Source organism: Thermoactinomyces intermedius (assembly GCF_013912365.1).
GTDB lineage: Bacteria > Bacillota > Bacilli > Thermoactinomycetales > Thermoactinomycetaceae > Thermoactinomyces > Thermoactinomyces intermedius.
This window is the reverse complement of the sequence record NZ_JACETT010000019.1, coordinates 1-83406: the sequence shown is the minus strand read 5'-3', so window position 1 is coordinate 83406 and position 83406 is coordinate 1. Positions and strand designations below refer to the sequence as shown.

At 49.6% G+C, this 83406-nt stretch carries 96 protein-coding genes, 2 pseudogenes, 1 riboswitch and 1 other annotated feature; of the genes and pseudogenes, 80 read left to right on the top strand and 18 right to left on the bottom strand.

Annotation, left to right across the window (positions count from 1 at the left end):
• The 5 genes from H1R82_RS05130 to H1R82_RS05110 form a co-directional block, all read left to right on the top strand.
• Nucleotides 1-257 (top strand): adenosylcobinamide amidohydrolase (locus H1R82_RS05130; protein WP_181821611.1); only part of this gene is annotated, 257 nt, incomplete at its 5' end.
• A complete protein-coding gene (gene cbiB / locus H1R82_RS05125) occupies nucleotides 254-1234 on the top strand; it encodes an adenosylcobinamide-phosphate synthase CbiB (RefSeq protein WP_181731147.1) in 981 nt (326 codons plus the stop codon). The genes H1R82_RS05130 and cbiB, both read left to right, overlap by 4 nt.
• A gap of 73 nt (nucleotides 1235-1307) precedes the next feature.
• Complete coding sequence (locus H1R82_RS05120) at nucleotides 1308-2009, top strand: protein kinase family protein (protein WP_181731146.1); 702 nt, start codon at nucleotides 1308-1310, stop codon at nucleotides 2007-2009.
• The gene (locus H1R82_RS05115) at nucleotides 2002-2427 is read left to right on the top strand and encodes a CoA-binding protein (RefSeq protein ID WP_181731145.1); all 426 of its coding nucleotides are present in this window, start codon (nucleotides 2002-2004) and stop codon (nucleotides 2425-2427) included. The genes H1R82_RS05120 and H1R82_RS05115 overlap by 8 nt, the downstream gene beginning before the upstream one ends.
• Before the next feature lie 154 nt (nucleotides 2428-2581).
• A complete protein-coding gene (locus H1R82_RS05110) occupies nucleotides 2582-2770 on the top strand; it encodes a hypothetical protein (protein WP_037995676.1) in 189 nt (62 codons plus the stop codon).
• 73 nt (nucleotides 2771-2843) lie between these two features.
• Here H1R82_RS05110 and H1R82_RS05105 read toward each other — a convergent pair whose 3' ends face one another.
• Nucleotides 2844-3329 (bottom strand): acyl-CoA thioesterase, encoded by a 486-nt coding sequence (locus H1R82_RS05105; protein WP_181731144.1) that lies wholly within the window; start codon nucleotides 3327-3329, stop codon nucleotides 2844-2846.
• A gap of 243 nt (nucleotides 3330-3572) precedes the next feature.
• Here H1R82_RS05105 and H1R82_RS05100 point away from each other — a divergent pair, with 243 nt between their 5' ends.
• The 6 genes from H1R82_RS05100 (at nucleotide 3573) to H1R82_RS05075 (ending at nucleotide 7439) form a co-directional block, all read left to right on the top strand.
• Nucleotides 3573-3797 carry a hypothetical protein gene (locus H1R82_RS05100; RefSeq protein ID WP_181731143.1) on the top strand — a complete coding sequence of 75 codons (225 nt, stop codon included), beginning with the start codon at nucleotides 3573-3575 and terminating at the stop codon, nucleotides 3795-3797.
• Between the two features lie 13 nt (nucleotides 3798-3810).
• Nucleotides 3811-4536, top strand: a complete 726-nt coding sequence (locus tag H1R82_RS05095; RefSeq protein WP_181731142.1) for a tetratricopeptide repeat protein — start codon at nucleotides 3811-3813, stop codon at nucleotides 4534-4536.
• Between the two features lie 279 nt (nucleotides 4537-4815).
• A complete protein-coding gene (locus H1R82_RS05090; RefSeq protein WP_181731141.1) occupies nucleotides 4816-5205 on the top strand; it encodes a DUF309 domain-containing protein in 390 nt (129 codons plus the stop codon).
• Between the two features lie 162 nt (nucleotides 5206-5367).
• Entirely contained in the window at nucleotides 5368-5934 is a 567-nt protein-coding gene (locus H1R82_RS05085; protein ID WP_181731140.1) for a Myb-like DNA-binding domain-containing protein, read from the top strand.
• Between the two features lie 39 nt (nucleotides 5935-5973).
• Nucleotides 5974-6222 carry a hypothetical protein gene (locus H1R82_RS05080; protein WP_181731139.1) on the top strand — a complete coding sequence of 83 codons (249 nt, stop codon included), beginning with the start codon at nucleotides 5974-5976 and terminating at the stop codon, nucleotides 6220-6222.
• Between the two features lie 932 nt (nucleotides 6223-7154).
• The gene (locus H1R82_RS05075; protein ID WP_181731138.1) at nucleotides 7155-7439 is read left to right on the top strand and encodes a hypothetical protein; all 285 of its coding nucleotides are present in this window, start codon (nucleotides 7155-7157) and stop codon (nucleotides 7437-7439) included.
• Nucleotides 7440-7489: 50 nt separating this feature from the next.
• Here H1R82_RS05075 and H1R82_RS05070 read toward each other — a convergent pair whose 3' ends face one another.
• Nucleotides 7490-8572: an isocitrate/isopropylmalate family dehydrogenase gene (locus H1R82_RS05070; RefSeq protein ID WP_181731137.1), complete on the bottom strand. Its 1083-nt coding sequence runs from the start codon at nucleotides 8570-8572 to the stop codon at nucleotides 7490-7492.
• 130 nt (nucleotides 8573-8702) lie between these two features.
• On the opposite strand from H1R82_RS05070, the gene nagZ reads away from it, so the two are divergent.
• The 10 genes and pseudogenes from nagZ (at nucleotide 8703) to acsA (ending at nucleotide 18395) form a co-directional block, all read left to right on the top strand.
• Nucleotides 8703-10502, top strand: coding sequence for a beta-N-acetylhexosaminidase (nagZ, locus tag H1R82_RS05065; RefSeq protein ID WP_181731136.1), 1800 nt, complete (start codon nucleotides 8703-8705; stop codon nucleotides 10500-10502).
• A 16-nt stretch (nucleotides 10503-10518) separates the two neighbouring features.
• Nucleotides 10519-10944, top strand: coding sequence for a DUF948 domain-containing protein (locus H1R82_RS05060; protein ID WP_181731135.1), 426 nt, complete (start codon nucleotides 10519-10521; stop codon nucleotides 10942-10944).
• Nucleotides 10931-11233 (top strand): YtxH domain-containing protein, encoded by a 303-nt coding sequence (locus H1R82_RS05055; RefSeq protein WP_181731134.1) that lies wholly within the window; start codon nucleotides 10931-10933, stop codon nucleotides 11231-11233. The genes H1R82_RS05060 and H1R82_RS05055 overlap by 14 nt, the downstream gene beginning before the upstream one ends.
• Before the next feature lie 75 nt (nucleotides 11234-11308).
• Nucleotides 11309-11653 carry a bacillithiol system redox-active protein YtxJ gene (gene ytxJ / locus H1R82_RS05050; protein ID WP_181731133.1) on the top strand — a complete coding sequence of 115 codons (345 nt, stop codon included), beginning with the start codon at nucleotides 11309-11311 and terminating at the stop codon, nucleotides 11651-11653.
• 253 nt (nucleotides 11654-11906) lie between these two features.
• Complete coding sequence (locus H1R82_RS05045) at nucleotides 11907-12998, top strand: bifunctional 3-deoxy-7-phosphoheptulonate synthase/chorismate mutase (protein WP_181731132.1); 1092 nt, start codon at nucleotides 11907-11909, stop codon at nucleotides 12996-12998.
• Nucleotides 12999-13185: 187 nt separating this feature from the next.
• Nucleotides 13186-14457 (top strand): hypothetical protein, encoded by a 1272-nt coding sequence (locus H1R82_RS05040; RefSeq protein ID WP_181731131.1) that lies wholly within the window; start codon nucleotides 13186-13188, stop codon nucleotides 14455-14457.
• A gap of 72 nt (nucleotides 14458-14529) precedes the next feature.
• Nucleotides 14530-15570 (top strand): catabolite control protein A, encoded by a 1041-nt coding sequence (gene ccpA / locus H1R82_RS05035; RefSeq protein ID WP_181731130.1) that lies wholly within the window; start codon nucleotides 14530-14532, stop codon nucleotides 15568-15570.
• 14 nt (nucleotides 15571-15584) lie between these two features.
• Entirely contained in the window at nucleotides 15585-16298 is a 714-nt protein-coding gene (locus H1R82_RS05030; RefSeq protein ID WP_181731129.1) for a 5'-methylthioadenosine/adenosylhomocysteine nucleosidase, read from the top strand.
• A gap of 105 nt (nucleotides 16299-16403) precedes the next feature.
• Nucleotides 16404-16559 (top strand): DUF1540 domain-containing protein, encoded by a 156-nt coding sequence (locus H1R82_RS05025; RefSeq protein ID WP_181731128.1) that lies wholly within the window; start codon nucleotides 16404-16406, stop codon nucleotides 16557-16559.
• A gap of 118 nt (nucleotides 16560-16677) precedes the next feature.
• Nucleotides 16678-18395 (top strand): annotated as a pseudogene (acsA, locus tag H1R82_RS05020) (acetate--CoA ligase).
• Between the two features lie 23 nt (nucleotides 18396-18418).
• On the opposite strand, the gene H1R82_RS05015 reads toward acsA, so the two are convergent.
• A complete protein-coding gene (locus H1R82_RS05015; RefSeq protein ID WP_181731127.1) occupies nucleotides 18419-20629 on the bottom strand; it encodes a transglycosylase domain-containing protein in 2211 nt (736 codons plus the stop codon).
• A gap of 219 nt (nucleotides 20630-20848) precedes the next feature.
• Complete coding sequence (locus H1R82_RS05010; RefSeq protein WP_181731126.1) at nucleotides 20849-23209, bottom strand: transglycosylase domain-containing protein; 2361 nt, start codon at nucleotides 23207-23209, stop codon at nucleotides 20849-20851.
• Nucleotides 23210-23270: 61 nt separating this feature from the next.
• Nucleotides 23271-23476, top strand: a binding site (T-box leader).
• A gap of 58 nt (nucleotides 23477-23534) precedes the next feature.
• On the opposite strand from H1R82_RS05010, the gene tyrS reads away from it, so the two are divergent.
• Complete coding sequence (gene tyrS / locus H1R82_RS05005) at nucleotides 23535-24791, top strand: tyrosine--tRNA ligase (protein ID WP_181731125.1); 1257 nt, start codon at nucleotides 23535-23537, stop codon at nucleotides 24789-24791.
• A gap of 37 nt (nucleotides 24792-24828) precedes the next feature.
• Here tyrS and H1R82_RS05000 read toward each other — a convergent pair whose 3' ends face one another.
• A complete protein-coding gene (locus H1R82_RS05000; RefSeq protein ID WP_181731124.1) occupies nucleotides 24829-25236 on the bottom strand; it encodes an NUDIX hydrolase in 408 nt (135 codons plus the stop codon).
• 683 nt (nucleotides 25237-25919) lie between these two features.
• Here H1R82_RS05000 and ppsA point away from each other — a divergent pair.
• Complete coding sequence (ppsA, locus tag H1R82_RS04995) at nucleotides 25920-28541, top strand: phosphoenolpyruvate synthase (RefSeq protein WP_181731123.1); 2622 nt, start codon at nucleotides 25920-25922, stop codon at nucleotides 28539-28541.
• Between the two features lie 86 nt (nucleotides 28542-28627).
• Here the strand turns inward: ppsA and rpsD are convergent, their stop codons facing one another.
• Complete coding sequence (rpsD, locus tag H1R82_RS04990) at nucleotides 28628-29230, bottom strand: 30S ribosomal protein S4 (protein ID WP_037995641.1); 603 nt, start codon at nucleotides 29228-29230, stop codon at nucleotides 28628-28630.
• A 266-nt stretch (nucleotides 29231-29496) separates the two neighbouring features.
• Nucleotides 29497-30150: a tRNA (guanosine(46)-N7)-methyltransferase TrmB gene (trmB, locus tag H1R82_RS04985; RefSeq protein ID WP_181731122.1), complete on the bottom strand. Its 654-nt coding sequence runs from the start codon at nucleotides 30148-30150 to the stop codon at nucleotides 29497-29499.
• A 177-nt stretch (nucleotides 30151-30327) separates the two neighbouring features.
• Here trmB and H1R82_RS04980 point away from each other — a divergent pair, with 177 nt between their 5' ends.
• From H1R82_RS04980 to H1R82_RS04925, 14 genes and pseudogenes are all read left to right on the top strand, one after another.
• Nucleotides 30328-30636 carry a hypothetical protein gene (locus tag H1R82_RS04980; RefSeq protein ID WP_181731121.1) on the top strand — a complete coding sequence of 103 codons (309 nt, stop codon included), beginning with the start codon at nucleotides 30328-30330 and terminating at the stop codon, nucleotides 30634-30636.
• A 217-nt stretch (nucleotides 30637-30853) separates the two neighbouring features.
• Entirely contained in the window at nucleotides 30854-31585 is a 732-nt protein-coding gene (locus H1R82_RS04975; RefSeq protein WP_181731120.1) for a hypothetical protein, read from the top strand.
• Between the two features lie 69 nt (nucleotides 31586-31654).
• Nucleotides 31655-32251, top strand: coding sequence for a histidine phosphatase family protein (locus H1R82_RS04970; RefSeq protein WP_181731119.1), 597 nt, complete (start codon nucleotides 31655-31657; stop codon nucleotides 32249-32251).
• Nucleotides 32229-32444, top strand: a pseudogene (locus H1R82_RS14840) (PAS domain-containing protein); the annotation flags it as partial. The gene H1R82_RS04970 and the pseudogene H1R82_RS14840, both read left to right, overlap by 23 nt.
• Nucleotides 32445-32493: 49 nt before the next feature.
• Nucleotides 32494-32820: a hypothetical protein gene (locus tag H1R82_RS14610; RefSeq protein ID WP_232333869.1), complete on the top strand. Its 327-nt coding sequence runs from the start codon at nucleotides 32494-32496 to the stop codon at nucleotides 32818-32820.
• Between the two features lie 48 nt (nucleotides 32821-32868).
• Complete coding sequence (locus H1R82_RS14605; protein WP_232333812.1) at nucleotides 32869-33666, top strand: sigma 54-interacting transcriptional regulator; 798 nt, start codon at nucleotides 32869-32871, stop codon at nucleotides 33664-33666.
• Nucleotides 33606-34322: a GntP family permease gene (locus H1R82_RS04960; protein ID WP_181821613.1), complete on the top strand. Its 717-nt coding sequence runs from the start codon at nucleotides 33606-33608 to the stop codon at nucleotides 34320-34322. Before H1R82_RS14605 ends, H1R82_RS04960 begins: the two co-directional genes overlap by 61 nt.
• Nucleotides 34323-34347: 25 nt before the next feature.
• A complete protein-coding gene (locus tag H1R82_RS04955; protein ID WP_181731118.1) occupies nucleotides 34348-35115 on the top strand; it encodes a 3-hydroxybutyrate dehydrogenase in 768 nt (255 codons plus the stop codon).
• A gap of 80 nt (nucleotides 35116-35195) precedes the next feature.
• Nucleotides 35196-35690 carry a PaaI family thioesterase gene (locus H1R82_RS04950; RefSeq protein ID WP_181731117.1) on the top strand — a complete coding sequence of 165 codons (495 nt, stop codon included), beginning with the start codon at nucleotides 35196-35198 and terminating at the stop codon, nucleotides 35688-35690.
• A gap of 12 nt (nucleotides 35691-35702) precedes the next feature.
• Entirely contained in the window at nucleotides 35703-36128 is a 426-nt protein-coding gene (locus H1R82_RS04945; protein WP_181731116.1) for an NUDIX hydrolase, read from the top strand.
• 74 nt (nucleotides 36129-36202) lie between these two features.
• A complete protein-coding gene (locus tag H1R82_RS04940) occupies nucleotides 36203-36727 on the top strand; it encodes a hypothetical protein (protein ID WP_181731115.1) in 525 nt (174 codons plus the stop codon).
• 212 nt (nucleotides 36728-36939) lie between these two features.
• A complete protein-coding gene (locus H1R82_RS04935; protein ID WP_181731230.1) occupies nucleotides 36940-37695 on the top strand; it encodes an ABC transporter substrate-binding protein in 756 nt (251 codons plus the stop codon).
• 39 nt (nucleotides 37696-37734) lie between these two features.
• Nucleotides 37735-38394 carry an amino acid ABC transporter permease gene (locus H1R82_RS04930; RefSeq protein ID WP_370527006.1) on the top strand — a complete coding sequence of 220 codons (660 nt, stop codon included), beginning with the start codon at nucleotides 37735-37737 and terminating at the stop codon, nucleotides 38392-38394.
• Nucleotides 38391-39116, top strand: a complete 726-nt coding sequence (locus H1R82_RS04925; RefSeq protein ID WP_181731114.1) for an amino acid ABC transporter ATP-binding protein — start codon at nucleotides 38391-38393, stop codon at nucleotides 39114-39116. Before H1R82_RS04930 ends, H1R82_RS04925 begins: the two co-directional genes overlap by 4 nt.
• A gap of 47 nt (nucleotides 39117-39163) precedes the next feature.
• On the opposite strand, the gene msrC is transcribed toward H1R82_RS04925, so the two are convergent.
• Nucleotides 39164-39667: a free L-methionine (R)-S-oxide reductase MsrC gene (gene msrC / locus H1R82_RS04920; RefSeq protein ID WP_181731113.1), complete on the bottom strand. Its 504-nt coding sequence runs from the start codon at nucleotides 39665-39667 to the stop codon at nucleotides 39164-39166.
• Nucleotides 39668-39851: 184 nt separating this feature from the next.
• Here msrC and H1R82_RS04915 point away from each other — a divergent pair, with 184 nt between their 5' ends.
• The 4 genes from H1R82_RS04915 (at nucleotide 39852) to H1R82_RS04900 (ending at nucleotide 43189) form a co-directional block, all read left to right on the top strand.
• Nucleotides 39852-40967: an aminopeptidase gene (locus H1R82_RS04915; protein WP_181731112.1), complete on the top strand. Its 1116-nt coding sequence runs from the start codon at nucleotides 39852-39854 to the stop codon at nucleotides 40965-40967.
• 30 nt (nucleotides 40968-40997) lie between these two features.
• Nucleotides 40998-41480 (top strand): PTS sugar transporter subunit IIA, encoded by a 483-nt coding sequence (locus tag H1R82_RS04910; RefSeq protein ID WP_181731111.1) that lies wholly within the window; start codon nucleotides 40998-41000, stop codon nucleotides 41478-41480.
• A 93-nt stretch (nucleotides 41481-41573) separates the two neighbouring features.
• Nucleotides 41574-42617 (top strand): M42 family metallopeptidase, encoded by a 1044-nt coding sequence (locus tag H1R82_RS04905; RefSeq protein WP_181731110.1) that lies wholly within the window; start codon nucleotides 41574-41576, stop codon nucleotides 42615-42617.
• A 92-nt stretch (nucleotides 42618-42709) separates the two neighbouring features.
• Nucleotides 42710-43189, top strand: coding sequence for a PaaI family thioesterase (locus H1R82_RS04900; RefSeq protein WP_181731109.1), 480 nt, complete (start codon nucleotides 42710-42712; stop codon nucleotides 43187-43189).
• A gap of 143 nt (nucleotides 43190-43332) precedes the next feature.
• Here H1R82_RS04900 and H1R82_RS04895 read toward each other — a convergent pair whose 3' ends face one another.
• On the bottom strand, nucleotides 43333-43701 hold the full coding sequence (locus H1R82_RS04895) for a hypothetical protein (RefSeq protein ID WP_181731108.1): 369 nt from the start codon (nucleotides 43699-43701) through the stop codon (nucleotides 43333-43335).
• 130 nt (nucleotides 43702-43831) lie between these two features.
• Between H1R82_RS04895 and glsA the strand changes: the two genes are divergently transcribed.
• Nucleotides 43832-44743 (top strand): glutaminase A, encoded by a 912-nt coding sequence (glsA, locus tag H1R82_RS04890; RefSeq protein ID WP_181731107.1) that lies wholly within the window; start codon nucleotides 43832-43834, stop codon nucleotides 44741-44743.
• A gap of 104 nt (nucleotides 44744-44847) precedes the next feature.
• On the top strand, nucleotides 44848-45162 hold the full coding sequence (locus tag H1R82_RS04885) for an Fpa/YlaN family protein (RefSeq protein WP_181731106.1): 315 nt from the start codon (nucleotides 44848-44850) through the stop codon (nucleotides 45160-45162).
• Between the two features lie 46 nt (nucleotides 45163-45208).
• Here H1R82_RS04885 and cax read toward each other — a convergent pair whose 3' ends face one another.
• The gene (gene cax, locus H1R82_RS04880; protein ID WP_181731105.1) at nucleotides 45209-46273 is read right to left on the bottom strand and encodes a calcium/proton exchanger; all 1065 of its coding nucleotides are present in this window, start codon (nucleotides 46271-46273) and stop codon (nucleotides 45209-45211) included.
• Nucleotides 46274-46465: 192 nt separating this feature from the next.
• On the opposite strand from cax, the gene H1R82_RS04875 reads away from it, so the two are divergent.
• Nucleotides 46466-47284 carry an NYN domain-containing protein gene (locus tag H1R82_RS04875; RefSeq protein WP_049720451.1) on the top strand — a complete coding sequence of 273 codons (819 nt, stop codon included), beginning with the start codon at nucleotides 46466-46468 and terminating at the stop codon, nucleotides 47282-47284.
• Between the two features lie 70 nt (nucleotides 47285-47354).
• A complete protein-coding gene (locus H1R82_RS04870; RefSeq protein ID WP_181731104.1) occupies nucleotides 47355-47735 on the top strand; it encodes an Asp23/Gls24 family envelope stress response protein in 381 nt (126 codons plus the stop codon).
• 45 nt (nucleotides 47736-47780) lie between these two features.
• On the opposite strand, the gene H1R82_RS04865 is transcribed toward H1R82_RS04870, so the two are convergent.
• A complete protein-coding gene (locus H1R82_RS04865) occupies nucleotides 47781-48134 on the bottom strand; it encodes a YugN family protein (protein WP_181731103.1) in 354 nt (117 codons plus the stop codon).
• Nucleotides 48135-48265: 131 nt separating this feature from the next.
• On the opposite strand from H1R82_RS04865, the gene H1R82_RS04860 reads away from it, so the two are divergent.
• From H1R82_RS04860 to H1R82_RS04825, 8 genes are all read left to right on the top strand, one after another.
• Nucleotides 48266-49468, top strand: a complete 1203-nt coding sequence (locus H1R82_RS04860) for a M20 metallopeptidase family protein (protein ID WP_181731102.1) — start codon at nucleotides 48266-48268, stop codon at nucleotides 49466-49468.
• Nucleotides 49469-49512: 44 nt separating this feature from the next.
• Nucleotides 49513-49956, top strand: coding sequence for a CBS domain-containing protein (locus tag H1R82_RS04855; RefSeq protein WP_181731101.1), 444 nt, complete (start codon nucleotides 49513-49515; stop codon nucleotides 49954-49956).
• A 137-nt stretch (nucleotides 49957-50093) separates the two neighbouring features.
• Nucleotides 50094-50576 carry a stage V sporulation protein AC gene (gene spoVAC, locus H1R82_RS04850; protein WP_309544792.1) on the top strand — a complete coding sequence of 161 codons (483 nt, stop codon included), beginning with the start codon at nucleotides 50094-50096 and terminating at the stop codon, nucleotides 50574-50576.
• Between the two features lie 9 nt (nucleotides 50577-50585).
• Entirely contained in the window at nucleotides 50586-51623 is a 1038-nt protein-coding gene (spoVAD, locus tag H1R82_RS04845; protein ID WP_181731100.1) for a stage V sporulation protein AD, read from the top strand.
• Complete coding sequence (locus H1R82_RS04840; RefSeq protein ID WP_181731099.1) at nucleotides 51623-52291, top strand: SGNH/GDSL hydrolase family protein; 669 nt, start codon at nucleotides 51623-51625, stop codon at nucleotides 52289-52291. The genes spoVAD and H1R82_RS04840 overlap by 1 nt, the downstream gene beginning before the upstream one ends.
• A 68-nt stretch (nucleotides 52292-52359) precedes the next feature.
• On the top strand, nucleotides 52360-53211 hold the full coding sequence (locus tag H1R82_RS04835; RefSeq protein WP_181731098.1) for an SPFH domain-containing protein: 852 nt from the start codon (nucleotides 52360-52362) through the stop codon (nucleotides 53209-53211).
• Nucleotides 53208-53390 (top strand): type II toxin-antitoxin system antitoxin, encoded by a 183-nt coding sequence (locus H1R82_RS04830; RefSeq protein WP_181731097.1) that lies wholly within the window; start codon nucleotides 53208-53210, stop codon nucleotides 53388-53390. The genes H1R82_RS04835 and H1R82_RS04830 overlap by 4 nt, the downstream gene beginning before the upstream one ends.
• 75 nt (nucleotides 53391-53465) lie before the next feature.
• Nucleotides 53466-54551, top strand: coding sequence for a S8 family peptidase (locus H1R82_RS04825; protein WP_181731096.1), 1086 nt, complete (start codon nucleotides 53466-53468; stop codon nucleotides 54549-54551).
• Between the two features lie 2 nt (nucleotides 54552-54553).
• On the opposite strand, the gene mgtE is transcribed toward H1R82_RS04825, so the two are convergent.
• Entirely contained in the window at nucleotides 54554-55903 is a 1350-nt protein-coding gene (gene mgtE, locus H1R82_RS04820) for a magnesium transporter (RefSeq protein ID WP_181731095.1), read from the bottom strand.
• A gap of 278 nt (nucleotides 55904-56181) precedes the next feature.
• Between mgtE and H1R82_RS04815 the strand changes: the two genes are divergently transcribed.
• Nucleotides 56182-56331: a hypothetical protein gene (locus H1R82_RS04815; protein ID WP_156473329.1), complete on the top strand. Its 150-nt coding sequence runs from the start codon at nucleotides 56182-56184 to the stop codon at nucleotides 56329-56331.
• Nucleotides 56332-56445: 114 nt separating this feature from the next.
• Nucleotides 56446-56595 carry a hypothetical protein gene (locus H1R82_RS04810; RefSeq protein WP_181731094.1) on the top strand — a complete coding sequence of 50 codons (150 nt, stop codon included), beginning with the start codon at nucleotides 56446-56448 and terminating at the stop codon, nucleotides 56593-56595.
• Between the two features lie 46 nt (nucleotides 56596-56641).
• Here the strand turns inward: H1R82_RS04810 and H1R82_RS04805 are convergent, their stop codons facing one another.
• Entirely contained in the window at nucleotides 56642-57076 is a 435-nt protein-coding gene (locus H1R82_RS04805) for a protease complex subunit PrcB family protein (RefSeq protein WP_181731093.1), read from the bottom strand.
• Between the two features lie 108 nt (nucleotides 57077-57184).
• Between H1R82_RS04805 and H1R82_RS04800 the strand changes: the two genes are divergently transcribed.
• The 9 genes from H1R82_RS04800 (at nucleotide 57185) to H1R82_RS04760 (ending at nucleotide 65125) form a co-directional block, all read left to right on the top strand.
• Complete coding sequence (locus H1R82_RS04800) at nucleotides 57185-58828, top strand: DNA repair helicase XPB (RefSeq protein ID WP_181731092.1); 1644 nt, start codon at nucleotides 57185-57187, stop codon at nucleotides 58826-58828.
• A 2-nt stretch (nucleotides 58829-58830) separates the two neighbouring features.
• Complete coding sequence (locus H1R82_RS04795) at nucleotides 58831-60669, top strand: helicase-associated domain-containing protein (RefSeq protein WP_181731091.1); 1839 nt, start codon at nucleotides 58831-58833, stop codon at nucleotides 60667-60669.
• Nucleotides 60670-60687: 18 nt separating this feature from the next.
• The gene (locus tag H1R82_RS04790) at nucleotides 60688-61119 is read left to right on the top strand and encodes a YlbF/YmcA family competence regulator (protein WP_181731090.1); all 432 of its coding nucleotides are present in this window, start codon (nucleotides 60688-60690) and stop codon (nucleotides 61117-61119) included.
• A 190-nt stretch (nucleotides 61120-61309) separates the two neighbouring features.
• Nucleotides 61310-61546: a YlbG family protein gene (locus tag H1R82_RS04785; protein WP_037995578.1), complete on the top strand. Its 237-nt coding sequence runs from the start codon at nucleotides 61310-61312 to the stop codon at nucleotides 61544-61546.
• A gap of 97 nt (nucleotides 61547-61643) precedes the next feature.
• Complete coding sequence (locus tag H1R82_RS04780) at nucleotides 61644-62864, top strand: MFS transporter (protein ID WP_181731089.1); 1221 nt, start codon at nucleotides 61644-61646, stop codon at nucleotides 62862-62864.
• Between the two features lie 96 nt (nucleotides 62865-62960).
• Nucleotides 62961-63425, top strand: coding sequence for a zinc ribbon domain-containing protein (locus H1R82_RS04775; protein ID WP_181731088.1), 465 nt, complete (start codon nucleotides 62961-62963; stop codon nucleotides 63423-63425).
• A gap of 14 nt (nucleotides 63426-63439) precedes the next feature.
• Nucleotides 63440-63799: a YkvA family protein gene (locus H1R82_RS04770; RefSeq protein ID WP_181731087.1), complete on the top strand. Its 360-nt coding sequence runs from the start codon at nucleotides 63440-63442 to the stop codon at nucleotides 63797-63799.
• 244 nt (nucleotides 63800-64043) lie between these two features.
• Nucleotides 64044-64844, top strand: a complete 801-nt coding sequence (minD, locus tag H1R82_RS04765) for a septum site-determining protein MinD (RefSeq protein ID WP_181731086.1) — start codon at nucleotides 64044-64046, stop codon at nucleotides 64842-64844.
• The gene (locus tag H1R82_RS04760) at nucleotides 64844-65125 is read left to right on the top strand and encodes a cell division topological specificity factor MinE (protein ID WP_037995571.1); all 282 of its coding nucleotides are present in this window, start codon (nucleotides 64844-64846) and stop codon (nucleotides 65123-65125) included. The genes minD and H1R82_RS04760 overlap by 1 nt, the downstream gene beginning before the upstream one ends.
• 39 nt (nucleotides 65126-65164) lie before the next feature.
• On the opposite strand, the gene H1R82_RS04755 is transcribed toward H1R82_RS04760, so the two are convergent.
• On the bottom strand, nucleotides 65165-65998 hold the full coding sequence (locus tag H1R82_RS04755; RefSeq protein WP_181731084.1) for a hypothetical protein: 834 nt from the start codon (nucleotides 65996-65998) through the stop codon (nucleotides 65165-65167).
• A gap of 297 nt (nucleotides 65999-66295) precedes the next feature.
• Between H1R82_RS04755 and H1R82_RS04750 the strand changes: the two genes are divergently transcribed.
• Complete coding sequence (locus H1R82_RS04750; protein WP_181731083.1) at nucleotides 66296-66736, top strand: hypothetical protein; 441 nt, start codon at nucleotides 66296-66298, stop codon at nucleotides 66734-66736.
• Between the two features lie 56 nt (nucleotides 66737-66792).
• On the opposite strand, the gene H1R82_RS04745 is transcribed toward H1R82_RS04750, so the two are convergent.
• On the bottom strand, nucleotides 66793-67011 hold the full coding sequence (locus H1R82_RS04745; protein ID WP_181731082.1) for a hypothetical protein: 219 nt from the start codon (nucleotides 67009-67011) through the stop codon (nucleotides 66793-66795).
• A gap of 11 nt (nucleotides 67012-67022) precedes the next feature.
• Nucleotides 67023-67178, bottom strand: coding sequence for a hypothetical protein (locus tag H1R82_RS04740; protein ID WP_181731081.1), 156 nt, complete (start codon nucleotides 67176-67178; stop codon nucleotides 67023-67025).
• 258 nt (nucleotides 67179-67436) lie between these two features.
• Here H1R82_RS04740 and H1R82_RS04735 point away from each other — a divergent pair, with 258 nt between their 5' ends.
• Nucleotides 67437-67604, top strand: a complete 168-nt coding sequence (locus H1R82_RS04735) for a hypothetical protein (protein ID WP_156097735.1) — start codon at nucleotides 67437-67439, stop codon at nucleotides 67602-67604.
• Between the two features lie 142 nt (nucleotides 67605-67746).
• Nucleotides 67747-67853, top strand: a riboswitch (SAM riboswitch).
• A gap of 15 nt (nucleotides 67854-67868) precedes the next feature.
• The gene (locus H1R82_RS04730) at nucleotides 67869-69266 is read left to right on the top strand and encodes a Na+/H+ antiporter NhaC family protein (RefSeq protein ID WP_181731080.1); all 1398 of its coding nucleotides are present in this window, start codon (nucleotides 67869-67871) and stop codon (nucleotides 69264-69266) included.
• A 264-nt stretch (nucleotides 69267-69530) separates the two neighbouring features.
• On the opposite strand, the gene cas6 is transcribed toward H1R82_RS04730, so the two are convergent.
• Nucleotides 69531-70277 carry a CRISPR-associated endoribonuclease Cas6 gene (gene cas6 / locus H1R82_RS04725; protein ID WP_181731079.1) on the bottom strand — a complete coding sequence of 249 codons (747 nt, stop codon included), beginning with the start codon at nucleotides 70275-70277 and terminating at the stop codon, nucleotides 69531-69533.
• Nucleotides 70278-70662: 385 nt separating this feature from the next.
• Between cas6 and H1R82_RS04720 the strand changes: the two genes are divergently transcribed.
• The 13 genes from H1R82_RS04720 to H1R82_RS04660 all read left to right on the top strand — a co-directional run bounded on the left by H1R82_RS04720 (nucleotide 70663) and on the right by H1R82_RS04660 (nucleotide 81826).
• Entirely contained in the window at nucleotides 70663-70962 is a 300-nt protein-coding gene (locus H1R82_RS04720; RefSeq protein WP_181731078.1) for an EthD family reductase, read from the top strand.
• 128 nt (nucleotides 70963-71090) lie between these two features.
• The gene (locus tag H1R82_RS04715; RefSeq protein WP_181731077.1) at nucleotides 71091-71510 is read left to right on the top strand and encodes a PaaI family thioesterase; all 420 of its coding nucleotides are present in this window, start codon (nucleotides 71091-71093) and stop codon (nucleotides 71508-71510) included.
• A 26-nt stretch (nucleotides 71511-71536) separates the two neighbouring features.
• Nucleotides 71537-72322 (top strand): enoyl-CoA hydratase-related protein, encoded by a 786-nt coding sequence (locus H1R82_RS04710; RefSeq protein ID WP_181731076.1) that lies wholly within the window; start codon nucleotides 71537-71539, stop codon nucleotides 72320-72322.
• Nucleotides 72323-72355: 33 nt separating this feature from the next.
• On the top strand, nucleotides 72356-73684 hold the full coding sequence (paaK, locus tag H1R82_RS04705; protein ID WP_181731075.1) for a phenylacetate--CoA ligase PaaK: 1329 nt from the start codon (nucleotides 72356-72358) through the stop codon (nucleotides 73682-73684).
• Between the two features lie 55 nt (nucleotides 73685-73739).
• Complete coding sequence (locus tag H1R82_RS04700; protein WP_181731074.1) at nucleotides 73740-74597, top strand: 3-hydroxyacyl-CoA dehydrogenase NAD-binding domain-containing protein; 858 nt, start codon at nucleotides 73740-73742, stop codon at nucleotides 74595-74597.
• Complete coding sequence (locus tag H1R82_RS04695) at nucleotides 74581-75354, top strand: 3-hydroxyacyl-CoA dehydrogenase family protein (RefSeq protein ID WP_181731073.1); 774 nt, start codon at nucleotides 74581-74583, stop codon at nucleotides 75352-75354. Before H1R82_RS04700 ends, H1R82_RS04695 begins: the two co-directional genes overlap by 17 nt.
• On the top strand, nucleotides 75351-76550 hold the full coding sequence (gene pcaF / locus H1R82_RS04690) for a 3-oxoadipyl-CoA thiolase (RefSeq protein WP_181731072.1): 1200 nt from the start codon (nucleotides 75351-75353) through the stop codon (nucleotides 76548-76550). The genes H1R82_RS04695 and pcaF overlap by 4 nt, the downstream gene beginning before the upstream one ends.
• 134 nt (nucleotides 76551-76684) lie before the next feature.
• Nucleotides 76685-77509: a phenylacetic acid degradation operon negative regulatory protein PaaX gene (gene paaX / locus H1R82_RS04685; RefSeq protein ID WP_181731071.1), complete on the top strand. Its 825-nt coding sequence runs from the start codon at nucleotides 76685-76687 to the stop codon at nucleotides 77507-77509.
• A 166-nt stretch (nucleotides 77510-77675) separates the two neighbouring features.
• Nucleotides 77676-78683 carry a 1,2-phenylacetyl-CoA epoxidase subunit PaaA gene (gene paaA, locus H1R82_RS04680; RefSeq protein ID WP_181731070.1) on the top strand — a complete coding sequence of 336 codons (1008 nt, stop codon included), beginning with the start codon at nucleotides 77676-77678 and terminating at the stop codon, nucleotides 78681-78683.
• On the top strand, nucleotides 78680-79018 hold the full coding sequence (gene paaB, locus H1R82_RS04675; protein ID WP_181731069.1) for a 1,2-phenylacetyl-CoA epoxidase subunit PaaB: 339 nt from the start codon (nucleotides 78680-78682) through the stop codon (nucleotides 79016-79018). The genes paaA and paaB overlap by 4 nt, the downstream gene beginning before the upstream one ends.
• Before the next feature lie 15 nt (nucleotides 79019-79033).
• Nucleotides 79034-79864 carry a 1,2-phenylacetyl-CoA epoxidase subunit PaaC gene (gene paaC / locus H1R82_RS04670; RefSeq protein ID WP_181731068.1) on the top strand — a complete coding sequence of 277 codons (831 nt, stop codon included), beginning with the start codon at nucleotides 79034-79036 and terminating at the stop codon, nucleotides 79862-79864.
• 32 nt (nucleotides 79865-79896) lie between these two features.
• Nucleotides 79897-80355 (top strand): 1,2-phenylacetyl-CoA epoxidase subunit PaaD, encoded by a 459-nt coding sequence (paaD, locus tag H1R82_RS04665; protein WP_181731227.1) that lies wholly within the window; start codon nucleotides 79897-79899, stop codon nucleotides 80353-80355.
• Nucleotides 80356-80383: 28 nt separating this feature from the next.
• On the top strand, nucleotides 80384-81826 hold the full coding sequence (locus tag H1R82_RS04660; protein WP_181731067.1) for an NAD-dependent succinate-semialdehyde dehydrogenase: 1443 nt from the start codon (nucleotides 80384-80386) through the stop codon (nucleotides 81824-81826).
• A gap of 118 nt (nucleotides 81827-81944) precedes the next feature.
• Here H1R82_RS04660 and H1R82_RS04655 read toward each other — a convergent pair whose 3' ends face one another.
• Nucleotides 81945-83024 (bottom strand): NAD(P)H-dependent flavin oxidoreductase, encoded by a 1080-nt coding sequence (locus H1R82_RS04655; protein WP_181731066.1) that lies wholly within the window; start codon nucleotides 83022-83024, stop codon nucleotides 81945-81947.
• Between the last annotated feature and the right edge of the window lie 382 nt (nucleotides 83025-83406).

The following is an 83406-nucleotide window of genomic DNA, read 5'->3' as shown; positions in this document are numbered from 1 at the left end:
TGAATGCCGTGATCACGGCAACCGAAGCCAAAGCGGCGGCCTTGCAAGACTTGAAGGTAACAGATGCCCGCGGAAATCCGGCCACCGGCACCACAACGGATGCGATTCTCATTGCTTCAACCCAGGATCCGGCAAGAAACGATGTGCATGCCTATGCGGGATTGTCCAGCCCTTTGGGAAGTGCTTTGGGAAAAGCCGTCTTTGAGGCGGTGAAAGAAGCCGTGCTGAAAGAAAGATACGGGGAGGAGCGCAGATGACCACGGCTGCCGTTTTGATCCTGGCGTTTCTTTTGGATTGTCTTTTTGCGGATCCGGCAAACCGTTATCATCCGGTGGTGGGCATGGGGAAAGCCATTGCGTGGCTGGACCGCCGCATCCGCTGTTTCGGACGGGAAAGAGGATGGAATGAAAAAGAGGCGGCGTGGAAATGGCGCTGTGCCGGGATGATTTTGCCGCTGGTTGTGGCAGGCGGCGCTTGGCTTTTGACCTTTTTCGGGGTTCAAGGCATGAAGCAGCTCCATCCGGTGGCCGGCCTTTTGTTTGAAGCGGTGCTGGTTTGGCTGACGATGGCTCCGCGCAGTTTGGCTGCGTCGGGAAAAGCCGTTTATTCCGCTTTGGTGGAAAAAAAGATCGGTGAGGCGCGCCGCCGTTTGTCCATGGTGGTCGGAAGAGACACGGATTCATTGGATGAAGGGGAAATTGTGAGAGGGGGTGTGGAAACCATTGCCGAAAATATTGTGGACGCGGTCATATCCCCTCTTTTTTATGCGGCATTGGGAGGCGCGCCGCTGGCCATGGCTTACCGTGCGGCGAATACCCTGGATTCCATGGTCGGATACAAAAACGAGACCTATTTACACCTGGGCTGGGCTTCGGCGAGGCTGGATGATCTGGCCAACTGGATTCCGGCCCGCATATTGATTCCGTTTATGTTGGCGGCCTTCGGTTTGTTGCGGCTGAGCCCGGGCGCGGCTTTTCAGGCATGGAGGCGGGATGCCCGTCAACATCCCAGTCCCAACAGCGGCATTCCCGAGTCCCTGATGGCGGGCGGGCTTCAAATCCGGCTGGGGGGAGTCAATGTTTATTTCGGGAAAAAATCGTTCCGCGCTTACATGGGAAAACCGGTTCAGGATAAAAAACCGGAACACCTCTTGAAGGCGATCCGGGTGATGTGGCTTGCTTCCGGATTGTATCTTTTGGCCCTCTCGGGGGTTTGCTGCGTGATTTTTAAATAGAAATCAATGGCATGTTCTTTTTGAAATCGGGTAAATACTGTAAATGGGACATTATCGACAAGGGGCCAAGCCCATGAAACAGATCCGAAAGATTGAAGAAGCCATCGGGGAAATCATTTTCCACGCCCATCCGGAAAACGAACCGGTCACGATTGAGTATCTTCCCCCCGTATTCAACCTGGTCGGTTACGGCACGGATGCCGTGGTCGTCAGCCATCCCGAATGCAAAGGCCGGGTTTGTAAGGTGTTTGCAGAAGACCGCCTTCACAAAGTGGAGCAAGAGTTTCAAGTGTACCAAAAGTTGAAGGGGTCGCCTTATTTTGCCCGTTGCTACGGCAAAGGGGACAATTATTTGGTTTTGAGTCATGAACAAGGGTTGAACTTGTATCAGTGTTTGTGCGAAGGGATTGAAATCCCGGAGCAGGTGATCATCGATGTGGAACACGCACGTCGTGAAGCGCGTCTCAAAGGGTTGAACCCGCGTGACATTCATTTGAAAAATGTCCTTTTGCAAAAAGGGCGCGGAAAGCTGTTGGATGTTTCCGAGTATATGAAACCGGGGAATGACCGGCGTTGGGATGACCTGGTGGAGGCATATTACGAATTTTATCCGTTGATCCGGGGACGCAAAGTCCCCGTTTGGCTGCTGGAAAGCGTCAAAATGATGTATAACCGCAAAACATCTTCTGCTTTTTCCGTCCGGGAGTTTGGCCGGAAGTTTGTCAGATGGTTGGGAGACACACAATCAGAGGGGAGTGCCGACAAAAATGTTTGAAAATCCTTCGGACGAAATACGGAAAAAACTGCTCCAAGAGGCAAAAAATATTGCGGTTGTGGGTTGTTCGGACAATCCGGCCCGGACCAGTCACATGATTGCGCAAGCTTTGCAAAAGGCAGGCTACCGGATCTTTCCGGTGAATCCCAATTTAACCGGACCGGTGTTGGGGGAAAAACCATACGCTTCTTTGACCGAAATCAAAGAACCGATCGATATTGTCAATGTATTCCGCCGCAGCGAACATGTTTTTCCGGTGGCCAAAGAAGCCGTGGAAGCCGGAGCGAAAGCTCTTTGGCTGCAAGAAGGCGTGATTCATGAAGAAGCGGCGCGTTATGCCGCGGAAAATGGACTGATTGTGGTGATGGATCGCTGCATCAAAGTGGACCACGCCATTTTGTTGGGAACAAACCGGTGAACATCAGGTTGAGCAATCAAGGAGTCCCGACCCGTCCGGGGCTCTTTTCATTTTGTCAATTCACAAAAAATTTGTCGAAAGATATCGTATTTTGATTCTATTTGTGTCATAATATAAAAAACAAGTTGTAAAAAACGGACGGGGTGATGCTCTCATGCAAACCATGAAGCTTTCGCAGTTAGTTCTTGTTGTGTCCCCTGAACTTTACGACTTATTGACGGAAACGGAACGGAATGCGAGTATCATGGTTCACGGGAAGCTCTCAGACATTAACAAAGATGATATGAACCGGATTATCGCCCAAACCATTCAGTATCACCATGAATCTTCGGTTTACCATTGAGATAGATTTTCGGAACAAAAAGGGATTCATCCTGTTGTGGATGAATCCCTTTTTGAATGATTGATGACTGCGGTTATTCGATCGGCTCCATCATTTGTTCATAAGCACGGATGCGATCTTTGACTTCCTCCGGGATCGGCCGGCTTTTGCCGGTTTTGGGATCAATATAAACCACCGCACCCCTTCCGGCGGCCGACAGCGTTTTGTTTTCGCCCGTCACCAATGCATATTCGAAATCGGCACTGCTTCGTCCCAAGCGGGAAATGCGGACCCCGAGCGAAACTTTCTCCCCGAAATGAACTTGTTTTAAATATTGGCATTCCAAGCTGGCGGTGACAATCACGCCTTGTGCAGAGGAGCGCGAGGCATCCAGCAGGCTCTTTGTCAAATCCAGCGCTTCCAGGTAAGCGATCCGTCCGTACTCGAAATAACTGAAATAACTGACATTATTGATGTGCCCGAGTTGGTCCGTATCGGAAAAACGAACTTGGATCGGAGTAAAAAAGCGAAATTTTTCCAGCCATTGTTCCGGCGCCTGGTCCATCCAAGCAATTTTCATCTTCGGTTCCCCCTTGTCCGGAATCCAAAATAAGGAAATGAAAAAAAGATGTGAAAAGGGATGAGGATAATAAATGAGCATTTCTTCATTATAATAAAAATTTGGGTATAAATATATGAAACATTGATAGGATTATGTGAAAAATATTTAAATTAATTGCAGAAATAAAATAGTACTTATGATATACTAAACATGGAATTAATCGGATTATTTTGTTTGTTAGTGAACAAAGTGAACAGATTGATGATGATTGTCATCTTTTCCATGAAATATTCTGCACCGGAAACGGCCAAGACTTTCCCATCATCAAATGGCGGGATGGATATTTTTTGGCATGCGTCAGGGAAGAATTCGGCATTCTTCATGAAAACCCTGGTTTCTCAGCCAGTTTGGCCGGGGTTTGTTTTCTGTCATGAAGTGAATAACGATTCAGTGAGGGTTGATCATAGAACAGATTTCTTGGACTAAGGGGGAAACGAAAGTGGTTGGGCCGATGATTGATGTTGATTTTGTCTGTGAAAATGGAAAAAAAGGACGCTGGCTGGTCACGGGCAGTTACAGGAGAAACCGTTCACGGATCGAAAAAATGATTCAAGACAATCCGCGTGTGGAGGAATATTTGTTGTTGGCGGTTTTGGAAGCCAGAAAAGGCTATTGGAATCGTGCCCAAACCGCCGTGCAAAAGGCGTTGGAACTGGACGGGGATCACGCCGGGGCCAAACTTCTTTTGGCGCAAATTTTGGAAGCCAAAGGAGAACTGCGGGAAGCCGGTGTCATGTATCAGGAATGTTTTCACAGACACCGCCAATTCAGTAAAGGGGCCCGGGAGTATGCCCGTTATTTGATAACCCATACCGATTCGCTGACGCTTGCTCAAAATGTTTTGTTCCACAGTCTGGAATGGAATCCGAAAGACGCGATTGCCCACACGTTGCTGGCTGAAATTTATTTGCTGCGCGGCAAAACGGGACAAGCGTTATTGCACCTCAGATTGGCGGCTCAGTATTATCAGGCGAATCCACTTTATCATCAGCGCAAAGCCAAAGTGTTCATGGAGATGAACCGTTATGACGAAGCGGCCGAGCAATTGAAGCAGGCGCTCCGGATGGACCCCAAAAACAAAATCATCCGCTCCCAGTTTGACATGGTGAAAAAAGCGACGAAAACACCCAAGATTTTCTTCTTTTGGAAAAAGTGGGTAATATGAAAAGCGGTTTAAAATTGAAACAGTTTGAAAACATCTCTCGACATGATATCGACAAAATTCGGGGAGCGTGTTAAAATGTTCGTGTAAGTAAGGTTGACCTTCTTGCTTACGCTACCACGCTTCTTTTAACTCCTTAATCTTGACCCTCTTTCATGTGACCAGGAATCGCCTGGTCTTTTTTCTTTTGTTTTGCATTCGTTATGATGAGAATGACATAAAGAATATACCCTGAAACACACAGGGATGAACACCAAACCGAACGGAAGGATTGAAAAATTCATGACATACCCCCCGCTGTATCTTCAGTTTTTCCGTCATTACCACAACGAAGAGTATTGGGAAGCCCATGAAGTGTTGGAAGAATTGTGGCAAACCCAGCGGCACAATGATTTTTATCACGGGTTGATTCAAATTGCGGCCATCATGCATCAGTTGAAAAGGGGAAAAGTACGCGGAGCCAGAAAGCTGGCTTCCAGTGCCCTCGGTTACCTGAAACCGTTTGTCCCGCAAAAAGACGGCGTGGATGTGGCCGGAGTCGTCCGTTGGTTAAACGAATGTTTGCAAATTCTGCCGGAAGGTGTGGAAAAAATCAGCCGGGAAGAGGTGGACCGGCTGGGCATTTTGCCGTGCAAGTTGCCGGACGAACACGATTTCAACAACAACCGGTAAAAAATGTCGAAAAAAGGCTCGGGGAGTTGTCCGCGGAAACGGACAACTTCTTTGTTTATATAATTATCTTTTATAAATTAAACATAAAATTACTTGTTATTGACTAAATAATTACTAGGTGCGTCTTCATCAACGAAACCGTCAGGAAAGGAGGATGGAGGAGTGAAGGGGAGACGATGGACCGAAGAAGAGGACCGGCTCTTAAAAGAGACCGTGTTGGAAGCCATCCGTCAGGGCGGAACGCAAATCGAAGCCTTTCAAAAAGTGGGGGAAAAGCTGAACCGGACTCCCGGATCCTGCGGGTTTCGCTGGAATGCGGTCGTCAAACAACAAGATCCCCGTTCATTTCATGAGGCAAAGAGAGCACGGGTTGCCAAGCAATTGAGGAAAAACAAAGAAGAGCGATGCTCATCGGTTGATGTGCTGGTCCCAATGCTGAAACAGCTGGAACAAGAAGAAAAGAGCCTGAAAGAAAACCTGAATCAATTAAAGGAAAAGCGGCAAAAGCTCAACAAGCGTTACCGGATATTAAAAGAAGAAAATCGCGGACTGCGTGAAGACCGGGAATCATATCAATGGTATCAGAAAGAAGTGAAAAACAAGTACCGGCATTTGTTGAATCTGTTGTCGGACATGGGGGCCAATCCCGTTTTTTCCGCAACCCTTCCTGCCGAAGATCAATCAGCAGTTCAAACAAAAGCCGAACACAAAAAAGAGTCGTCATCATAAAATAATATGGCCAGATTCCAATGAAAAGAGGTGCAGCGTTTGTCCAGCCGTTCAAAGGAATCGCTTGATCAACAGTTGTCCGATTTGGAAAACCGGTTGGAACAAATTCAGGCACAGGTGAAAGATTTGCTCCGGGAAAACCATAAACTGAAGACGGACTTGAAATTTTTCGAGCTCATGTTGCTGGAAGAATATCATTTGTTGATTCAATTGTTGAACCGGGATCAAAATAAAATCTATATTCAATCCGCCCATGGACAAACGAAACGAAATGAAAATTCGGAATAAACAAAAAGCGCCTTTAAAGAGGCGCTTTTTGTACTTTCATGCTGTCTGGAGAGGGCGGGATTCTTTCTTTGGAAGGCATTCGGTTGATCAGTATTTTCCGCCACCAAAGCATCCGCCGACAAAGACGAAGATGGTGGCAATCACCAAGAGGTAGATCAAAAGCTGTCTCCAGCCGAAACCGCCGTAGCATCCGCTCACTTGAATACCTCCTTTCAAGAAAAGGATTTCGACATCAATGAATTAGCAATATCCGCCTTTTCCAAACCCTGATCCGACAAAGACAAAGATCGTGGCAATGACCAGGAGGAAGATCAAAAGTTGTCTCCAGCCGAAACCGCCGTAGTATCCGCTCATTTGAACACCTCCTTTCAAGGAAGATTCAAAGAATCAGCGGATCAGCAATATCCGCCTCTTCCAAATCCTGATCCGACAAAGACAAAGATCGTGGCGATGACCAAGAGGTAGATCAGAAGTTGTCTCCAGCCGAAACCACCGTAATATTCGCTCATGTAAAATCCTCCTTTATTGGATTTGCTGGTGAATTGGATATTTTTCACCAGTGCTGATTTACTTTATGCTCGGTGTTTTTCTTTTGTAAAGGCGAATATCTTTGCCGGGGAAATTGCCGGAGTCAAAGATGCAGGTTCATGACAAACACAAAGATGACCGGAATGATCAGCAAGAAAAGAAGCAGATTGAGATATGGCGGATTTTGTCGGGATGTTGACAAGGGAAAGGGCATGGCGGTTCTCCTTTCGAAAAGCGGTGTATCACTGATGTTTTTGCTATGAATTTATACAAAATTCCGCCAAAAGGTGTTAGGTGAACATCACGATTTTTGAAGATTGGACGTTTGGAGTGGGTCGCTTTGATAAGCAATTTGAACCAGGGGGGCATATAGTATATGGAGTTGCCTGTAAGGAGGAATGGAAATGACCGGAAAAGGACCATCCATGAAAGACCTTGCCCACATGATCAATGCCATTATGGGAAGATCGGTGCTGTCCGAAAGCAAAATGGAGCAGATCATGGAAGGGGCCAAACGCGCCCATGAGCGGGGCGGAATGGATGCGGTTTTGCAATACCTGATGAAAGTGACCCAGGCCGATGTCGATTTCGGCGAATTGAAAAGGTTCGCCAACCAGGTGCAAAAAAATCCGCAAAAAGGGCTGGACATTTTACAAGGAAAAAGAGGTTTGCCCCGCACAAAAAGATGAATGTTTGCAAAAACACACCCGGTAAAAAACCGGGTGTGTTTGCGTTGGGTTCAAAACCCTTGCAGGGTTGTCCATACTTCCAGTTTTGTTTGGACCTTGCTGATCACTTCATTGGTGAATTCCGTTGTGGTGGCGCTTCCGCCCAGATCGGCGGTTCGCACTCCTTCGCGGACCGTTTCAATCACTGATTCATAGATGGCGCGGGAAGCGGCGCTGGCTTTGGGGTCATCCATATACGTGAACAAAGAGGCGGCAGCCAGGATCATGGCCATGGGATTGGCCACGTTTTTGCCGAACAAAGAAGGTGCGGTGCCATGCGGCGCTTCGGCCATGACCGTTTGGGTGTCAAAGGATTCGTCAAAGCTTATCAAAATCGATTCCGAACCGGCGATGGATCCAAACAATTGGAGAACCATATCACTCAAACAGTCTCCATCACGGTTTAATGCCGGAATGACAAGGGGATCGCCGGAGTTGTTGATGAGAAGGGCATAAGTCGCGTCAATCAATTGGGGCTCGTAACGGACTTCCGGATAGCGCTTGCTCGCTTCGTCCATTTCTTCTTTTAACATTCCTTCATAAACGGGGCTGACGGTGTATTTCGGTCCGCCAAACACTTTGGCGTTCATTTTTTTTGCGTGGCGGAAGGCAAATTCGGCAACGGCACGGCAGGTTTTGCGGTCAATTTGTTCCGTCCGGAAAGCGATTTCATCCAAGCCCTCACCTTCCCGCCATTCTTTGGCGCCGTACGCGTCACCCACCGCCATGCGGATGACGGAAATCGGGGCAAAGGTTCCCGCAACGGGGCGGACTCCCGGAATTCTGCGTCCGGTGCGGATGATCACTTTTCCGTCAATTTCTTTCCGCAAAATGGCATTGGGGCTTCCCACATCCCCTTTTTCTTCCGGGGTGATGGTGGCTGCTTTCAAGCCGAATCCCGTCCGTTTCATCGCCCGTGCCGCTTCATAAACGACTTCGTTGTTCGTTTTTCTCCGGTTTTCCAGGCTCAAGTCAAACGTTTGAAATTCGAGATCCATTCCGATCACATTCGGATCCAAAACCCGCAATGCTTCGTCCAACAGTTCTTGTCCGGTTTGATCCCCTTTCATGACTACGATGGTTTTATGGCTCATGGATTAATCACCTCATTTAAATATTCCGTGTCTATTATACTCTTTCGAACTTTCAATAACTAGCGATAAATATTCTGACAAATTGAAAGGCGGGTGACATTCCTTTAAGTTCCGCCCGGGATTCAGTACAATGGAAGGGAGACAGGAAGAGGGAGAGATGGATTTGCGTCCGAAATATCTGAAATACATAAGTTTTTGTCTGGCGGTTTGTATGGGAGCCGTTACGGCTTGTTCGCCCTCCTCTTCACCCGGATCCGGGGAAAAACCGATGCCTGAGGCTTCCTCGAACTGGGTGGAGGAACAATTGAAAAACATGAGCTTGGAAGAAAAGATCGGGCAAATGTTTATTGTCGGCTTCAAAGGAAAAGGCGGCAACGAACAAGCGCTCACTGTGAATGAACAAGCCAAAACATTGATTGAGGATTACCATGTGGGAGGCATGATTTATTTTGACCGGAATGTGGAAAGTCCAAACCAGGTTGCAAAGCTGAGCAATGATTTGCAAAAACTGGCGCTTTCATCGGAAAGGAAAATTCCGTTGTTCATCACGGTGGATCAGGAAGGGGGAAAAGTGGCCCGGTTTAAGGAAGGGTTTACCGCTTTTCCGGGCAACATGGCTCTCGGAGCCACGCAAAACAAAGAGCTGGCTTACCAGACCGGCAAACAAATGGGCAAAGAGTTGAGAGCCGTCGGTGTCAACTTGAATATGGCTCCGGTGTTGGATGTGAATAACAATCCGGAAAATCCGGTGATCGGTGTGCGTTCGTTTTCCGAAGATCCCGGGCTGACGGCTGAATTGGGAGCGGAATTGATCCGGGGATTTCATGACAGCGGCATCTACACGATTGCCAAGCATTTTCCCGGACACGGGGACACGGCGGTCGATTCCCATGTGGGACTGCCTGAGATTTCACACTCCATGGAACGCTTGAACCAAGTGGAACTGGTTCCCTTTAAAAAAGCCGTTTCGCAAGGGACGGATATGGTGATGAGCACGCATATCATCTTCCCTGCGCTTGAAAAGGAGCCGGGGATTCCCGCCACGTTGTCCGAAAAAGTGTTGACGGGGCTGTTGCGAAAACAATTGAATTACGACGGCATCATCATCACCGATGACATGGAGATGGGAGCCATTGCGGAGAATTTCGGTACCCGCGAAGCGGTGGTCCGTGCCATCAAGGCCGGAGCAGACATTGTGTTGGTTTGCCATTCGCTTGAGCGGCAAACCCAATCCATCGAAGCGGTGAAACAAGCCGTCGAAAAAGGGGAAATTGACGAGGCGCGCATTGATGAGTCGGTTCGCCGGATTCTCCGGTTAAAAGCAAAAGACGCTTTTTTGAAACAACCGTATACCGATGTTGAGAAAGCCACGGAGCTTTCCAACCGGCCCGAAGCGGAAAAAGTGGCCCGGCAAACCGCCGAGCAAGGGGTGACGCTGGTGAAAGATCCGGCACAACACATCCCGTTGAAGCCGGAAAATGCGAAAAAGCTGGCTGTGTTCACCGTGAATAAACCCCAGGCCATAGCGGAGGTTTTAAAACAAAACGGATATGAAGCTGATGTGAATTATGTCGATTCCCTGAAGAAAACGCAAGTTCCGGCTTTGGCGGAGAAGGCCGGAAATGCGGATGCGGCATTGGTCGTGATCAATCAGGTGAAGGAAAATCCGGCATGGATTGACTTGATTCAAACGTTACATGCCAAACGGATCCCGGTCATTGTCTGGGGAATGGATGTCCCCTACGGATTGGATCAATTGCCGGAGGGCGTCACATCCATTGCTTTATATGGATCGTCCCGTCCGCTGTTGGAAGCCGGCGCCAAAATCATGGCCGGACGGATCCAAAGCCAGGGGCGTTTGCCGGTCACCCTGTCGAAACAATATCCGTTCGGCTGGCCGGGACAAGAAAGCGGCAACCAGGGAGGATAAAGGAGGTGCTGACGGAGTGATTCTTGAAATCAGTGTGGCAGTGATGGCAGTGGCAATCGTCGTCCTGGTCATTTTTGCCGTTCGTTTTTTGATCAAAATCACCCAAACCATTGAAACTGTGCAAACCACCTTGAATGAAGTCAAAGGTCAGGTGACGGCCACCATTGACGAAACGCATTTAACGGTCAAAGAAACCAAGGGCTTGGTGGAAGAGGTCCGCAAGAAGACGGAGAAAACCGAATCGTTATTTCATGCGCTGGATGAATGGGGAAAAACCATGGAGCAGATCTCTGTCCGGGTGGATCAGCAAATCAAAGCCCATCAATCCCGGTACGGAAATTTGATCAGTGTCATCGGGACCGGAATTGAACTGGCCAAGCGCTGGAAACAGGATCGAAAAACCGAGCAAAGCAAAGGAGTGAAAATCCGTGGCGAAGTGTAAATACTTTGTTGCAGGAGCTTTTATTGGTGCTGTGGTCGGAGCGGCGGTTGCCGTTTTGACCACCCCGCGCAACGGGAAGGAAATGCGTGAGGAATTGGAAAAAAATCTGGAATTGACCAAGGAAAAAGGAAAGGAATTTTATTATTCCCTCGTCAATGAACCGGTCGATCCCGTTTACAAGGACACGGAAAAAGAAGATTCGTATGAAGGATGGATGGAACTGCCCGCGCCGAAAAAACAGGAAGAAACCAAAGAAGAGCAAAAGACCGGAGAAGTTTCTCCATCATAAAACGATCTGCTTGAGCCAACAAAATCCGTTGTTGGCTCTTTTTTCAAAAGGAAAGAGTCAAAGGAGGCCGTTCCATTGAAACCTTATGTTTTGATTGAAAGCCGGGAGCAAATGGAAGAATTTTTGGCCGGCAATGACAAGTTATTGTTGTTTAAACACAGCACCCGGTGTCCTGTCAGTGCACAAGCGTTTGATGAATTTCAACGGTTTTTAAACACGGATGCAGGCCGGCGGGTGCCGGCGGCGGTCGTCCATGTGATTGAACAACGGGACGTTTCCAACACCGTTTCAGAAAGGTTTGGCATCCGGCATGAATCCCCGCAAGTGATGTGGATCAAAGAAGGAAAAGTGGTTTGGTACACATCCCATTCGAATATCACAGCGGAAAAGATCGGCCGAGCGGTCAGCGAACCCCGTTGATGAGCGGGATCCGGCCGGGAAACCATGTGGCAAGCCCGTTAAAGCCGGATCAATCATCATCCTTCGCCAATTTCAGGGAGGCGCGATCCGGAAATGAGCCGGGAACCGGGCATGCCGGAAGAAACAGCAAAAACCCGTGGATTGCGGGAGCGGGAAGAAACACTCCGGTTTCAAATTAACGGGTGACAATTCAGGCATTTTTCGTTATAATATCAAAAATTATTTTTAGGATGAGTAGAGAGGAGACAGACGAGTGAGTGATCAACTGCAAGCGTTAAGAAAACAACTGGATGAAATCAATTTGAAATTATTGGACTTGTTAAGCGAGCGTGCCCAAATCGCCAAGCAAATTGGCGAAGTGAAGAAAAAACAAGGGATCAACAAGTTTGACCCCGAACGCGAAAAAAACATGCTGAACACCTTGGTGAAACAAAACCCCGGGCCTTTTTCGGATGACACCATCCGCTATCTGTTCAAGCAAATCTTTAAGGCATGTCTGGATTTGCAACAAGACAACCAGAAGAAAGAATTGTTGGTGAGCCGGAAAAGAAAAGAAACGGATACGGTGTTGGATTTTGACGGGGTGACGGTTGGCGGTCCCAAACGGCAAGTGATCGCCGGACCTTGTTCCGTTGAGTCGGAGGAACAGGTTTTTGCCGTGGCCAAAGCTTTGAAAGAACAGGGCGTCAAGTTGATGCGGGGCGGCGCTTTCAAACCCCGGACATCGCCTTACGACTTCCAGGGGTTGGGCGAAGAAGGCTTGAAAATCTTAAGGCAGGCAGCGGATGAATACGGGTTGAAGGTGATCAGCGAAATCGTAAGTCCCGTGGATATTGAAATGGCCGAGCAATATGTGGACGTGATCCAAATCGGCGCGCGCAATATGCAAAACTTTGAGCTTTTGAAAGCGGCCGGCTCGGTCAAAACCCCGGTGTTGTTGAAAAGGGGATTGTCCGCAACAATGGAGGAGTTTTTGTTTGCGGCCGAATATATCGTTTCCCGCGGAAATGATCAGGTGATGTTGTGTGAACGGGGAATCAGGACCTATGAAAAATGGACACGAAACACATTGGATATTTCAGCTGTTCCGATTCTGAAAAATGAATCGCATTTGCCGGTGATTGTGGATGTCACTCACTCTACAGGAAGGCGGGACATTTTGGTTCCCTGTGCCAAAGCGGCTCTTGCTGCGGGGGCAGACGGTGTCATGCTGGAAGTGCACCCCAATCCGGATGTGGCGTTGTCGGATGCCAAACAGCAGATCAACATCCCTCAATTTGAATCGTTTATGGGCGAGCTTAAAAGTTCCGGATTGTTGGAAGGCCAGTTGGTTTCGGCAACATAAGCGGGACGGCGTTAAAAAAGCGGACCGGCTTCACAGTCTGTCCGCTTTTTTTCGTGCAATTTTTTGATATGATGATCATGGTGGAGGAAATGAACCTTTAAAAGACGAGGATGCTGATCAAATATGTCGGACCGGATCACATCCCTTATAATAAAGAAGAACTGTGTTACAGGGGGAGGAACGTTTGTTGGATGTCAGGGAATATTTGGTGAGAGTGGACAGGAATCAGATGAGTCTGGAAGAACTGTTTCATCTGTTGGTGAAAAACTTGTCTGACTGGACGATTGTTTACCAGACGGTGGGATCGGAGAGAAATCCTTTATTGTCCAAGGGGAATCAAAACAGTGACTATATTGCAGCTTTTACGGATCCTGAATCGGCGGGAGTGATCCGGGTGGATCAGCCTCAGCATCTGCAGGTTGTGAGTGAACCGGCGCTGACGTTTTTGCTAAAAGCCTACCGGTCGCAAGCGGACGGGGTGATTCTCAATCCGGGGCAGGATTCGCCTCTGTTTTTGATCAAGCCGCATGTGCAGAAGTTGATTTATGCATATGCGGTTGAACAGTTTAAAGAGATGCCGGGCCCCTGGGTGCCGACCCTGGACGATCAACTGTTATTGGTGGAGTACCAAAAGGGGCAATATTCCGTGGCGGTTTATGTAAGTGAACAAGATGCACAATATGCCACGCAAAGGTCGGGAGGACAGGCCGTACAGCATTCGTGGGAAAAAATTGAAGAGCGTTGCCGTGAATTGGGGGCGGCAGCTCCTTATTTCCATTTTGGTTTGCCGGAGCAGGGGTTGTTATCGCCGGAACATGCAGCAGTGATTTTTTCCGGACGCCGTCAGAAGTTGCCTGAACAAGCCCAAACCGCCGAATTGCCCGAACAGGTGCCGGCGGCCAACCAACTGCCCGAACCACTGCCGCAATCTCCCGAACCTGTCAGCAACCCGTCCCGGGAAACCGCAACTTCGAATCAGGAGCCGGAACGTGTGCAACCCCAACCCGTGAGTCCGGAGCCGGTTCCCCGGAAGCCGGTCGATCCGGATGTGGCGATGGGCTTGAAAAAGTTGGAGAGGGCCACAATTGAAGGACAGGGAATGGGAAACGGCTGGGAAGTTTGCCGGGCGATGGCGGAGTTGCGCAGAATTTGGGTTGTGGTGGATCCGGACGGAAATATGGTGATTTTGGCCGGACAGGATCAAAGCCCGATTGTGGACTTTTTCACTTCAGCTGAACACGCCGAGCGCTTGATCCAAGAAGCCCGTGAAAAAAACCCGAACTTGCCGCCCATGGTTCCAAGATTGATTTCGACGAAAAAGCTGTACCGGGCTCTGGCGCCACGCCAGCCGATTGTCTGGATCAACCGGGGATCCCCGGAAGCATGGACCAGTATTATGGGAGACACCTTGCCATATGTGCTACAATTAATGTCACAGCTTCAGGATGGAAAGAAGTAACCTGGTAAAAACTAAAAAATGCATAAGAAGAGATGGTTTTTGAAAAAAATTAGAAAATGGATGTGGAGTAGTATGGGTAAGAAAAAAGAGACAATCACGATTTATGACGTTGCTCATGAAGCGGGCGTTTCCATGGCGACCGTATCCCGTGTTGTCAATGGAAACCCCAATGTCAAACCGGCAACCAGAAAGAAAGTGTTGGATGTCATCCGCCGGCTCGGGTATCGGCCCAATGCGGTGGCGCGCGGGCTGGCAAGCAAAAGAACCACCACCGTCGGTGTGGTGATCCCGGATATTTCCAACGCTTTTTATGCCGAACTGACCCGGGGCATCGAAGATATTGCCACGATGTATCATTACAACATTATTTTGAGCAATTCGGATTTGCAAAAGGACAGGGAATTGCAGTTAATTGAAACACTGCTGGAAAAACAAGTCGACGGCCTGCTGTTTTTGGGCGGGGAAATCACCGAAGCACACCGGGAAATTTTCTCGGCCACACCGGTGCCCGTTGTCCTTGCGGCGAGCCGCGATGAGAAAAAAGAACTGCCATATGTCACGATTGACCAGATTCAGGCATCCAAAGAGGCAACCCTGATCCTGGGGCATGAGGGACATCAACATGTCGGGTTCATCGGCGGCCCGCTGACGGATTCGGTCAACGGCTATCCGCGTTATCTCGGTTACAAAGAAGCATTGAAAGAGATGGATATCGCTTTTGAGGAAGAACTGATCCGTTTGGGGGATTATCGCTACCGTTCCGGTTACAAAGCGATGAAAGAACTCTTGGAAAACCGTCCGGAAATCACCGCTGTCTTTGCCGCCAGCGATGAAATGGCCGTGGGTGCCCTTCATGCGGCATTGGATATGGGGCGTGACGTTCCGAAAGATTTATCGGTCATCGGTTTTGAAAACATTCCGCTGGCTTCCCAAGTCCGCCCGCTTTTAAGTAGCGTCGGGGTTCCGATGTATGACATCGGTGCGGTGGCCATGCGGTTGCTTACGAAATACATGAATGAAGAGCAAGTGGAGACCGGTCAGGTTTATTTGCCGTATGACATTCAATTGCGGGAATCCACCCGGTTAAAAGAGTGGGAAGAAGAAAAAGAATAAGCGAGGAGAAACGGATGAAAAAAAAGATTGGAATTATCGGGGCAATGGACGAAGAAATTGCCTCTCTGCTCCGTTTGATGGCGGATGTACGGTCTCATACCCATTATCAAATCACTTATTATGAAGGCCGGCTCGAGGGCACCTCCGTGGTGCTTTGTAAATCGGGCGTCGGCAAAGTGAACGCCGCTTTGTGCACGCAGGTGTTGATTGATCGTTTTCAAGTGCAGGCGATCGTGTTTACCGGCGTGGCCGGAGCTTTGGACCCCAAGTTGGAAATCGGGGATATTGTCGTTTCCACCGAATGCCAGGAGCATGATGTGGATGCCAGTGCGTTGGGATTTGCCAAAGGAACCATTCCCTTTCAGGAAGTGTCGGTATACCCGGCCGATCCCGGATGGATCGAATGGGCGGTCAAAGCCGGGGAAACGCTGGAAGGGGTTCAAGTCGTACAAGGTAAAGTTTTGTCCGGTGACCAATTTATTTCTGATCTTGGAAAAGTCAAGGAATTGCGGGAACAGATGGAAGGAACTTGTGTGGAAATGGAAGGTGCGGCGGTCGCCCATGTCGCCCATCTGGCCGGCATACCCTATGTGGTGATCCGTTCCATGTCCGACCGGGCAGACCATTCGGCCAATGTGAATTTCGCGGAGTTTACGCAGTTGGCGGCCAAGCGCTCCAGTGAAATGGTTTGCCGCATGCTTTCCTTGCGCAACGGGAACCGGTCATGAAAAACGCCAGCCTGAAAAGGCGAGGCGTTTTTTTCATGAATCTGACAGTGTAAAAAAGGAGGGCATGAGAGAGAATAATCGTAGAGCAAAGGAGGGATGTGAAAGATGGCACGCGATGTATTGTGCGAAGTGAAAAACTGCACCTACTGGCAACAAGGAAACTTGTGCAGTGCCGAGGAAATTTATGTTGTGAGCCACAAAGGGGAAGAAGCGGAAGACACCAAAGAAACCGACTGCAAAACATTTAAACCTGCACACTGATGTAAGGGGAAGAAAAGTTTTTACTCTTCTTCTTTTGTGTCTAAAATTTGAATTTGATTCGAATTATGTTATAATACTGAAAAGTGAAACCTTTATTTTAAAGGGGGCATCTCTTCTTATGAGACATGATGAGACCATTGCAGTGAAAACAACAGGGAATAATCTGCAAGATTATGAAAACACTTACAAGAGCTTTCGCTGGGAAGAAGTGGAACAGCAGTTCACGTGGGCCAAAACGGGAAAAGTCAACGCAGCTTATGAAGCAATTGACCGCCATGTCGATGAGGGGAAAAAAGACAAAATCGCCTTGTATTATAGTGATGCCAAGCGGGACGAGAAATATACCTTTGACGAGTTGAAGCAAAAGTCGAACCAATTTGGCAATGTCCTGAGAAAGCTGGGCGTTGTAAAGGGTGATCGCGTTTTTATTTTATGCCCCGGACCCCCGAACTTTACGTCAGTTTTTTGGGAATTATCAAAATTGGTGCAATTGCAGGCCCTTTGTTTGAAGCATTCATGGAAGATGCGGTGAAAGACCGCCTGCTAGACAGCGAAGCGGTGGCTCTGGTGACAACGAAAAGTCTTTTGGAACGTGTGCCGAGAGAAGAGTTGCCAAATTTAAAATATGTGATCCTGGTCGATGGGGAAGAAAACACCGCCGAGGGTGTGTATTCCTTTGAAAAAGAGATGTCGCAGGCATCGACGGAATTGGAAATGGAATGGGTTGATCGGGAAGATCCCATGCTGATGCATTATACTTCCGGGTCCACAGGAAAGCCCAAAGGGGTTCTCCATGTGCATAATGCCATGATTCAGCATTATCAAACCGGGAAGTGGGTTCTCGATCTGCAGGAAAATGACATTTATTGGTGCACAGCGGATCCGGGTTGGGTGACCGGAACTTGTTACGGGATTTTTGCTCCCTGGTTGAACGGAGTGACCAATGTGATTCGCGGAGGACGGTTTTCGCCGGATGACTGGTACCAAACTCTTGAAAAATATAAAGTAACGGTTTGGTACAGCGCGCCGACCGCCTTCAGGATGTTGATGGGAGCTGGGGAAGAAGTGGTCAAACGGTATGATCTTTCTTCAGTCCGGCATATCCTGAGCGTGGGGGAACCGCTCAATCCGGAAGTGGTTCGCTGGGGCTTAAAAGTATATAACAAACGCATCCATGACAATTGGTGGATGACGGAAACCGGCGGGATTCTGATTGCTAACTTCCCGCAAATGGAGATCAAACCCGGGTCCATGGGAAAACCGATCCCGGGGGTGAAAGCGGCCATTTTGGATGACGACGGAAATGAGTTGCCGCCTTATCAGATGGGGAATCTCTCCATCAAAACACCATGGCCGTCCATGATGAGGCAGATTTGGAAAAACCCCGAAAAATACAATGAATATTTCAAAATTCCCGGCTGGTATACATCGGGAGACACGGCATACAAGGACGAGGAAGGTTATTTCTGGTTCCAAGGCCGTCTGGATGATGTGATCAATACCTCCGGGGAACGCGTAGGCCCGTTTGAAGTGGAAAGCAAACTGGTCGAGCATCCGGCGGTGGCGGAAGCGGGGGTCATCGGGAAACCGGATCCGGTGCGGGGACAAATTATCAAAGCTTTCATCTCGCTTCGTGACGGCTATGAACCTTCCGATGAGTTAAAAGAAGAGATCCGTTTGTTTGTGAAAAAGGGATTGGCGGCTCATGCCGCACCGCGGGAAATTGAATTTAAAGACAAATTGCCCAAGACCCGCAGCGGGAAAATCATGCGCCGCGTCTTAAAAGCTTGGGAACTGGGGTTGCCGACCGGTGATTTGTCCACCATGGAAGATTAATCGATAAAAAAAAGACGCCACTTTCAGGTGGCGTCTTTTTCTTTTTCCGGTGCGAAATAACGCAGGAACGTATTGGCTTGTTGCGGTTGCTCCGCTCCCGGTTGGGGCTGTGCCGGCTGCTGCGGTTGTTGCGGAGGTGCCGGTTGCTGTCCCGGGTTATCCGGTTGTTGACCGGGTTGCGCCGGGTTGTTCCCCGGTTGTGCCGGCTGTTGCGGTTGTTGCGGGACCTTATGACATTCAAAGCATTGGTCCTTTACTTGTCCGCCCGGATTTTCAAACTGGCTTCCTTGTTTGATCAGATCCGGACTTGCTTGCTGAGCCGCTTTAAAGATTTTGACCCATGCAATTTTGGAAAGATCTTTGTCGGCCGGACGGTTTGCATCCGAATAACCGGACCAGACCCCGAGGGAAATTTCCGGAGTATAGCCAATGAACCACAGGTCAAAATAATTGGATGTCGTTCCGGTCTTACCGGCAATGGTGAACCCTGGCAGGCTGGAGCCGATATAGCGACCGGTTCCATCCGTCACCACTTTTTGCAGCATTTTGGTTAATTCATAGGAAACGGACGGTTTCAAAATGGTTTTTGGCTGATGGTGTTTTTCAAACTCGTAAATCACATCCCCATTGGAATCGACGATTTTTTGGATCAAATGGGGTTTGTTATGTTTTCCGTTATTGGCAATCATGGCAAAGCCGGCTGTCATCTCGGCAACGGTGTACCCTGCACGCATGCCTCCCAACGCGGAAGCTTCACCATCGTATTTGGTGGGCGGCATGTCCATCTTGCGTAAGTATTTAAAGCCTTTTTTGATTCCCAGTTCGCGGAAAATTTTCACGGCCGGAATGTTGAGCGAGTTTTGCAAGGCAACCGTGGCCGTCACGGGACCGGAATATTTTCCGTTCGCATTGACGTAGTTGTCAGAGCTTCCTGCTTTTTTGATCGGTTCGTCAATAATGATGGAGTTGGGTGAAATGATTCCTTCATTCATGGCCGGACCGTATACCAGCAACGGTTTGATGGTGGATCCCGGCTGGTTGGTTGCGTTCAGTGCATAGTTGATGTTCGATTTCTCAAAACTGGTGCCACCAACAAAAGCCAGAATGGCTCCGGTTTTGTTGTCGATAATGGTTGCACCGATTTGTTCGCTGTGGCCGTTTTTTGAAGGAATGTGCATTTTGGAAACAGCGTCGTTCACTGCATTGTACATGTTTTTGTCAATCGTTGTGTAAATTTTGTATCCGCCTTGACGAACTTGATCGATGTAGTTTTTATCCGACTGAACTTTATTGCCTTTTTTCCGATCCAGTTCTTTTAACACTTGTGCGGCTTCCCGTTCAACGGAAGTGATGATGTACGGATATTCTGCGTATGCATTTGGAAAATCCGATGACTTGGCAAGATGGGCTTTGATGTCGTATTTGACGGCTTGATTGTATTCCGCTTGCGAGATTTTGCCGGTTTCAAGCATTTTCCCCAATACATATTTCATCCGTTTTAACCCTTTTTGGAAATGCTTGTTTTGCTCTTGTTCGGTGTTTCCAAAAAAGGGATTGTAGTCGTAGGGGCGTTGCACCATTCCTGCCAGATAAGCCGCTTCTGCAATGGACAATTCTTTGATGTCTTTATTAAAAAGCCCGCGTGCGGCGGAGGCAAAACCAACCATCCGGGTGCCGTGAGCACCGGGGCCGAATTCAACACTATTTAAATATTTTACAAAAATCTCATCTTTGTTGTAAAACCGTTCCAAACGCACGGCATTGATGATTTCCAAGACTTTGCGCTCATACGTTTTTTTGGTGTTGTCCAAAATCTCATTTTTCACCAATTGCTGGGTAAGCGTACTTCCCCCGGTTTCCACGCCGCTGTTGCTGATTTGCTGCCAGACAGCGCGTAAAATCGAGCGGGGGACAATCCCGTTATGATCGTAGAAATCCCTGTCTTCAGTGGCGATCAGGGCATCCACAACATACGGGCTCACTTCATCCATGTTTTTGATCAGTTTCCGGTCCGTTTGTGCGATCATGCGCCCGATCGGCTCTTCTGAACGGAAATAAGCGTAACTGGTTTGCGACCAACCGGTCAATTCTTTTTCGTAAGACTCTTTGGTCCGGATCGTTTCATTTTTGGCAAAAGCAGAAACAACGCCTGCTCCGGCCCCGAATATTCCTACAGAGAGAATCAGGATGACTGATAAACAGCCGAGTAAAATACGCTTGATCTTGTTGTTCATTTTTCTTCTTTCCCCACTTTTTGTTCGCTCTCGTCGGGATGGTTAGATGGTTTCATGATGATGCATCAATCCCCTCCCTCCATGTTGACGAGACCTATTATAACATAGAGCATGATCTTGCTAGTCATATATAATTTTTGACAATATTTTCATGGTTTTTTGACTGAAAAAATCCCCTGATCTTTTTTAAAAGATCAGGGGATTTTCGAAACAGAGTGTTCAGTTTTCATCCCTTTGTCCCGGTGGGCGTCCGGGATGATCGGGCTGGTTTCCGTCCTGATGATCCGGTTCCCTCCCGGGATCATCGGGAGGATTGGGATCGTCTCCGCCGCCGCCATCCGACGGTTCGTCATCCGGCGGACGGACGATGTCGGGCGGCTTCGTGCCATCATCCGGATTTCCTTGTGAAGGATCATCCGTCGGTTTGCCGGTTGTCGGATCTTTTTGTTTGTCTTTTTTTTCTTTGTCTTCCTGATGTTTGTTAATGCGGTCGCATTCCAGGCACGAAACGCCGTGGAAAAGTCCGCCGGGGTTTTCAAAGCGCGCATTTTTGTCAAAGTATTGAGGCGCTGCTTTTTGAGCGGCTTTAAAAATATTGACCCAGGCTTGTTTGGAGAATTTGTCATTATGGCTCATCGGGAAGTTGTAATCGTATCCGCTCCAAACCCCCAGGGTGATTTGCGGAGTGTAACCGATAAACCAGAGGTCCCGGTCGTCGGAAGTGGTTCCGGTTTTTCCGGCAATGTCAAAGCCGTTTATGCGGCTTCCGATATATACACCGGTTCCTCCTTTGACGACTTCGCGAAGCATGTCCGTCACTTGATAGGCGGTTTGCGGTGAGAAGACCGTTTCCGGTTTGTTTTCGTGTTCATAGATGACTTCCCCGTCCGCATTGGTGATTTTTTCCACCATGTAGGGATCATTGTATTTCCCTTGGTTTCCAAACGTGGCATAAGCCGCTGTCATTCTGGCCACGGAATAACCTTTGGTCTGTCCCCCGATGGCGGCCGATTCCCCGTCGTTTGGATGCGGCGGGATTTTCAGCTTGCGCAGATACTCGAAGCCGGTGTCATGGCCCAAGTGGTTGAACACTTTGATGGCCGGAATGTTGTAGGACCATTTTAAAGCTTCCCGGACGGTCACCGGTCCGTGATATTTTTGGTTCGCGTTTTGATAATAGCCGGAACCGTCTCCCCGGGCCAGTTTTTCATCCAGAACTTTGGTGTCGGGGGAAACCACTTTTTGTTCAATGGCCGGTCCGTAAACGATTAACGGCTTGATGGAGGAGCCGGGTTGGTTTAAAGCGTCAAAAGCATGGTCTTTTTGATTGCCCTCGCGATCGGACGAGGAGACAAAGGAAAGAACAGCTCCCGTGCGGTTGTCCATGAGGACCGCGCCCAATTGTTCATGGTCTTCAAACTCACCGTATTTGCGCGTGTGGAAGGTGAGATGTTTGGTGGCTTCCTTGTTGACGGCATCATACATGTTTTTGTCGATGGTGCTGTACACATGGTATCCCTGTGTCCGGATCCGCTCGATGTATTTTTGCAAGGTGACGCGGTATTTGCCTTCCTGGCTCAGTTTTTCGATATCCAGGCCGTCTTTTTTCATCAGGATTTCGGCCGCTTCTTTTTCAAGCGCATACATGATAAACGGATAATTGGCATAGCCGTTGGCGTCCGGATTGGGTTTGGCCAGGGAACCCTTGATGTCAAACTTCAACGCTTCCTGATATTGTTCTTCCGTGATCTTTTCGTTCTCCAGCATTTCCGACAGCACCAGTCTCATCCGGTCCAAACCGCGGCGGAGATTATCCGGCTCGCCGAATGGATTGTATGCATTCGGTCGTTGAACCATCCCGGCAAGATAGGCGGACTGGGCGAGGTTCAGGTCTTTGACATCCACGCCGAAAATGCCGTTGGCTGCAGCCTGTACACCGTACAGGTTTTGATTGTTGGCTCCTTTGCCGAAATAGACGCTGTTCATGTAATAAACGAGAATCTGGTCTTTCTCCAACAAGGAGTCAAGCCGGATGGACAAAACGATTTCTTTGGATTTTCGCGCTAGGTCTTTTTCGAAATTCTCCAGGATGACCCGCCGCACCAATTGCTGGGTGATCGTGCTTCCGCCGGTGGTCACGTCCGCATGGGTGATCTGCTGGTAAGCCGCCCGCAGGATCGAACGGGGAACAATCCCGTGATGTTTGTAAAAATCGCGGTCTTCGACGGATATAAAAGCATCGATCAGGTAAGGGCTGACATCGTTTACCGACTTGATGAGTTTCCGTACATCCCCTTCATTCCGGAAGGCTCCGATGCGAATGGGATTTCCGTTGTCATCTTTGTTGGCGAAATAGGCATAACTGTTTTCAAACAAGCTGTTTAATGCTTTTTCAAAATCTTCTTTATCTCTCACCGGTTCATCTTTCACCATGGCGGATACAATGCCCGCACCAGTGCCGACCGCAAAAAAAGCGGCGATCAGCACGAAAGCAACAAGCCCGTAAAGGACAGGTTTCACCGTGTTGATCACCGGTTGATGCTTTCGTTTTTTTGTAAATCGGGCTGATCTACTTTTCATTCACTTGATACCCTCCTCATTCTAGGGTAATATTATAGCATAATCTGGTTATTATAACGTGTAAAAAGCTGTGAACAAGCGAGTAGTCGCCAGACCATTCCTTTCAGAGAGCCGGTGGTTGCTGTGAACCGGCAGGAACCTGGCGGTGAATTACACTTGGGAGCTTGCGTGTCATGCGCACGGACGACAGGGTCCGTTATCGAAATGAGTGGGAAACGTCCTGTTTCCAATGAGGGTGGTACCGCGGAATCAATCTCCGTCCCTTTTGATGAGGGATGGAGTTTTTTTATGACCTATTTTTATTTTACTTAGGGAGGGAACAGGTATGTCAGTAAAAAGAGAATGGTCCGCCGAAACCATGGAAAAAACGGAACAACAACTGAGAGTGATCCGGCGCGGGGCAGCCGAAATTTTGCCATTGGAAGATTTGCGGGAGAAATTGGCCCGCGCGGTCGAAGAAAACCGCCCGCTGAAAATCAAACTGGGTTTGGACCCGACCGCCCCGGATCTGCATATCGGGCATACGGTCGTCTTTCATAAACTGCGCGAATTTCAGGAGTTGGGACATCAGGTTCAGCTGGTGATCGGGGATTTTACCGCACAAATCGGGGACCCGACCGGAAAATCGCAAACCCGGAAACAGTTGTCCGAAGAAGAAGTGAAAGAAAATGCGAAAACTTATACGGACCAATTGTTTAAAGTGTTGGACCGGGAAAAAACCGAAGTTTATTTCAACAGCCACTGGTTAAGTCCGCTGACCTTTGCCGATGTGACCCATCTGGCTTCAAAATGCACCGTGGCCCGCATGTTGGAACGGGATGATTTTTCCAAACGTTACGAAAGGGGCCAGGCCATCAGCATTCATGAGTTTTTCTATCCCCTGATGCAAGGGTACGATTCGGTGGTGCTCAAAAGTGACATTGAGATCGGGGGGACGGACCAGACATTTAACTTATTGATGGGGCGCCAGTTGCAAAAAGAATACGGCCTGGAAGAACAAGTGATTTTGACCATGCCGATCCTGGAAGGGCTGGACGGCGTGAAGAAAATGAGCAAAAGCTTGGGCAACTACATCGGTGTCGATGAAGAGCCGAATAACATGTATGGAAAAACCATGTCCATTCCGGACGAATTGATGCTCAAGTATTTTGAGCTGGTGACCGATCTGACCTTGGATGAGCTGGAGAATTTAAAGCAAGAGCTGGAGCAAGGAAAAATGCATCCCCGGGATGCAAAAATGCGTCTGGCGCATACCTTGGTGCGGATGTATCACGGAAAAGAGGCGGCGGATGAAGCCCAGAAGCATTTCCAAACCGTCTTCCAAAAGGGATCGTTACCGGACGAGATTCCGGAAGTGGCCTTGGCCGAAGAAGATTTGGAAGAAGGAAAGATCTGGGTGGTTGCCCTCTTGTCCAAGCTGGGTTTGGTGGCAAGTAACGGGGAAGGGCGCAGGATGATTCAACAGGGCGGTGTCCGGATCAACCAGGAAAAAGTCACCGACATCCAAGCGCAAATTCAAGTGGAAGACGGCATGGTTGTCCAAGTCGGAAAGCGGAAATTTGCAAAGGTAAAACGAAATTGAACCGACAGAGCAGGGGATGCCTGCTCTGCCGGTTTTTTTAATATTCGACGATGAATGGATGTCTTTTTTCATGAAGACAGTACATGATCTGTTGTTTGACAATGCGTTGGCTGATCATTCTCATGGCCGTGTCGACAGGGAAATAAGCGGCGTCATCAACTTCTTCCCCGACCACAATCCGTCCGCTGATGGGTTTGCCGATAAATAACAATTCGCATTTATGTGAACGTAAGTCCTGAAAAACTCCGCAGTATTTGATCAGTTTGATGTTCATCCCCGCTTTTTGCTTCACTTCGCGAATGGCGGCCAAGCGAATGGATTCTTTTTCTCTCACCCGTCCGCCGGGAATCTCCCAACCGCGTTTCGGGTGTTTGACGAGCAAAAGCTGTGAGTGAAAGTTAAAGACCAAAACACGGGAATACAACGAAAATTTCGGAGGTGCCATCATAATTCACCTCACCTAATTAAAATGAGGTCAGGTGGTGAAAAGACTTGCAAAAAACAGAGGGGATATAATCAGAGGATGATTGGTTCCTTTATATATATTTTAACAAAAATTAGAAAAGATTAACATATATATTGGTATAAAGTAATACAAAAATATGATTAAAATCGGTATATTTTATGCTTGAATTTTGCTACGGGTGCGGGTTTTCCGAGGGGCGGTTGCGAGGGCGCCCGGGGATCCTTGAAATAGTGAAAAGCCCGGAATATTTGAAAAGAAAAGGGGCCGGGAAGTCGTGCGGAAGCAAACAGGAGCGGGGAATGCCGCTTGCGGTCACGGGTTTGCAGATTAAAAATTTTTGATTATTCTTAATATTTGTTCGTGATTTAAAAGAATTCAAACCGTGGAAGCAGGGGGACAACCGGTTAAAAGATAAAGGAATGGATTCACAATTTCAAACCGCCGGCGAAATGTTGTTCCAAAAACGTCAGGGATCCCTCTTCCCTGAGACGGACATCTTCCTCCCACTTCTATTATACAACGGCGGAAAAAAGAATATCAGACTGTTTTTTCGGGGGGAAATGGTGCATCATGTTCCAGTGAGATCGTGTCCGGGAGGTTGGATGGAGTCCGGATGTCACGGGCCATCCGCTTCCGGTGACGCCGTCGGGAGGAGGAAAGAGATGAATCCGTATGTCCTTGAGTTTCAGGAAATCCAACCAACGCATCACAGACTTGTCGGGGGAAAAGGATATCATTTGGGAGAGTTGTCCAAGATTGAAGGTATTCACGTGCCGGAAGGGTTTTGTGTGACCACAGCCGCATTTCAAAAGGCCTTGGCATCAAATGAAACCTTTCATACGCTGTTGGAGCGGCTTACCCGGCTGAAAGATGAGGACCTTGAACAAACGGGGGAAATCAGCGGGAAAATCCGGAAAGTGATCATGGCGTCCCCCCTTCCCCGGGAAGTGGTAAACGCGGTGGACCGCCAGCTTGAAAAGCTTGGAAGGGAAGAAGCTTATGCTGTTCGTTCCAGCGCAACGGCCGAGGATTCGCCTGATCATTCTTTTGCGGGCCAGCTGGCTTCCCGGCTCCATGTCATGGGAGCCCGGGAAGTTTTCCGGTCGGTGAAAGAATGCTGGGCTTCCTTGTTTACGGATCGGGCTGTGATTTACCGCATGAAAAACGGATGGGATCATCGGGAGGTTTTGCCGGCTGTTGTGATTCAAAAGATGGTTTTTCCTGATGCCTCCGGTGTCATGTTCACCGCTGATCCCGTCACTTCCAACCGCAAGGTGCTGGCGGTGGATGCGTGCTTCGGATTGGGGGAGGCCTTGGTATCCGGTGAAATTTCCGGCGACAGCTACAAAGTGCGGGAAGGAAAAATCACGGAGAAGCGGATTGCCATCAAAAAGTCGGCAGTTTATGCAAGGAAAGAAGGAGGGACGGAGAAAAAGGGGATCCCGCCGGAGAAGCAAAACCGTCCCGTCCTTTCAGAAAAGCAGGTGTTGGAGCTGGAACAAACCGGCAGGAAGTTGGAAGCGCATTTCGGATGTCCCCAAGACATTGAATGGTGTTTGGCCGACGGTTCCTTTTATATCGTTCAGAGCCGCCCCGTCACTACTTTGTTTCCTGTTCCAAAGCAGGGGGAAACCCGGGGAAAACGCGTCTATGTGTCGGTCGGGCATCAACAGATGATGACAGATGCCATGAAACCATTGGGATTGTCCTTTTTCTTGTTAACGACGCCCGCGACCATGCGGACAGCGGGAGGAAGGTTGTTTGTCGATGTCACGCCGATGCTGGCTTCGCCTGAAAGCCGAAATCAGTTGCTTCAATCCCTCGGACAAAACGATCCGCTGATCAAAGACGCGCTGATGACCATTATCAAACGGGAGGATTTTGAGGATTTTATCCGGTCATTTCCGGAAAGCAAAGGCCGTGATCCCGGACCGGGACGCCAAGCGCTGCCGTCTCCGCCTGATCCGGTCTCCATTGAAAGCGATCCGTCTGTCGTTTTGGAACGAATGAGAACGGCTCAGGCATCCGTCGAAAAGTGTAAACAAGAGATCCGGACGAAATCCGGGCCGGCGTTGTTTGATTACATCCGGCATGATCTGAAGCGGATGAGGAAGGAGTTATCTGCCCATATCGATGTGATTCAGGCGGCGATGGATGCTGCGATGTGGATCAATGAAAAGATGGAACAGTGGCTGGGGGAAAAACACGCGGCTGACCAATTGACCCAATCGGTGCCGAACAACATCACATCGGAAATGGGGATGGAACTTTTGGAGGTGGCCGATGCGATCCGCCCCTATCCGCAAGTTGTGGATTATTTGCAACGGGTGAAAAAGGATTCTTTTTTGGATGACATGGTCCGGCTGGAGGGCGGCAAAGAAGCCCGTGCCAAAATCGATGCTTTTCTTCAAAAGCATGGAATGCGTTGTCCCGGAGAAATAGATATCACCCGGACCCGTTGGAGCGAAAAGCCCGTCACACTGATTCCACTTCTGCTTCACTATGTTGAAAGTTTTGAACCCGGTGCCGGCAGACGCAAGTTTGAGCAAGGGAAGCAAAAAGCATTGAAAAAAGAGAAGGAATTGTTGCAACGGTTGAAAGCATTGCCGGATGGCGAGCGAAAAGCAAGGGAAACCAAGCGGATGATCCGGCGGCTGAGAAGCCTCGCCGGCTTCAGGGAATATCCCAAGTACTGTATCATTCAACGTTACTTTATCTATAAGCAGTCTTTGCTGAAAGAAGCGGAACAGCTTGTGCAAAAGGGAATTTTGCGGGATAAAGAAGAAGTTTTTTACCTCACTTTTGATGAATTTTGTGAAGCGGTGTGCACCGGCAGGCTGGATGAACGCATCATCCGCCGACGAAAGAGAGAATACCGTTTCAATGAAAAACTGTTCCCTCCGCGTGTGATCACTTCCGATGGCGAAATCATCCAAGGCCGGTACCGACGGGAAAACCTCCCGGACAACGTAATTTTGGGGCTGCCGGTTTCTTCCGGTATTGTTGAGGGACGGGCCCGTGTCCTTTTGAATATGGAGGACGCGGTGCCGGAAGACGGGGATATTTTGGTGACCAGATTTACCGACCCCGGTTGGACTCCCTTTTTTATCCCGGTGAAAGGATTGGTGACCGAAGTGGGAGGGTTGATGACCCATGGCGCTGTCATTGCCCGGGAATACGGCCTGCCGGCTGTGGTCGGGGTGGAGAATGCAACCAGGCGGATCAAGGACGGACAAAGGATCCGGGTGAATGGCACGGAGGGTTATATCGAAATTTTGGAGTGAGCTGGAAAAGGAAAAAACAAAAAACCCTGAAAACCTGGATCCAGGTTTTCAGGGTTTTTCTTCGTTGCATCTGCTTTTTTGCCGGATTAACGGGAGTAGAACTCGACGATCATGGTCTCGTTAATCTCAGACGGCAATTCCGAGCGCTCCGGAAGACGGGTGTAGGTCCCTTCCATTTTGTTTTCATCAAAGGTGAGATATTCCGGAAGGTATTGACGTTCTTCCAAAGCTTCTTTGATGATTTGCAGGTTGCGGCTTTTTTCGCGTACGCCGATGACATCGCCCGGTTTGACTTGGTAAGAAGGACGGTCCACTTTTTTCCCGTTAACCAGGATGTGGCCGTGTACCACCAATTGGCGTGCTTGTGCACGGGTACGGGCAAGTCCGAGACGATACACGAGGTTGTCCAAACGGGATTCCAACAGCTTCATGAAGTTTTCCCCGTGGACCCCTTTCATTTTCCCTGCGCGTTTGAACAGGTTACGGAATTGCTTTTCATTAACGCCGTACATCAAACGGAGTTTTTGTTTTTCCTGCAATTGCATTCCGTATTCGGAAAGTTTTCTGCGTTGGTTCGGGCCGTGTTGTCCGGGAGCGTACGGGCGTTTTGCCAACTCTTTTCCGGTTCCGGAAAGAGAAATTCCCAGACGACGGCTTAATTTCCAAGTAGGTCCTGTGTAACGTGCCATACTTTTTGGCTCCTTTCATCATTTGCTGGTTTTTCGCAAATGACAGGGTGCTGATTCGCGAATTACCCGCACTTTCCGGATAGCGGCGAAAAGCCGGATACCCACCGGTTCCCGGTGAGGCGAATCAGTGAGGGTGATCCCTTCACCTATCGTTTGCTTGCTATCCTCAAAACCCTTTTTCAGGAACTTTGAGCCATACAAGGAATTATTATAGCCGGTTCCATGCAAAAGTCAATAACAGAAGGGAAAATGGAGGAACGGGACGATCAGACGGGTTTGACACGGACGTAGTGGATCGGCAGGCCGCGGGAGAGAAATTTTTCTTCGTATTCGGTGGTGATGTTGTCCGCCTGAAAGGGGCTGTTGTGCAGATCCCGCGTCATTTCGATTGTTTCCCATCTGTGTTCGGCAAATTCCTCCAATGAAAAATCGAACAGGCTGACACTGTCGGTTTTTAAAATCAAGTCACCGCCGGGTGCCAACACTTTCCGGTAACGTTCCAAAAAACGATGGTGTGTCAGGCGCCTTTTGGCATGCCGTTTTTTCGGCCATGGATCGCTGAAGTGAAGATACAGGCGGTTGATCTCCCCATCGCCGAAGACTTCGTTTAACCATTCCACATCCATCCAGATGTAATGAAGGTTTTGGTTTTCGGTTTCTTCTCCTTTGCGGACGGCTTTTAACAAAGGCTCCTGAATTTTTTCGACACCGATCCAGTTGATATCGGGATATCGGGTGGAAGCTTTGGCTAAAAATTGGCCTTTTCCGGTCCCGAGTTCCACGTAAAGGGGATTGTCGGGATGTGGAAAGCGCGAACGCCACTTGCCTTGCCACTCATTTTTGTTTTCATCCGTGACCCGGAAAACCATCGGGTGATTGGATAGAATTTTCGGTGCTTCTGGATTTCTTCTCAGTCGCATGGTTCTCTCTGATCCTCCATTTAAAATTCCTTTCTATTATAACGATTGACGAGCGGGAAAACAAAGGGTTTCCTGCTTGTGGACGCCCGGTTTTTCCCTGCTGGGTGTATACATAAACGAAGCGGTAAGGATTGGAATAGATAGAAAATAGATCTTTAATGGAAGGGAGAAGGATGGATGTATTATTATCCGTATGGATGGATGGGAACGGAAGGGTATATCGAGCAAAGACGTCCTGAACCCCCGGGCAGGCCGGGTCGCCCCGGTCAGCAGCAACCCCCGCAACAACAGCCTTTCGTGGCTCCGCAAACGTTGCGCCAATATGTCGGTCAGGTGATCCGTGTGGTGGTTCGTGATGTATTCCGTTATCCCACCTACGTTTATGTCGCCGATGTGAACCGATGGGGAGACGCCACCTTGGTTGCTTGCGTTCAAGGGGTGCCCCGGCCGATTGTCGTTTCCTCCAGACAAGTCAGCATCGTGTAACAAGAAAGAGCCGTTTTTCCGGGCCGGTGAAGGGGCGCCCTTCCGGCCCGGATTTTGTTGATATAAATAAAAACATTTAATATGCTAAGATTAAAGCCGGTTCCGTGCTAGTCAAAGCGACGCTTGGCTGGCATGGGGCCGGTGGTCTGTCCGTTTGATTTTGCCATACAATGGGAACAAGGATGGATGATTTTTCGGACTGGTTCGGGGTGTTGATGTGTCAAAAAGAATCTTTCCGCTCTTGATGGTTTTCACGGCTTTTGCCTGTGTGGCTTGCCAGGGGTTTTTCTTCGGAATGCAACAAGACTCCACGGATCGCTGGGGTTTTGATGAAAAATTGTATCAAGAGGTTCCAAAAATCAAAGATTTGCTTTTGGATACGGGTGTGCAAACTTACTTGCAAAATCAGCCCTATATTTACGGCGGAAGTGATGATGGCCGGTATTTGTCCGTCTTGAGTTACATAAAGGAAAAACAAGTGTTCCGGATGGATTTTTACCATTTGGACAGCGGCCGGTGTGTCCAAACCCTTTATTTGCCGGAAAAAAGCAAGCTGGAAAGCAAAATGCATTCCAAAGACGGCGATGAGATGGTGGAATATCTGGAAATCGTACAGGAAACGATCGACAAGGGATACCGGATCAACAAGCCGGTGAAACCGGTTTTGTTAGTAACCGGCAACCGGTATATCCTGCAGAAAGAAGCCGGATGGTATGCACGTGCCTATAAGCAGGATGATGATTTGTATTTGACGGTTGAGAATGAAAAGGGGCGGCGTTGGACGATTTTCCGGAAAGATTTAAAGGGAATCAAAGAAAATGAAATTTATCCTTATTTGGTGCCTTTGAATGAAAATCATTCCGACTGGGCTTTTGCGGTTGTGCTGAAAGGGGACCGGGCAGAAGAAAATATGGTCCGCCGTTTTGATGCCCGTGCGTTCCGGCCCTGAACCCCGCACCCCGCGGCCGGGGCATGGAATGAAGAGGGATTGGGCACTGATTCGACGGGAGGAAGAGCGATGGAGACCAAAATTCTTTTGATTCGTCACGGGGAAACCTTGTGGAACCGGGAATTTCGCAAGCAAGGGCAACGGGATGTCCCGTTGAGTGATTTGGGCAGGGATCAGGCAGCCAAGCTGGCCGGCTATCTGAAGAACGAAACGTTCAGTGCCATTTATGCCAGTGACCTGTCCCGCGCCAAAGAGACGGCACAACTGGTGGCCAAACCGCACCGGTTGCCGGTCACGGTTTTTCCGGAATTCAGGGAAAGAAATTTTGGTGAGTGGGAAGGGTTGATGGATGAGGAAGTGAAACGGAAATATCCCGACTGGAAAGAAGTGTCTTTAAACGGGGGAAAATACGGTGTGGAAACCATAAAAGCCATGCAAAAACGGTTTTTGGAAAAATGCGAGGAATTGGCCAGGAAACATTTTGGAGGGCAAATTGCCATTGTGGCCCATGGTTTGTGCATCCATATGTTTTTGCATCTGGTTACCGGCGGGGAATACGGTCCGCGAAGAGAAAAATTGAAAAATACCAGCTTGACCCGGCTGATTTATCGCCAAAACGGCCGGTGGACGGTGGAAAGTTATAATGAAGTGCCGCATCTTCAATGAGATTATCCGTAATGGAGGTTGTCCGGCTGTGGAAGCAGAATGCAACGATGTTCAAGAGCTCAGAAAGGAGCTTTTCCGGTTGCGGGAAAGGCAGCAGCTGATGGAAGCGGCTTTTGAGAGCGCTTATGAGGGGATTGTTCTGGTGGATTCCGACGGGAACATCGTCATGCTGAATGACACATATGCCAAATTTTTGCAAGTGGATGCCCGGGAAGTCATCGGGCGGCATGTGACCGAAGTGATTGAAAACACACGGATGCACAATTGTCGTCCGCACCGGCCGGCCGGAGCTGGCGCAAGTCCAACGGATCCGCGGCGGAGACATGTTGGTTCATCGCATTCCCATCCGCAAAAACAACCGGGTGGTATCTGCAGTTGGCAAAGTTTTGTTTCAAGATGTGAATGAATTGCACGCCTTGTCCCGCCGGGTCATGCAGTTGAGCAAAGAATTGGACTATTACAGGGGAGAATATTTCAAAAAATTGGGAATTCGATACCGTTTTGATGACATTGCGGGAAAAAGCGAAGCCATGCTCCGGGTGAAGGAAATGGCGCGGAAAGTGGCTTGAAGTGATTCCACGGTTTTCATCGGGGGCGAAAGCGGAACCGGAAAAGAAATGTTTGCCCATGCCATCCACTATGAAAGCCCGAGACGGAAAAAGCCGTTTATTAAAGTCAATTGTGCCGCCATTCCGGAAAGCTTGATGGAGTCGATTTTGTTCGGGTATGAAGAGGGGGCGTTTACCGGGGCTTCCCCGGGAGGCAGAAAGGGAAAGTTTCTCCTCGCGGAGGGAGGCACGATTTTTTTGGATGAAATCGGGGAGCTTCCTCTCACCATGCAGACAAAACTGTTGCGCGTGTTACAGGAAAAAGAGGTGGAGCCGGTGGGAGCGGCTCATCCGGTTCCGGTCAATGTCCGGGTGTTGGCGGCCAGCAACCGGGATTTGGAGGAGATGGTCATGGAAAAGCGGTTCCGGTTGGATTTATTTTACAGGCTCCATGTGATTTCCTTGCAAATTCCCCCGTTGCGCAAGTGGAAAGAAGATATCCCGGAACTGGCACAGATCCTGCTCAAGGAATTATCGGCGGAGCTGGGGATTTACACAAACCGGATCACGCCGGAAGCCATGGGATGCCTGTTGAATTATGACTGGCCCGGAAACGTCCGGGAATTGAAAACGGATGCGTTTGCCGCGCCCGTTCTCGGCACATTGGGCAGCTTGATCATTTTTCTGGCGGGAATCGCGTGGTTGAACTTTCGCAAAAGACGGCTGATTCAAAATGATAAAGAGAATTTGACTTCGTCGGTCAACGAATCCGGTCCACCCCGCGACGAGTCCCAATTGCCGGATTTTTGGCTCTTTTGCTCCCGCTTCTTTTGGTGTTGGCCGGAAACGGCGCGTTTACTTACCTGATCTTGCCGGATTGGTATTCAGAAAAGGTCTTGGAAGCATACGGAGGAATTGAGGTGGATCAGGTTCTGGGGGTCTGGGCGCTGGTTCTTTCATTGACCCTCGGGATTTTGGCGGGAATCCTGATTACCTGGGTGACGCAAAAAAGAGCCGGGAAAGCGTGGGGTTTTAAAAAGCCGGACTTCCGGCAATCCCTGACGGCCGGGGTGTCCGGATCGCTTTTGGCGATCATGAATACGGCCTCGGAAGTGGGGTTTGGAAATGTGATTGCCGGCTTGCCGGGGTTTCAATCGATTACCCGTGCCCTGTTGTCGATGGATGTGAATCCCCTTTTTTCCGAGGCATTGTCCATCAACATTTTGGCCGGCATCACCGGATCCGCATCCGGCGGCATGAGCATTGCCCTCGACATCATGGGGCAAAAGTATCTGGAGCTGGCCGTAAGCATCGGGCTGGATCCTGAGGTGTTGCACCGGATCGCTTCCATGTCGGCCGGCGGCATGGACACGTTGCCCCATAACGGGGCGGTCATCACCCTTCTGGCGATCTGCGGATTGACGCACCGGGAAGCGTATCCGGACATTTTTGCGATCACGGTGATCAAGACGTTGGTTGTTCCGTGTTTGATTTTGTTGACCATCGCGACGGGGATGGTTTAAACATTTTTCAAGAGGAGGATATCAGATGGCGGAAAGAACGGTGATTGTTACAGGTGCTGCCGGAACGATCGGGCAGGCCATTGCCCGGGCGTTTGCCGGGGAAAGAGACTTTGTGGCGGTCTGGGATGTAAAGAAAGAAGCGGCGGAATCGGTGGCGGAACACATCCAAAATGAAACGGCCGGATCGGCCAAAGGTTATGCGGTGGATGTGACCAGCGAAGAGCAAATCATGGAAAATACCAAGCGGCTTATGGATGAACGGGGCCGCATTGATGTGATTGTCAATAATGCCGGCTTGCAACATATTGATCCGGTGGAGCATTTCCCGCTCGAAAAGTGGAACCATTTGCTGGATGTGATGTTGACCGGGCCGTTTTTGTTGATCAAGCATGTGTTGCCGGTGATGAAAAAACAGAAGTACGGGCGGATTATCAATATTTCGTCCGTACACGGGAAAACCGCTTCCCCCTTTAAAGCGGCCTATATTTCAGCCAAACACGGATTGGTGGGCCTGACCAAAACGGTTGCGTTGGAAGCCGCCGATTACGGCATTACCGCCAATGCGATCATGCCCGGTGCGGTGGATACCCCGCTGGTGCAAAATCAACTGGCGAAATTGGCCGCGGAAGAAGGGATCACCAAACAGGAGGCCTTGATGAAACATTTGTTGAACAAACAGTCCGTCAAACGATTTATCCGTCCGGAAGAAGTGGCTGCTTGTGCGGTTTATCTCGCTTCGGATTTGGCCGGGGCGGTGACCGGAGAAACCATTTCCGTATCGGGCGGATGGTAACAAAATTGCCCCGTCTGAAACAGGCGGGGCTTCTTGCGTCCTGCGGGTGGTTTCGTTAAGATAATAGAAGAAATCAAGAAATGAACCGAGGAGCAACGATGACGTTAGAAACTTTATACCAAGAATTGCAGGATTTAAATCCCGGTGAAATTGAAACCATACATAAACTGGTTCAAGCCTTGAAACGCACAAGGGTCAGCCCGCTGGCATATATTGAGGAAGTCATGAACTTTCAAGCCATGGGCTACGATGAACAGAAAAATGCGTACATTCACCGCATGTGTATCACGGATGAATTGAAAAACCGCTACAAAATTTTGCATGGCGGTATTACCGCCACATTTATTGACACGGCCATGGGATCCACCATTTTCCAAATGGAAGGAAAAGATGCCCGGGTCGTGACCCTGGACTTGAACGTTCATTTTTTGGCACCGGGCCAGGAAGGCTGGCTGACTTCCGAAACGCAAGTGATCAAAAAGGGAAAAACGACCATTATTTTGGAAACCAAAGTGTTTGATGAGCGGGAAAAGATGATTGCCACAGCTTCCTCAACCTTTTTCCGTTTGAAGTAGGCGGGGATTTTTATGACAAAACCTTACAAAATCGTGGCAAAAGCGATTCTTTTTCATGAAGGCCAAGTGCTCATTTTGCGCAAGTCGCTGGAAGAACGCCTGGCCAAAGATACTCACGGTTGGGACTTTCCGGGAGGCGGTTTGGAGCCGTGTGAACCGATCATGGATGCGTTGGCCCGGGAAGTGAAGGAAGAAACCGGTTTGGAAGTGAAAGTGGTGGCACCGGCCTATATATACGATGAGATCCAGGAAGAAAAGCATTTGATCATTATTAAATTTGCCTGTGACCAACCCGTGGGAGATCTGATGTTAAGTGCAGAGCACGACCTTTACCGTTGGGTTCATCTGGACGAACTGGACGAGGGAGAATATCCGGAATGGATGAAAGAAGAGATCCGCCGGGCCTATCGGATTTACACCGATTTTCGAGGTCTTTAATTCTTTGCAACAAGAACAGAGAGGTCCTCTGGTTGTGAAACCGGGGGATTTTTTTGGGACGGGAGGAAACGGACATGCTTCGTGTCAATTTTCGTTTGGCCATTTTTTGTGTGTTCTGTGGCGTTTGTGGCGTGTTGTTGGCAGGATGCGGGGATCAGCCGGAAATGGGAACGGGCACGGTGGTTGGAAACGAAAAGAAAGTGGTGATGTTGGAGGAAACCCACCTGCTTGAACTCCGGGAAGATGAACAAAAGATTTATGAACAGTATCAGAGCAAACCGGTGGAAGATTTGAAACAGATTGATCCCATTGTTGCGGCCAAGCTGTATCTCCATGCCGTTTTGAACCATGATGAAGAGATGGAGGAATTGTTGTCGGTCAATAGAAAGCCCGGGGACCACCAGAAACTGATGCAAAAGGTGAACAGCATGAAACGGGTGTTGACCGGGGTGACAAAAGTGAAGTTTGTCCAAGTCGATGACCATACGGGTTACGTGGAATATCCGCTGATGGGCGAAGATGCCAGCCGGTTTCAAATGGTGAAAAATGAACAGGGAATATGGAAAGTGGATACAAGCAGTTTGATTGAATCCTCTTGAACCGTTCCCGGAAACTTGCAGCCACCCTGTGGGTGGCTTTTTTATTGGATTTTATGAAATCTTACCTTATATATATAAAGTTTTATGGTTTAAAAATGCAATTAAACGGGAAATACATAACGCATATCGGGAACAAGGTTTGGATTTTTTATTTGTTGTATTGAAAAAAGGAGGTTTTAGTGATTCGTTTCCGTTGGTTTTCTGTTTTGGGCATGTTTTTTTGTTTTCTGTTTGTAACCGCATGTGTGCCGGACCGCCCCGCAGGCCGGTTCACTCTGGAAGAAGGAACGTTTACTTTTGCAATGAGCGGTCTGTATAAACCGTTTAATTATCATGACACCCGGCGGGGAGGGGAATTGACCGGATTTGATGTGGAGATCGGCAAAGCATTGGCCAAAGAAATGGGCTTGAAAGCCAATCCGGTCGCCACGCCTTGGGAAACCATCATCGCCGGTTTGCAAATGAGAAAATATGATGCCATCATCGGCAGCATGGGGATTACCGAGAAGCGAAAACAAGCCGTTGATTTTACGATCCCTTATTACCGTTCGGGCGCGCAGATTTTTGTGTCCGCAGAGAACACGTCCATTCGATCGGCGGATGATTTGAAAGGCAAAACCATCGGGGTGATGAAGGCGTCCACTTTTAAAGAGGTGGCGTCCGGCTACAGTTCCGATCTTGTGGAATACACCAGCGATATCACCGCTTTGCAGGATTTGCCGACCGGGCGGCTGGATGCCGTCATTACCGATCAGGCCGTCGGATTGTTTGCGATGAACCGGATGAATTTCCCGATCAAAGATGTCGGTGAGCCGCTGACGCAAGACGAGATGGCCATTGCCGTGCACAAAGGGGATAAAGAATTGCGGCAAAAGTTAAATCAGGCACTTGAAAAGATCATCCGGGACGGGACGTATGACCGGATCAGTCACAAGTATTTTAATCGGAATCTTCTGGAAAATGAATAAAAAAGAGATCAAGGGGTGACTTTCAACAGAAACATGGAGATCATGGAAATTTTCCAAATGACGTTTGCCGGCTTTACCAAAGCCGCTTGGCAAACCGTTCAGTTAACGTTTTGGTCCTTGCTTTTGGGAACGGCGATTGGATTGGTGTTTGCGTTTTTCAAAATTTCCCGCAATGCCGTTTTAAACGGAATTGCAACGGTTTATATCACGGTGATTCGCGGGACGCCGCTGATTGTGCAGATTTTTGCCATTTACTTCGGTTTGGCGCAACTGGTGGTGTTGGATTCGTTCACGGCCGGGGTATATGCGCTGGCCATCCATGCCGGAGCTTATATTGCGGAAATTTTCCGTGGGGCGATTCAATCCATCGACAAAGGCCAGATGGAAGCGGCCCGTTCCCTTGGCATGACCTATCCGATGGCCATGCGCCTCATCATTTTGCCGCAGGCTTTTCGCCGTTCCATTCCTTCCTTGGGGAATCAGTTTATCATCGGATTGAAAGATTCTTCCCTGGTGGCTTATATCGGCGGAACCGAGTTGTGGGCCACGGCGTTGGGAGCGGCGGCGGATAATTTTAAGCAGTTTGAGACGTATTTGGTTAACGGGTTTTATTATTTGGCGTTGGTTTTGATTTTTACCTTTCTGCTGCAGTGGGTGGAAAAGCATTTGGATGTGGAACAAAGGAGTGTCCGCGCTTGATTCAGGTGAAAAAGTTGCACAAGTCGTTTGAAGGGGTGCAGGTGTTGAAGGATGTCAATTTTAAAGTGGAAGAAAGCGAGGTGGTTGTCTTCATCGGGGCCAGTGGTTCGGGAAAGAGCACATTGCTTCGTTGTCTGAATTTTTTGGAGAAACCGGACGGCGGCGAAATTTGGTTGCAGGGCAAAAAAATGCAGCCGGAAAAAAAGAATCTGAACCGGATTCGCCAAGAAGTCGGTATGGTTTTTCAGCATTTTCATCTGTTCCCGCATCTGACGGTTCTTCAGAATCTGATGGAGGCCCCGGTTCATGTGAAAAAAATCCCTAAAGAAGAGGCACGGCATTTAGGACTGAAAATGTTGGATAAAGTCGGGCTGCGCGAAAAGGCCCATGTCTATCCTTATGCTTTATCCGGCGGACAAAAGCAGCGGGTGGCGATTGCGCGGGCCTTGGCGATGCAGCCGAAAGTCATGCTTTTTGATGAACCGACTTCCGCCCTGGATCCCGAATTGGTGGGGGAAGTGTTGACCGTGATGAAAGAACTGGCACAAGACGGGATGACGATGGTGATTGTCACCCATGAAATGGGATTTGCCCGTGAAGTAGCTGATCAGGTGATGTTCCTAGATCAAGGGGTGATTGTGGAGTCGGGGCCGCCGGAACAAATTTTCGAATCTCCGAAAGAAGAAAGGACCCGGCAGTTTTTAAGCCAGGTTTACAATTGAACGGGAAGGTTTGAAAACCCCGGGTTGGAGACAACCCCGGGGTTTTTTCAGTTATTAAAGAGCGGACTCCAGTCCGTCTTTTGGATCAAGATGTCGGCATACTTTTCCAGCTGGGCCAGATCTTCCTCATCAAAACGGGCTTCCTTCGGGCTGTCAATATCCAAAACGCCGATGATTTTTCCGTTAACGGACAAAGGGATGACGATTTCGGAACGGCTGTCGGCATCACATGCGATATGTCCGGGAAACTCCAAGACGTTTTTCACCAGTTGCGGCCGCTCCTCTTTGATGGCGGTTCCGCACACGCCTTTGCCGACGGGGATCCGGACACAAGCCGGTTTGCCCATGAAAGGCCCCAAAGCCAATTCGCCGTCTTTCATCAGGTAAAAACCGGCCCAGTTGATGTCGGGCAAGGAATGAAACAAATGTGAGGCGGCATTGGATAAATTCGAAAGCCAGAAGGTTTCGCCTTCCAACAGGGCGGACAGTTGTTGTTGCATGGACGCATAACGAGTGGTTTTGTCTCCCTTTACCTCTTCAAAAGCAAACATGGAAAGCCCTCCGTTTCTCCGGTCAGACCGGTTGATTTCATGTTTTCGCAAGTATGGTTTCCATTGTACACCGGACCGGCGGGGATGAAAAGGTTGTACGCTCATGGCAAAGAAGTGTTAGAATATAAAAATGACAAGAAACAGATGCAACACAGTGACATTGAACCATAAAGGGGATGAAGAAATGCGTGATTCACGTGTTTTGAAATTGGCGGAAATTTTGGTGAACCATTCCTGCAAAGTTAAGCCGGGGGAAAAAGTTCTGATCGATGTATTCGGCAAAGAACGGGAACTGGCCCGTGCATTGATCGAAGAGGTTTATAAAGCGGGCGGGCATCCGTACGTGCAGCTCAACGACCAGATGATCACCCGTGCGCTTTTGATGGGAACTTCTGAAGAACATATGGAAACGTTAACATATCATGCGTTGGAACAGATGAAATCCATGGATTGTTACATCGGGATCCGGGGCAATGACAACGTGAGTGAACTGAGTGATGTTCCCGAAGAAAAAATGCGATTGTACATGAGCCTGTTCAATCACCGGGTACATAGCGAGCAACGGGTGAAACACACGAAATGGGTGGTTCTCCGTTATCCCAACGCGTCCATGGCCCAGCTGGCCAACATGAGTACGGAGGCTTTTGAGGATTACTATTTTCGTGTGTGCAATGTGGATTATGAACAAATGTCCAAAGCCATGGATCCGCTGGTGAAACGCATGGAACAAACGGATGAAGTGCGGATTGTGGGGCCGGGAACGGATCTTACCTTCTCCATCAAAGGAATTCCGGTGGTCAAATGTGCAGGGGAAATGAACATTCCCGACGGGGAAGTGTTTACGGCTCCGGTCCGCGACTCCATCAATGGCGTGATTACGTTCAACACCCCGTCGGTGTACCAGGGAGTCACTTTTGAAAACATCTCCTTTGAACTCAAAGACGGAAAAATTGTGAAAGCCACCGCCAATGACACCGAGCGGTTAAACCAAATTTTGGACACCGATGAAGGAGCCCGCTATGTCGGGGAATGGAGTTTGGGTTTGAATCCGCATATCCATCATCCGATGAAGGATACCTTGTTTGACGAAAAAATCAACGGAAGTTTCCATTTTACGCCGGGACGGGCTTACGATGAAGCAGATAACGGCAACCGCTCGGCCATTCACTGGGATCTTGTTTTGATTCAACGGCCGGAGTACGGCGGCGGAGAAATTTATTTTGACGGCGAACTGATCCGCAAAGACGGGCTCTTTGTAGTGGACGATTTGATTCCGCTCAATCCGGAAAATCTAAAATAAACAAAATGGATCAAAGAGAGGGGCAAAAACATGTTTTTTTGGAAGAAAAAAAAGAAAAGCATTGAAGTTTATTCCCCGATGAACGGACGGTTTGTATCATTGGAAGAAGTGCCGGACCAGGTTTTTTCCCAAGGAATGATGGGGGAAGGATTTGCGGTGGATCCGGCCGGCGGGGAAGTGGTGTCCCCGGTCGACGGAATAGTGATTCATCTTTTCCCGACGAAGCATGCCATCGGTTTAAAAACAGCGGATGACCTGGAAATTCTGGTCCACATCGGTATTGACACCGTGGAGTTGAACGGCGAGGGATTTGAAACCTTTGTCAGTGAAGGCGATTCGGTCAAAGTCGGGCAAAAATTGCTGAAGGTGGATGTGGATTTCTTGAAGGAGAAAGGAAAGTCGCCGGTTTCGCCGGTGGTTTTTCCTCAATCGGCTGAATGGAAGATCGAATTTAAAGAACAAGAAGATTTAAAAGCAGGAGAAACTCATGTTGCAAGCGTAGAAAAAAAATAAAGAGAATCAGCGGCCAAGAGGAAGAGGCTTCCTTCTCATATAATCAGATGGAAGGGGGCCTCTTTTTTCTAAAAGCTGAAGGGGGAATGAATCATGAATTTTCCGGAAGAACAAGTTTTAAACACTCTGGTGGAATTGATGCAAATTCAAAGTCCTTCCGGCCATACCGAGCATGCGATTCAATATGTCGGCCGCCGGTTGACCAAGGCGGGACTGCAGCCGGTGTTCACCAACAAAGGAGGGGTGCTTGTCACCATCAAGGGAGAAAACGACACCAAACACCGGTTTGTGACGGCTCATGTGGACACGTTGGGCGCCATGGTGAAAGAAATCAAGGAAGACGGGCGTTTAAAATTGAGCAAAATCGGCGGGTTCGGCTGGTTTTCCGTGGACGGGGCTTATTGCTTTGTGGAGACGAGAAAAGGTGAGGTGTTTACCGGAACCATCCTCGCTTCCCATACGTCGGTTCATGTGTATCATGATGCCGAAAAACAAGAACGCTCCGATGAAAACATGGAAGTCCGGCTGGATGTGCGGGCCGGCTCCCGGGAAGAGATTGAGGCGCTTGGAATCCGGGTGGGGGACTTTGTTTCATTTGACCCGTCCGTTGTCCAAACGGATACCGGCTTTGTCAAAGCCCGCCACCTGGATGACAAAGCCAGTGTGGCCGTCATGCTGGAGCTTTTAAACCACTTGCAAGAATCCGGGGCGAAACTGCCTTACACCACCTATTTTTATTTCAGCAATTTTGAAGAAGTGGGTTTTGGGGCGAATGCCGGGATCCCGGTTCCTGTTTGCGAATATGTGTCGGTTGACATGGGAGCGACCGGGGAAGGGCAGGCATCGGATGAATTTAGCGTGTCCATTTGCGCCAAAGACGGTTCGGGTCCTTATCATTACGGGTTGACCAATCATTTGATCCGGTTGGCCGAGGAGCATCACATTGCTTATCATGTGGACATTTATCCGCATTATGCTTCCGATGCTAGTGCCGCGGTCCGGGCAGGGTATGATGTGAAGCACGCTTTGATCGGCCCGGGGGTGGATGCTTCTCATGCTTATGAACGGACGCATCGGGATGCCTTGGAAAACACGTATCTGCTTTTGTATCATTATTTGCTTTCAAACATGGCGTAAACCGGGTTTGTGAAACTCAGGCCGTGCGGTTTTCACCAGACGGCTTGTTTTTTGATACGGGATCATTTTGGCAAGAAAAGGAGAGAGAAAAAGTGGATCTCAGAAAGGAACTGGACAGCATTCTCCGGGACGGCAACGATGAGGAAAGGGAAATTTTATCCTTGGCTGTACAGGCCATCCAGCAAAGAAGGGATCGCAACAGTGCCTATTTGTCCGGTTTTATGGGACTGAAGGGTGAATTCATCGGGGAGGATGAGTATCAGTTTTCCATTCCGATCACTCCGTTCATGTTGAATAAAGCCGGCATTGTCCACGGGGGCATCACGGCTGCACTGGCCGATTCAACGATGGGATCATTGATCAACCGGCGGATGCCGGATCAATACCGGGGAGCCGTGACGGCCGAAATGAAAATCAATTATTTGTCGCCGGGAACGGGCGATCGGCTCATTTCCAGAGCCAAACTGCTGAAGATGGGAAGCCATTTGGCAACCGCCACTTGTGAGATCAGGAATGAGAAAAATCAATTGATCACGCATGCGTCGGGAACTTTTTTCATGATTCGAAAATGAGAAAGCAACGGCTTTGGGCGGAACGGAAGAGGGAATGGACGATGGCGGAGATTGGAAGGAGACATACCGCCATTTCCGGTGAGAAAACAGAAGAACGAGGGGGCCTGTTACCGGCACCCTCGTTCGTTTTCCAAGCAGGCGGGTCATTCTGCCACTTCTAGATGTGTCAAATAATCGACCGGCTGATCCTTGTTGCTGCCGTCTGCCAAATACAGCAGCGCCGGGCCTCCTTCCCGGATCGGTTTGTTGTCTTTGGCAAAACACAGATAAGCTTTTTTGGCTTCTTCCATGGAAATGACAACATCTTCGCCCTGACGGCGACGACAAATCAACTTGGTTGCTTTCTCGGAAGGTTCGGCATTGGCCAGAAACGGAGCCAATTCCACAGCCAGACCGCTCACTCCGTCCAGACGCTCCTCCAGAGGGAAACGGCGCTCATCAAAAATCCAAATGGTCGGATCCAAATGAATGGTATATTTTACATCTCCGGTTACCTGAATGACGGAATTCATTATGATCACCCAAACGAAATGAATTTTATAACGTTTTCATTATATCGAAGAAAGAGCAAACAATAAAATAACAAATCCCGAATCGGACATCATAATCCATAAAAGAAACTTCGGAAAGAAGGAAGCCGAAATGCAAAAATTACTGGAGCGTTTGATTGAAAAACATTTGCCCACAACCCGATATGGCAAGTGTGCCGAATATATTCCCGTATTGGCTGAACAGGATCCGTCCCAGTTGGGGATCACCGTTGTCACCAAGGATCAAAAAGTGTATCAGGCCGGACGGTTTCCGAAACGCTTCACGCTGCAAAGCATTTCCAAGGTGATTGCCTTGATGCTGGCGGTGATGGACAACGGGGACCGCAAAGTTTTTTCCAAAGTGGGAATGGAGCCCACCGGCGATCCTTTTAATTCCATATACAATATGGAAATGATGAAGTGGAAAAAGCCGTTAAATCCGATGATCAATGCCGGGGCGTTGGTGGTGACCTCCCTGATCAAAGGGAGAACGGCACGGGAAAAGGCGGGGCGGATCATCCGGTTGATCGAGGAAATGACAGGAAGCAAAGAGATTGAAGTGGATGAAGAAGTTTTTCGTTCCGAATATGAAACGGCGCACAGGAACCGGGCACTGGCCCACTTGTTGAAAGAACTCAATCTGATCGACCGGGTGGAGGAAACATTGGAAGCATATCTGCTTCAATGCTCAATCCAGGTAACCTGTGAAGACCTTGCCAAAATCGGATTATGCCTGGCCCGCTACGGACAAACTTTTGACAACCGGATGGTGATTCCGGTTTATGTTTCCCGGATGGCGAAAACCTTTATGGTGACATGCGGCATGTACAATGAGTCCGGGGAGTTTGCCATCAAAGTGGGAATTCCGGCAAAAAGCGGGGTCTCGGGAGGCATTCTGGCTTCCGTGCCGATGGAGATGGGAATCGGAGTGTTCGGCCCGGCCCTGAACGAAAAGGGAAACAGCATCGGGGGGGTTGCATTATTGGAAGATCTTTCGAGGGAATTGGATTTAAGTATTTTCTAATAACGGGATTCGGTATTTTACAAACGGAGGGGGTCATGATACACTAACTTTAACGCAGGGAAAACGGGCCGTTTTAAGCAACCCAATTGCAATGACGGCGGTCGATGGAGGGGTTTGCTTTGACCATACCAACACAGACCGATTTGAGTTTCAAGGCTTTGCAATTACTCAGAGAAGATGCAGATAAAATCGCTCAACTTATTTCCGTACAGCTTGATAATCTCACCTTGCCAAAATGTCCTTTGTATGAGGAAGTTTTAGATACACAAATGTTTGGTTTATCCAGGGAAATCGATTTTGCCGTCCGGGCAGGATTAATTGAAAAAGAGCAAGGACAACAAATCATTCATGATCTGGAACGGAAATTAGCTGATTTTTATTCCAAGGTTTTGCCTAAGTCTAATGATAATATGTCATAGATGAACAGACTCCTTTGAAAAAGAGGAGTCTTTTTTCTTTTGGGATTCAGGATACAAAAAAGACCGCGCCCAGAATAAAATAGACGATCAGCAACAAAACCCCTTCATACCAGTTGGTCGCCCCGTCCCGGGAAATGGATGCGGTGATCAATGCAGAGACGGCAATGGCTGCAATTTCATGATAAGTGAAGAGAATGTCCATGGGTTTTTGAAACAACCGGCTGACAAAGATTAAGACGGGGGCCACAAAGAGACTGATTTGCAGGCTGCTTCCGATGGCAATTTCCACGGCGGCTCCCATCCGGTTTTTCATGGCCAGAAGGATGGCGGCGCTGTGTTCGGCCGCATTTCCGATGATCGCAATCAGAAAAGCGCCGACGAACAACTGGGACCAGCCGAGGGTGTGAGCGACGGCTTCGACGCTGTGTACAAGCCATTCGCTTTGAATTGCCACAAAAACCGTGGAAATGAAAAGAATGAGGAGGGAAATTTTCCCGGACCAAACCGGTTCCTCTTTTTCTTCTTCCCGGTCCGGCAGACCGTTCACGGTGTCCCCCAATTCGTCTTTGTGCGTGACAAGAGAGAAATAAAGCCACAAAAAATAGCCGATAATCAGGAAGAAAGCAATGATCATGCTGATGATTCCGACCTCCGGCTCCCCGAGCGATTGGATAAAGGCGGCCGGGATAAACAAGGCGATCACGGAAAGCATCATCAGGGATGCATTGTGGCCGGCAAGTTCGGCATTAAAGCGCTGGGTTTTATGTTTCATCCCTCCGAAAAGGACACTCAGTCCCAGCACCAACAGCAAGTTTCCGATCACCGAACCGGTGATGCTTGCTTTGACCATGTCGAAGTATCCCTCTTTCACCAGAAAAATGGCGATGATCAATTCAGCCGCATTGCCGAAGGTGGCATTTAACAGCCCCCCCAACCGTTCCCCGGCATAATGGGCCACATTTTCCGTTGCTTTTCCCAACAACGCAGCCCACAGCAAAAGAGAGAATGAAGCCGCGACAAATTGGATGAATTGGTGGTCCAGAAAGTAGTGGGCCCCTGCACTGAGCAAGGTGGAAAGAATCAATAAAGGATAAAACCATTTGTTATTCAATCCTGCGCACCCCTCATTCCATCAGATGTGGTTTATGTTGAACAAAAAAACATTTTGTCATACGGAAACGCAAAAAAATGTCAAATCCTATCAAAGTATCTGTAAGACGATTTCGAAAGTTTACGGCAGGAAATCTCTGTAAAAAATCGAAATAATTGAACATACTCCATTTTATGAAGGGAGGGACGTTCAATGACTCCCGTGTCCAAGGACATAGCGATATTTATTGATCTGGAAAATGTGTATTACGGACTCAAAAAGTATCATATGGACCCGGATCACCCGGATGAGACCCATAATTTATTTTTGCGCCTGCAAGAACATTACGGACGGGATGCCATCCGCCTCATGGAAGCATATGCGGATTTTGAGCAATTGGATTTGTCCATGATGAGCCTGCAAAAGAAACGGGTTCACATCCACCAGGTGTACGGGAACGGGCGAAACGGCCGGGAACGGAAAAATGCGGCGGACATTCAGTTGTGTTTGGATGCCATGGAAGTGTTATATGAAATTCCCGAAATCAACACGTTCGTGATCGTCAGTGCGGATCAGGACATGATCCCGCTTTTGGACCGCCTGTGGTCAAGAGGAAAGCAGGTTGAACTTTTTTGCCTTTGTGATGAAAGTTTATCCCGAACCGCTCAGTTGCATGAGTTTTGTGACCAAACCCACAATCTCTTCGAATTTTTGAATATTAATGAATTTCAGAATCTGACGCGGCTGGATCGCTTGATTCATAATGCGGTGGTGCAGATTTATGAATGGTATCATGACCCCAACAATATCGGAAAAAGTTATGGAAGCACGTGGATCAAAAATGATTTTATGCGAAAATTTCACCTGGATGAAATGGAAGCAAACCAATTGTTTACGAAGCTTTTGAAAGGAAAATTTATTGTTCCTGTAGAAATTGAGATGGAAGATAAAACATATTATGGTTATAAGGTGAATCTCAACCATTCTCAGGTGCAAACCATGGTGAAAATTGCCGGGTATAAGGTAAGTTGACCGGATTTCCGCGGGATGGTTGTGCTAAACTATAACCGGGGGCCATTCTGACGACAAGGGGGGATGATGCGTGGCTGAAGAAAGCAATCAAGGGACGATCCGGATTGCCGACGACGTGGTTGCCGTGATTGCCGGGCTGGCGGCTGGGAAAACCCATGGAATCGCCAGCATGTCAGGCGGGATGGCTGAAGGGATCGCCAAACGGGTGAGCGGGAAGAACATCACCAAAGGCGTGCAAGTCGAAGTGGGCAATTTGGAAGCGGCCATCGATTTAAGAGTCATCGTGGACTATGGCCAACCCATTCACAAAGTATGCCGGGAACTCCAACAAAACGTGAAAGAAGCCGTGGAAACGATGACGGGGTTACATGTGGTGGAAGTCAATGTCAAAGTGGACGGCGTCCATGTTAAGGAAACGGCCGTCCAAGCCGGTAACGGGGAGTTGCGTTGAAAAAGAGGGTGAAGCCAAAACACCCTCTTCTTTTGTCCCAAATTTTTATTTTTTCTCTTCGAGCAAAGCTTTTTCCAAATCATTCAGCAGTTGTTGGACTTTTTCTTTCAATTCTTCCGGGACTTCGGCTGTGTCATCCAGGCCGTGCGGGAAGAAGTGACGGGAAAACACGGGAGTGCCCAACTCCAGCAATGCTTTCGGGTGTTCCAACCGTTTATCGTTCACCACATCGCCGCTCAGACGCAGGTAATAATTCACGCCATTGGCCGACAGTTTGTAATCGTATGTGACCCGTTCATAATCCCAGGACCAGCGGACGAATCCCAATTTTTTCATTAATTTTTCCATTTCGCCGAATTCTTTTTTGATCCCTTTGGTTTTACTGTCATAAAAAATCATTCCTGTGCGCCTCCTTTGTATTGGCACCGTATTCAATCCTTTTTTATCATAGTACGAACGCTTTGACAAAGCAACCGGACAAAGGGGTATGGAGGCAGAGCGAAAAAGGGAAGAGAGGAGTGCCGGAACAGATGAAAGAACGACTGGATCGTCTTTTTCCCCTCATGCAAAAGTGGCGCCGCCATTTTCATCAATATCCTGAACCTTCTTTTCAGGAGCGGAATACGTCCGAAAAGGTAGCCGGCTATCTGAAAAGTTTAAATCTGGATGTCAAAACGGAAGTCGGCGGGTACGGCGTGACCGGTTTGCTCAAAGGAAAAGGCGACGGGCCCACGGTCGCGTTGCGCGCGGATATGGATGCCTTGCCGATTCAGGATGAGAAAACGTGCGAATACCGTTCGACTGTTCCGGGTGTGATGCACGCTTGCGGGCATGACGGACACATGGCCATGCTGATGGGAGCCGCCACTTTGTTGTCAGAGTTGCGTGAAGAGTTGCGCGGGAATGTTTTGTTTCTTTTTCAGCCGGCTGAAGAGTTGGTTCCCGGAGGAGCCAAAGCCATGATTGAAGACGGCGCATTGGAAGGGGTGGATGTGATTTACGGGGCCCATTTGTGGACGCCTCTTCCCCTCGGCACGGTCGGGTCCCGTCCGGGGGTGTTGATGGCGGCGGCGGATGCGTTCCGGATCGAGATCAAAGGGCGGGGCGGCCATGCCGGATTGCCGCATGAAGCTGTCGATGCGGTGCAAATTGCCGCCCATTTGGTGGTTCATTTGCAATCCATCATCAGCAGGCAAGTCAACCCCTTGGAACCGGCAGTGATTTCAGTGGGAACGATCCAGGCGGGGCAAACTTTCAATGTGATTGCGGAACATTGCCGGCTGGAGGGAACCGTGCGCACCTTCAACGAAGAAGTCCGCCGGTTGATTGTCCGCCGGATGAAAGAAGTCACCGAGACCACTTGCCGCATGTACGGGGCGGATTGCGAGTTTTACTATGAGTGGGGATATCCCGCCGTTTCCAACGAACCCCGGTCCGCCCGGCGGTTAATGGATGAAGCGCGAAAGGTTGACGGAGTTTCCTGTGTGAAGGAAATGGAGCCTTTAATGGCCGGTGAAGATTTCAGTTATTACCTGAAGGAACGTCCTGGCGCCTTTTGCTTTATCGGGGCGGGAAATGATCGGGATTTCCGGTATCCGCACCATCATCCGATGTTTGATTTTGATGAAAGGGCCATGAAAATCGGAGCCGGATTATTGATCCGGATGGCCTTGAGGGAAATGGGATTGGAATTGGAGGAAATAGGGAAAATTCCCGGGCAGTGTCAGGAATGAGTTGTCCCTCCCTGGCAAAGGATATAACCCAAGGGGGGATTCTGATGCATACTTTACGCGAAGTCATGTCGACCAATGTGGAAGCCGTGTCGCCGCAGGACAATGTGTATGAAGTGGCAAACAAAATGCGCAGTTCCAATGTCGGGATGATACCGGTTGTGGAAAACGGCGAGTTAAAAGGCGTGATTACAGACCGGGACCTTGTAACACGGGGAATTGCAGGCAAGAAGCCGAATTCCAGTTCTGTCAGTGACATTATGTCCACCAATCTTGTTTACGGGACACCGGACATGACGGTGGATGAAGCCGCTGAATTGATGGCAAGAGCGCAAGTGAGACGTTTACCCGTGGTGGAAAACAACCGCGTGGTCGGAGTTGTTTCGATCGGAGATCTGGCGGTTCAGCCGCAGTTCCAGGATGAGGCCAGCCAGGCTTTGAACGAAATCTCCGAAACGCACAATCCGAATGCATCCAATGACCTCCAGTGAGTTTGTGCCATGTTGCCGGTGAAACGCCGGCGGCATGGTTTTTTTGCATGCTTTTCACATAAAAATCCGGGTGCATAAAGTGGGCGAAAAGGCCGCAATCTAAAAGAAGATACTGGTTGAAAAGGAGCGAAGAAAACGTGAGCGATAAGATCTCGTCAGCCAATGTGGATAAAAAACCCCAAGAAGCGTATCAAAAACTGGCAAAAAAACATCAACCGCGGCCCAATGTGCTGAAAAACTGTGTGAAAGCATTTGTGGTCGGCGGAGCCATTTGCATGCTGGGACAAGGGTTGTCGCAAATGTACGTCAAGTGGTTCGGGTTTCCGCCGGAGAAAGCCGGAAATCCGACAGTGGCCACATTGATTTTTCTCTCCTGTTTGTTGACGGGGTTGGGAGTGTATGACCGGATCGGTCAATGGGCAGGAGCGGGAACGGCCGTACCGGTGACCGGCTTTGCCAATTCCATTGCTTCTGCCGCCTTGGAACACCGTTCCGAAGGGTTTGTGCTGGGTGTCGGTGGAAACATGTTCAAACTGGCCGGTTCGGTGATTGTCTTTGGAACCGTTGCGGCGTTTTTCATCGGCATCATTCACTACTTTTTCTTTCATTGGATCAAATGATCGGGGGAGATGGAATTGAATCAAAGTAAATTAATCGGGACGAGTACATGGAGTTTTTCTGAAGACCTGTGTGTGCTTTCCAGTGCGGCCACGGCAGGCCCCATGGAAGGCGAAGGGCTGTTGAAGGATCGTTATGACAAAGTGTATTCCGATTTATACATGGGCGAAAATACATGGGAAAAAGCCGAGCGCAAAATGTTGGAAGATGCGGTGCAAATCGCCATTGAAAAAGCCAACCTGACCCCCGGGCAAATCAATTTCTATGTGGCAGGCGATTTATTAAACCAAAACATTTCTGCTTCCTTTTCCGCCAAAACAAACCAAATTCCCCTGCTGGGCGTATACGGCGCCTGTTCCACTTCCATGCTTTCGTTGTCATTGGCCGCTGCTTTGGTGGACGGGGGATATGCCGATTATGCCGTGGCCGGTGTCAGCAGCCATAACTGCACGGCCGAAAGGCAATACCGTTATCCGACGGAATACGGAGGGCAAAAACCGGATACGGCTCAATGGACGGTCACCGGCGCCGGAGCTTGTGTTGTCGGAAAAGGGACGGGAACCATCGGAATTCGCTATGCGACCATTGGCAAGGTGACGGATTTGGGGGTGAAAAATCCGTTTGACATGGGATCAGCCATGGCACCCGCCGCGGCCAAAACGATTCAAACCCATTTTCAGGATACAGGCCGGACAGCAGATGATTATGATTTGATCGTCACCGGGGACTTGGCCAGCGTGGGATTGCCCATTGCCAGGGAGCTGTTGGAAAATGAAGGTTACAACATGGGATCCAAATTCAAAGACTGCGGTTTGATGATCTACACCCAGGATCAACAAACCTTCGCCGGGGGCAGCGGGTGTGCCAGCAGTGCAGTGGTGACCTACGGTCATTTATTGAAAGCGATGGAAGAAGGAGAGTATGACCGGATCCTGGTGGTGGCAACCGGTGCCTTGCTCAGTCCGGTTTCTTATCAGCAGGGCGAAGCGATTCCTTGCATTGCCCATGCCGTTTCATTTGAAAGGCGAAATGAGAAGGGAGGGTCTTGATGCATAATGAGCCACCAGCCGCGGTTTCTTATTTGGCCATCGGGGATTCATTGACGGAAGGAATCGGGGCAAACAGTCCCCAACAACATTTCGTGGTCCAGCTGTTCCGTTATTTAAGGCATTCCGATCACTGTCACTTCCGGAATTGGGGGATTTCGGGAATGACTTCCACCGAGTTGTTGCAGCTGGTGCAACATTCGGCTTTCCAACGGCTCCTCCCGCGCTTGACCCACTTGACCGTGACCACGGGCGGATGCGATTTCATCGAGCTGTTTGAAAAAGGAAAGCTGACCGTCGGGGAAATCCTGAAATCTTCCCGCATGGTACAAAGCAATGTCCGGCAAATCCTTTCGGTGATCCGGCGGCAAAATCCCCGCCTGACCGTTTATCTGCTGGGATTTTACATTCCGTTGCCGGCATATGAGCTGGGGATCGAACAGGCGAAGATCTTTGTCCAGATGTTGAACCGGGCGTATTCGGGTTTGTGCAAGCGGTTCCGGGTGAATATGGTGGATCCGTATCCGTCGTTTTTAAACCGCAAAGAGTATTTTGCCGATGAAGTGCATCCCAACCAAATGGGTTATGATGAATTGGCCCGGTTGTTCATCCAGTCGGCCAAGCAAGATTCCCTTCAGAATCCGGGGGAAATGAGCAAAACCATCTCTTAAAAAAGGGGTGGTTTTTCTATTATCATAATGATATCATATAGATAACAAATCGATTTCGAGGTGAAGGTATGAATCAATCACGGGAAGTTCTGACTTGGAAAGTGAATGGCTTTTTGATGCTTTTGGTTCACTTGATTTTGCTGGTTGCCGGAGCAGGATTGGTTTTGGCAGGTCATTTGATTGGCATTGTTTTGTTGATCTTGTTTTTCGTCACTTTGCCGGGGTACACCCTTATTCAGCCGAACGAAGCACGCGTTTTGCTGTTTTTTGGGAAATATGTCGGCAGTGTCCGGGAAGATGGGTTTTTCTGGCTCAATCCGTTTGCTGCCAAGAAAAAGATCTCTTTGCGCGTCCGGAATTTTCAAAGCGATAAGTTAAAAGTAAATGATGCCGACGGCAATCCGATTCTGATCGGAGCGGTGATTGTCTGGCGGGTCGTCGATTCAGCCAAAGCATTGTTGGACGTGGAAGATTTCGATTCATTTGTTGCGGTGCAAAGTGAAACGGCCATCCGGGCCATAGCCAGCCGTTATCCGTATGACCGTCAAGACGATGCAGAAATCTCTTTGCGTACGGCCACCGACGATGTGACGGAGAATTTGCGTGAGGAATTGGGGAAACGTTTGGCGATTGCCGGGGTGGAAGTATTGGAAGCACGGATCAGCCATTTGGCATATGCCCCGGAAATTGCCCAGTCCATGTTGCGCCGTCAGCAAGCGCAGGCAGTCATTGCCGCACGCAAGCAAATTGTTGAAGGGGCCATGAGTATGGTGGAAATGACGCTGTCCCATTTGGAAAAACAGGGTGTGGTTCAATTGGATGAAGAAAGAAAAGCGGCAATGGCCAATAATCTGATGGTGGCGCTGGTTTCGGAGAGTGAATCCCAGCCTGTGATCAATACAGGCACCCTGTACTCATGAGCAAAGAAAAAAAACGTTTCCTTCTCCGGATCGACCAGGCACTTTATTCGGCTTTGGAAAAATGGGCAGCGGATGAGTTTCGCAGTGTGAATGCACAGATCGAGTTTATCTTAAAACAAGCAGCGAAAAAAGCAGGCCGGTTTCCTCCCGGAACCAAAGACCGGGAAGAAGGAAAATAAACTATAACGCTATGCATCCCGTCTATACCAAATCACCCCCCGATTCATAACTAGAATCAAAGGGGTGATTTTTTTATGAGTGCCAACTATCATTTGTTGCTCCGCTCCCCCGCCCATCTGAAAAAAATCAAAGCCGCGGGAGGAAACATCCGGTTCGTTGGAAAATACACGCCGGCAGTGATTGTATCTTTCAAACATCCCGACCAGGTGCGAAAAATTGCCAATAGTCCGGAATTGATCAGCATTGCCAAAGACCAGTTATTAACCCTCCCGTATTATAAAGTCAACAAAGTGATCAAGGCATCGGCCGTGCCTTATCCCGAGCACAAGTTGATGAATCATCAGGTATTGACATGGAATATCGCCCGCGTGATCGGAAAACGCCGTCTGAACAGCGGAGCGGGCGTCCGGGTCGGTGTCATTGACACGGGGATTGATTTTCATCATCCCGATCTGGCTTCCAATGTGAAAGGGGGCGTCAACATTTTGTCTCCTTCACTCCCGCCGATGGATGAAAACGGTCACGGGACACACATTGCCGGCATCATCGGTGCGTTGAACAATCACTACGGTGTGGTGGGAGTGGCTCCGAAGGTTTCGCTTTATGCCATCAAAGTGCTCAATGCATCCGGCAAAGGGACAATTTCCAATTTGATTCGCGGTGTGGAATGGGCGATTGCCAACCGGATGCATATTTTAAACATCAGTATCAGTGGGGGAAAACTGACCACGCCTCTGTTGGATTATGTTCTTCAGGCGGCGGTCAAACGCGGGATTCTGGTGGTGGCTGCAGCCGGTAACACCGGAACGCCGGCGGGGACGGGAGACACTGTTTCGGTCCCGGCGCGGTTGGACCCCGTGATTTCGGTGGCGGCATTGAACCGGAATAACGGGCGCGAGCCTTACTCCGCGACGGGAAAGGTCGATTTGGCCGCACCGGGTTCCCAAATTCTGAGCACCTACTCGTTCCGACGGTTTGCAATCTTAAGCGGCACATCCATGGCCGCCGCCCATGTCAGCGGGGTTTTGGCCATTTACCGGGCGGCTTATCCGCGGATGGATGCCAATGAGCTAAAAAAAATGGTTTTCCAACGGGCCATTGATTTGCCGCCGGCAGGTCCGGATCCTTGGACCGGAAGGGGTTTGGTCCGGGCGTTGTGAGCTCACATGAGGTATTGCAGAAAAAGGGTGGCAAACCCGAAATAAATCATCAGGGAAAAAACATCGTTTAAGGTGGTGATCAAAGGGCCGGAAGCGGTTGTCGGGTCTATGCCGAATTTCTCCAAAATCAGGGGGACGAAGGTGCCGACCATGGTTCCCAGGATCAGGGTGAAGAAAAGGGACAGCCCGACGACCAATCCGAGCTGAAAGCTTTTCCAAATGCCGATTGCCAGGATGATGAAAACGCTGCATACCAAGCCGATGAGCACTCCGGCAATCCCTTCCTGCCTGATGAATTTTCGGAAGTGATCCGGGGCGGGTTGGTCCTTGGACAGGGCCCGGATGGTCAAAGCCAGCGATTGCGTCGCTGCATTTCCGGTCATCCCGGCGACCATCGGCATAAAGAGCGTCAAAACGGGAAGGACTTCAATGGTGCTTTCAAACAAGCCGATAAGATTGGCGGTGAAGATGCCGATGCCGAGTAAGATGATGAGCCAGGGAATCCGTTTGCGGGCGGAATCAAAGGGATCCACCAAGTCCGTCGGTTGGACGGCCGACAGTTGTTCCAAATCTTCCTGGGCTTCTTCGATCAGGACATCGATGATATCATCCACGGTGACAATGCCCACCAGCTTTTTGTTATGATCGACCACGGGCAGGGCAAGAAAATCGTAGCGGCTCAGGATCCGCGCCACTTCTTCCTGATCCATGTCAACCGGAACCGAAATGACCCGTTCATTCATGATCCGGCCGATTTTTTCATGCGGTTCGCGGATCAAAAGGTCCCGCAAGGAAAGAACGCCGATCAACCGGTGCCGGACATCGGTCACATACAAATAATAAATCGTTTCGGCAGCAGGGGCGATTTCCCGCAAATACTGCAACGTTTTTTCCACCGTATAGTGGGAGAAGATTTGGACGTAGGCATTGGTCATCAATCCCCCGGCCGTGTCTTCCGGATAATGGAGCAATGCCCGAACCTGATCGGCTTCCACTGTTTTCATCTCTTTTAAAAGCAAAGTGGATTGGGACCATTCCAGTTCGCCGAGCAGATCGGCGACATCGTCGTTGGGCATGTGGTCGAGCACTTGCGCGGCTTTTTTTTGTCCCAATGCGGCAAGGACTTCCTTTTGTTCCTGAAGATCCAGTTCTTCCATGAGAAGAGCGATTTCTTCCGGCCGGAGCAGGGTGAGCAGGCGCCTCCGGTAAATATTGCTCAATTGGAAAAACAGGCGGGCCAGGTCATACGAATGCAATTTTTGGATCAGGGCCCGAAAACCCGGTTGATCCATGTTTTGCAAATAAGTCAACAGCTGCTTGAAATCTTTTTGTCCGATTGGTTGATGATCCATGATGGATTTCCCCTTGTCATAAGCCAAGCTTGGATTTACATAAATTGAAACTGACGTGACCAAAAAGGAGGAAGTTCAATATGTACCCAATGTTTTACCCCCCGTTCAGACATGGTTATGGCAGTCCGTATTACCCGTTCCCGGGTTATCCTCCGGGCACCGGTTGCGGATGCGGAGGAGGCCGTTACGGCGGATACATGCCGGGTTACTCATACCCTTCCAACCCTCCGTATGGGGGAGCTTATGGTCCGCCTCCTCAATCCGGGATGTCATATCCTATGTTTCCACCAGATGACCAAGGATATCAGTGGCAGTGGCAAAGGCCGCGCCGGAACAACCCCCGGGCCTGGGAATCGCCCGAATCTCCGGAATCCCCTTGGTTCCGCGCTTATCAGAATCAGGAAAAAAACGAGAAAGAAGAAAAGTGACCCGCCCGGGTTTTCCCTTTGTTTCATGCAAAGGGAATTTTTTTTGGAAAAAACAAGATCATTGAAAACAAACCGGGACGGACACACTACGGACAGAAGGAGGGAATGGAAATCATGAGAATACCGGATGTGATTCGCGAACCGGAAATTGCTCAACCCCGTCAACCGGAAATCATGACGCCCCGGGATCCGGAACCCGAAAGGAGAGAAGAACCGCACGCTCCAGACCGGAGTCCGGAACGGGTCATAGAGCCGAAACACTAAGAAAAAACGGAGCTTGTCAAAATGATTTGACAGGCTCCGTTTTGGTTTAAAGCCAATGAACCTCGGCGTTTTCCACATGATTTTTGGGTTCTGTGACAATAATAATGGCAGGATAAGTGATGACCTGTGCTTGGAAAGAATCTTTGGACGGTTCGTGTTTTTGCGCATGAACCACCAGTTTGTTTCCCTTTTGCTCCACTTTTTTCACGTCAATTTTATAGCCTGCGGTCGGCTTTTCTCCCAAACTTAAAATGACATATTTTTTGGAGTCGGCTGAAAGCAGCCGGATGGATTCCCCGGGGGATTGCAACGATTCTTGAGCCTGGTTTTGAAGTTGTGACGGCACCTGTTCCAAAGAGACGACTTGAAAAGGAAGTTCTTCCATGACCGTTCCTCCCGTGTCAGATTCTTGACCGAAGGTTGAGCAGCCGGCCAACAAACAAACAATGAAAATGGAGACAATGGCTTGGAAAGTGCGCAATGGTTTTTCACCCCACAATTGTTTTTATGGGATAGACGTTTTTTTATGACCGGGAGTTTCAACATTCTCTTTCCCGGTCACCGATTGGGGGACAGGAGGTGAAAAGGGTTGGCTTTCAAACCACTGATTGTCAGGGACAATGGGATCATTCTCGCAGAAAAACGGGCTCCGGGGATTCAGGATGTGATTCAAACACTGGACCGGTTTGCCCGGTGTGTCAAAGAAACGGATGATTTGTACACCTACCGGTGGGATGAATGCTCCCTGTGGCAAGCCGCCGCCGACGGCTCCGACCCGGACCGCCTCGTGACGTGGATTCGGCAACATGCCAAATTTCCTCTTTCTTCCGGACTGGTGAAAAAAATAAAAACGGAAATGAAACGTTTCGGTTTGATCCGGTTTGAGAAAGATAGCGACGGGACGTTTCTTTTGGTGTGCCCGGAAGAAGAGATCATCCGACGCATCAAACGGTTGCCGGAGATTATGAAATGTATTCTTCAAAAGGGCAAAAATACCCTTGTGATTCCGATGGAATATCGGGGATGGTTGAAAAAGAAATGTGTCGATTGGGGCTATCCGCCTTTGGATGGCATCGGCCCTTCCGAAGGGGCGCCGCTTTCCCTGCGCTTGAAAACCGGACTGCGTCAATACCAGCAACAAGCGGTGGAGGCTTTTTGCCATCCGGAGCAAAGCTGGCGGACCAGCGGTGTGATCCTGTTGCCGTGCGGCTCGGGAAAAACCGTGACGGCCCTTGGCATTATGGAAAAGATTCAAAAAGAGACGTTGATTCTGACCCCGAATGTCACCTCCTGCCGGCAATGGATCCGCGAATTGAAAGCGAAAACCGACTTGCCGGAAGAATGGATTGGAGAGTATACATCTTTGGAGAAAAACATTGCCCCGGTCACGGTCACCACGTACCAAATGCTGACCAAAAAGGACGGGAAAACGGGGGCGTTTCTGCACATGAACCTTTTTTCGAAAAGAGATTGGGGACTGATCATTTATGATGAAGTGCATTTGTTGCCGGCGCCGGTTTTCCGGGTCACCGCCGACTTGCAAGCCAAAAGGAGGCTCGGGTTGACAGCGGCATTGATCCGGGAAGACGGTCGCGAAAAGGATGTGTTTTCGCTCATCGGGCCGGTGATTTATGCCACCCGGTGGAAAGAGATGGAGAAAGGGGGATGGATCTCGGAAGCGGTTTGCCATGAAGTGCGGGTTCCGCTTTCCAATTCCCTGAAAGAGGTTTACCAAGCCGCCGAAAAGCGCCACCGGTACCGGCTGGCCGCGGAAAATCCGCTGAAGCAGGAGGCCTTGCAAGAGATCTTAAAAAAGCATCGGGGCGAGCAAATTTTGGTGATCGGCCAGTATGTGGATCAGCTGAAAGCTTTGGCAGAGCGTTTTGACGCCCCGCTCATCACCGGTTTCACCCCGCAACCGGAACGGGAAGAATGGTACAGGAAGTTTCGGGAAAAGGAAGTCTCTGTATTATTTGTTTCCAAGGTGGCGAATATGGCGATCGACCTGCCGGATGCGAAAGTGGCCGTTCAAGTGTCCGGAACGTTTGGTTCCCGTCAGGAAGAGGTCCAACGTTTGGGGCGGATTTTGCGGCCGAAAGCAAACGGCCAAAAAGCTTATTTTTATCAGCTGGTCACCCAAGACACCGTGGACCAGGAATATGCATGGCGACGCCAAACTTTTTTGCGGGAAAAAGGGTATCAATATTTCGTCGTGAAGTGGGGAGGAACGTAACGATGCGGGTGAAAGAGCTCCGGTATTGTTTGACTTCATTACCCGGCGAAAAACGAAAACAGATTGCAGACGCCTTGGCTCTGAACGAAAAGGCGTCAATGGAAACGATGGAGCGGAAACTGACCGATCCCGCTTATTATCAGGATTGCCTTGAAAAGATGGACCGAAAGGTGCAGCGGTGGTTTTGGTCGGTCTTTTTAAAGGGAGGAAAAATAAAGAAACAAGCCCTGCATCAGGAGAAAAACCTTCCGCTTTCCAAAGTGGAATATCAGCGTCTGCTGGATGCGGCTTGCGGGCGGGGGTGGGTTTACTGCCTGCGGAACCGGCATATGGAGCGGATGTATTACGTGCCTTGGGAGATCCGGGTGGCCTGGGCCCGGTCCATTCCCGTCGCACAGTCCCTTCGCCCGTTGGATGAAGACCGCGTCGATCCCGCCCAATCCCATCCATTGAAAGCAAGCCAGGCTTTTTTTCACTTTTTGTCATCTTTAAGCCATGAGCCGTGGCTGTTGAACCGGACCGGCCATCTCTCCCAAAAAGACCTGAAAAAAATGGATGTCGAGTTGGATTTGGAGGACGTTCATGGATCTTGGCCCGGCTGGGCCGTTTTTCTGCTGGAAACCGCCCGTTTGCTCGGGTTGGTCACGGAGACCAACAAATATGTTGCCGTCCATCAAAAAAGGTGGAAAAGCTGGCTTTCCACCCCTTGGCCGAAAAGCGTCGCCCAATTGTATGAAGCCGTTCGCCATGTCCTGTTGAAAGACTACCCGGAGTTGGACGGACTCTGCTTGATTTTGGAACAATTGCCGGCCGGAATGTGGTGGGGATTGGAAGAAGTCTGGGTCCGTCTGCAAACGGAGGTGCCGCTGAAATTGCCGTATCATCTCATCAAACGGGTGGAAGAGGGGTTTATCACTCCGATGGCGTGCATGGGCTGGTTGGAGTCGGGCAGGACGGAAAAAGGAGAAACTTGTTTCCGGTGGATGCCTTATCCCCCCAGGGAATGGGTGGATCCGGGCGAAATACCGGTCTATGTCGATCCCGCACCGGAAATTTATGTTCCGTTTCATTTTTCGTGGGAAAAGCGGCATGAACTTTCCCTGTGGGCGGATTTTATGGGCGGGGATCACATGCTTGTTTACGAAATCAACGAAAGGTCATTGGCCCGGGGGCTCCGATACGGACGGACGGTGGACAAGATCCTGCAAACACTGGAAGCATGGGCGGGGGAAGTTCCGTCTCCCGTAAAGGAAAGGTTGCTGGATCTCAAAAAAAGAACCGGTGCCGTCACACTGTCAACATGGACGTGCCTGAAAATTGAAAGCGATGACGGGACCAATGAGTGGCCGGCACGCTTGGAAGAGGCTGGCTGGGAAGTCAGGAAACTGAACGAGTCCGAGTATTTTATCAAAGAAATGCCGGGAAGAGTCGGGGCCTGGCTGAAACGGCAGAACCGGGAAGTCATCATGGAAAAAAAAGAATGGACGGGTCAAGCCGGGAACCTGGAATCCGACTTTGAGGGCATCCGGGATTGCCGGGTTGAATTTCCGGAACCGGAGACCGTTCCTTTGCCCAAGGCCTGGTTTTCCGGGCTCAGACCCTATGGAATCAACATGGCCAGGGAAATGGTCCGGCAAAGCATTTCTCACGGATTGCCGATTTTCATGGAGTATCAGGGACGAAAAATGGAAGTGTATCCGGAACATTTGCGTTATGAAAACGGCAAATGGATGATGGAGGCGCTGGTCGGAACCGAGCGCAAAAACATTCATTTGGGGGAAGTGAAGGCTTTCCAGTTGTTGCCCACTCCTTCTGTATTGGTGGAAAATCCATTACAATAAAAAGGAGGAGGGGTGTTCATGGAAACACTGGACATGGCGACCATACTGCTTGAAGCGTATCAATTGGCGGATAAAATCAACGAATCGCCGGAAGTTGAAGAGTACCTGCGGACCAAACAGCAGCTGAGTGAAGATCAGGAAGCGCAAAAAATGATCCGGGAATTCCACAAGGTGAAGGATCAGTTTGAAGAAGCCCAGCGGTTTGGCATTTTCCATCCCAATTATCACGAGGCCAAGGAAAAGGCGGTGCAGTGGCAGGAGAAATTACGGAAACACCCGACCATCCATTCTTATTTGGTGGCTGAGGAACAGCTGGACCGGCTGTTGCATGAAGTCTCCCGGACCATCGCCCATGCCGTGTCCGAATCCGTGAAGGTGCCGGGCAATGATCCGGTTTTCCCGATCGGGGCCAAAGGTTGCGGCGGATGCGCAAGTCACTCTTCCTCTTGATTTTATCCCTTGTTGAAATAGAACGAGCCGGCAGGGAAAGTGCCTCGGGGCTTTTCTCTGCCTTGTTTATATTTGGTACATTTCCCGCATTGAATAATTGTTAACAGAGTGTTAACATGATATTAGGCTGTTTTTTTATCCAAACATTGGCGCCCTCCGGACACGTTCCGAAGAAAAGGAGTTACCAAGCATGAATATTGCGGAAAGATTAGGTTTGGCTGTTTGGGTCAATGATCTGAAGTCAGCCCGTTCGTTGGGTCGCATGGGAAACATACATTACATTTCCAAACGATTAAAGTACGTTTACCTTTACATTGATGAAAAATCTGCGGATCAGGTCATCCACCGCATTGAGCAATTACCGTTTGTAAAACGCGTTGAAAGGTCGCAAAGAAGGAACATTTGCCTTGACTTTCATAAATCATGATGTCCATACTTTCATTTCTGTCACATCCAGTGACAGTTTTTTTGTTGTCTGTTATTTCGCATATCGAAATTTACCATGTCGGAAGGAGTAAGAAAAGATGCCGGTCTGGAAGCGAAACATGTATATTTTGATGGTGTCGCAGTTTTTGGTTTTAGGATCGATGACCATGATCATGCCGTTTCTTCCGCTTTATTTGAAAGAACTGGGCATGACGGATCCCAAGCAAGTCCAATTATGGGCCGGCTTGATTTTTGGGATCAACTTTTTGTCCCAGATCATTGTCCAGCCGATCTGGGGGAATCTGGCCGACCGGTACGGCAGAAAAATGATGATCTTGCGTTCCGGGTTTGGCATGTCGGTGTCCATTTTTCTCATGAGTCTGGCCACATCCCATTGGCAGCTGTTTTTCCTGCGCCTTTTAAACGGGGTGGTTTCCGGGTTTATTCCGGCTTCGATTTCATTGATGGCGACCAACTCCCCGAAAGAAAAAAGCGGTTATGTGTTGGGGATGTTGCAGGCCGGGGCCACCGCCGGATCCATCATCGGACCCTTTATGGGCGGGGTTTTGGCCGAATTGGTCGGATACCGGAATAACTTCATTATCACATCCGCCATGTTGCTGACCGCGTCGTTGGTAGTGTTGTTTGCGGTCAAGGAAGAGAAAAAACCGGACCCCTCCGTCCAGCCGAAACAATCGGTTTTGAAGGACGGTCTTTTTGTGCTGAATCAGCGCACGTTGCTGCTTCTTTTCGGAGTCGGCTTGTTGTTGCAATTTGCCAATGTCGGCCCGACACCGCTGATGTCTTTGTTTGTGGATGAATTGGGAGCGCACGGGCACGTCGCTTTTTTTGCCGGACTGGTGACGGCGATGACAGGCATATCCAACATGCTGTCTTCCCCGGTATTGGGCAGAACCGCCGACCGTTACGGATCGGACCGGGTTCTTTTTATGGCTTTGATCGCTTCCGGACTGCTCTTTATCCCGCATATGGCGGTCACCAACATTTGGCAGCTGTTGATTCTCCGTTTCTTATTGGGGCTTTGCGTCGGAGGATTGTTGCCTTCGTTGAACACATTGATCCGCCGTTTTTCGCCCCCGGGAAAAGAAAGCACCGCATACGGGTTTTACACCAGTGCCAATAGCATCGGCAATCTGCTCGGTCCCATCTGCTACGGCGCCATGTCGGGATGGTTTGGCATCCGTGGCGTTTTTCCGGTGACCGGACTCATTTTGATCCTGAATGCTTTTTGGTTCCATGCGGTGATGCGCAAGAAATTCCGGGATCCCCATTCCCGCAAGGCGGCCAAATCGGCCTGACAAAAAAACGAATTTGGAGGTTTTGGCTTGTTTCTTTCCGCCTCTCTTCCATACAATAGATAAAGCAATGATGATTATTGGTGAGGAGAGATTCTGTTGAACTTTTTTCAGGATTTGAAGGAAAAACTGGAGAAAAGTGTGGAGACGGCCGGCCAAAAATCTCAGAAAATGTTGGAGATGAGTCGCTTAACACTTCGGATAAAAGGGAAAAAAGAAGATATCGAACACGAGGTCAGCAAACTGGGGTGGCAAGTTTACCGCCACTGGGAGGAAAACGGGAATCTCGAATTGTCGGACAGCATTGTCCTTTCTTTGGAATCGATCCGGGATCAGCAAAAACGGCTTGAAGCGTTGACCAAAGAGCTGGAAGAGTTAAAGAACAAGGAGATTGTTTCCCGCAAGGAAGCCGAACGGGTTCCTTTGGATTTGGCATCGGACGAGTCAGAGGGGGGGACGCGGGAAGCTTTGGTGTCTTCCGTGATTTACATCTGCCCTTATTGTGCCCGTCAAATTGCCCCCGATGATTCACGCTGTCCCCATTGCCAAAAACGCTTCAATTGAGGAGAGGAGCGTCCATGAAGCAAAAAAATAAAATCATCGCCATGCTTCAGGTGTTAAAAAAAGAAGCACTGACCAAAGAGGGAGAAAAAAAAATCATCGACCAGTTCAACCGCAAGGTGGAAAGCGTCGGCGGAATCCAAGCATTGATTCACAAATTGAAGGTCATGTACCACTATTTTCGTGATCCCGGCGTCAGCATAAAGAAAAAAGGGTTGGTGGGAGCGGCCCTTCTTTATTTCATCCTGCCGACAGATGTGATTTTTGACTGGTTGCCGGTGGTGGGTTATATGGATGACATGGCGGCCGTCTTGTTTGTTTGGCGGTTTTTATCAAAGGAGCTCGAACGGTTTGAACGGGGAAAAGAGCTGAAGTAGCCAACTGGTTCCAAAAGTAGGAAATCAGCGGAGACATTTTTTGGCAATAAGCTGATTTCTTACTTTTTTTATTCTTGCACTTTTGCTACAATAAATGGAGAATATTGTAGATCCGGTGGCATTGACAGACTTTCTTCGACAAAAAAAGGATCGAATCGGTTCGATAATTTTGATGGATAAAAAGGATAAGTGGAGAGAAAAGTTGAAGCGGAGTACATATGAGGGCGAGAAAGGGGAATCAATGATGAACCACAGGTCTGTGGCGATTACAGTGACAAGCGGCAAAGGAGGCGTCGGCAAGTCGACGACCGTTGCTTCACTGGGGTTGGGTTTGGCTCAGTTGGGTTATAAAGTTTGCCTGGTGGATACCGATATCGGATTGCGCAAGCTGGACTTGATGCTGGGTTTGGAAAACCGGATCGTCTATGATCTGGTCGATGTGATTGAAGGGGTAAGCAAATTGCGCCAGTCCCTGGTTCGCCATAAAGAGTACAATCAGCTCGCACTTTTGCCCGCGGCGCAAACCAGGTACAAGGAAGAAGTTTCACCTGAACAGGTCCAAGCGATTGTGGATGAGCTGCGGAACGAATTTGACTATATTTTGATCGACTCGCCGGCAGGGATCGAAGGAGGATTCCGCAACGCGATCGCATCCGCGGACCGGGCCATTCTTGTTGTCAATCCGGAAATTCCGTCCGTCAGGGATTCGGACCGGGTCATCGGTTTGTTGGAGTCGGCAAACATCCGGCAAATCGACTTGATCGTGAACCGGGTGCAACCCGGAATGGTCAGAGACGGGGACATGTTGAGCGTGGAACGGGTACAAAGCCATCTCGCCATCAATCTTTTGGGCATTGTTCCGGAGGACAAACGCATCATCCGTTCTTCCAACACCGGAGAACCGGTCATTTTGGACCACAAATCGTTGGCCGGGAAAGCGTTTGCCAACATTGCCCGCCGGTTGATCGGAGAAGAAGTGCCGTTTTTGGAATTGGAGTCTTCCACGATTATCACCAGGATCAAGAGGTTGTTCCATATCGCTTAATGAAATTTGAGGTGACAAGGATGGCTTTTTTGAACATGTTTAATCGGGATAAGGATGAACCAACGGCCATGACGGCAGATGACAGGTTGTCATTGGTGCTCAGCTATCAACGATCGGACATCAACGAACAAAAGCTCAAAGAATTTCGCGCACGGCTGATCGAGTTATGCGATGATTTTGGTTACGATGTGGTCGGGCAAGTGGTGGTGGTTCCACAATCCAAAGAACGCACAACCATCATCAACGCAAGCATTCCGGTGAAATTGAAAGGCCAGGTATAAGTAAAAGCACGGACCGGTGCGGGTTCGTGCTTTTTCTGTTTACAAGAACTTGTGATTGATCAGGTGTTTTTCCAAAAACTCGATAATATGGCTGGGAAAAGCCTTGTCTTCCGTCAAGGTGAACATGGCCACCGAAACCCGGGTGGTCCCGTATGTACGCATGAGGGAAAGCAATTTGGATTTCGCTTCATTGTTGGGGCGCCCGTATTTTTTCTCAAAAGCTTTTAAAACCAACTCTTCTTCTGGTGTCATGGATGATGCATGATCCGTCCTGTCATCGGAAGGAGTGAGTAAAGATTGTTGATATGTATGCATTTGATGAAACGCGGTTGTCAATTGTCGATTGGTTCCGGAAAGATCCTTGGATGGGACGGGAAAGGACTGGTTCACCTGTTGTAGTGACGGATGAAACGGCCAATCATGCAATTGCCGGCGGCGCCGGGGTCGTTGCACGGGAAGGTGTTTGAATTTTTCGGGATGTTTTCGTCTCAAGGTATAAATCCGTTGGTAGATGGCTCCCTGGGTGCGGGAAAGTTTTTTTTCCAGTTCGCTGATTGCGGCAGAGAGGGACTTTCCTTCTTCCAAATATTGATTGACGGTGTCAATGACCAATTCTTCCTCTTCTTTTTCCCAGCTGTTCAAGCGGTTCCCGCCGTCCGGAGAATTTTCTAAAGAGTGGAAACGATCTGGATATTCCGACCTCAGCTTCCTGACGTGGGACATCACTCCGGAATATCCGCGTTTTAATTGTTCAGACAGTTCTTTTAGAATTTCCCGTTCTTTTTTACCTTCTTTTAAACCTTCATTCATTGTTTTTATAATCAATTCGTTTTCTTCTTCGGTATATTTCCCTTTTTTTGTTTCAAAAAACATTCGGTGCAAACTCCTTCCGAAGATAATTTTCCTTAAAATCTTTACTTATAAATATAACAGAAAAGCCGTAATCTTTTCCACTGCCCATTTTACAAGCAAGGTTAATTATTAATATTTAACAAGGAACCGGGCTTGTTTTCTCGTTCACAGATCAGAAAATTTAAGGGAATCCATCTGAAATTATATATTAAAATCAATTTCTTGGCGACGGAGGTATGAAAAATGGGAAATTTGCCCATAACCCTTATTAAGAGAGAAAAAGAATAGGTTGATATGAACGATGAAAGGGGCGGAGTGATGACACTGATGTCGATTCAAGAAATCAGTTCTCTTTTATTTTCACGTCATAGAATCAAAACCCACCGGGATTTAAGCGACCAGGAACTCCCCCATCGCCATTGGAATGAAACTGAACGTGCCGCATTGGTGATTTTTTGGGGGCTGTTGATTTACCCGAAGCTGGATCCGGATTTAAGAGAAGAACACCAGTCGGACGCGGTACATATCAAACGGTTTATCAATATATTTGAAAACTATTTGGGAAGTGCCGGACGGTGCCGTGACGTGTTGGAAAAGCTGAAGGAACATGATTATATCCGCTTTCGCGATGAAGAATGGGTGGTCCCCGGAACCGGATTGTTTTCCGCGGTCGATGCGGCCAAAATGTACCGGTATTTTCGTTCATCGGTTTTGTCCCGTAGGATCTTCCAACTACTTTATCCGGATCGACATGCTTGAACAGACAATTCCAAAAAATGACCCCAGTAATTACTTTTTCAAAGTAATAGCTGGGGTCATTCTTGTTTTAAAGATTCGAGAAACAAACGCAAGGTTTTCCGCTGATCGGGTGATAATTCCAAAGCAACGCGAATAAGATGTTGAATGTCGTCGGGCAGATGGTGGATAAACGGCTGTTCTTGCCCGAGTTGATTAATGAGTTGCTCGATTAAATTGCGCGATTCGTTAATGTGCTTGTAGGTTTCGATCAACAGCTTTTCTGTTGACTGGCTCATTGCAATCCATCCTACTCTTTGACGGAATGAAGGATTTCATCGATCTCTTTTTTGATATAGATCAATTCTTCAGGGCTCAATTTGTGCAGGTCACGAATCATCATCTCGAGCTTCATGGAGCGGAATTCTTCCAGAAAAGACGGCATATATTGTGGTTGCATGGACATACCCGTTTACTCCCTTCGGTTTATCAATCTGTGATGGGTCAGGTTTTCATTCTATCAAAAATTCGACGCAGGTCAACATCGGTTTTTGACCTTGTCCTCTGTTTTTTGTCAGCTTTTTGCCGGGATGTTTCCTTTTTTTCTTTCAATCAGACAAACCCAATGACGATTTAGACAAAATTTTTGGTTTAATCTGTGGAAAAGCGGGTAATAATTTGTTGACTCTCGTCAAACCAAATGAAAAGAATTGAGGTGCTTCGTATGATCGAACAGTTAAAAGCACTGGAAGAGCGTCTCTATTCCGTTCAACAAGAATACTTACTTGCAAAAGAAAGACATGAATTTTTGGCACAATACGATCTTTACGAAGAGTGGAAACAATTGAAAAAACAACAGAGCGAACTGAAGTCACAGTTAGGGCTCAATTAAATGATAAATGGCAGAAAACAGCCGGCGGAATCCCGCCGGCTGTTTTCCATATATTTTAAGCATCAAATCAATTGACAAACCAATGATTGCGTATTATGATGTCAAAAGATCATTCATGACATCGAAATCAAACACCCGATTCTTCTTATCCAGAGAGGTGGAGGGACTGGCCCGATGAAACCTCGGCAACGGGCTCTTCGGAGTACTGTGCCAATTCCAGCAAGCGTTTTGAAGCTTGGAAGATAAGAAGAGGTTTTCAATAACATGGAGACAGAAGACCTCTTCGTATTGATCGAAGAGGTCTTTTCTTTTGATAAAGGGGAGAGACGATTGAAAAACAGAGAAAATCCATGGGCTTTATTGCCTTTTGCCGTGTTTCTGATTTTGTTTATCGGTGTGGGGGCTTATACCGGTGATTTCACCAAAATGCCGGCCATCATCGCTGTGATGATCGCATCGGTATTGGCTTTGTGCATGCACCGCAAGGAGTCTTTGGCCTCGAAGTTGCAACACTATTTTCGTGGAGCCGGACATCCGGATATCCTCATGATGATCATGATCTTTTTGTTGTCCGGCGCCTTTTCGGCAGTGGCCAAAGGCATGGGGGCCGTTGATTCCACGGTCAACCTGGCCTTGAACCTTTTGCCGGCCAATTGGTTGATGGTCGGACTGTTCGTGATCGCCTGCTTCATTTCGTTGGCGATGGGAACATCGATGGGAACGATCGTGGCACTGGCACCGATCGGGGTCGGAATCAGCCAGCAGGCCGACATTGCACCGGCCTTGTCCATGGCGGTGGTGATCGGGGGAGCCATGTTCGGGGACAACTTGTCCTTTATCTCCGACACCACGATTGCAGCGGTCAGCACCCAAATGATCAAGATGAAAGACAAATTTAAAGCCAACTTTTTGATTGTGTTGCCCGCCGCCGTCTTGACGGCAGTGATCCTCTTCTTTTTCACGGAGGGTGGACAAGGCAGCGTGGCCGGCGGCGTGGCCGGCGGCCAAGATTATTCCATTCTCCAGACATTGCCTTACATCGCCGTGTTGATTACGGCGTTGCTCGGGGTTCATGTATTGATTGTCCTGATCTTGGGCATTGTTTTTGCGGGAGCCATCGGGTTGTTTGAGGGCAGCTACACCTTGCTTTCCTTGGTGAAACAAGCCGAAGTAGGGATCACCGGCATGCAATCCTTGTCGATCCTTGTGCTGTTGATCGGCGGAATGGTGGAATTGATCCGGCATTACGGGGGCATTCAATTTTTGTTGAACCTGTTGACGAGCAAAGTGCGGACGAAAACAGGGGCGCAGTTCGGCATTGCCGGTCTGGTGAGTTTGACCAACCTGTGCGTGGCCAACAACACCATTTCCATCATCATGACCGGACCGCTTGCCAAAGAGATTTCGGATCGATATGGAATTGACGGGCGCAAATCGGCCAGCTTGTTGGACATCTTTTCCTGCAGCGTGCAGGGGCTGATCCCGTACGGGCCGCAAATGCTGCTTGCTGCAGGAATTGCTTCCATCTCGCCGGTCAGCATCTTGGCTTATTCCTATTATCCGGCTTTGATCGCCGTTTGCGCCGTGTTGTCCATCCTGTTCCGCTTTCCGCGCTTAAAAGCCGTGCCGGTCAGCCATCAGCAAGAAGCAAAAGCAAGTTAAAATCAGAGAAAGAAACCAGGGGAAAACGCCCCTGGTTTTTTATTTTTCATTTTAAAGAAGCAAGGCTCCATATTACTTATGTATGAAACTGACCGGCCAACAGAAAATGGAATCACCCTTTCACCACCTATATCTTCAATGTCCTTTATGAAGATTACTACCCATTAACCCAATAAAAAAACCGGCTCATACAGGGGTTGCAGTGGCTCGGGCTCGGGGCCAAAACTTCCAATGGTTATGGCCTGTTGAAAATCCCGCTTACGATCAGGACAGGGGTTCCAACATGCCGAAGCCTTGATTGGAATAACTTCCGATTCCCGCTTCCATTGCCACTTCCTGAATGCGGGGGGATGCATGGATTTGCAAAGGCATTTGGTATCCTTTGATCTTTTTTCCTTTGATGTCGATCAAAGTGGCAGCTTGTTCAAGGCGAAAGCGCCCGGGATTCAGCAAACGGATGCGAATGGGATCCGGGTTGGAGTCATCCGCTCCCCATTTCAATTTGGTCCAACGATGGAGGGAATTTCGGATTTGGTCATAAAAATCGCTTTCCAGCGGATGGCAAAAGACCAACTTCCCGTCTTTGCGTACGGGAACGACCACCGGCCCCAAACAGCGATAATTCATGACAGATTCGAAACGGGGCCGTTCCTCAAAATGAATCGAGTGCAAAGGAAACCGGTGTGAAAACAGTTTTAATTGGTTAAGTGCTTGGATGCCTTGACAGAGCGCTTGCAACAAGGGAGGATGAATCGAATCCACTTTCCATGTCGCTTTTCCCTGTACCCGCATTTGCCCTGGGAATTTCCGGCAATGTTCAAAAGCGAGGGGGGAAAATACGAACGGCTTGTATTTCCGGCCTTCATAGGGGATGCCTTCCTGATGCAACCACTCTGCGAGATCCGGATCCGCCATCCGGACAGCGTGGTAAAAATAACTCATCAGGGCATATGGATAATGGTAGGGAAGAGATGTTTCCACCGGGATATCAAACGTAAACCGAATTCGCATCAAATCGCTCCTTTAATGATTCTCCTTTCACTCTAGCAAAGGAGAAACCAGGCGAACAAGAAAAAATAAGTTTGGCCGTTACCATTTGAAACAGGAGCCGGATGAAACGCTGCACAAAGTGGTCGCTCAGCTGAAAGAGAAGAATGAATTTATTCCGCTGGGGATCTTCAGCAAAAAATATTTGGCTGTTTTTCAACGAAATAGTTAAAACGATCCATGGGATTTCAAAAGATGATTGAAATGAATATTCTAAAATGACAGAAAAAACTAATTGACTGAAAAAAGATCGAAAGTTTATACTTAATTTGAAGGAAACGTTTTCGTAACGTTATATGATTTTATGTTATATAACGATAACCCAACACGAGGAGAGGGAAAATTCAAAATGGTGAAATTAATTGCGATTTACCGCCAGCCGGAAGACAAGGAGAAATTTGACGAGCATTATTACAATGTCCATGCTCCTTTGGCTGAAAAGATGCCGGGGCTGATCAAACTGGAAGTGAATAAAATTTACGGTTCGCCGGCCGGGGAGAGTGACCTGTATTTGATGGCCGAAATGTATTTTGAAAACAAAGAGGCATTGCATGCGGCCCTGGCATCCCCGGAAGGAAAAGCAGCAGGCAAAGATTTGATGTCGTTTGCCGGCAAACTGGTGCAAATGCATTTTGCCGAGGTGGTGTAAGGTCTGGCATGATGTCAACCGTGTGTGCATGCGGTTGGCGTCTTCCATCATGAATTCACAGTATTCAGATCGGTTCGTATATCGTTCCTTGAAAGCGCTACCGATAGGATTGGGACAGGTGGTTTGAGATGAAAAAGGTCAGTGAGCATTCCACAAACGAAGCGGTGATCAATCGTTTCAACCATACCTTGGGGATTGAGATCGAGCGGTTGGATGAAGAAGGTTGCACGGCATCCTTAACAATCCGCCCGGAATTTTACAACAGCATGGAGGGCGTGGTGCATGGCGGCGTGACGGCCACGTTGGCCGATGTTGCCATGGGACACGGGGCGGCTCCGCCTGTCAACGGTTTGCAACAATGCGTCACGGTGGAAAGCAAAATCAATTACCTTGCACCGGCCAGGGGAGACCGTTTGATTGCCGAGGCCAAGGTGATCAAAAGGGGATCAAAGATCATCGTGATGGAAGCCCGGGTCAAGACCGGTGACGGAAAGCTGGTGGCGGTGGCGGTTGGCACGTATGCCCGCATCCAGCCCAAACATGAATGAAAAATTTCACTCAAGGAGCATGCATGATGGGAAAAGAAACAGTATTGCTGGAGAAAGAAGGCTATTTGGGTATCATCCGGCTGAACCGTCCGGACCGGATGAATGCCTTGAATTACTCCACTTTGGTGCGGCTTGGGGAAGTGATTGGTGAACTGGAACAGGATTTTAAAGAAACCCGGGTCGTCATCGTGACAGGAGAAGGAAAAGCTTTTTGCGCCGGAGCGGATTTGAAAGAGCGGAGAACCCTGAATGAACAGCAAGTCCGCCGCAATGTAAAAAAAATCCGGGAGGTGTTTTCGGCACTGGAGAGGCTTCCGCAACCCACCATTGCCGCCATCAACGGACATGCTTTTGGCGGTGGGTTTGAGTTGGCCCTGGCCTGTGATTTCCGGTTTGCCGTACAGGAAGCCGGGATGGGACTTACCGAGGTCAGTCTGGGAATCATTCCGGGGGCCGGCGGAACACAGCGGCTGACGCGGTTGACCGGCCTTGCCAGGGCCAAGGAACTGATCTTGACCGCCCGGAAAATTACGGCCAATGATGCAAAGGATTATGGCATATTAAACGGGGTTGCCGAAAACCACGATCATCTGTTTGAGATGTGCCGTTCCTTGGCCGGTGAAATTCTTTCCAATGCCCCGTTGGCGGTGTATCAGGCAAAATACGCCATCGACCGGGGAGCCGGGTTGGATCTGCAAAGCGGATTGGACCTGGAGTCCAAAGCGTATGAGGTGTTGATCCCCACCCGGGATCGGGTGGAAGCGTTGGAAGCATTTCGTGAAAAAAGGAAGCCGGTGTTTCGGGGAGAGTAACCGTCGGCTTGGCCGAAAGGGAGGGACATTCTGGTGATATTCAATCAAGCGATGGAAACCGCATCACGGGAGGACATGCAAAACCTTCAGCTGGCCCGTCTGAAAGAAACGGTAAAGCGTTGTTATGAAAACGTTCCTTTCCACCGGGAAAATTTCGACCGTGCCGGGGTGAAACCGGAAGATATCCGTTGCCTGGAAGACATCCGGCGCTTGCCGTTCATGAAAAAGACAGACTTGCGTGAAAATTACCCGTTTAAACTTTTTGCGGTGGATCTCAGCCAAGTGATTCGCATTCACGGTTCTTCCGGAACCAAAGGAAAGCCGACGGTGGTTGGTTATACGAGAAAGGACATTGAAAACTGGGCAGAAATTGTCGCCAGGGCGATTTGCTGTGCCGGCGGCCGTCCGGGAGACATTTTTCATAATGCATACGGATATGGATTATTCACCGGAGGTCTCGGCTTGCACTACGGAATGGAATGCCTCGGTATGACAGCCGTTCCGGTTTCCGGAGGGAACACGCCCCGTCAGGTTACGCTGATTGAGGATTTCAAACCCCGCGGCATTTCCGGAACGCCTTCTTATATTCTGAACCTCGTGGAAGAAATGGAAAGGCGGGGGATGGATCCCCGGGAAACCAGCTTGGAATACGGCATTTTCGGGGCGGAGCCCTGGTCGGAAGAAATGCGCCGGCAGTTGGAAGAAAAGCTCCGCATCAAAGCAGTGGACATTTACGGATTGAGTGAAGTGATGGGGCCGGGCGTGGCGATTGAATGCCACGAAGCACAGGACGGGCTCCACATTGCGGAAGACCATTTCCTGGCGGAGGTGATTGACCCGGATACCGGGGAAGTTCTTCCTTGGGGAGCTGAAGGGGAACTGGTCTTCACGTCGTTGACCAAAGAAGCGTTTCCGGTGATCCGCTACCGGACGGGCGACATTGCATCCCTTCATCCGGAAAAATGCAAATGCGGACGCACAACCCTCCGGATGTCGCGGATCAAAGGGCGTGTGGATGACATGCTGATCATCCGCGGTGTCAATGTTTTTCCGACCGAGATCGAATCGGTGCTTTTGAGCTTCCCGCAGCTGGCTCCCCATTATCAGGCGGTGGTGGAACGGGAAGGGGCGTTGGACCGGATTGAAGTGCACTGCGAAGTCACCCCGGAATTTATGAAGCAGGCCGGGGATTTGGAAAACAGCCCGGAAATGGAGAAGCTGTCCAAAGAGATCGGTCATGCCATGAAAAGCACGCTGGGGGTTTCCATCCAGCTGAAGATTTGCAAACCGCACACCATCCCGCGCAGTGAGGGGAAAGCGATCCGGGTGGTGGACAACCGGAACAGCGCAACTGCAGGCTGAGGCTCCGGCGGGATCGGGATGAAAGGGAAACAAAACCGGAGAAGGAGGGGAGTTTGTGGCCGGATATCAGATTGGCGTCGTCGGGGCCGGCACGATGGGATCGGGAATTGCCCTGGTTTGCGCCAAAAAAGGGCACCGGGTCTTGTTGATGGATGTGGATCCGGCGATGCTGGAAAAAGCCAAAGCTTATTTTCAATCAGTTTTATCGAGAGACGTCAAAAAAGGGCGAATCAGCGAAGAGGAAAAAGTGTCGGTTTTCCGGTCCGTCCAATTTGTGGAAGACCTGAAGAAGTTGGCGGACTCGGACATGGTGATCGAAGCGGTCTTGGAACGGATGGACCTGAAAAAATCGATTTTCCGGTCGTTAAGTGAAATTTGCCGGCCCGATGCCTTGCTTTTGACCAATACTTCTTCGCTTTCCATTACCGAAATTGCCGGCGGCCTGAGGAGCCCGGAGCGGATTCTGGGGATGCACTTTTTCAACCCGGCTCCCGTCATGCCGCTGGTGGAAGTGGTCCGGGGAAAGCAATCCGGCGAAAAGCAGGCAAAGTTTGTTTATGAATTTGCGCAAAGTCTGGGGAAAGTGCCGGTGTACGCCAATGATACACCGGGATTTATCGTCAATCGCGTGGCCCGGCCTTATTACAATGAAGCGCTGCGCATTTTGGAAGACCGGGTGGCCGGGGTTGAGCAAATCGACCGAATTCTCACTGAAGCCGGCGGATTTAAAATGGGGCCGTTTGAACTCCAGGATCTGATCGGCATCGATGTGAATTTTGCGGTGACCGAATCGGTTTACTCCGGTTTTTTCCATGAGCGCCGGTTTCAGCCGAGCCGCATTCAACAAAAGATGGTTCAGGCGGGAACCATCGGCCGGAAGTCAGGTGAGGGATATTATGAGTACGACAAATAACACCGTATTGCTGACGGGAGAGAGTGTGCTGTTGCCTGAATTGAAGGAACTTTTTGCAAGCAAAGATTATGAAGTGGTGACGGAAAAGGCCGTTGAAAACGATGCACAGAAGATCGGGTTGGCCGTGGAAGTTTCCAATGTTGATCTGGAATTGAAAAAAGCCGTGATCCAAAAACTGGACCGCGAGCTTCCGCCGGATGTTCCCATTCTCACGACTTCATTGGGAGTGTCGGCCACCGAAGTGGCATCGTGGACCCGGCATCCGGAAAGAGTCTGCGGTTTTGGCACCTTCCGGCCGTTGTCGGAACGGAAATTGCTGGAGCTGGCCCCCGGACTCAGGACATCCTTGGAAACTTTGAAACGGGCGGAGGCGTTTTTTCAGTCGTTGGGCAAAAATACGGCTGTGGTGCAAGATGAGACCGGGCTGGTCTTTCCGAGGGTTTTGTCACTCATCATCAATGAAGCCGTTTTTGCAGTGATGGAGGGGACCGCAACCCCCCGGGACATCGATATTGCCATGAAAAAAGGGACGAATTATCCATACGGTCCGCTGGAATGGGCCGACCAAATCGGCTTGGACGAGGTTTACGCGGTGATCCGCGGACTGCATCGGGATTTGGCGGAAGAGCGATACCGGCCGGCTCCCTTGCTTCGGAAAATGGTGTTGGCCGGGATGCTTGGCGTCCGAAGCGGCGAAGGGTTTTATACCTATTCCGGAGAAGCGGCCCGGCCATCGACGAGGAGGGACGAACAATGAGAATTCCGGTGATCGTGGATGCCGTACGGACTGCCATCGGAAGATACGGCGGTGCATTGAAAGAGGTCCGTCCCGATGACTTGGGAGCGGTGGTGATCCGCCATCTGACAGAACGAAACGACATCCCTTTGGAACGGATTGACGACGTGATCTTGGGGTGTGCCAATCAAGCCGGTGAAGACAACCGGAATGTGGCGAGAATGTCCTTGTTGCTGGCGGGCCTTCCGGTGACGGTGCCGGGTGTGACAGTCAACCGTTTGTGCGGTTCGGGGCTGGAAGCGGTGAATCAGTGTGCCAATGCCATTGAAGCGGGGCGCGGAAAAGTTTATATTGCCGGCGGAACGGAAAGCATGACACGGGCTCCGTACGTGATGCCAAAACCGGAAAAAGGCTTTGCGCGCGGAGAGCAAAAGCTGTATGACACCACGCTCGGTTGGCGGTTTGTCAACGAAAAGCTTGCCAAAATGTATTATCCGTACAGTATGGGGGAAACCGCGGAAAATGTGGCGGAACAATACCGCATCAGCCGGGAGGAACAGGACCGGTTTGCGTTGGAAAGCCAGCAAAAGTACGCCAAAGCCCGGGAGGAAGGCAAGTTCAAAAGCGAGATTGTCCCGGTGGAAATCCCCGGGCATAAAGGGCAGGTCACCCTTTTTGCCGAGGATGAGCATCCCCGTCCGGACACGACCTTGGAACAGTTGTCCCGGTTGAAGCCGGTTTTCCGCCAAGGCGGGACGGTCACGGCCGGCAATTCTTCCGGCATCAATGATGGGGCCGCCGCCTTGTTGTTGATGGAAATGGAAACGGTCGTGAAGCTCGGCTTGAAACCGCGGGCCCGGGTGGTGGCTTCGGCTGTGGCCGGTGTGGATCCGTCCGTCATGGGAACCGGGCCGGTCCCGGCTACGAAAAAAGCGTTGAAACAGGCCGGACTTACCATCGATGAGATTGATTTGATCGAATTGAATGAAGCGTTTGCCGCCCAATCCCTGGCCTGCATCCGCGAGTTGGGGATGGATCCCGCCCGGGTGAATGTCAACGGGGGAGCCATTGCCATCGGCCACCCCTTGGGATGCAGCGGGGCACGCATTCTGACCACCTTGCTGTATGAAATGGAGCGGAGGAGTGCGCGCTACGGTCTGGCGACGATGTGCATCGGGGTCGGACAGGGCATTGCCACGATCATTGAAAGGTTGTGATCAAGAGCCCGGCGACAAGTCACAGTAGAAAGTTGACAAACTCCGTTCAACATTTGAAATATTTTTTTGTTATAATAGGCGAATAGGTTCGCGATGGAGAAAAACAGGCAACGGTTGAATGGAGTTGAAAGAGATTGAAGCCTCAATCGATGATTTTTACGATATATGGCGAATATGTCCGCCATTTTGGCGGGGAAATCTGGGTGGGCAGTCTGACCCGGTTATTGGGCCAATTCGGCATGTCCGAACAAGCCGTGCGCGTCGCCATATCCCGGATTGCCAGCCAGGGCTGGCTGAAAGCGCGCAAAGTCGGCAACCGCTCCTACTACTCTTTGACGCCCCGCGGAAAGAAGCGGATGAACGAAGCCAGTGCCCGGATTTATAAGCAATCCCCGGGCCGGTGGGACGGAAAATGGTGCATCATTCATTACAACATTCCGGAAAAGCAGAGGGCCAAACGGGATCAATTGCGAAAAGAATTGTCATGGATGGGCTTCGGCATGTTGGCCAACAGCGTGTGGATCAGTCCGAATGACTTGGCGGACCGGGTCAAAGAAATTGCCGAATCTTATGACGCCAGCGAATATATTGAAGTCTTCCGGTCCGAACATCTCGGTGTCAGCACGGACAAGCAGTTGGTGGAAAAATGCTGGAATCTGGATGAAATCAACAAAGCCTACGAAGAGTTTATCAGCCGTTATCAGCCGCAATATGAAAGATTGAAAGAGCAAGTGAAAAACGAGGAAGACATATCGGATGCGGAATGCTTTGTGGAGAAAACCAAACTGGTGCACGAATATCGCAAATTTTTGTTTATTGATCCGAGCCTGCCGGAAGAATTGTTGCCCGATTTTTGGACAGGGCGGGAGGCGGACCGGTTGTTCCGCCATTATTATGAGCTGTTGCATCCCGGTGCAGTCCGGTTTTTCCTGAGCGTTTTCAAAAGTGCGCCGGAGTAGAATCGAAGAGTGGAGACGGCCAAACGAAGAGGGGAGATTTCCCTTCTTTTTTTGTGTTTATTTATTCTGATTATAAATATATTAATGAATTTTATGCATTGAAAAACATATTACAATATGATAACATATCGTTAAACAAACGTTATATAAAAAGGTTGTGATGTGGATGCATATCGATGACCGGAAACTGTTGGGAGATCAGGAATATGGCAATGGGCATCCCGATGACGAAAAACGGCGAGAATTTCTGGCCCGGATTGAGCGCGGCGAAAAAATTGAAGCGGATGACTGGATGCCGGATGATTACCGCCGGCAGTTGATCAAACTGATCGCAATGCACGGGATCAGCGAAGTCATGGGGGCGTTGCCGGAGAAAGAATGGGTTCCCAAAGCACCCACGTTACGGCGCAAGCTGGCGATCATGGCCAAAGTTCAGGATGAGATGGGGCACGGACAATTGTTGCTGAGGGTGGCGGAAGATTTGCTGGCCCCGATTGGAAAAACCCGGGAAGACCTGATGAACGACTTATTTGTCGGAAAATTAAAATTTCATAATGTATTCCACATGGAGGCACCGACCTGGGCTGATGCCGGCGTGATCGGATGGTTGGTGGACGGGGCGGCGATCATCACGCAAACGATGTCCCTGAGCACCTCGTATGCGCCTTATGCCCGGGCGCTGCAACGGATTTGTGCCGAAGAAAAATTTCACATGCAACACGGCGAAAGTATTGTATTGAGCCTGGCAGAAGGAACCCCCCGGCAGCGCCGGATGTTGCAGGAGGCGGTCAACCGCTGGTGGCCGGCATTGCTCATGTTCTTCGGGCCGCCGGAAGACGGGGGAATTTCCAGTAACCAACGCCTGAACCTCCGGTATAAAATCCGTTCCAAAACCAACGAAGAGTTGAGGCAGGAGTTTTTCCACAAATATGTTCCGCGGATTTTCCATCTCGGGTTGACCTTGCCGGATGAGACCATTCGTTACGACGAAAAAGAAGGCCGTTGGCATTACCGGCAGCCGGACTGGAATGAATTCAAACGGATCATCAAAGGAAACGGGCCCCGATCCAAAGAGCGGCTGAGATTGAGAAAAATTTCTTATGAAGAAGGAAAATGGGTGCGTGATGCCCTGCTCGCCAAGCAACGAAACGCGGTCTGGGGGGGAAGCGTATGACCAGCGGGGACAAGGAAAAGAAAGACTTTTTCGTGTTTGAAGTCTTCAGCCAAAAGAGCCCGACTGCCCATTTCGTCCACCAGTTCAGTTTGTTGGCCCCGAATCACGAGGTGGCCATGTCCATGGCGCGCGAAAACTTTCTCCGGCGTGAACCGTGCGTCAATTTGTGGGTGGTCAAACGGGACGATATCTGGGTCCTGCCTCCGGAACAGCGCCGGTACTTGGAAAAGCTGGACAACAAGAGCTACCGGGAAACAAAAGGGTACGGCGATTTGCAATCGAAATGGCGCCGGCATAAAGAGCGGTTCGAGAAGAAAAATGCTTCAGGAAAGTAAAAGGAGGGTCCGTGTGTGAGCAATCTCCGTGTCGAATCGGCAGAGCAAGCCAAGCAGAATCCGGAATATTTATCGGCTTTGAAGGCCTTGCTTTTCCAGATTGCCGATGATGATTTCATTTTGGCTTTCCGGGGATCGGAATGGCTGGGGCTGGCCCCCCATATTGAAGAAGATGTCGCTTTTTCCTCCATTTCACAAGACATGATGGGACATGCCGTGCTCTTTTATGAAATGTTGGAAGCATTGGGGGCCGGAAAAGCCGATGATCTGGCACAACTCCGCAAGCCGGAAGAATTCCGCAATGCCGTCCTGGTGGAGCGGGTGAACGGTCCCGGACTTTATCTGGAAGAACCCCGCTATGATTGGGCTTATGCCATTGTGCGCTCGTATTTTTACAGTGTGTTCAAACAAATCCGGTTTGAATCTTTGGCCCGGTCTTCCTACCTGCCACTGCAACAGTCGGCGCGTAAAATCCTGACGGAACACCATTACCATCTGCTTCATTGGCGGGTGTGGATGAAACAATTGGCCAACAGTACGGAGGAAGCCCGGTCCCGTCTGAAAAAGGCGACGGAAAGGGCGTGGGAGGATGCGGGCGGATTGTTTCAGTTGGGGCCTGAAGCTTCCGCCATGGTCCTATACGGATTGATTGAAGACGAAGAGTCATTGACAAAGCGGTGGTTGGAGCAAGTGAACAAAGATTTTGAGGACTATGGTTTGCCTCCGGCCGGCGGGATGAAAGCGACTGGATGGAACGGGCGGGCCGGGGAACATACACCGGATCTCGCCGCGGCTCTGGCCACCTTGTCAGAAGTTTACCGGCTGGATCCCACAGCTCGTTGGTAAAGGAGAGGGTCAAGGTGGCAGAAAGGGAAGAGATGTTTTGGGAGCTGCTGCAAGAAGTGAAGGATCCGGAAATCCCGGCGGTCAGCATGGTGGAAATGGGCATGATCCATCAAGTGCGTGTCGAGGATGATGTGGTGTCCGTGGATGTTTTGCCCACTTTTGCCGGTTGCCCCGCTTTGGACATCATGAAAAAAGCGATTGAACAGAAACTGGGCGCGGTGGAAGGGGTCCGTGAGATCCGGGTGAACTTTTTGCTCGAACCGGCCTGGTCTTCCGACCGCATCAGTGATGAGGGAAGGGAAAAGCTCAAGAAAATGGGCATCATGCCGCCGCCACGCAAGGATGAGAAAAAGAAAACCTGGGAAGTGACATGTCCGTATTGCGGTTCTTCATTCACTGCTTTGGAGAACCTGTTCGGGCCGGCCGCATGCCGGAGCATTTTATATTGCAAAAACTGCAAAAATCCATTTGAAGCGCTGAAAATGATTTAAATCCAAATGGAGAAAGGGTGGCCAATCCATGAGTGAGATCAAAAAAATGTATATCCGGGGAGAATGGGTGGAAGCAGAAAGCGGAGAAACACTGGAAGTATTCAATCCGGCCACGGGAGAATGTGTGGGGGTGGTCAGTTACGGGGATGAACGGGATGCGAAAAAAGCCATCGATGCGGCGCATGAAGCGTTCAAAGAATGGTCCCGGTTGCCCGGTCGGCAAAGATCCAAATATCTCACCAAATTATACGGGCTGGTGATGAAACACCGGAATGAGCTTGCGGAACTGATGTCGGCGGAGATGGGAAAACCTTTCGGGGAAGCCAAATTTGAGGCTGTGGGCAGTGCGGACAATTTCTTGTGGTATGCCGAGGAAGCCAAGCGGATTTACGGGGAAACCATTCCGTCTTATGACGGCAACAAGCGGCTGATGGCCATCAAACAGCCGGTGGGTGTCGTGGCTGCCATCACCCCTTGGAACTTCCCGGTCAACATGGTGGCGAGAAAAATTGCCCCGGCACTTGCCGCCGGGTGTACCGTCGTATTAAAACCCGCGATGGAAAGCCCGTTGAGCGCGGTGCGGCTGTTTGAACTGATGGAAGAAGCTGGGTTCCCCAAAGGCGTGGTCAATCTGGTGCTGGCCAAGGCGGAAAAGTTTGGCGACGAAGTGTTGCAAAACCGGAAAGTGGCGAAGATCACCTTCACCGGTTCGACCGCCGTCGGCAAGCATTTGATGGAAGGTGCGGCCAAGCAGGTGAAACGGATCAGCATGGAGCTTGGCGGACACGCTCCCTTCATTGTGTTTGAAGACGCCGATCTCGATGCGGCGGTGGCCGGTTTCTTTGAAAGCAAATTCCGCAACTCCGGGCAAATGTGCATTAGCACCAACCGTTTGTATGTCCATGAGTCCGTGGTTGATGCGTTTACGGAAAAACTGGTCGCACGGTTGAAAAAAACCAAGGTGGGTGACGGGCGCCAAAAAGGCGTGGAGATCGGACCGCTGGTGGATGAAGAAGCATTAAACGGGGTGATGGAACACATCCGTGATGCCAAAGAAAAAGGAGGCCGCGTGATCTTTGGCGGAAACAGGCTGACAGAAGGGGAATACAGCAAAGGATTTTTCCTGGAACCGACTGTCATCACCCATGTCACCCCGGATATGAAAATTACTTATGAAGAAACATTTGGTCCCGTCGTGCCGATTATTCCCTTTAAAGAGGAAGAGGCCGTGTTGGAGATGGCAAACGACACCCGCTACGGATTGGCCGCCTACTGCTATACGAAGGACAACAGCCGCTGCTTCCGGGTGGCAGAGTCCTTGGAATATGGCATCATCGGTGTCAATGACGGCACCCCGACCCAGACCCAGGCACCTTTCGGCGGGTTGAAGGAAAGCGGCTTGGGCCGTGAAGGAGGTCGCTATGCGATGGAAAGCTTCCTGGAAACCAAGTTTATTTCCATGTCCATTTAGCCATTACTTCGAATTCTTTCCTTGCTTTTATTTTTAAACACTGAATTTGGATGGTGTCTGCAGAAGAGCTGAACCCTTGCGGATTCAGCTCTTTTCATTAGTTGTCCCGGTTATGGGCTTAATGCTCGCCGGCCAGTTGTGACAAACATTGATTAACTTGGCTCATGATTCTTTTTATCAGTTCCTCCGCCGGTTCACAACGGCTGAGGGCAGCGGCTTGGCCGGCCCACAACGCCATGTAATCCGTGTTTCCTTTTTTGGAGGCTGCTTGGCGCAGGTACTTGGTCAAGGCATTTTGGACGGGGTATGGGGGAAGGGGATGGGGATAGTTCTTCATTTCCCGGATAAATTCGTTTTGGATGGCCCGTGCCGGCTTTCCGGAAAAGACGGTTGTCATGACGGTGCTTTCATCGGTGCTTTGCAGGGCGGCTTCTTTGTGTTTGTCATGGGCGCTGCTTTCCAAGGTGGGTAAAAAGGCCGAGCCCATTTGAACCCCGTCCGCCCCCAGAGCCAGGCTGGCCAGAACCCCGCGACCGTCCATGATCCCGCCGGCGGCAACGACCGGAATCCGGACATGATCCACCACTTGAGGGATCAGGGCCATCGTTCCGACATATGGAAATTCGGCGGAGAGAAAGGTTCCCCGGTGGCCTCCCGCTTCACTTCCTTGGGCCACGACGGCATCCATCCCGCTCTTTTCCACTTCGACAGCTTCCCGCACCGAAGTGGCTGTCCCGATGACCACCGTGTGACGGGCATGCATCTCCTGGATGACGGCGGGGGACGGAATTCCAAAAGTGAAGCATGCGACAGGGACCTTTTCTTCCAGAATGACGTGAATTTGTTCTTCAAAGGAAATGGCGGCATGGCTTGTGGTTTCTTGGCCGGAGGCACCGGCGGCTTCTTCAAACCGCTTGAGATGATTTTTCATCAGGCGTTCTTGTTCCGCATTGGTTTCATAAGGCGCGGGAACCATCAAGTTGACGGCAAACGGACGGTCTGTTTGCTTCCGGATTTCCCGGATGGCTTGGCGGATGTCTTCGGGAGACATATAGCCCGCTCCCAGTGATCCCAGACCGCCGGCATTGGATACCGCCGCAACGAGCCGGGGACTTGTGATCCCGCCGGCCATTCCTGCCTGGATAATGGGGCTGGAGATTTGCAATAATTCGGTTAACCGGGTTTGATACCAAGGCATGTGAATCCCTCCCTGATCATGTTGTAAAATCCATCCGGGATCGTTTCTTTTGCACGGAATGCGATTTGAAGGTGGATTTTCAACAACCTAAATAAAACCTTAACTTTATTCTATGAAATTTACGGAATGATTTGAATTGTCGTGTCAGACGATCTCTTGATAAATGCATTCGATTTATACAGTTCCTGTCCAAAATTCTCACAGGAACGCCTCTTTATAAGGAAGAATGATCATGCAAAAAAGAAGATAAACTTTTTGAGCTGGTGAAGATGATTTGATTCATTTTAGAGAGGGAATCGGATGAACATTGAAAAAGAAAGCAGTAAACCTCTTGACAAAAAATTAATTTATGCTATAATTTAAAATTAATTCTATATTATAT

Coding starts and splice junctions, on each gene's coding strand:
- mgtE (WP_181731095.1), bottom strand. CDS start 55,903: ATGGATCATCAACCAATCGGACAAAAAGATTTCAAGCAGCTGTTGACT.
- ppsA (WP_181731123.1), top strand. CDS start 25,920: ATGAATCCGTATGTCCTTGAGTTTCAGGAAATCCAACCAACGCATCAC.
- H1R82_RS04740 (WP_181731081.1), bottom strand. CDS start 67,178: ATGTCCATGCAACCACAATATATGCCGTCTTTTCTGGAAGAATTCCGC.
- H1R82_RS04940 (WP_181731115.1), top strand. CDS start 36,203: ATGCTTCGTGTCAATTTTCGTTTGGCCATTTTTTGTGTGTTCTGTGGC.
- H1R82_RS05000 (WP_181731124.1), bottom strand. CDS start 25,236: ATGGCACCTCCGAAATTTTCGTTGTATTCCCGTGTTTTGGTCTTTAAC.
- H1R82_RS05120 (WP_181731146.1), top strand. CDS start 1,308: ATGAAACAGATCCGAAAGATTGAAGAAGCCATCGGGGAAATCATTTTC.
- rpsD (WP_037995641.1), bottom strand. CDS start 29,230: ATGGCACGTTACACAGGACCTACTTGGAAATTAAGCCGTCGTCTGGGA.
- paaD (WP_181731227.1), top strand. CDS start 79,897: ATGTTTTGGGAGCTGCTGCAAGAAGTGAAGGATCCGGAAATCCCGGCG.
- H1R82_RS04935 (WP_181731230.1), top strand. CDS start 36,940: ATGTTTTTTTGTTTTCTGTTTGTAACCGCATGTGTGCCGGACCGCCCC.
- msrC (WP_181731113.1), bottom strand. CDS start 39,667: ATGTTTGCTTTTGAAGAGGTAAAGGGAGACAAAACCACTCGTTATGCG.
- H1R82_RS05090 (WP_181731141.1), top strand. CDS start 4,816: ATGACATACCCCCCGCTGTATCTTCAGTTTTTCCGTCATTACCACAAC.
- H1R82_RS04895 (WP_181731108.1), bottom strand. CDS start 43,701: ATGAATTCCGTCATTCAGGTAACCGGAGATGTAAAATATACCATTCAT.
- H1R82_RS04970 (WP_181731119.1), top strand. CDS start 31,655: ATGGAGACCAAAATTCTTTTGATTCGTCACGGGGAAACCTTGTGGAAC.
- H1R82_RS05010 (WP_181731126.1), bottom strand. CDS start 23,209: ATGAAAAGTAGATCAGCCCGATTTACAAAAAAACGAAAGCATCAACCG.
- H1R82_RS05110 (WP_037995676.1), top strand. CDS start 2,582: ATGCAAACCATGAAGCTTTCGCAGTTAGTTCTTGTTGTGTCCCCTGAA.
- H1R82_RS05115 (WP_181731145.1), top strand. CDS start 2,002: ATGTTTGAAAATCCTTCGGACGAAATACGGAAAAAACTGCTCCAAGAG.
- H1R82_RS05075 (WP_181731138.1), top strand. CDS start 7,155: ATGACCGGAAAAGGACCATCCATGAAAGACCTTGCCCACATGATCAAT.
- tyrS (WP_181731125.1), top strand. CDS start 23,535: ATGTCAGTAAAAAGAGAATGGTCCGCCGAAACCATGGAAAAAACGGAA.
- H1R82_RS04825 (WP_181731096.1), top strand. CDS start 53,466: ATGAGTGCCAACTATCATTTGTTGCTCCGCTCCCCCGCCCATCTGAAA.
- paaB (WP_181731069.1), top strand. CDS start 78,680: ATGACCAGCGGGGACAAGGAAAAGAAAGACTTTTTCGTGTTTGAAGTC.
- H1R82_RS04865 (WP_181731103.1), bottom strand. CDS start 48,134: ATGATTTTTTATGACAGTAAAACCAAAGGGATCAAAAAAGAATTCGGC.
- H1R82_RS05105 (WP_181731144.1), bottom strand. CDS start 3,329: ATGAAAATTGCTTGGATGGACCAGGCGCCGGAACAATGGCTGGAAAAA.
- H1R82_RS04660 (WP_181731067.1), top strand. CDS start 80,384: ATGAGTGAGATCAAAAAAATGTATATCCGGGGAGAATGGGTGGAAGCA.
- H1R82_RS04875 (WP_049720451.1), top strand. CDS start 46,466: ATGACTCCCGTGTCCAAGGACATAGCGATATTTATTGATCTGGAAAAT.
- H1R82_RS04770 (WP_181731087.1), top strand. CDS start 63,440: ATGAAGCAAAAAAATAAAATCATCGCCATGCTTCAGGTGTTAAAAAAA.
- H1R82_RS04695 (WP_181731073.1), top strand. CDS start 74,581: ATGAGTACGACAAATAACACCGTATTGCTGACGGGAGAGAGTGTGCTG.
- H1R82_RS04755 (WP_181731084.1), bottom strand. CDS start 65,998: ATGTTTTTTGAAACAAAAAAAGGGAAATATACCGAAGAAGAAAACGAA.
- H1R82_RS04955 (WP_181731118.1), top strand. CDS start 34,348: ATGGCGGAAAGAACGGTGATTGTTACAGGTGCTGCCGGAACGATCGGG.
- glsA (WP_181731107.1), top strand. CDS start 43,832: ATGCAAAAATTACTGGAGCGTTTGATTGAAAAACATTTGCCCACAACC.
- H1R82_RS04750 (WP_181731083.1), top strand. CDS start 66,296: ATGACACTGATGTCGATTCAAGAAATCAGTTCTCTTTTATTTTCACGT.
- H1R82_RS04835 (WP_181731098.1), top strand. CDS start 52,360: ATGAATCAATCACGGGAAGTTCTGACTTGGAAAGTGAATGGCTTTTTG.
- H1R82_RS04885 (WP_181731106.1), top strand. CDS start 44,848: ATGGAGGGGTTTGCTTTGACCATACCAACACAGACCGATTTGAGTTTC.
- H1R82_RS04655 (WP_181731066.1), bottom strand. CDS start 83,024: ATGCCTTGGTATCAAACCCGGTTAACCGAATTATTGCAAATCTCCAGC.
- H1R82_RS04730 (WP_181731080.1), top strand. CDS start 67,869: ATGGAGACAGAAGACCTCTTCGTATTGATCGAAGAGGTCTTTTCTTTT.
- H1R82_RS05030 (WP_181731129.1), top strand. CDS start 15,585: ATGAAAAAAAAGATTGGAATTATCGGGGCAATGGACGAAGAAATTGCC.
- H1R82_RS04905 (WP_181731110.1), top strand. CDS start 41,574: ATGAATTTTCCGGAAGAACAAGTTTTAAACACTCTGGTGGAATTGATG.
- cbiB (WP_181731147.1), top strand. CDS start 254: ATGACCACGGCTGCCGTTTTGATCCTGGCGTTTCTTTTGGATTGTCTT.
- H1R82_RS04720 (WP_181731078.1), top strand. CDS start 70,663: ATGGTGAAATTAATTGCGATTTACCGCCAGCCGGAAGACAAGGAGAAA.
- H1R82_RS04735 (WP_156097735.1), top strand. CDS start 67,437: ATGATCGAACAGTTAAAAGCACTGGAAGAGCGTCTCTATTCCGTTCAA.
- H1R82_RS05015 (WP_181731127.1), bottom strand. CDS start 20,629: ATGAACAACAAGATCAAGCGTATTTTACTCGGCTGTTTATCAGTCATC.
- H1R82_RS04815 (WP_156473329.1), top strand. CDS start 56,182: ATGTTTCCACCAGATGACCAAGGATATCAGTGGCAGTGGCAAAGGCCG.
- H1R82_RS04760 (WP_037995571.1), top strand. CDS start 64,844: ATGAAATTTGAGGTGACAAGGATGGCTTTTTTGAACATGTTTAATCGG.
- pcaF (WP_181731072.1), top strand. CDS start 75,351: ATGAGAATTCCGGTGATCGTGGATGCCGTACGGACTGCCATCGGAAGA.
- H1R82_RS04945 (WP_181731116.1), top strand. CDS start 35,703: ATGACAAAACCTTACAAAATCGTGGCAAAAGCGATTCTTTTTCATGAA.
- H1R82_RS04830 (WP_181731097.1), top strand. CDS start 53,208: ATGAGCAAAGAAAAAAAACGTTTCCTTCTCCGGATCGACCAGGCACTT.
- H1R82_RS04855 (WP_181731101.1), top strand. CDS start 49,513: ATGCATACTTTACGCGAAGTCATGTCGACCAATGTGGAAGCCGTGTCG.
- H1R82_RS05100 (WP_181731143.1), top strand. CDS start 3,573: ATGATGATTGTCATCTTTTCCATGAAATATTCTGCACCGGAAACGGCC.
- spoVAD (WP_181731100.1), top strand. CDS start 50,586: ATGGAATTGAATCAAAGTAAATTAATCGGGACGAGTACATGGAGTTTT.
- H1R82_RS04810 (WP_181731094.1), top strand. CDS start 56,446: ATGAGAATACCGGATGTGATTCGCGAACCGGAAATTGCTCAACCCCGT.
- H1R82_RS04715 (WP_181731077.1), top strand. CDS start 71,091: ATGAAAAAGGTCAGTGAGCATTCCACAAACGAAGCGGTGATCAATCGT.
- H1R82_RS04785 (WP_037995578.1), top strand. CDS start 61,310: ATGAATATTGCGGAAAGATTAGGTTTGGCTGTTTGGGTCAATGATCTG.
- trmB (WP_181731122.1), bottom strand. CDS start 30,150: ATGCGACTGAGAAGAAATCCAGAAGCACCGAAAATTCTATCCAATCAC.
- H1R82_RS14605 (WP_232333812.1), top strand. CDS start 32,869: ATGTTTGCCCATGCCATCCACTATGAAAGCCCGAGACGGAAAAAGCCG.
- H1R82_RS04790 (WP_181731090.1), top strand. CDS start 60,688: ATGGAAACACTGGACATGGCGACCATACTGCTTGAAGCGTATCAATTG.
- H1R82_RS04980 (WP_181731121.1), top strand. CDS start 30,328: ATGTATTATTATCCGTATGGATGGATGGGAACGGAAGGGTATATCGAG.
- H1R82_RS04840 (WP_181731099.1), top strand. CDS start 51,623: ATGCATAATGAGCCACCAGCCGCGGTTTCTTATTTGGCCATCGGGGAT.
- H1R82_RS04910 (WP_181731111.1), top strand. CDS start 40,998: ATGTTTTTTTGGAAGAAAAAAAAGAAAAGCATTGAAGTTTATTCCCCG.
- H1R82_RS05025 (WP_181731128.1), top strand. CDS start 16,404: ATGGCACGCGATGTATTGTGCGAAGTGAAAAACTGCACCTACTGGCAA.
- H1R82_RS04950 (WP_181731117.1), top strand. CDS start 35,196: ATGAACCGAGGAGCAACGATGACGTTAGAAACTTTATACCAAGAATTG.
- nagZ (WP_181731136.1), top strand. CDS start 8,703: ATGGAAGGGAGACAGGAAGAGGGAGAGATGGATTTGCGTCCGAAATAT.
- H1R82_RS05070 (WP_181731137.1), bottom strand. CDS start 8,572: ATGAGCCATAAAACCATCGTAGTCATGAAAGGGGATCAAACCGGACAA.
- H1R82_RS04860 (WP_181731102.1), top strand. CDS start 48,266: ATGAAAGAACGACTGGATCGTCTTTTTCCCCTCATGCAAAAGTGGCGC.
- minD (WP_181731086.1), top strand. CDS start 64,044: ATGAACCACAGGTCTGTGGCGATTACAGTGACAAGCGGCAAAGGAGGC.
- paaA (WP_181731070.1), top strand. CDS start 77,676: ATGCATATCGATGACCGGAAACTGTTGGGAGATCAGGAATATGGCAAT.
- H1R82_RS04915 (WP_181731112.1), top strand. CDS start 39,852: ATGCGTGATTCACGTGTTTTGAAATTGGCGGAAATTTTGGTGAACCAT.
- cas6 (WP_181731079.1), bottom strand. CDS start 70,277: ATGCGAATTCGGTTTACGTTTGATATCCCGGTGGAAACATCTCTTCCC.
- H1R82_RS04780 (WP_181731089.1), top strand. CDS start 61,644: ATGCCGGTCTGGAAGCGAAACATGTATATTTTGATGGTGTCGCAGTTT.
- ccpA (WP_181731130.1), top strand. CDS start 14,530: ATGGGTAAGAAAAAAGAGACAATCACGATTTATGACGTTGCTCATGAA.
- H1R82_RS04745 (WP_181731082.1), bottom strand. CDS start 67,011: ATGAGCCAGTCAACAGAAAAGCTGTTGATCGAAACCTACAAGCACATT.
- H1R82_RS04795 (WP_181731091.1), top strand. CDS start 58,831: ATGCGGGTGAAAGAGCTCCGGTATTGTTTGACTTCATTACCCGGCGAA.
- H1R82_RS04710 (WP_181731076.1), top strand. CDS start 71,537: ATGGGAAAAGAAACAGTATTGCTGGAGAAAGAAGGCTATTTGGGTATC.